Origin of the sequence: Paraburkholderia sp. BR13444 (genome assembly GCF_040948755.1) — a bacterium.
Taxonomy (GTDB): domain Bacteria; phylum Pseudomonadota; class Gammaproteobacteria; order Burkholderiales; family Burkholderiaceae; genus Paraburkholderia; species Paraburkholderia youngii.
The window spans coordinates 115344-228054 of record NZ_JBFPKM010000011.1; the positions used below are offsets into that span (position 1 = coordinate 115344).

102 protein-coding genes and 2 pseudogenes (2 of these 104 only partly in view) are annotated in these 112711 nt (G+C 64.7%); 61 read left to right on the forward strand and 43 right to left on the reverse strand.

Translation table 11 applies throughout. From position 1 onward, the window contains the following. Window positions 1–1071 carry the 5' portion of a porin gene (locus tag AB3X95_RS27515; RefSeq protein ID WP_368623052.1) on the reverse strand. The gene continues 108 nt to the left of window position 1, outside the view, so only the first 1071 of its 1179 coding nucleotides appear in the window; it begins with the start codon at window positions 1069–1071; its stop codon lies off the left edge, out of view. A 526-nt stretch (window positions 1072–1597) separates the two neighbouring features. Here AB3X95_RS27515 and AB3X95_RS27520 point away from each other — a divergent pair. Both AB3X95_RS27520 and AB3X95_RS27525 read left to right on the forward strand, forming a co-directional pair. After that, entirely contained in the window at window positions 1598–2710 is a 1113-nt protein-coding gene (locus AB3X95_RS27520) for an OpgC domain-containing protein (RefSeq protein WP_176123105.1), read from the forward strand. Window positions 2711–2832: 122 nt separating this feature from the next. Then, window positions 2833–3705 (forward strand): alpha/beta hydrolase family protein, encoded by an 873-nt coding sequence (locus AB3X95_RS27525; RefSeq protein ID WP_176368829.1) that lies wholly within the window; start codon window positions 2833–2835, stop codon window positions 3703–3705. 7 nt (window positions 3706–3712) lie between these two features. Here the strand turns inward: AB3X95_RS27525 and AB3X95_RS27530 are convergent, their stop codons facing one another. Further along, window positions 3713–4807 (reverse strand): AI-2E family transporter, encoded by a 1095-nt coding sequence (locus AB3X95_RS27530; protein WP_368623053.1) that lies wholly within the window; start codon window positions 4805–4807, stop codon window positions 3713–3715. A 343-nt stretch (window positions 4808–5150) separates the two neighbouring features. Here AB3X95_RS27530 and AB3X95_RS27535 point away from each other — a divergent pair, with 343 nt between their 5' ends. Further along, a complete protein-coding gene (locus AB3X95_RS27535; RefSeq protein WP_013091570.1) occupies window positions 5151–5438 on the forward strand; it encodes a DUF3331 domain-containing protein in 288 nt (95 codons plus the stop codon). Between the two features lie 209 nt (window positions 5439–5647). Continuing rightward, entirely contained in the window at window positions 5648–8233 is a 2586-nt protein-coding gene (locus AB3X95_RS27540; protein WP_368623054.1) for an adenosylcobalamin-dependent ribonucleoside-diphosphate reductase, read from the forward strand. A 435-nt stretch (window positions 8234–8668) separates the two neighbouring features. Here AB3X95_RS27540 and AB3X95_RS27545 read toward each other — a convergent pair whose 3' ends face one another. Then, window positions 8669–9046, reverse strand: coding sequence for a hypothetical protein (locus tag AB3X95_RS27545; protein WP_176368826.1), 378 nt, complete (start codon window positions 9044–9046; stop codon window positions 8669–8671). A gap of 11 nt (window positions 9047–9057) precedes the next feature. Continuing rightward, entirely contained in the window at window positions 9058–9849 is a 792-nt protein-coding gene (locus AB3X95_RS27550) for a hypothetical protein (protein WP_368623055.1), read from the reverse strand. A 258-nt stretch (window positions 9850–10107) separates the two neighbouring features. On the opposite strand from AB3X95_RS27550, the gene AB3X95_RS27555 reads away from it, so the two are divergent. Then, a complete protein-coding gene (locus tag AB3X95_RS27555) occupies window positions 10108–10296 on the forward strand; it encodes a hypothetical protein (RefSeq protein ID WP_176368816.1) in 189 nt (62 codons plus the stop codon). 266 nt (window positions 10297–10562) lie between these two features. Here AB3X95_RS27555 and AB3X95_RS27560 read toward each other — a convergent pair whose 3' ends face one another. Both AB3X95_RS27560 and AB3X95_RS27565 read right to left on the reverse strand, forming a co-directional pair. Then, window positions 10563–10790: a hypothetical protein gene (locus tag AB3X95_RS27560; RefSeq protein WP_368623056.1), complete on the reverse strand. Its 228-nt coding sequence runs from the start codon at window positions 10788–10790 to the stop codon at window positions 10563–10565. Window positions 10791–11120: 330 nt separating this feature from the next. After that, window positions 11121–11330 (reverse strand): annotated as a pseudogene (locus AB3X95_RS27565) (DMSO reductase); the annotation flags it as partial. A 26-nt stretch (window positions 11331–11356) separates the two neighbouring features. Here AB3X95_RS27565 and AB3X95_RS27570 point away from each other — a divergent pair. Beyond that, window positions 11357–12049, forward strand: a complete 693-nt coding sequence (locus AB3X95_RS27570; protein WP_368623110.1) for a GntR family transcriptional regulator — start codon at window positions 11357–11359, stop codon at window positions 12047–12049. A 115-nt stretch (window positions 12050–12164) separates the two neighbouring features. Further along, complete coding sequence (locus AB3X95_RS27575) at window positions 12165–13643, forward strand: sensor domain-containing diguanylate cyclase (RefSeq protein ID WP_184228171.1); 1479 nt, start codon at window positions 12165–12167, stop codon at window positions 13641–13643. A 57-nt stretch (window positions 13644–13700) separates the two neighbouring features. On the opposite strand, the gene AB3X95_RS27580 is transcribed toward AB3X95_RS27575, so the two are convergent. The 3 genes from AB3X95_RS27580 to AB3X95_RS27590 all read right to left on the reverse strand — a co-directional run bounded on the left by AB3X95_RS27580 (window position 13701) and on the right by AB3X95_RS27590 (window position 16176). Further along, complete coding sequence (locus AB3X95_RS27580) at window positions 13701–14003, reverse strand: putative quinol monooxygenase (RefSeq protein WP_176384599.1); 303 nt, start codon at window positions 14001–14003, stop codon at window positions 13701–13703. Between the two features lie 104 nt (window positions 14004–14107). Then, complete coding sequence (locus AB3X95_RS27585; RefSeq protein ID WP_368623057.1) at window positions 14108–15508, reverse strand: heavy metal sensor histidine kinase; 1401 nt, start codon at window positions 15506–15508, stop codon at window positions 14108–14110. Next, entirely contained in the window at window positions 15505–16176 is a 672-nt protein-coding gene (locus AB3X95_RS27590; protein WP_184228172.1) for a heavy metal response regulator transcription factor, read from the reverse strand. The genes AB3X95_RS27585 and AB3X95_RS27590 overlap by 4 nt, the downstream gene beginning before the upstream one ends. Window positions 16177–16411: 235 nt before the next feature. Between AB3X95_RS27590 and AB3X95_RS27595 the strand changes: the two genes are divergently transcribed. Genes AB3X95_RS27595 through AB3X95_RS27605 form a run of 3 tightly spaced genes read left to right on the forward strand, consistent with a single transcriptional unit; the run spans window position 16412 to window position 18550 of the window. After that, window positions 16412–17053, forward strand: a complete 642-nt coding sequence (locus AB3X95_RS27595) for a DUF5666 domain-containing protein (protein WP_176368822.1) — start codon at window positions 16412–16414, stop codon at window positions 17051–17053. 43 nt (window positions 17054–17096) lie between these two features. Continuing rightward, window positions 17097–17747 (forward strand): cytochrome b/b6 domain-containing protein, encoded by a 651-nt coding sequence (locus AB3X95_RS27600; protein WP_368623058.1) that lies wholly within the window; start codon window positions 17097–17099, stop codon window positions 17745–17747. After that, the gene (locus tag AB3X95_RS27605) at window positions 17744–18550 is read left to right on the forward strand and encodes a molybdopterin-dependent oxidoreductase (protein ID WP_368623059.1); all 807 of its coding nucleotides are present in this window, start codon (window positions 17744–17746) and stop codon (window positions 18548–18550) included. The genes AB3X95_RS27600 and AB3X95_RS27605 overlap by 4 nt, the downstream gene beginning before the upstream one ends. Here AB3X95_RS27605 and AB3X95_RS27610 read toward each other — a convergent pair. Continuing rightward, a complete protein-coding gene (locus AB3X95_RS27610) occupies window positions 18547–19515 on the reverse strand; it encodes an AraC family transcriptional regulator (RefSeq protein WP_176123118.1) in 969 nt (322 codons plus the stop codon). The genes AB3X95_RS27605 and AB3X95_RS27610 overlap by 4 nt on opposite strands. Before the next feature lie 337 nt (window positions 19516–19852). Between AB3X95_RS27610 and AB3X95_RS27615 the strand changes: the two genes are divergently transcribed. Both AB3X95_RS27615 and AB3X95_RS27620 read left to right on the forward strand, forming a co-directional pair. Then, entirely contained in the window at window positions 19853–20905 is a 1053-nt protein-coding gene (locus AB3X95_RS27615; RefSeq protein ID WP_176123119.1) for an NAD(P)-dependent alcohol dehydrogenase, read from the forward strand. Window positions 20906–21652: 747 nt separating this feature from the next. Then, the gene (locus tag AB3X95_RS27620; protein ID WP_026228225.1) at window positions 21653–22609 is read left to right on the forward strand and encodes a LysR family transcriptional regulator; all 957 of its coding nucleotides are present in this window, start codon (window positions 21653–21655) and stop codon (window positions 22607–22609) included. Between the two features lie 33 nt (window positions 22610–22642). Here the strand turns inward: AB3X95_RS27620 and AB3X95_RS27625 are convergent, their stop codons facing one another. Next, window positions 22643–23788, reverse strand: coding sequence for a nucleoside hydrolase (locus tag AB3X95_RS27625; protein WP_368623060.1), 1146 nt, complete (start codon window positions 23786–23788; stop codon window positions 22643–22645). Between AB3X95_RS27625 and AB3X95_RS27630 the strand changes: the two genes are divergently transcribed. Further along, the gene (locus AB3X95_RS27630) at window positions 23739–23939 is read left to right on the forward strand and encodes a hypothetical protein (RefSeq protein ID WP_221314121.1); all 201 of its coding nucleotides are present in this window, start codon (window positions 23739–23741) and stop codon (window positions 23937–23939) included. The genes AB3X95_RS27625 and AB3X95_RS27630 overlap by 50 nt on opposite strands. 18 nt (window positions 23940–23957) lie before the next feature. On the opposite strand, the gene zwf is transcribed toward AB3X95_RS27630, so the two are convergent. The 5 genes from zwf to AB3X95_RS27655 all read right to left on the reverse strand — a co-directional run bounded on the left by zwf (window position 23958) and on the right by AB3X95_RS27655 (window position 29089). Continuing rightward, a complete protein-coding gene (gene zwf / locus AB3X95_RS27635) occupies window positions 23958–25439 on the reverse strand; it encodes a glucose-6-phosphate dehydrogenase (protein WP_176368817.1) in 1482 nt (493 codons plus the stop codon). A gap of 234 nt (window positions 25440–25673) precedes the next feature. After that, window positions 25674–26606, reverse strand: coding sequence for a bifunctional Delta(1)-pyrroline-2-carboxylate/Delta(1)-piperideine-2-carboxylate reductase (gene lhpI, locus AB3X95_RS27640; protein WP_368623061.1), 933 nt, complete (start codon window positions 26604–26606; stop codon window positions 25674–25676). An 83-nt stretch (window positions 26607–26689) separates the two neighbouring features. Beyond that, entirely contained in the window at window positions 26690–26974 is a 285-nt protein-coding gene (locus tag AB3X95_RS27645) for a hypothetical protein (RefSeq protein ID WP_368623062.1), read from the reverse strand. Window positions 26975–27063: 89 nt separating this feature from the next. After that, window positions 27064–27696, reverse strand: coding sequence for a C39 family peptidase (locus tag AB3X95_RS27650; protein WP_176123125.1), 633 nt, complete (start codon window positions 27694–27696; stop codon window positions 27064–27066). A gap of 52 nt (window positions 27697–27748) precedes the next feature. After that, entirely contained in the window at window positions 27749–29089 is a 1341-nt protein-coding gene (locus AB3X95_RS27655) for an NAD(P)/FAD-dependent oxidoreductase (RefSeq protein WP_368623063.1), read from the reverse strand. A 231-nt stretch (window positions 29090–29320) separates the two neighbouring features. On the opposite strand from AB3X95_RS27655, the gene AB3X95_RS27660 reads away from it, so the two are divergent. The 3 genes from AB3X95_RS27660 (at window position 29321) to AB3X95_RS27670 (ending at window position 32084) form a co-directional block, all read left to right on the forward strand. Continuing rightward, window positions 29321–29575 carry a helix-turn-helix domain-containing protein gene (locus tag AB3X95_RS27660; protein WP_018433135.1) on the forward strand — a complete coding sequence of 85 codons (255 nt, stop codon included), beginning with the start codon at window positions 29321–29323 and terminating at the stop codon, window positions 29573–29575. 1 nt (window position 29576) lies between these two features. Further along, on the forward strand, window positions 29577–30917 hold the full coding sequence (locus AB3X95_RS27665; RefSeq protein WP_368598586.1) for a type II toxin-antitoxin system HipA family toxin: 1341 nt from the start codon (window positions 29577–29579) through the stop codon (window positions 30915–30917). 312 nt (window positions 30918–31229) lie between these two features. Continuing rightward, window positions 31230–32084, forward strand: coding sequence for a helix-turn-helix domain-containing protein (locus AB3X95_RS27670; RefSeq protein WP_176123128.1), 855 nt, complete (start codon window positions 31230–31232; stop codon window positions 32082–32084). A gap of 40 nt (window positions 32085–32124) precedes the next feature. Here the strand turns inward: AB3X95_RS27670 and AB3X95_RS27675 are convergent, their stop codons facing one another. After that, window positions 32125–33972, reverse strand: a complete 1848-nt coding sequence (locus AB3X95_RS27675; RefSeq protein WP_176123129.1) for an ATP-binding protein — start codon at window positions 33970–33972, stop codon at window positions 32125–32127. Next, window positions 33942–34511 (reverse strand): molybdopterin-dependent oxidoreductase, encoded by a 570-nt coding sequence (locus AB3X95_RS27680; RefSeq protein ID WP_176369883.1) that lies wholly within the window; start codon window positions 34509–34511, stop codon window positions 33942–33944. Before AB3X95_RS27680 ends, AB3X95_RS27675 begins: the two co-directional genes overlap by 31 nt. A gap of 182 nt (window positions 34512–34693) precedes the next feature. On the opposite strand from AB3X95_RS27680, the gene AB3X95_RS27685 reads away from it, so the two are divergent. Further along, complete coding sequence (locus AB3X95_RS27685) at window positions 34694–35641, forward strand: phosphoribosyltransferase (protein WP_184228181.1); 948 nt, start codon at window positions 34694–34696, stop codon at window positions 35639–35641. Window positions 35642–35656: 15 nt separating this feature from the next. On the opposite strand, the gene AB3X95_RS27690 is transcribed toward AB3X95_RS27685, so the two are convergent. Continuing rightward, a complete protein-coding gene (locus AB3X95_RS27690) occupies window positions 35657–37324 on the reverse strand; it encodes an ATP-binding domain-containing protein (protein ID WP_176369885.1) in 1668 nt (555 codons plus the stop codon). A 238-nt stretch (window positions 37325–37562) separates the two neighbouring features. On the opposite strand from AB3X95_RS27690, the gene AB3X95_RS27695 reads away from it, so the two are divergent. Next, window positions 37563–38189 carry a glutathione S-transferase family protein gene (locus AB3X95_RS27695; protein ID WP_176369886.1) on the forward strand — a complete coding sequence of 209 codons (627 nt, stop codon included), beginning with the start codon at window positions 37563–37565 and terminating at the stop codon, window positions 38187–38189. 115 nt (window positions 38190–38304) lie between these two features. Continuing rightward, window positions 38305–38910 carry a Fur family transcriptional regulator gene (locus AB3X95_RS27700; protein ID WP_176123134.1) on the forward strand — a complete coding sequence of 202 codons (606 nt, stop codon included), beginning with the start codon at window positions 38305–38307 and terminating at the stop codon, window positions 38908–38910. 157 nt (window positions 38911–39067) lie between these two features. Here the strand turns inward: AB3X95_RS27700 and AB3X95_RS27705 are convergent, their stop codons facing one another. Further along, window positions 39068–39580: a response regulator gene (locus tag AB3X95_RS27705; RefSeq protein WP_176123211.1), complete on the reverse strand. Its 513-nt coding sequence runs from the start codon at window positions 39578–39580 to the stop codon at window positions 39068–39070. A gap of 548 nt (window positions 39581–40128) precedes the next feature. On the opposite strand from AB3X95_RS27705, the gene AB3X95_RS27710 reads away from it, so the two are divergent. After that, complete coding sequence (locus AB3X95_RS27710; RefSeq protein WP_176123135.1) at window positions 40129–40860, forward strand: ribonuclease activity regulator RraA; 732 nt, start codon at window positions 40129–40131, stop codon at window positions 40858–40860. 49 nt (window positions 40861–40909) lie between these two features. Here the strand turns inward: AB3X95_RS27710 and AB3X95_RS27715 are convergent, their stop codons facing one another. Next, window positions 40910–41680 carry a TetR/AcrR family transcriptional regulator gene (locus AB3X95_RS27715; protein WP_176368287.1) on the reverse strand — a complete coding sequence of 257 codons (771 nt, stop codon included), beginning with the start codon at window positions 41678–41680 and terminating at the stop codon, window positions 40910–40912. Between the two features lie 117 nt (window positions 41681–41797). Here AB3X95_RS27715 and AB3X95_RS27720 point away from each other — a divergent pair, with 117 nt between their 5' ends. From AB3X95_RS27720 to AB3X95_RS27730, 3 genes are all read left to right on the forward strand, one after another. Beyond that, entirely contained in the window at window positions 41798–43339 is a 1542-nt protein-coding gene (locus AB3X95_RS27720; RefSeq protein WP_176123137.1) for an MDR family MFS transporter, read from the forward strand. Between the two features lie 420 nt (window positions 43340–43759). Further along, window positions 43760–44950 carry a hypothetical protein gene (locus tag AB3X95_RS27725; protein ID WP_368623064.1) on the forward strand — a complete coding sequence of 397 codons (1191 nt, stop codon included), beginning with the start codon at window positions 43760–43762 and terminating at the stop codon, window positions 44948–44950. Window positions 44951–45206: 256 nt separating this feature from the next. Next, window positions 45207–46280 (forward strand): TAXI family TRAP transporter solute-binding subunit, encoded by a 1074-nt coding sequence (locus AB3X95_RS27730; RefSeq protein WP_176105722.1) that lies wholly within the window; start codon window positions 45207–45209, stop codon window positions 46278–46280. Window positions 46281–46324: 44 nt separating this feature from the next. Here AB3X95_RS27730 and AB3X95_RS27735 read toward each other — a convergent pair whose 3' ends face one another. Continuing rightward, the gene (locus tag AB3X95_RS27735; protein ID WP_368623065.1) at window positions 46325–47764 is read right to left on the reverse strand and encodes a PLP-dependent aminotransferase family protein; all 1440 of its coding nucleotides are present in this window, start codon (window positions 47762–47764) and stop codon (window positions 46325–46327) included. 110 nt (window positions 47765–47874) lie between these two features. Here AB3X95_RS27735 and AB3X95_RS27740 point away from each other — a divergent pair, with 110 nt between their 5' ends. From AB3X95_RS27740 to AB3X95_RS27750, 3 genes are all read left to right on the forward strand, one after another. Continuing rightward, a complete protein-coding gene (locus AB3X95_RS27740) occupies window positions 47875–48762 on the forward strand; it encodes a DMT family transporter (protein WP_184228190.1) in 888 nt (295 codons plus the stop codon). Window positions 48763–48880: 118 nt separating this feature from the next. Further along, window positions 48881–49789, forward strand: coding sequence for a sap1 transcriptional regulator SapR (gene sapR, locus AB3X95_RS27745; protein ID WP_176123140.1), 909 nt, complete (start codon window positions 48881–48883; stop codon window positions 49787–49789). A gap of 77 nt (window positions 49790–49866) precedes the next feature. Continuing rightward, complete coding sequence (locus tag AB3X95_RS27750) at window positions 49867–50448, forward strand: N-acetyltransferase family protein (protein WP_368591651.1); 582 nt, start codon at window positions 49867–49869, stop codon at window positions 50446–50448. 50 nt (window positions 50449–50498) lie between these two features. Here the strand turns inward: AB3X95_RS27750 and AB3X95_RS27755 are convergent, their stop codons facing one another. Next, window positions 50499–51053: a putative glycolipid-binding domain-containing protein gene (locus AB3X95_RS27755; RefSeq protein WP_176105717.1), complete on the reverse strand. Its 555-nt coding sequence runs from the start codon at window positions 51051–51053 to the stop codon at window positions 50499–50501. A 187-nt stretch (window positions 51054–51240) separates the two neighbouring features. On the opposite strand from AB3X95_RS27755, the gene AB3X95_RS27760 reads away from it, so the two are divergent. From AB3X95_RS27760 to AB3X95_RS27770, 3 genes are all read left to right on the forward strand, one after another. Next, window positions 51241–52113, forward strand: a complete 873-nt coding sequence (locus AB3X95_RS27760; protein ID WP_368623111.1) for an urea transporter — start codon at window positions 51241–51243, stop codon at window positions 52111–52113. Window positions 52114–52284: 171 nt separating this feature from the next. Continuing rightward, the gene (locus AB3X95_RS27765; RefSeq protein ID WP_368623066.1) at window positions 52285–53061 is read left to right on the forward strand and encodes a class II aldolase/adducin family protein; all 777 of its coding nucleotides are present in this window, start codon (window positions 52285–52287) and stop codon (window positions 53059–53061) included. Beyond that, a complete protein-coding gene (locus AB3X95_RS27770; protein ID WP_368623067.1) occupies window positions 52979–53299 on the forward strand; it encodes a 4-oxalocrotonate tautomerase in 321 nt (106 codons plus the stop codon). Before AB3X95_RS27765 ends, AB3X95_RS27770 begins: the two co-directional genes overlap by 83 nt. Window positions 53300–53464: 165 nt before the next feature. Here the strand turns inward: AB3X95_RS27770 and AB3X95_RS27775 are convergent, their stop codons facing one another. The 7 genes from AB3X95_RS27775 to garD all read right to left on the reverse strand — a co-directional run bounded on the left by AB3X95_RS27775 (window position 53465) and on the right by garD (window position 61878). Further along, complete coding sequence (locus AB3X95_RS27775; protein WP_176368270.1) at window positions 53465–54676, reverse strand: porin; 1212 nt, start codon at window positions 54674–54676, stop codon at window positions 53465–53467. Between the two features lie 78 nt (window positions 54677–54754). Continuing rightward, window positions 54755–56107, reverse strand: coding sequence for a TRAP transporter large permease (locus AB3X95_RS27780; protein ID WP_176105713.1), 1353 nt, complete (start codon window positions 56105–56107; stop codon window positions 54755–54757). Window positions 56108–56120: 13 nt separating this feature from the next. Next, the gene (locus tag AB3X95_RS27785) at window positions 56121–56630 is read right to left on the reverse strand and encodes a TRAP transporter small permease (protein ID WP_184228194.1); all 510 of its coding nucleotides are present in this window, start codon (window positions 56628–56630) and stop codon (window positions 56121–56123) included. A gap of 174 nt (window positions 56631–56804) precedes the next feature. After that, the gene (locus AB3X95_RS27790) at window positions 56805–57797 is read right to left on the reverse strand and encodes a TRAP transporter substrate-binding protein (protein ID WP_368623068.1); all 993 of its coding nucleotides are present in this window, start codon (window positions 57795–57797) and stop codon (window positions 56805–56807) included. 610 nt (window positions 57798–58407) lie between these two features. Further along, window positions 58408–59337 (reverse strand): SMP-30/gluconolactonase/LRE family protein, encoded by a 930-nt coding sequence (locus tag AB3X95_RS27795; RefSeq protein ID WP_368623069.1) that lies wholly within the window; start codon window positions 59335–59337, stop codon window positions 58408–58410. Then, window positions 59337–60188, reverse strand: a complete 852-nt coding sequence (locus AB3X95_RS27800; RefSeq protein ID WP_176123145.1) for an NAD(P)-dependent oxidoreductase — start codon at window positions 60186–60188, stop codon at window positions 59337–59339. The genes AB3X95_RS27795 and AB3X95_RS27800 overlap by 1 nt, the downstream gene beginning before the upstream one ends. 100 nt (window positions 60189–60288) lie before the next feature. Next, on the reverse strand, window positions 60289–61878 hold the full coding sequence (gene garD, locus AB3X95_RS27805) for a galactarate dehydratase (protein WP_176123146.1): 1590 nt from the start codon (window positions 61876–61878) through the stop codon (window positions 60289–60291). A gap of 254 nt (window positions 61879–62132) precedes the next feature. On the opposite strand from garD, the gene kdgD reads away from it, so the two are divergent. The 3 genes from kdgD (at window position 62133) to AB3X95_RS27820 (ending at window position 65566) form a co-directional block, all read left to right on the forward strand. After that, window positions 62133–63050 carry a 5-dehydro-4-deoxyglucarate dehydratase gene (gene kdgD, locus AB3X95_RS27810; RefSeq protein WP_176105707.1) on the forward strand — a complete coding sequence of 306 codons (918 nt, stop codon included), beginning with the start codon at window positions 62133–62135 and terminating at the stop codon, window positions 63048–63050. 189 nt (window positions 63051–63239) lie between these two features. After that, complete coding sequence (locus tag AB3X95_RS27815) at window positions 63240–64598, forward strand: MFS transporter (protein ID WP_368623070.1); 1359 nt, start codon at window positions 63240–63242, stop codon at window positions 64596–64598. A gap of 224 nt (window positions 64599–64822) precedes the next feature. Further along, complete coding sequence (locus AB3X95_RS27820) at window positions 64823–65566, forward strand: FadR/GntR family transcriptional regulator (protein WP_368623071.1); 744 nt, start codon at window positions 64823–64825, stop codon at window positions 65564–65566. 144 nt (window positions 65567–65710) lie between these two features. Here the strand turns inward: AB3X95_RS27820 and AB3X95_RS27825 are convergent, their stop codons facing one another. After that, entirely contained in the window at window positions 65711–67294 is a 1584-nt protein-coding gene (locus AB3X95_RS27825) for an aldehyde dehydrogenase (NADP(+)) (protein ID WP_184228199.1), read from the reverse strand. A gap of 238 nt (window positions 67295–67532) precedes the next feature. On the opposite strand from AB3X95_RS27825, the gene garL reads away from it, so the two are divergent. The 4 genes from garL to AB3X95_RS27845 all read left to right on the forward strand — a co-directional run bounded on the left by garL (window position 67533) and on the right by AB3X95_RS27845 (window position 70817). Further along, complete coding sequence (gene garL / locus AB3X95_RS27830) at window positions 67533–68333, forward strand: 2-dehydro-3-deoxyglucarate aldolase (RefSeq protein ID WP_368623072.1); 801 nt, start codon at window positions 67533–67535, stop codon at window positions 68331–68333. Continuing rightward, window positions 68330–69259, forward strand: a complete 930-nt coding sequence (locus AB3X95_RS27835; protein ID WP_368623073.1) for a 2-hydroxy-3-oxopropionate reductase — start codon at window positions 68330–68332, stop codon at window positions 69257–69259. Before garL ends, AB3X95_RS27835 begins: the two co-directional genes overlap by 4 nt. A 384-nt stretch (window positions 69260–69643) precedes the next feature. Beyond that, window positions 69644–70369, forward strand: coding sequence for a hypothetical protein (locus tag AB3X95_RS27840; protein ID WP_176123151.1), 726 nt, complete (start codon window positions 69644–69646; stop codon window positions 70367–70369). Between the two features lie 61 nt (window positions 70370–70430). Next, window positions 70431–70817 (forward strand): hypothetical protein, encoded by a 387-nt coding sequence (locus AB3X95_RS27845; RefSeq protein WP_176123152.1) that lies wholly within the window; start codon window positions 70431–70433, stop codon window positions 70815–70817. 198 nt (window positions 70818–71015) lie between these two features. Here AB3X95_RS27845 and AB3X95_RS27850 read toward each other — a convergent pair. The 3 genes and pseudogenes from AB3X95_RS27850 to AB3X95_RS27860 all read right to left on the reverse strand — a co-directional run bounded on the left by AB3X95_RS27850 (window position 71016) and on the right by AB3X95_RS27860 (window position 74330). After that, a pseudogene (locus tag AB3X95_RS27850) lies at window positions 71016–72276 on the reverse strand (MFS transporter). A gap of 71 nt (window positions 72277–72347) precedes the next feature. Continuing rightward, window positions 72348–73145, reverse strand: coding sequence for an NAD(P)-dependent oxidoreductase (locus tag AB3X95_RS27855; RefSeq protein ID WP_176105699.1), 798 nt, complete (start codon window positions 73143–73145; stop codon window positions 72348–72350). 363 nt (window positions 73146–73508) lie between these two features. Next, entirely contained in the window at window positions 73509–74330 is an 822-nt protein-coding gene (locus tag AB3X95_RS27860) for an alpha/beta fold hydrolase (protein WP_176105698.1), read from the reverse strand. Between the two features lie 530 nt (window positions 74331–74860). On the opposite strand from AB3X95_RS27860, the gene AB3X95_RS27865 reads away from it, so the two are divergent. The 4 genes from AB3X95_RS27865 (at window position 74861) to AB3X95_RS27880 (ending at window position 78666) form a co-directional block, all read left to right on the forward strand. After that, complete coding sequence (locus AB3X95_RS27865; RefSeq protein WP_368623074.1) at window positions 74861–76285, forward strand: cytochrome ubiquinol oxidase subunit I; 1425 nt, start codon at window positions 74861–74863, stop codon at window positions 76283–76285. Window positions 76286–76307: 22 nt separating this feature from the next. Continuing rightward, window positions 76308–77312, forward strand: a complete 1005-nt coding sequence (cydB, locus tag AB3X95_RS27870; protein ID WP_176123156.1) for a cytochrome d ubiquinol oxidase subunit II — start codon at window positions 76308–76310, stop codon at window positions 77310–77312. Beyond that, window positions 77287–77484, forward strand: coding sequence for a hypothetical protein (locus AB3X95_RS27875; protein ID WP_368623075.1), 198 nt, complete (start codon window positions 77287–77289; stop codon window positions 77482–77484). Before cydB ends, AB3X95_RS27875 begins: the two co-directional genes overlap by 26 nt. A gap of 438 nt (window positions 77485–77922) precedes the next feature. After that, window positions 77923–78666, forward strand: a complete 744-nt coding sequence (locus AB3X95_RS27880; protein WP_176123157.1) for a response regulator transcription factor — start codon at window positions 77923–77925, stop codon at window positions 78664–78666. Window positions 78667–78704: 38 nt separating this feature from the next. Here AB3X95_RS27880 and AB3X95_RS27885 read toward each other — a convergent pair whose 3' ends face one another. Continuing rightward, on the reverse strand, window positions 78705–80600 hold the full coding sequence (locus AB3X95_RS27885) for an ATP-binding protein (RefSeq protein ID WP_368623076.1): 1896 nt from the start codon (window positions 80598–80600) through the stop codon (window positions 78705–78707). Window positions 80601–80997: 397 nt separating this feature from the next. Between AB3X95_RS27885 and AB3X95_RS27890 the strand changes: the two genes are divergently transcribed. Together AB3X95_RS27890 and AB3X95_RS27895 are read left to right on the forward strand one after the other, a co-directional pair. Then, entirely contained in the window at window positions 80998–81789 is a 792-nt protein-coding gene (locus AB3X95_RS27890; RefSeq protein WP_368623077.1) for a hypothetical protein, read from the forward strand. Window positions 81790–82057: 268 nt separating this feature from the next. Beyond that, window positions 82058–85474, forward strand: a complete 3417-nt coding sequence (locus AB3X95_RS27895; protein ID WP_368623078.1) for an alpha/beta fold hydrolase — start codon at window positions 82058–82060, stop codon at window positions 85472–85474. 130 nt (window positions 85475–85604) lie between these two features. On the opposite strand, the gene AB3X95_RS27900 is transcribed toward AB3X95_RS27895, so the two are convergent. Together AB3X95_RS27900 and AB3X95_RS27905 are read right to left on the reverse strand one after the other, a co-directional pair. Continuing rightward, entirely contained in the window at window positions 85605–87041 is a 1437-nt protein-coding gene (locus AB3X95_RS27900) for an FAD-binding oxidoreductase (protein ID WP_368623079.1), read from the reverse strand. An 11-nt stretch (window positions 87042–87052) separates the two neighbouring features. Continuing rightward, window positions 87053–88027 (reverse strand): isopenicillin N synthase family dioxygenase, encoded by a 975-nt coding sequence (locus AB3X95_RS27905; RefSeq protein WP_368623080.1) that lies wholly within the window; start codon window positions 88025–88027, stop codon window positions 87053–87055. Between the two features lie 238 nt (window positions 88028–88265). On the opposite strand from AB3X95_RS27905, the gene AB3X95_RS27910 reads away from it, so the two are divergent. Genes AB3X95_RS27910 through hutC (AB3X95_RS27930) form a run of 5 tightly spaced genes read left to right on the forward strand, consistent with a single transcriptional unit; the run spans window position 88266 to window position 92196 of the window. After that, complete coding sequence (locus AB3X95_RS27910) at window positions 88266–89093, forward strand: transporter substrate-binding domain-containing protein (protein WP_368623081.1); 828 nt, start codon at window positions 88266–88268, stop codon at window positions 89091–89093. 50 nt (window positions 89094–89143) lie between these two features. After that, window positions 89144–89794 carry an amino acid ABC transporter permease gene (locus tag AB3X95_RS27915; RefSeq protein ID WP_176105687.1) on the forward strand — a complete coding sequence of 217 codons (651 nt, stop codon included), beginning with the start codon at window positions 89144–89146 and terminating at the stop codon, window positions 89792–89794. Between the two features lie 28 nt (window positions 89795–89822). Further along, window positions 89823–90485, forward strand: coding sequence for an amino acid ABC transporter permease (locus AB3X95_RS27920; RefSeq protein WP_368585298.1), 663 nt, complete (start codon window positions 89823–89825; stop codon window positions 90483–90485). 14 nt (window positions 90486–90499) lie between these two features. Beyond that, window positions 90500–91387, forward strand: coding sequence for an amino acid ABC transporter ATP-binding protein (locus AB3X95_RS27925; protein ID WP_303623867.1), 888 nt, complete (start codon window positions 90500–90502; stop codon window positions 91385–91387). After that, the gene (hutC, locus tag AB3X95_RS27930) at window positions 91384–92196 is read left to right on the forward strand and encodes a histidine utilization repressor (protein WP_368623082.1); all 813 of its coding nucleotides are present in this window, start codon (window positions 91384–91386) and stop codon (window positions 92194–92196) included. The genes AB3X95_RS27925 and hutC (AB3X95_RS27930) overlap by 4 nt, the downstream gene beginning before the upstream one ends. A gap of 20 nt (window positions 92197–92216) precedes the next feature. Here the strand turns inward: hutC (AB3X95_RS27930) and hutC (AB3X95_RS27935) are convergent, their stop codons facing one another. The 4 genes from hutC (AB3X95_RS27935) to AB3X95_RS27950 all read right to left on the reverse strand — a co-directional run bounded on the left by hutC (AB3X95_RS27935) (window position 92217) and on the right by AB3X95_RS27950 (window position 95413). Next, entirely contained in the window at window positions 92217–92996 is a 780-nt protein-coding gene (gene hutC / locus AB3X95_RS27935; RefSeq protein ID WP_176123167.1) for a histidine utilization repressor, read from the reverse strand. A 112-nt stretch (window positions 92997–93108) separates the two neighbouring features. Next, window positions 93109–93789, reverse strand: coding sequence for an isoprenylcysteine carboxylmethyltransferase family protein (locus AB3X95_RS27940; protein ID WP_176123168.1), 681 nt, complete (start codon window positions 93787–93789; stop codon window positions 93109–93111). A gap of 23 nt (window positions 93790–93812) precedes the next feature. Then, window positions 93813–94649, reverse strand: coding sequence for an arylamine N-acetyltransferase (locus tag AB3X95_RS27945; RefSeq protein WP_368623083.1), 837 nt, complete (start codon window positions 94647–94649; stop codon window positions 93813–93815). Between the two features lie 86 nt (window positions 94650–94735). Further along, on the reverse strand, window positions 94736–95413 hold the full coding sequence (locus tag AB3X95_RS27950) for a hypothetical protein (protein ID WP_368623084.1): 678 nt from the start codon (window positions 95411–95413) through the stop codon (window positions 94736–94738). A gap of 279 nt (window positions 95414–95692) precedes the next feature. Between AB3X95_RS27950 and AB3X95_RS27955 the strand changes: the two genes are divergently transcribed. From AB3X95_RS27955 to AB3X95_RS27980, 6 genes are all read left to right on the forward strand, one after another. Then, window positions 95693–97216, forward strand: a complete 1524-nt coding sequence (locus AB3X95_RS27955; RefSeq protein ID WP_368623085.1) for a carbohydrate porin — start codon at window positions 95693–95695, stop codon at window positions 97214–97216. Between the two features lie 181 nt (window positions 97217–97397). Continuing rightward, a complete protein-coding gene (locus AB3X95_RS27960; protein WP_368623112.1) occupies window positions 97398–98492 on the forward strand; it encodes a hypothetical protein in 1095 nt (364 codons plus the stop codon). Between the two features lie 37 nt (window positions 98493–98529). Further along, window positions 98530–99834, forward strand: a complete 1305-nt coding sequence (gene efeB / locus AB3X95_RS27965; RefSeq protein WP_176123172.1) for an iron uptake transporter deferrochelatase/peroxidase subunit — start codon at window positions 98530–98532, stop codon at window positions 99832–99834. 71 nt (window positions 99835–99905) lie between these two features. After that, the gene (locus AB3X95_RS27970; RefSeq protein ID WP_176368244.1) at window positions 99906–100937 is read left to right on the forward strand and encodes an iron ABC transporter substrate-binding protein; all 1032 of its coding nucleotides are present in this window, start codon (window positions 99906–99908) and stop codon (window positions 100935–100937) included. Beyond that, complete coding sequence (locus AB3X95_RS27975; RefSeq protein WP_368623086.1) at window positions 100938–102542, forward strand: ABC transporter permease; 1605 nt, start codon at window positions 100938–100940, stop codon at window positions 102540–102542. Window positions 102543–102599: 57 nt separating this feature from the next. Then, window positions 102600–103655: an ABC transporter ATP-binding protein gene (locus tag AB3X95_RS27980; protein ID WP_368623087.1), complete on the forward strand. Its 1056-nt coding sequence runs from the start codon at window positions 102600–102602 to the stop codon at window positions 103653–103655. A 26-nt stretch (window positions 103656–103681) separates the two neighbouring features. Here the strand turns inward: AB3X95_RS27980 and AB3X95_RS27985 are convergent, their stop codons facing one another. Then, complete coding sequence (locus AB3X95_RS27985) at window positions 103682–104539, reverse strand: LysR family transcriptional regulator (RefSeq protein WP_018433082.1); 858 nt, start codon at window positions 104537–104539, stop codon at window positions 103682–103684. Between the two features lie 102 nt (window positions 104540–104641). Here AB3X95_RS27985 and AB3X95_RS27990 point away from each other — a divergent pair, with 102 nt between their 5' ends. Continuing rightward, entirely contained in the window at window positions 104642–105574 is a 933-nt protein-coding gene (locus AB3X95_RS27990; protein WP_368623088.1) for a DMT family transporter, read from the forward strand. Window positions 105575–105605: 31 nt separating this feature from the next. Here the strand turns inward: AB3X95_RS27990 and AB3X95_RS27995 are convergent, their stop codons facing one another. After that, window positions 105606–106904: an MFS transporter gene (locus AB3X95_RS27995; RefSeq protein ID WP_368623089.1), complete on the reverse strand. Its 1299-nt coding sequence runs from the start codon at window positions 106902–106904 to the stop codon at window positions 105606–105608. Between the two features lie 206 nt (window positions 106905–107110). Between AB3X95_RS27995 and AB3X95_RS28000 the strand changes: the two genes are divergently transcribed. The 7 genes in view from AB3X95_RS28000 to AB3X95_RS28030 are tightly spaced (at most 32 nt apart) and all read left to right on the forward strand, a layout consistent with a single transcriptional unit that may run on beyond the window. Then, window positions 107111–107881 (forward strand): GntR family transcriptional regulator, encoded by a 771-nt coding sequence (locus AB3X95_RS28000; protein WP_176123178.1) that lies wholly within the window; start codon window positions 107111–107113, stop codon window positions 107879–107881. Between the two features lie 32 nt (window positions 107882–107913). Continuing rightward, window positions 107914–109584, forward strand: a complete 1671-nt coding sequence (mdcA, locus tag AB3X95_RS28005; protein ID WP_176123216.1) for a malonate decarboxylase subunit alpha — start codon at window positions 107914–107916, stop codon at window positions 109582–109584. 2 nt (window positions 109585–109586) lie between these two features. Then, window positions 109587–110555, forward strand: a complete 969-nt coding sequence (locus tag AB3X95_RS28010) for a triphosphoribosyl-dephospho-CoA synthase (protein WP_368623090.1) — start codon at window positions 109587–109589, stop codon at window positions 110553–110555. 5 nt (window positions 110556–110560) lie between these two features. Then, on the forward strand, window positions 110561–110881 hold the full coding sequence (locus AB3X95_RS28015; protein ID WP_368623091.1) for a malonate decarboxylase subunit delta: 321 nt from the start codon (window positions 110561–110563) through the stop codon (window positions 110879–110881). Then, entirely contained in the window at window positions 110878–111762 is an 885-nt protein-coding gene (locus tag AB3X95_RS28020; protein ID WP_368623092.1) for a biotin-independent malonate decarboxylase subunit beta, read from the forward strand. Before AB3X95_RS28015 ends, AB3X95_RS28020 begins: the two co-directional genes overlap by 4 nt. Then, window positions 111759–112574 (forward strand): biotin-independent malonate decarboxylase subunit gamma, encoded by an 816-nt coding sequence (mdcE, locus tag AB3X95_RS28025; protein WP_368623093.1) that lies wholly within the window; start codon window positions 111759–111761, stop codon window positions 112572–112574. Before AB3X95_RS28020 ends, mdcE begins: the two co-directional genes overlap by 4 nt. Further along, window positions 112574–112711: the 5' end (the start) of a malonate decarboxylase holo-ACP synthase gene (locus AB3X95_RS28030; protein WP_368623094.1), read on the forward strand. 561 nt of this gene lie beyond the right edge of the window; 138 of the gene's 699 nt are visible here — the first part of the coding sequence; the start codon lies at window positions 112574–112576; the stop codon falls past the right edge of the window. The genes mdcE and AB3X95_RS28030 overlap by 1 nt, the downstream gene beginning before the upstream one ends.

A 112711-nucleotide genomic window follows, 5' to 3' on the forward strand; every position in this document is an offset into this window, starting at 1 on the left:
GCCGGCGACCTGTTGATAGGCGCCCTGCAGATAGAGGTCGGTGCGCTTGGACAGGTTGTAGTCGGCCATCAGCCCGAACGTGTGGATGCGCGGCTTCACGCCGCCGTTCGATGCGTCGTAGGTTTCCATCGTGTACACGTACTGCGCGCCGACGAACAGCGCCGGCGAAATCTGGTACTTGCCGTTGATCTCGAAGTTCTGATACTTGAGCGAGTTCAGCAGCACACCCGGCGGCGTGACGGGCACGAGCGGCACCAGCGGCTCGATGCCGAGATAGCCGTTTGCGGTCGGCTCCAGATAGTTCGAGTTGCTATAGACGAAGCCCGCCGTCGCAGGTCCGAACGTATAGGTGATGCCGCCGCCGAACACGCGCATGCGCGTCGCGACGAAGCCGGCGTCGTTCGTGGCGACCGCGCCGTTCGCACTTCCGCCAGGATTGTCGGCCTGCAGATAGGCCGCCGCGACCAGCAGCCCGCCATACGTGTACTGGCCGCCGAAGCTGTACGCGCGATTGTTGGCGAAGCTCGTGTCGTTGCTGAAGCTGTAGGTGCCGCCGAACTGGAAGCCCGAGATCGACGGGCTCGTGTACTTGACGGTGTTGTTCAGGCGGAACGTGTTGTCGGTGTTGTCGTTGTCGTACGGATGCGAGAACAGCTGACCGCCCCAATTGCCGTTGGCCGTGGTCTGCGCCAGATAATCGACGACCGAATCGTATTGTCGGCCAAACGTTAGGGTGCCGTACGCCTGCGAGCTGAGTCCGACAAAAGCCTGGCGGCCGAACAGGCGGCCGCCCTGCCCGAGCCGCCCGGAATTCAGATCGAAACCATTCTCGAGCTGGAAGATCGCCTTCAGTCCACCACCGAGATCCTCGGCGCCCTTCAGGCCCCAGCGGCTCCCCTGTGCAAGCCCGCTGGCGAGTTCATAAACATGGCCGTGGCCGACATTGTTCGTGTAGTTGATGCCTTCGTCGATCACGCCATACAGCGTGACGCTAGTCTGCGCGACGGCAGGCACGGCAAGAACGGAAGACGCAGCAACGGAGACAGCCAGCGCGAACACTTGCTTGTTCATGATGATCTCCCTGCACCTCGAGTGATAGGACAACTCGATCCGGCCGCTTTGTTCTCTTTGCTTTTTATTCTCATCAGTTTCCCAGCAGTTCTGAGGACTGCTCCAATGGCTGCGCTTTCCAGAAATCCTCACATGACATCGTCCGGCCGTCCATGAGTGGATGCGCCAAGCAGCGGGAATGTTGCTAATTCTCCACTGCGCGTTGTTTCCTCTTTTTTCGTAAGGTCGGTTCAGGTAAACGGCAGCCGCGGCTGCCGGTCTCGCTGCGTGATTGTCATGAAAAGAAATATAATCCCCTGCCTCTGCTGCCATGCAACGGAACTCGATGCCGCAGCGAAGGTCCTCTTTACAGCCCGCTCACCCGCCGCCTAGAAACGGCGGCCGAAGTCGGCGACGCGGACCACAGGCGACGCCAACCCGGATCGCCTTCCCGCCGCAGCACCCAATCCCATATTAGAAAGCCTTGTGAGACGCCCGCCGCGCTGGATCAGCGCGCCGTCGCACGGGGCTGCTTTTGACTCGAACAATGCCTGACAAGCCCTCCTCCCGCCTGATCGAACTGGACTTTTTCCGCGGACTGGTTCTGCTGATCATCGTGGTCGATCACATCGGCGGCAGCATTCTGTCGCGCGTGACGCTGCATGCGTACGCGCTGTGCGATGCCGCCGAAGTGTTCGTGTTCCTCGGCGGCTTCGCGACCGCCACCGCCTATGCGACGCTCGCCGAGCGGCGCAACGAGACGGTCGCGCGCGGCCGCTTCGTGCGCCGCTCGTTCGAGATCTATCGCGCGTTTCTCGTCACCGCCGGGCTGATGCTGCTGGTCAGCGCGGTGCTCACCGCATTCAGCATCGACGGGCCGAATCTCGCCACGACCGATCTCGACGACTTGATCGACACGCCGCTCGCCGCACTGCGCGACATCGTGCTGCTGCGCCGCCAGCCGTACCTCGCGTCGGTGCTGCCGATGTACGCTTTCTTCGCGCTGCTGGTCCCCGCAATCCTGCCGCTCGCGCGCAGCAAGCCGTGGCTGCTGGTCGCCGGCAGCGTCGCGCTGTGGGCCGGCGCGCCGGCGATCAACAAGTACCTGCCCGCCGCGCCCGACATGCACTGGGACTTCAACCCGTTCGCGTGGCAACTGTTGTTCGTGCTCGGCGTGCTCGCGCGCTGCCAGCCGGTGTATCAGCGAACCCGCGCGCATCGGTCCGGCTGGCTCGTCAGCGTGCTGGCGTTCGCGGTGGTCGTGGGCGCCGCCTACTACAAGCTGGTTCTGCTGCACGCGCCCCTTCCCGGAAGCCTCAAGCAGAATCTGTCCTATCTGCGCGCGGGCAACTTCCTCGCGATCGCGTGGCTCGTCGCTAATCTGATCGAGCTCGGCTGGGCGAAGAAGGTCGCGGGGCGGCTGCCGTGGGTCGGCTTGATCGGCCGTCAGGGCTTGCTGTGCTTCATTGCCGGCGCGGTGATTTCGCTGGTGATCGACTCGGTGCTCTACGCGGCGACCGATGGTTACCTGAACTATCCGCTCGGACTTCTCGCCGATGCGGCCGCGGTCGGCGCGCTGTTTGCCGTCGCGCTGGGCGTGGAGCCGCTGAAGCGCTTCGTCGCGCGGTTCGTTGACGGGCGGCTGCGGACCTCGGGCTGAAGAACCTTGCGCGCATAAAGCGCCGTCCGCCTGTCCGCCACTTCCCATCTCAAATCTGGCGCCAATGCTGATAGGATGACGGCCGCGCGCGAATCCCGCGCCAGCCGGCCATCCTCACTGACATGCGTCGATTCCTCTGTTTCGCCCTCGCACTGCTTGCCTCCGCCGTCGGCGCGCCCGCGTTCGCGAGCACGCTCGCGAGCCGCAGCTTCCATTCCGATGCGCTCGGCCGCGACTGGAACTACACCATCTACCTGCCGGCCGGCTATCGCGCGGACGGTCCGCGCCTGCCGGTGCTCTACCTGCTGCACGGCAATAACGGCGATGCCAACGACTGGCTCGCGCAAGGTCATCTGCAGAGTGCCGCCGACACGCTGATCGAGCGCAAGGAGATTGCACCGGTCGTGATCGTGATGCCGCAAGGCGGCACGGACTGGTACGTCGACCGCAAGGAAAAGATGGAGAGCGCGTTCTTCGGCGATCTGCTGCCCGAGATCGAAACGCACTACGCGGTCGCGACGCAGCGCGGCGGCCGGATGATCGGCGGTGTATCGATGGGCGGCTTCGGCGCGCTGCGCTACGCGCTGACGCAGCCCGAGATGTTTTGCGGCGCGCTGCTGCTGAGTCCCGCAATCTACGCGAACGAGCCGCCGCGCGCGTCGGCGGCGCGGCGGGTCGGCGTGTTCGGCGAGCACCAGTTCGATCCGCGCATCTGGCACGAGCTCAACTACCCAGCGCAGTGGGACCGCTATATGAGCCAGCCGTATCGCCTGCCGATGTTCATCGCATCCGGCGACGACGACCTCGACATCCAGGCCGACGCGTCGCTGCTGTACACCCGTCTGCGGCTCGCGGGCAATCCGGCGGCGCTGCGGATCATCGACGGCGGCCACACGTGGGACGTGTGGAGCGCGCTGTTGCCAGCCGCGCTCAAATACACGCTCGGCTGCGTGAAGCCGCCGGCGCCGGAGCATCCGTCGAATCAACGGCCTTGAGCCGGCGCTACTCCACGAGATCGGTCCACAGCACCATCAGCACCGTCATCAACGCGGGGCCGATGAAAATCCCCAGCAGCCCGAACGTCTCGGCGCCGCCGAGAATGCCGAACAGCACGAGCAGAAACGGCAGGCGCGTCGAGTTGCCGATCAGCACCGGCCGCACGAAGTGCTCGGCGACGAACACGACGACGGAGCCGAATATCAGCAGCCCGACCGCTGCGACCATCGAGCCCTGCACGAGCAGCCACAGCGCCGCGAGACCGAATACGATCGGCGCGCAGAACGGCAGCATCGCGGCAATCGCCGTCACGAAGCCGAGCAGCGCCGCATGCGGCACGCCGGTCACGAAGTACGCGACGCCAAGCAGCAGGCCCTCGCCGACGCCGACCACGATCAAGCCCGACACGGTGGCGCGCACCGCGGTCCCCATATGCGCGACGAGGTCCGCGCCGCTATCGCCGAAACCGCGTCGCGCGGCCTTCAGCAACGAGCCGGACAGACGCGGCCCCGCCTGAAAAATCACGAACAGTGTGACCAGCATGAACGCGAACACCATCGCCGCATGCGCGGCGCGAGCGCCGAAATGCCGGCCGAGCGTCATCACCGTTTCGCTGTGCAAGCCTTTCATCGCCGCCGAGTCGCGCAGCGGCTGAGCGAGATTGGCCTGCCACCACGAGCTGATCTGCTGCACGCCGAACGGCAGACGGTTGATGAAGTCCGGCAGCGGGATGCCGTTCTCCTGCGCGCTGCGGAACCACTCGTTCAGTTCATGCGCCTCGCGCAGCGCCTGCGCGATGCCGAGCCCGACCGGCAGCAGCACGAGCACGGCAATCACCAGCGTGAAGACGGTCGCGAGCAGGGTCGTGCGCCCCCTGAACCAGCGGCTCCCCGCCACCTTGTGCAGCAGCGGCCACAGCGCAATTGCGACGACCGCGGCCCACGCCACCACCACGATGAAATCGCGCACCACCCACAATGCGAGCAGCACGAGCCCGATATAGAGCACGACCGACGCGGCCCTCTGCTTTTTCTGGCGCTCGACGGCGACGGACGACGTTTCGGGAGAGTTGGGTGGGACGGCGGGAGGGCGTGGAATCATGTGAACTCTGGTGTTTTTTGAACAGTGTGCGCGCGAGCCGACCTGAAAAATTCAAACCCGCTACACTGACGGCTCAGTTCGCCGCCCGACACTCCACATCTTAAAGGAAGCGTTGCCGCCCTTTTCCCGGCCGCCCTCCTCGTCGCGCCATAGGCAACACAGTGTTGCAAAAATGTGCATGATTAAAAAATCACATAAAAATGCTTGCAACGCCCGTCATTTCAGCAAGTCGCAAATGTCAAGTGTGATTATTGCTAATTCCGGAACGGTGTTTCAACGATGACACAATGGCTATCCGGCGCGCACGGGACTAAATTCGGCACTCCACAATACGGAGTCGATGATGACCCTGGAGTCCATCCCCCTCGACGGTAGCAATGGCGTACGCATCGAAATTCTCGAGAGCTCCGACACGACGCTGGTGATCCGCTGGGTCGAGCCGGGCCGCTGCCACTACGGCGAGCAGCGCTGGCGCCGCCGCTCGGCGCATTCGTCCGGCACCTGCGCGGTGTCGCGCCGCAAGATCCGCCGCGGTGACCCGGTATTCAAGCCGGCAGAGCGCCCGGCGCCATCGAATGCGTCCGCGATGATCTGCGCGGAAATTCTCGAACCGCTACTCGAAGCGGCCTGACGCACGGAACGTTCCCGAGTACCGCACCCGGCCGCCGCGGCATCGCATGATCCGCCGCCGCGCTGCCCCCGCTCACGGTTGCCGCCCCGCGCCTCGTGCGTTAAGGTGGATTCGTTGCGCCCGCCCGACCGCCGGCTCGCTATCCGGCGCCGGCTGCGCGCCTTCCACCACCGCGCCGCGCCCGCCGCGACGCCGTTTGAGGGCCGATCATGGCAGAAGACACGCCGCAAACCCGCGCGGCCACCGCCGCTTCCACGCCTCCCGCTTCCTCCGCTCCACCCGCTTCGCTGATCCCGCCGCAGCAGTTCTCGCTCGACGTGCTGCTCGAAAAGTATGCGAAGGGCGACGAGCAATCCGCCGACGACGTGTATCGCCGCGTCGCGCGCGGCGTCGCCGAGGCCGAGCCGCCCGAGTTGCGCGCGTCGGTCGAGGAACAGTTCGTCGACAACATGCGCCACGGCGCGCTCGGCGCGGGCCGCATCATGAGCGCGGCGGGCAGCGGCATCGCCGCGACGCTGATCAACTGCTTCGTGCAGCCGGTCGGCGATTCGATTCAGGGCGTCGATGAACAGGGTTTGCCGGGCATCTACGTCGCGCTGCTGCAGGCGGCCGAAACGATGCGCCGCGGCGGCGGCGTCGGCTACAACTTCTCCGCGATCCGGCCGAAGGGCGCGCGGGTTCATACGACCAGCTCGGCCGCCTCGGGTCCGTGCAGCTACATGGACGTGTTCGACGCATCGTGCCGCACCGTCGAAAGCGCGGGCTCGCGGCGCGGCGCGCAGATGGCGGTGCTCGACTGCAACCATCCGGACCTGCTCGAATTCATCGAGGCCAAGCACTCGAAGGGGCGCTGGAACAACTTCAACGTGTCGGTCGGCGTCACCGACGAATTCATGCGCGCGGTCGAGAACGACGAGCCGTGGCAACTGGTCCATCGTGCCGAGCCGTCGCCTGCGCTGCGCGCGGCCGGCGACGTGCGGCAGCGCGATGACGGCCTGTGGGTCTATAGCGAACGTCCAGCGCGCGCGATCTGGGACCGCATCATGCGCTCGACGTACGACGTCGCCGAGCCCGGCATCGTGTTCATCTCGCGGATGAACGAGGACAACAATCTGCGCGCGGTCGAAACGATCCGCGCGACCAATCCGTGCGGCGAGCAGCCGCTGCCCGCCTACGGCTGCTGCAACCTCGGACCGCTCAATCTGACGCGCTTCGTCGTCGATCCGTTCGCGCAGACGCAGGGGCGCCAGCCGTCGTTCGACTGGGACGGCCTCGCACGCCGCACCCGCACGCAGGTGCGCTTTCTCGACGACGTGCTCGACGTCACGCTGTGGCCGCTGCCCGAGCAATACGCCGAATCGCGCGCGAAGCGGCGCATCGGCGTCGGCTTCACCGGCCTCGGCGATACGCTGGTGATGATGGGCCTGCGCTACAACTCGCAGGAAGGCCGCGATTTCGCGGTACGCATCGCGCGGTTGATGCGCGACGAAGCGTATCGCGCGTCGGTCGAACTCGCGAAGGAGCGCGGCGCGTTCGAGCTGTTCGACGCCGCGCGCTATCTGGAAGCCGGCACCTTCGCATCGCGTCTGCCCGACGACATCAAGCAGGCGATCCGCCGCGACGGCATCCGCAACAGCCACCTGCTGTCGATCGCGCCGACCGGCACCGTGAGCCTCGCGTTCGCGGACAACGCGTCGAACGGCATCGAGCCGGCGTTCTCGTGGACCTATACGCGCATGAAGGTGATGGCCGACGGCGGCCGCGAATCGTTCGACGTCGAGGACTACGCATACCGGCTTTATCGCGAGCTCGGCGGCGATGTGACCAGCCTGCCCGACTATTTCGTCAGCGCGCTGCAGATGTCCGCGCGCGACCATCTCGACATGATGGCGGCCGTGCAGCCGTACGTCGACACATCGATCTCGAAGACCGTCAACGTGCCCGCCGACTATCCGTTCGACGCGTTCGAAAGCCTCTACTTCGATGCATGGAAAAGCGGGCTGAAGGGCCTTGCCACCTATCGCCCGAACGACACGCTCGGCGCGGTGCTGAGCGTGTCGTCCGCGCAGGCCGACGACACGCTCGCCGAGATGGATCAGGACCCGCTGCGTATCGCGATCGATCATCGGCCGAGGGGCGAATTGCCGGCGATCATCGAGAAGGTCGAGTATCTGACGCAGGCGGGCAAGAAGTCACTGTATGTCGCGGTGTCGTTCATCGAGGTGACGGGGCGGCTCGGCGGCGAGGACGTGACGATCGAGCGGCCGATCGAGTTCTTCATTCCGGTCGGTCAGCGCGACGAGTCGCAGCAATGGATCACCGCGACGATGCGTTCGCTGTCGCTGGCCGCGCGCGGCGGCTTCGTCGCGCGCAATCTGCAGGATATGCGCAAGGTGTCGTGGGATCGCGGCCAGGTGCGGCTTGGCGACGTGCAGCGGCTCGACGGTCATCGCGCGCCGCGCTGGCACGATTCCGAAGTGGCGGCGCTCGCGTTCGCGATCCAGCAGATCCTGTATCGGCGCGGCTTTCTCGACGCCGAGGGCAATCAGGTCGCATCGCGGATGCTTGCGCGTTTGCCGCGCGGACAAATGAAAACCGATCTGGCGCTGTCCGCCGATTTCGGCCTGCGTCCGAATCCGGTGGATAGCGCCGACTCGTTGCTGCAACCGAACGGCACACAAGGGCTGCACACGATGCTCGGACGCAAATGCGCTTCGTGTGGCGCGAATGCGGTGATTCGCAAGGATGGCTGCGATTTTTGTACCGCGTGCGGGGAGGTGGGGGCGTGCGGGTAGTGGGAGGCGAGGAGCGCGCGGCGTGGATGTGAGTACCTCCTTAAGGTCGCAAAGCGACCGTGGCAACTAGTCTAGGCCGCGAGGTCCGAAAAGGTCGCACTCAGCCGCCGCGTCGAACCGGGCTAAAACGATGCGACTGCTGTTCCCCTCGCCGAGATGAATGCAGGATTTTGGCTCGACGACGTGCAGGATAGTTGCCCCGGGGTTATGACGGGGACTAAAGATTTAACTGGAATTTTGTCGAGTGGGCGCGCTCGCATATGGTCGCGAACAAGGTTGATGTGACCTATCACAAGACTGACCTGCTCGAACAGCGCTGCCCGATTAAGGAAGAGTCGGCGGCGCATGTATCCGGCATGGCGGGTTGATTGTAGAAGCGGTCGAAGAGAGGCGCACAAAAAAGCCGACTTATGAGGGGCGGCATATTCTTCTCCACTATGCATGTTCCCGGATGATGAACAAATCGAACTCTATAGCGATCGCAAAGCCGGCAGTCGGATGCAAATAGACAATGTGTTGGGCTGTTCTTTTACCCGGCAATGAGTAGTTCAACAGATTGCGTGCAAGTGCTTCAACTTGCGTGTTTGGCCGTGCCCTCTCCATCGACAGCACGATATTGACTGTACCGCCGTTCTCAAGCCCTAGACGAGTCACTCCTCGAAAGATGGCTGTGACTCGACGCGCACCGAGTTTGAGACCCAGAATCAATGTGTCGGGACAAGTCAAGTCAGATTCATTTTGTAGCACGATGCTTTCGACATGCCAGTCATGGAAGTAATCATACGCGTGGAGCGTTGCGTCAATATCTGTCACAGTTTGCCTCACTAAGGGAGAATTGAAACGGGCCAACCTTGATCGCGCACGTTGCCATCCCAGTTATGTGCAAGCGGATTAGGCTGCCCGTGATGGGAATCAAAGTCTATGTCAACCGCTGCCGAGCCATTAGAATCAAACATGCGCCATTGCCTCTTCATACCGGGGCCGCTTTCAATCCAAGAGTTCGGATTACCGGTCATGTTAGGAATGCCAGCAACTTCAAATGTATCGCCATCGGCGGAATGCGGCTGAAAGTGGAACGGCTGGGCATCGCCGAGCAGCGCTGATGCGGCTCTATCGCGAGTTCTGGCTGCGCGCGCAGCGTTCAGCCTGGTTTGCCAGGTGGCTGGATCGTACTGGACAGACAGTACAGACTCGCCGTCCGGGTTACTGCCGGTCCTCGCTACGGGATTCCTTAACGGCGTGCTGCTGTAGTGTGACGGAAACAGGCTATTACGCGGACCTTTAATGGCAAGCAGGTTGCCCCGGCGAACCTCTTCGAGAAGCGCGGTGATGATCCACCAGCCATCGGTGTCAGGGTTGCGGTCCCGCACGGTATGGAAAAACAGCCATCCACTCTTCTGGATACGCCTGACCAGTTTCCGGTCCTCCTCCCACTTCCTGTGACTTAGTCCGGCAATATCAAGAAATTCCCGGGTCTCCGCGGTGGCCTTCTGAAAGTCTGCGGCCTTGCCAAGGCACGCTTTATAGTGCCATTTGTCGCAGATGACGTAACAGGCACCCGGTGGCCGCTGGCAGAACAGCTCCACGAAGTGCATCTCAAATACAGACAGGTACATAGGCGTGTCGATGGTCTATCTGAAGTCGCTGCCGGGGTTGACAGCAGTCAGATAATTACCGTGCGACAAGCGGCCTGTACATGGGCGATCGCCCAAAATCTCCTCGGACTTCGACGAAACAGAAAAAAAGCGCTGCCCACCGGCACATGAGCGTGAATGGAGTGCTATGGGACGCGTTTTCAGCCGATGTTGACCCTGATACGAGCGGCATCGTGCTCCGGTTGACAGGGAACACCTGAGGGTGTTGATCATCACCGGATGATCAACAAGTTGGACGAAACAGGAATCCGCACCGTTGCGTGCGTGCGCGCGGTGCTCGAAGGTGCCAGCAACTTCCTGCGCGACGGCGTCACACTCAATGGCCTGCAGCAGGAAGCACAGCGTCTTACTGACATCGAGGCCGCCCGTCAGGTTCGGGAAGCCCGCGAGGCCATGCTGAAGAGGTGATTGCCCAAACGCGACCAATCTACGGAGACATCTGGAGTTTCGCCACCACCTGCGCTGCCTGATTGCAATGCCCTACAATCCCACCGACTTCTTCTATAACGATTGGCTTGCCGAAAGTTCTCTCAGGGTCATTTCGGTTTTGTAAAGTACTAAAGCGCCCGCACACTCATGGCCGTTCTTCGCGCCCGCAGTCCAAACGCTCCCGGAAAGGACTTGCGATGCCAATCTACGGCTTTTCCAGCTGCTAGTGGCACTCGCGCGGCAAGTTAGTCACGCGTTGCCGTCTGCGTCAATGCAGCGCGTACGTCGGTGAGTGCATCCTCGAACGGACCAAAAATGCAAACCTGGGCAACGGTTGAGAGACCGGCGAACTGTTCCGCGACTTCTTCGAGACTCAACAACCCCGCCAGCGCGTGCAATTGATCGATGCGAATAACAGCAGTGTCGGGAGTCGCGGAATCCCTCTGCGCTGAAGAGTTCAGAAAATCAGCCATGACGCCGCCTCATCACGTTGCCGTACTCGTCGATGCAAGCAAGCACGGCGGCGCGCTCGGCTTTGTGCGTCTTCTGGAATTCCAATTGCGCATCGCCGCCGACGCTCGGGCCCCGTCAACACTTCCATCACTTCTTGCTTGTTGTTAGTCAAAAACACAGCCTTATGCCTACCCGCAATTTTAAATGGAACACTGTGTCCGGCGATTCGGGGGCCGCTCCATAGGGATCCGAAAAATTTGCTGTGCAAGCATCGTTCCTCCCGCTGCTGCCATTTCAGCTTATGCGTCAGGCCACAGTGGAAGTCCGGCGCGCTCATTGAAGGCTGCGCTTCACCCCACCCGCGCGTAATAAAGATTCTGCGGATGCTTCGCCTCGGCGAAGAAAAACCAGCGCTCCGCAACCAGCCCCGCGTACTGCACGAGACAAGCCGCGGCCAGCAAGCCGAACGACGTGCCAATCGAATGCAGTCCCGCGCCGGTCAACACGACCGGCACGACGAACGCACCCGCGAGAAAGCCCCATTTGACGCCACGCAACGACACGATACAAGGAGGTCAAGAGCGCGATTCTCGCGGCGCTCGCGGCCGGCGAATGGAAAGGCGGCGAATGCATTCCTTCGGAAAAGCGCCTCGCCGAACGCTTCGGCGTGTCGATCGGCACGCTGCGCAAGGCCATCGACGAACTGTGCGCCGAGAACATTCTGATCCGTCATCAGGGGCTCGGCACCTTCGTGGCGATGCATCAGCGCGACCGGCACTTCTTCCGCTTCTTTCGCATCGTGCGGCGCGACGGCGACAAGGCCTACCCGGTCGTCACGCTGATCGGGTTCAAGAAGGCGCGAGCGTCGCGCGAGGCGGCCGCCGCGCTCGGTATCGAGACCGGCGCGCGCGTGCTGCAGTTCGTCAACGGGCTCGCGCTGCACGGCAAGACCGTGCTGATCGAACATATCACCGTGCCCGAAGCGCTGTTTCCCGGCTTGACCGAAAGCAAGCTGCGCAACCGGCCGAACACGCTGTACAACTTCTATCAGGACAGTTTCGGCATCAACGTGGTCGAGACCGATGAGCGTGTGAGCGTTGCGCTCGCCAATGAGCTCGAAAGCGCGCAGCTTGGCGTCGATGTCGGCGCGCCGCTGCTCGAGATTCGGCGCATCGCGTACTCGTATCACCGCAGCGCGGTGGAACTGCGCATTTCGCGGCTCAATACCGAGGAGTACGAGTACATCGGCACGCGCGCGGCGCGCGACGATCAGAAATAGCGGACCACCGTCACTCGCCAGGCACATCTGCGCAAAAACGACAGGCCAATCGTCTTTCATTTTCGGCCGGCGCCAACCTGTCTAAAATAGCCGCACTTCCGATTCCGAGAACCTCATGCTGGATACCCTCACGGGCGGCGCCGCGCCCATCAACGACGACTCCGGAATGTTCGAACTCGCGCCGGTGTCGCTGTGGCTCGAAGATTTCAGCGGCGTGCGCGCGTTGTTCGATGAATGGCGAGCCGCGGGCGTGACCGATCTGCGCGCCCATTTCGCCGAAGACCCGCGCCACGTTGCCGAATGCGCTCACCGCATCCGCGTGATCAAGGTCAATCGGCAGACGCTCACGCAATTCGAGGCCGCCGATTTCGACACGCTGACGAGCAACCTCGCGTCGGTGTTCCGCGACGACATGCTGAAAACGCACCTCGAGGAGCTGTGCCAGCTCTGGGCCGGACAATCGAACTTCACGAGCCACACGGTCAACTACACGCTCGGCGGACGGCGCCTCGACGTGCTGCTCAAGGGTGCGGTGCTGCCCGGTCACGAGCAACGCTGGGACCGCGTGCTGGTGTCGACCGAAGACATCACCGAGCTCGAAGGCGCGCGGCGCCGTGTCGCGGAGGCGGAAGAATACGCGCGCGGGCTCTTCGAACATTCGCCGGTATCGCTGTGGGTCGAAGATTTCAGCGCGGTCAAACGCCTGCTCGACGGCGCGCGCGCGGCCGGCATCAACGATTTCCGGGTGTTTACCGACGTCCATCCCGAGTTCGTCGAACGCTGCATGGCGGAAATCCATGTGCTCGACGTCAACCACCACACGCTCGGTATGTTCGGCGCGAAGGACAAGAAGACCCTGCTGGCGCGCCTCGCCGACGTGTTCCGCGACGAGATGCGCCCGCATTTCCGCGAGCAGTTGATCGACCTGTGGGACAACAAGCTGTTCCAGCAGCGCGAGGTGCTCAACTATTCACTCGACGGCAACGAGGTTCACGTGCACCTGCAATTCTCGGTGCTGCCCGGCCACGAGCGGGACTGGGACCTCGTGCTCGTCGCGCTGACCGATATCACCGCGCGCAAGAAGGCCGAGGCCTACCTGGAATTCCTCGGCAAGCACGACGTGCTGACCAAGCTGCGCAACCGCTCGTTCTACGTCGACGAACTGAACCGGCTGGAACGCAAGGGACCGTGGCCCGTCACGATCATCATGGCCGACCTGAACGGCCTGAAGCGGGTGAACGATCAGCTCGGCCACGCGGCCGGCGACGCGCTGCTGCGGCGGGCTGGCGAAGTGCTCGCGAAGGCGATGGAGTCGCCGTTCCACGCGGCGCGGATCGGCGGCGACGAGTTCGCGATCCTGATGCCCGATACCGACGAGCGCGGTGGCGCGGCGATGATCGACGCGATTCGCCAGCTGGTCGAGATGAACAACCAGTTCTATCCGGGCTCGCCGCTGAGCTTCTCGATGGGCGCGGCGACCTGCCAGCGCGGCGATCGGCTGGAAGCGGGCGTGCAGCGCGCCGATCTGCTGATGTACGAGGAAAAGCGCGCGCACTACGACGCGCAGCCGGGCGTGGAGGCGGCGGCGAAGTAACGGCCGAGGGCGTCAGGCGTTCGCCACGCCGGCGCAACGATCGACGCTCGAGCTCACTCAGCCCGGCAGCTTGGCTGCCAGCACATCCAGCCTGACGATGCTCGGCGGCGACGCGAACAGCTCGGCCGCCTTCTCCATCAACGCGGCCGCGACCTTGCCGTTCAGATGCGCGTCGCGGCCGGCTTCGTCGTCGAACGCATCGAAAATGGCGTAGATCGACGGACCGAGCTTCAGACCGAACCACGCTGCGGTGGCCGGTTCCTGCTCGACGAGCGGCAGGCCGCCAAGCAGAAACGCCTCGACTTCCTTTTCCTTGCCGGGCTTGGCTTCCAGACGGACATACAAAGCGAGCTTGACCATGATGCGACTCCTGGTGAGGTCGGCAGCGAACGATCCTTTCAAAGCGCTTTGAAAAGTATAGGCGGCGGCGTCTGACGCGGCGCCGGACCTACCCCGCGAGCAAGTCACGCGCGCGGAAAGCGCAGCTCGAAACGCACCACGCCCGGCAGCGGACACACCACGCGCGCGCTGCCGCCATGCAGATGCATGATCGCCTTCACGATCGCGAGCCCGAGTCCGTTCGATTCCGTGAACGCGCTGCGCGCCGAGTCGCCGCGATAGAAGCGATCGAACAGCCGGTCGAGTTGCGCGGCCGGAATCGGCTCGCCCTCGTTCTCGACCGTCACCAGCGCGCCCGCCTGGTCCTGCTCGCCGCGTAGGCGCACGATCGTGCCGCCCGCGCCGTAACGCACCGCGTTGACGACCAGATTGTTGATCGCGCGGCGGCACAGCATCGGATTGGCCGACGCGATGCCTGCCGCGTCGACTTCGAAACGCATGCCGCGTTCGTCGGCCAGACCTTCGAAATAGTCGGCGATTCTGACGAGCTCGCCATGCAGATCGACCGGGTGCCGCTCGATCGACAACGCGGCATGATCCGCATGCGCGAGAAACAGAATGTTCTCCGCGATATGGCTCAGGCGATTCAGCTCCTCCAGATTCGATTCGAGCAGTTGCTGATACTCGTCGGCTTCGCGCGGCTGCGCGAGCGCCACCTGGGTCTGGCCGACCAGCGCGCCGACCGGTGTGCGAATCTCGTGTGCGAGATCGGCGGAAAACTGCTGCAGGCGTTGATAGCCGTCGGCGAGACGATCGAGCATCGCGTTGAACGCGTGCGTGAGTTGACGCAGTTCCACCGGCGCCGCTCGATCGTCGAGCCGCACCGCCAGATTCGTCGGGCTGATTTGCGCGGCGCGGGTGGCGATCTCGCGCACCGGTCGCAGCGCGCGGCGCAGCACGCAGTAAGCGAGCAGCGTCGCGGCCAGCATGCCGGTCAGCGTCGCCAGCACGATGCGGTTGCGGTACTCGGCCAGCATGCGCATTTCATGTGTCATCGGATGGCCGGCGATCACCTCGACTTCGGTGCCATCCTCGCGCGCTGTCGCGGTCGCGATCGCCCAATGCACCGGCACGCCGTCGGGAAGGTGCGTCCGACGGACGTCGGTGGCGCGCGGCGGATCACCTGCCGGGGCGAGCGGCAAATCAGGCACCGCGAGCCCGCCCGGATTCACGTCGACGAACGGCGCTTCGCCCGGCCGCCGGAAGATCAGCACGTCCTCCTCCGCGCCGAGCATCGTCTCGAACAGCAGCGGACGCTTCTTTAATTCGCTGACCGAGTAAAGGTCGTGCACGATGCGGCTGAAATGCTCGACGCGGCCGTTCAGCACGACATCGGCGCGGCGTTGCAGCGCAACTTCGGCGGAATGATAGAAATACGCGCCGAGCGAACCGATCACCGCGCAGGCGATCAGCGCGAACAGCAACGTGGTGCGCGCGATCAGCGAGCGTTCGGTCCAGAGTCTCATGCGCCGTCGCCGAACGTGTAGCCGATGCTGCGCACCGTGTGAATCAGCTTCTTCTCGAACGGGTGATCGACCTTCGCGCGCAGGCGCTTGATCGCCACGTCGACCACGTTGGTGTCGCTATCGAAATTCATGTCCCACACTTCCGACGCGATCTGCGAACGCGACAGCGCTTCGCCCTGGCGGCGCACCAGTAGATGCAGCAGCATGAACTCCTTGTTGGTCAGCGGAATGTCGACGCCCTCGCGCGTGACCCGGCGGCGCAATACGTCGAGCTTCAAGTCGGCGACTTCGAACACGTCGCTTTCGCGGATCACGCCACGGCGCAACAGCGTGCGAATGCGCAGCACCAACTCGGTAAACGAGAACGGCTTGACCAGATAGTCGTCGGCGCCGAGTTCCAGACCGCGAATGCGGTCGCTGACCTGATCGCGCGCGGTCAGGAAAATCACCCGCAAATCGCGTCGCGCGCGCAACGCCCGCATGATTTCCCAACCGTCGATGCCGGGCAGCATCACGTCGAGCACCACGAGTTCGTAGTCGTGCCCGAGCGCCAGGTGAAGGCCGTCCGTGCCGGTGCGCGCGAGGTCTACCGCGTAGCCATTCTCGCGCAAGCCCTTCTTCAGATAGTCGCCGGTTTTCGGATCGTCTTCGATAACCAGAATGCTCATGATGCTCGCCGCTCCTGCGCACGATTCGACCCGCAAGGCCGCGCTCGCGCGCGCAATAAACGCCTGACGGGAGCGCTCGAAAAAACCTGCGACGCTCCCCCGGCGGCCATTCTACGTGGCCGCCGTCGGCCATTGATGACGTTTTTGTCATCCTCCCGTCACCTTGATGAGCCGATGTGGCGGCTAGTCTGACAGCACCATCCACCACGCTGCATCCCTTTCCTGGAGTTGCCTGATGAAGACCCGCATGAACACTGTCCGCGCACGCACGCTGCGCGCCCTCGCCGTCCCAGCACTCGCCGCCGCGCTGTTCGCTACGACGTTCGCGGCTTTGGCCCAGACTGCCGTGCCGACCGGCGTGCGCGGCACGGTCACGTCGCTGTCGGGCGATCTGCTCAAAGTCCACACGCGCGACGGTCAGGACGTCGACGTGAAGCTCGCCGCCGACACGCCGATTCGCGGCGTCACGCTCGCGAACGTCACCGACATCAAGCCCGACAGCTATGTCGGCACCGCCGCGATTCCGCAGTCCGACGGCACGCTGAAAGCGCTCGAAGTGCATGTGTTCCCGCCGAGCATGCGCGGCTCGGGCGAAGGTCATCGACCGTGGGATCTCGGCGCGAACAGCACGATGACGAACGGGACAGTCGGCTCGCTGGTGGTCAGCAACGGCCGCACGATCACCGTCAAGTACAAGGATGGCGAGAAGAAGATCGTGATTCCGCAGGATGTGCCCATCGTCAGTCTGGAGCCTGGCAGCCGCGCGCTGCTGACGCCCGGCGCGAAGGTCGTGCTGTTTGCGCACAAGGACGCGGACGGCTCGATGGCGGCGATTTTCATTTCGGCCGGTGAGCATGGCGTGACGCCGCCGATGTAACGCGGCACTTCGTTCGTCTTCCTCACTCTCGTCTTTGAAGCCAATGCCCGACTCGCAAGCAGCTCTGATCGTTCATCCTCTCTTCGTTCGCGTGACGCACTGGATCAACGCGTTCGCGATGCTCTGCATGGTGATGAGCGGATGGGCAATCTATAACGCGTCGCCGATCTTTCCGTTCCGGTTTCCCGTATGGGCGACGGTCGGCGGATGGCTCGGCGGCTCGATCGCATGGCACTTCGCGGCGATGTGGCTGCTGTGCGTGAACGGGCTGCTCTATTTCGCGTACGGCGTCGCGAGCGGCCATTTGCGTCGCATGCTGCTGCCGGTGCGTGCCCGCGACGTGGCGCGCGATGCGGCGCTCGCGTTGCGCTTCAGACTGCCGCACGAGACCGGCCGGTACAACGCCGTGCAGCGCGCGCTGTATCTGCTGGTGCTGCTGCTCGGGGTGCTGCTCGTCGCATCCGGACTGTCGATCTGGAAGCCGGTGCAGTTCTCGTGGCTGACCGCGCTGTTCGGCGGCTTCGATTTTGCGCGGCGCGTGCATTTCGTCGCGATGGCCGGCGTGGTCGGCTTCTTCGTCGTGCATCTGCTGCTGGTGCTGCTGGTGCCGCGCACGTTGCCGCCGATGTTCACTGGACGCGCCCGGCACCGCACGCATCGGATCGATCAAGCCCCACAGAGGACTCGCGCATGAGCGCCCCGCAACGAACCGACACGGCGAACGATACGCGCGCCAATACAGACGGCGCGCGCCGCTCACGCATCGTGCTTGCCGAGCACCGGCCGCAAATCGAGCAATTGCAACGCCGCTTATTTCTGCGCTCCTCGCTATCGATTGGCGCGCTCGCGATGCTGTCCGGCTGCAACCTGCAGGACAATGATTCTGTCGACAAGGTGCTGTGGGCGATGTCGCGCTGGAACGATCGCGTGCAGGCGTGGCTCTTCAATTGCAACAAGCTCGCGCCGACCTATGCCGCGCGCGATATCACCGATCCGTTTCCGTTCAACGCGTTCTATCCCGAGTTCGATGCGCCCGATATCGACGGCTCGAGCTTTCGGCTCGAGGTGTCTGGGCTCGTCGCGGACAAGCGCAGCTGGAGTCTCGAGCAGTTGCGCAAATTGCCGCAGGTTTCGCAGATCACGCGCCACGTGTGCATCGAGGGATGGAGCGCGATCGGACAATGGAGCGGTGTGCCGTTTCGCACGTTTCTCCAAATGATCGGGGCCGATCTGAGCGCGCGCTACGTGGGCTTCAAATGCGCGGACCGCTATTACTCGAGCCTCGACATGGCGACCGCGCTGCATCCGCAAACACAATTGACGCTCGATTTCCGCAACGCGCCGCTGCCGGCCAAATACGGTTATCCCCTCAAGCTGCGCGTGCCGACCAAGCTCGGCTTCAAGAACCCGAAGCATATCGCCGCGATCTTCGTCACCAACACGAACCCCGGCGGCTACTGGGAAGATCAGGGCTACAACTGGTTCAGCGGACTTTAGACCGCGGTCACGTAACGCGGCACCGGCTTGTGCGCGCGCGGCAGCGGCGCATCGTGAGCGGCGCGCATGCGCTTGACCTCGTCGACGGGACTCAGGCCGAATAGCCGCTTGAACTCGCGGCTGAACTGCGACGCGCTTTCATACCCGACCCGCGCGGCGGCCGCGCCGGCATTCAAGCCATCCTGCACCATCAACAGACGCGCGTGATGCAGACGCGTGGTCTTCACGTACTGCATCGGCGACGTCGCGGTCACCGCCTTGAACTGCGCGTGAAACACCGCGAGGCTCATGCCGGCCTCGGCCGCGAGCGTATCGACATCGAGCGAGCCGTGGTAGTCCGCATGAATGCGCCGCAGCGCCTTGGCGATGCGGCCAAAGTGATTCTGGTGCGTGAGCGCCGCGCGAATCGCGCCGCCCTGCTCGCCGGTCAACACGCGATAACAGATTTCCCGCACGATGCCAGGGGCGAGGATGCGTGCATCGAGCGGCGATGCGAGTGCTTCCATCAGACGCTTCACTGCGCCGCTCAGCGCGGGATCGAGCGGCGTCGAGTAGATGCCGGCCGGTTCGTGCTGCGCGATACCCTGAGTCTCGTTGAGCGCCATCAGCAACTCGGCGACCATCGTCAGATCGACGCGCACGGAAATGCCGAGAAAAGGCTCCTGTTCGCTTGCTTCGGTCTCGCATTCGAACGGCAACGGCACCGACAACACCAGGTACTGCTGCGCGTCGTACTGGAACACCTGATCGCCGATAAAGCCGCGCTTGCGTCCCTGGCAGACGATCACGATACTCGGCTCGTACATCACCGGCCTGCGCGCCATCGGCTGATTCGCGCGCAGCAGGTCGACGCCTTCGAGGCTCGAACGCGTAATGCCGGCATTCGGCGCGAGCAGATTGAACAGTTCGAGCACGCGGCGCTGCGCCGCATCGTTGGTAACCGAATCGACAGCTTGAGTGGACATGACGATATGGTGACAGCCAGGAGAATAATGCCTGGAATTTAGCATCAAACAGTGTATCGCGCTGCTCCTCCAGAGTTTTAGGCAAACCTTCAAGACAATCAGGTATTCCCCGGCGGGTGTCGGACTCCTAAGATGGGAACCCTGCCGGATCGCCCTTTTCGCCGCGCGCAGCGTGCGCGGTAATTGGCCACCATCCGTCTGCTGGACGCTGATGTTGGCCACCTATGCACGCTCCCCGACTCCGGTTCATGCTGCGGCCCGCCGCATCCGCAACCCAGTGTTGCGCATCGCCGGCGCGTCGCATGTTGCGCCATCACCCTCTTTGCTGGAGCTACCCATGAGCACGACGTATGCCTATGCAGCGACCGACGCCACCACGCCGCTCGCCCCATTTGAATTCCAGCGCCGCGCACCGCGCGCCCATGACGTGCAGATGGAAGTGCTGTACTGCGGCGTGTGCCATTCCGACCTGCATCAGGCGCGCAACGAATGGAAGAACACCATCTACCCGGTCGTGCCGGGCCACGAAATCGTGGGCCGAGTGACCGCGGTCGGTCCGAACGTAACGAAGTACAAGGTCGGAGAACTGGTCGCGGTCGGCTGTCTGGTCGATTCGTGCCGCACCTGTTCGAGCTGCGCGGAAGGTCTCGAGCAGTATTGCGAGAACGGCTGGGTGGGCACGTACAACGGTGTCGATCGCGTCGACGGACAGATCACGTACGGTGGCTATTCGACGCAACTGGTCGTCGACGAGGCTTTCACGCTGCGCGTGCCGCAGAATCTCGACCCCGCGGGTGTCGCGCCGCTGCTGTGCGCGGGCATCACCACGTATTCGCCGCTGCGCACGTGGGGCGTGGGCCCGGGCAAGAAGGTCGGGATTGTCGGCCTCGGCGGACTCGGCCATATGGGTGTGAAGCTGGCTCGTGCGATGGGCGCGCATGTCGTGCTGTTTACGACGTCGCCGTCGAAGATCGAGGATGCGAAGCGGCTTGGCGCGCATGAAGTTGTTGTTTCGAAGAATCCGCAGGAGATGGAAGCGCATGTGAATAGCTTCGATTTCATTCTCAATACGGTGGCGGCGCAGCATGATCTGAATCCGTTTTTGAATCTGCTGAAGCGGGATGCGACGATGACCTTGGTCGGTGCGCCGGAGCACGATCATCCGTCGCCGCAGGTGTTCAATCTGATCTTCAAGAGGCGGCGCCTTGCTGGTTCGCTGATTGGCGGTATTGCCGAAACGCAGGAAATGCTCGATTTCTGCGGGGAGCATGGCATTACTTCGGATATTGAAATGATTCCGATGCAGAAGATCAATGAGGCTTATGAGCGGATGCTCAAGAGCGATGTGAAGTACAGGTTTGTGATTGATATGGATTCGTTGCGGAAGTAATAGCTGCTTGTTTGCCGCGCAGCGGGTGCTTTTTTTGCGCCCGCGGGGCGGGGTTCTGTTTTGTTTTGTTGTTGTGTTTTTTTGCCTTCGCGCTTTTTCTTTGTTCTTAGGGTGTTGGCCTTTCCTTGATTTTTTGTCGGTCTATTAGCGTTGCCCCTGTGCGGGGCGGCACCTACTTTCTTTGCTGCTGCAAAGAAAGTAGGCAAAGAAGACAGCTCAAACCGCAAGCTCATAAGCGGGTCCCTCGGTCTGCCTGAGCTAGTGGTGCATCTGGAATCTGTCACCTCGCACATTCCGCGTTAGTGACAAGGCTGTCATACCTCCGGCGGCGCTGCGCGCGCCGAAGCACTGTTCTCAAACCATTGGTTGTTTTGGCTTGTCGCCGAGCGCAGCCGATGGCCCCACTAACACAAAAAAACATACTGGTTTCCCCTGCATACCGGTCCGCGACGCACGTAGTGCGGAGTGGCATGGATGACGGCTTTGTCACTGCCGTCGAATGTGCGGGGGCACGGATTCCAGATGCACCACTGCCGCTTGTGGGGCACGGTGCCCGCTTAAGAATTAGCGGTTTGAGCTGTCTTCTTTGCCTACTTTCTTTGCAGCAGCAAAGAAAGTAGGTGCCGCCCCGCACAGGGGCAACGCTAATAGACCGACAACAAATCAAGGAAAGGCCAACACCGCAAAGAACAAAGACAAACCACCCGCCGCAGGCAAAAAAAGAGAAACCTCATTTGGAGCATCCCAGTGATCGACAGAATAACTGCAATGCGCACATTCATCCGAATCGTGGATACCAACAGCTTCACCCGCGCAGCGGAATCACTGAACATTCCCCGCGCAACGGCGACGACGATCGTCCAGAACCTGGAAGCCCTGCTAGGCACAGCGCTTCTGGTCCGCACCACGCGCCGCCTGAGCATCACACCAGAAGGCGCCGCCTATTACGAACGCTGCGCGCAGATACTGGCCGACATCGACGAAATGGAAGCCAGCATCCGCAACTCGACCGACAACCTGACCGGCCGCCTGCGCATAGAAATGCCGAGCGCAGTAGCAAGCGCCATCGTGCTTCCATCGCTAGACGAGTTCCACGCCCTTTACCCGAACCTCGATCTCGCGATCGGCGTCAGCAACCGCACCGTCGATATGGTTTCCGAAGCAATCGACTGCAGCATCCAGCTCGGTGAATTGCCCGATTCCAATCTCGTCGCGCGCCAACTCGGCACGCTCGATCAGGTCACCTGCGCGAGTCCAGCCTATCTGGCCCGCCACGGCACGCCAGCCGATCTCGACGAGCTGCGCGCGCACGTCGCGGTCAACTGCGTGTCGCCGCATAGCGGCCGCGAATGCGACTTCGATTTCGAAGTGGACGGCGAAGCGCGCAAGGTCAAGCTCAACGGCTTCGTGCAGGTCAGCGACGAACAGGCGTACCTCACCTGCGGACTGCAAGGCCTCGGCATGATCCAGCCCGCGCGCATCGCCGCACAGCCTTACCTCGACTCGGGCTTGCTGCATGAAGTGCTGCCGCAATGGAAACCCGTGCCGATGCCGGTCTCGGTCGCGTACGTGAAAAACCGCCGCGTGTCGCCGCGCGTGCGCGCGTTCGTCGATTGGCTCGCGGAGCTGTTCGAGAAGGCCGGCCACGTCGAGCAGGATCTGTCGCGCGTGCGTCAGTTGCTGCGCGGCCTGCATCCCGCATAAAGCGGGTGCGGGCGCGCGGAGCTCGCGCGTTGATTAGTCCATCGGCCGCACCGGCACGGGCCTCGTCAACAGATCGACATAGAAATTGAAAAACGCCGGATTATCGAAACGTTTGACGATCGTCATCTTCTGCAAACCCGACGGCGGCGAACTCGTGTAGCCCGTTGCCTTGCCATCGTTGGCGCCAATGCCCGTATCCACATCCACCCATTCCTCGACGGTCTGCGTCGCGAACGACGGATGCATCAGATACGCGAGCGTCAGCGTGTCCCAGATGTTCGTCGTGTAGTTCGGATTGGTCTCGAAGCCGTTCTTGCCGTCGTAGCCGTAACCGTTCAGCGTCCTGAACAGTTGCGTGATGATGGTCCGCTTCGCCGGATCGTGTGCAATGCGGTCGTAAATCGCCTTGTCCATTTGCACGGTATTCGTTACGTCGAGCGGAATCACCGTCTGTTTGATCGGCAGATGCAGCACTGTTTTCGCCGCTTCGGGATCGAACCACCAGTTGAATTCGGCAGTGGGCGTGGTATTGCCCGGCACGTCGATCGCGCCGCCCATGTAGATGATCTGCTTGATCAGCGGCACGATTTCGGGGTGCTCGCGGGTGGCCAACGCGATGTTGGTCAGCGGGCCGATTGCGAGGATCGTCACCTCGCCCGGATAGCGCTTCACCGATTCGACGATGAAGTCGATCGCGCTCTGGCTTCGCACCTTGATGTGCGTCGCGAAGCCATCCGGCGGCGCGACGAGCTCGCTTGCCGATTTCGGCTCGGGCTTGCTCCATGCGCCAATGTAACCGTCCCCGCCGGGGAATTCTTTCAGTTCCCGCTGGATCGTCGTGAAGTCGTGCGACAGCGCGTAATTCGCGCCCGCATACACGCCGATCTGTTGTTCGACGCCGAGCCGCTCGACCGATTTCAACGCATCGGCAACACCCTGCTTGAGCCACTGATTGCCGGACACCACGGTAATGCCGAGCACTTTCAGCGAACCCTGCGCCTGCAATTGCGCGGCCATCACGCCGAGTTGCCCGTCGTCGCCGAGCGTGTTGTAGTCGCTGTCGATGATCACCTTCGGCGGATCGCTTCGGGCATTGACACCGGTGCTGGCGTAAGCCGTGAGATCGAGTGTGATTGCCACGCTTGCCGCCCAGATCAATGCCACGAGAATTCGCCTCATCGATGCCTCCTTTGAAATGCCGCTGAATGACGCGGACAAGGAAACCATCATAGGCGCAAGCCATGTGAATGACGAACAATCAACGCACAACGACAGCGCAAGCAAAAGCGGCTCGCGACGCCACTGCAACGTCGCGAGCCGCCTCGAATAGCGCGCCGTCAACGGCGCATTACTGCGATTCCTCCGCCCACACGGCGTTCTCCCGCGTCATCAGCGCGGTCGATGCCGCCGGTCCGAACGTGCCCGCCGAATACGAGCGCGGCCGCTCGCCCGACTTCGCCCAGCCGTCGAGAATCGGCTCGGCCCACGCCCACGCCGCTTCGAGTTCGTCGCGGCGCATGAAGTGTGTCAGCCGTCCGCGAATCACGTCGATCAGCAGCCGCTCATAGGCTTCCGCGCGACGCTCGGTGAACGCCTGCTGCAGGTCCAGGTTCAGGTTCACCGGCAGCATATGCATGCCGCTGCCGGGTTCTTTCGCGAGCACCTGCAGTTGGATCGACTCTTCCGGCTGCAACTGGATCACCAGCCGGTTGCCGTAGGTGCGTCCATTGCTCGGAATGATCGAGAACGGCAGCTCGGAGAATTCGATGACGATCTCCGACAGCTTCTTCTGCATCCGCTTGCCGGTGCGCAGGAAGAACGGCACGTTGGCCCAGCGCCAGTTGTTGATCCGCGCGCGCAATGCGACGAAGGTTTCGGCGCGGCTGCCCGCCGGCACGTTTTCTTCTTCGAGGTAGCCCTTGACCGCCTCGCCATCGACAGCGCCCGCCGTGTACTGGCCGCGCACCGTGTCGCGGGCGATGTCCTCGGGCGTCATCGGCCGCAGCGAGCGCAGCACCTTCAGCTTTTCGTCGCGCACCGCGTCGGGATCGAGCGACACCGGCGGCTCCATCGCGACGATGCACAGCAGTTGCAGCAGGTGGTTCTGCACCATGTCGCGCAGCGCGCCGGTCTTGTCGTAGAACCCCGCGCGAGTGCCCACGCCGACCGTTTCGGCCACCGTGATCTGCACGCTCTTGATGTACGGCGCCTGCCACAGCGGCCCGAAAATCGGATTGCCGAAGCGCAGCACCATCAGGTTCTGCACGGTTTCCTTGCCGAGGTAGTGGTCGATCCGGTAGATCTGCGATTCTTCGAAATGCTTGCCGACCGCGTTGTTGATCTCCTGCGCGGACGCGAGATCGTGGCCGAGCGGCTTTTCGAGCACCACGCGCGAATGGGCGTCGACAAGCCCGGCCGCCGACAGGTTGTCACAGATATTGGTGAACAGATCCGGCGACGTCGCCAGATAGAACACGCGGTTCACGCCGTCGCGCGACGCTTCCTTCAGACGCAGGTAGTCTTCGCGCGAATCGACGTCCATCCGCACGTATTCGAAAATCGCGAGAAATTTGTCCCACGCGGACGCATCGAACGCCTTCTTGTCGATGAAGGGCTTGGCCTTCTGCTCCATGAATTCGCTGATGTATTCCTCGCGCGACCAGGGCTTGCGCCCGATCGTCAGAATGCGGGTGTCCGGCGGCAGGTTGCAGTGCAGATGCGCCATGTACAGCGCGGGCAGCAACTTGCGGAACGACAGGTCGCCGGTGCCGCCGAAGATGATCATGTCGAGCGGCAGGTCGGGTGTGGCAGGAGCTTGTTGGGTCTTCATGGCACGGTCGCAGCGTCTAGGGGGAAGGCGTCGATCAGGAATCGGCGGCGGGCGGACGGGCTATCGCTCACGTCCGGTATGGCGCTTTTTCCGGCAAACTTCTATGGTGCAACGTTTTGAGATAGTTTGCACGGCAACATCTGCCGCAGGTTAGCGCAAGTTGCCAAGCTTGCGCGCCACGCGGTTGTTTTTTCGGGATATTTTGCGTGATTTTGGCGGGTGGACCGCCGACGGTCAGCCGCGCGCCAGCGCGTCTCGCGCGACCCGGCACGCGGCCAGATCCCACGCCGCGCAGCCGACGCTCTTGAACACCACCGGTCCCGCCGGCACCGGCTGCGTCTTACCGAGCACCGCGGCGATCCCGCCCACCCGCGCCCAGTCGACGCCCGCCTGGATGAAATCGCCGGCCTCGTGCTTCGCGCCGGCCTCGTCGTCGACGAACAGCGCGCTGCCCGCGATCGTCGTCGCGCCGATCTCGACCATCTGCGGCGTGAAAGCGCCGACCCCGATCACGAGCCGCTCTGCGCGCGCCGTCTCGTCGTAGACCGGCTGTTTGCTCGTGGTCAACGCGATCACGACCTCGATCGAAGCCGGAATCGTCGCGCCGGTTTCCGCGAGCGGCCGCAACTCACGCACCTTGCCGCGCTGCGCCGCGCAGAACGCTTCGGCGCGCGCGGGCGCGCTGCCCTTGACCCACACGCACGCGTCGGGAAACAGTTCGCCGATCGCTTCCAGATGATTGAGCGCCTGCGTGCCGGTGCCGATCAGCAGGAATTCGCGCGGCGTGCGCGCGGCGAACGTCGCGATGCCGAGCATCGACATCGCCGCGGTCCGACGGCCCGTCACGGTCGGACCGTCGAGGACGAACAGCGTCTCGCCGGTATCGGCGTCGAAGGCCATCACCTGGCCGTGGATCGTCGGAAGATGGCGAGCGCCGTTGCTCGCGCACACGTTGACGAGCTTGTGGATCGCCAGATCGGGCGCGGTGGCGGGCATCGACAGCATGATGCCGCCGGCGTTCAGCGGCACGACGAGCCGCTCGGGGCTCACGATGCGTCGTTGCGCGTAGTCGATGCTTGCGCGCCGCAATGCGTCGACAAGCGCCGCATAAGGCATCAGCCGCGCGGTGGCGGCGGCGTCGAAGATCTGCGTGGTCGGGCGGGTCATGGGCGGGACGGTCCAATGCTGGATGGAGTGGGCATGGCGTCACCGTAACCGAGCGCAAGAAAATTGACTAGTCGTGTGGGCGGCTACTTCCCGCCGTTACCGTCGCGGTTCTGGTCGCCGTTCTTGCCGTTGCCGTTGCCGTTACCGTTGCCGTTGCCGAACATCGCCCGACACGCCGGGCTCAGTTCGTCGAGGTGCCGCTTCATGCAGGCGATGATCTTCGCCCGGTGCGGAATCTCCGCGGCGCAGAAATGGAACGCATCATGACGGCAAGCATGGGCCTGTTCTTCGCGGGTCGCGGCCTGCGCGGCGCTGGCAGCGTCGAGCACCATGAGGCTGGCAGCAAGCAGGCGGAAGGCTCGATTCATGGGAGATCCGATAGGTCGCACGTCAAAGATGCTGCCTCAGCAGGAAGCAGACCCGAATCGCGAAGGCCGCGTCATGCCCTGCGCGCCAGCTAGCTCGTGCAGCGGCCGAGTGTCATCCCCCGCCCCGCATAGAAACGCGACATCGTCGCGAACGGCAGGTACACGTCGGACTGATGCGGCGCGACGCCCGACGGGTTATGGAACCATACGCCGTCGCGATCCCGGCCGTGCAGCAGGATCAGATGACCGCCCCGCTGCTGGTTCGGCCGCTCCGGATAGCGGATCTCGGGGCTCACCGACACGATCGCGAGCGTATCGGCGTCGAGCCGCGCCGCGATCTCCTCGAGCGACGCCTGCGGCAGCACGTCGATATCGAGGCCGAAGGCCGGGCCCGCCCAGTCGGCGAACGGCCGGTAGATCAGCCCGTCGACACCGCCATCGTCGCGCAGCCGATACACGCCGTGCCGCAGCGCGTCGTCGAGCAATGCGGCGCGCGGCGCGTGATCGATGCCCCAGTAGTCGAGCGCCGATTCAAGGCACGTCAGCCCGCACAGGCGTTGCGCCCAGAAACGATAGCGCTCGGGGTCGGCGAAACCGCTGCGCTGCCAGTGCGGATCGTCGCACGGATCGCGCTGCTGTTCGACGATGTCGCGCACCCACTCGGGGCTGCCCCATTGCGTGTAGTACGGAACATCGGCGTGGCGGAGAACGGGTTCGGTCATCGCTGGTATCGGTCGGGTTGAGTTGTACTGGGTCGGGTTGCGTTGCGCACAATCACAGCATGCTGCGCGGCCGCTTCATCGTGCCGTCGAAGAAACGCTGCAAACGGAACGCCGACAGATCGAGCGACGCGTTGCTTCCATCGTTGAGTTCAGCGAGCAGCTTGCCGACGATCGGCCCCATCGCGAACCCATGTCCGCAAAAACCGGTCGCGATCGTCAGGCCGGCGACCTGCGGCGGCGCATCGATCACAGGAATTCCATCGGGCAACACGTCGATCAGCCCCGCCCACGCCTCGACCACCTGGGCGTCGCGCAACGCCGGAAACAGCGCGCGCAGCTTGTTCAGCGCGCGCGGCGCGTGGCTCGGGTTAGGCTGCGGATGCGGGTCGCGCGGATAAAGCACACGTTCGGCGTCGGGCACGCCGCCCGGCAGACGTTCGCGCAGATCGCGCAGACAGGCGCCGTTCAGATGGAAGCTGAACTTCTCGCGCTGGGTCCACAGTTCCGGCAAAAACCACTTGAGCGCGCGGAAATGGCCGAGTGTCATGTCGACGTCGACCTGCATGTCGTCGGCGAGGTTGATCGCGCCGTTCGCGCGCTGCCGGATGCCGAGGCCGTGCCCCCAGAACGTCGACGCCGTGATCGGCGGCAGCGGATTGGTACGCATGCAGGTACCGCGCACCGCCTGCTGCGGCAGTTCGAGACCGAGCGTCCTGAGGAGCCGCCAGCTGCTCGCGCCGGCCGCGCAGATCAAACGCGAGGTACGAATCGTGCCGCGCTCGGTGACCACGCCGGCGATCGCGCCACCCGCGCGTTCGACGCCGACCACGCCGCAGCCCTCGAAAAACAGCGCGCCGGCTTCGGCCGCGCGCGCCGCGAACGCCGCGGCCGCACGGCGCGGTTCGGCCTGACCGTCGCTTGGCGTGTATAGGCCGCCGAGCGCGGGCCCCTGCATGCCGGTGACGACGGCGTCGATCTGCCCACGGTCGAGCGTGCGGGTGTCGAGGCCATGCTGACGCGCGACTTCGAGCCATTGCTGGAACGAAGTCCAGTCTTCGTCATTGGTCGCGACATACAGGCAACCGCCCTGGCGCCATTCGAGATCGAAATTCAGCTCGCGCTCGAGTTCTTGCCACAATGGAATGCACGCCATCATCAGCGGCACCTCGGCGGCTTCGCGACCCTGCTGGCGCACGAAGCCCCACGCGCGCGACGACTGCTGCCCGGCGATCCGCGACTTGTCGAGCACCACCGCCGACAGGCCGCGCCGCGCCAGGTAATAAGCGGCCGCGCAGCCCATGATGCCGGCACCCGCGATCACGACGTCGGCGCGGCTGGGAAACGGTTGGTCGGCGGGCGTGAAGGTCGAGTGCAGCGGGTAAGTCGTGGTCATTGGTTGGGCGGGTTGGAGACGTGGGCGTCATCTTCGCAGTGGCGGCCATTGTCCGCAATGCCGCGTGAGTTCGGCACCGCTGCTGGTCGCGGCCAGGACGACGCGCGGGCTCCTGCCGGATTCCGCGATTATCCGTCACACGGATATTCGTCGATTATCTGTCACGCAAATATTTGACAAATATTCGTGTGACGCATAAATTGCGTTTATTCGTCTCGCAAATAATCCGCCATGCTCCATCTGATCACCACGTCGGACCAGCTCGCGCAGTTGCTGGCGGCCAGCCGCCGCCAGGCCGGCTTCACGCAGACCGAGGCGGCCGCGCGCGTCGGCGTGAGCCAAAGCCGCATTTCCGCGCTCGAAACCGATGCGAGCGGGCTCACGCTTACGCAGCTGCTCGCGCTGTGCGGCGCCTACGGCCTGCAACTGCAGTTGCGCGACAAAAATCAGCCGAGCGCCGAGCCGGCACCGAACGTCGAGTGGTGAGATGGCCCGGCAAACCGCCTCGAAGGCATTGTCGGTCTGGGCCAACGGCGAGCGCGTCGGCGTCTGGCGTCTGCCCGCGCGTGGTCCGATGGAGTTCGCCTACGACGCCGCCTGGATCGCGTCGCCGGCGGGTCGTCCGTTGTCGCTGTCGCTGCCGTTCACGCCCGGCAACATGACGCACAAAGGGCCGCGGGTGCTCAACTACTTCGACAACCTGCTGCCCGACAGCGACGCTATCCGCAAACGCATCGCGCAGCGCTACCGGACCGAAACGCTCGACGCGTTCGACCTGCTGCGGGCCATCGGCCGCGACTGCGTCGGCGCAGTCCAGCTGCTCGGCGAAGACGACGCGCCGGCCGGGGTTCAGCGCATCGAAGGCACGCCGCTCTCCGACGACGACATCGAGGCGCTGCTCGCGCAAACGGTCGGCAAACCGACGCTCGGCGCGCCCGACGAACCCGACGACTTCCGCATCTCGCTCGCCGGCGCGCAGGAGAAAACTGCGCTGCTGTGGCACGACGGCCAATGGCAGCGGCCGCACGGCGCGACGCCGACCACGCATATCTTCAAGCTGCCGTTGGGGCTAGTCGGCAACCGGCTCGCCGATCTGAGCACGTCGGTCGAAAACGAGTGGCTGTGCATGCGGATTCTGCGCGAGTTCGGCCTGCCGGTCGCGAACACGGAGGTGCTCAGCTTCGGCCAGCAGCGCGTGCTCGCCGTCGAACGCTTCGACCGGCAGATGCATTCGAGCGGCAGCTGGCTATTGCGTTTGCCGCAGGAAGATTTCTGCCAGGTGTACGGCGTGCCGTCGCATCGCAAGTACGAGAACGAGGGCGGCCCCGGCGTGCTCGATCTCGCGCGGATTCTGCAGCAGTCGGTCGATGCGCGGCAGGACCTCGAGACCCTGCTCGCGAGCCAGATCCTGTTCTGGATGCTGGCCGCGCCGGACGGCCACGCGAAGAACTTCAGCATCCGTCTGCTCGCGGGCGGCCAGTACCGTCTGACGCCGCTTTACGACGTGATGTCGATCTGGCCGGTCGAAGGCAATGGCCCGAACCAGTGGTCGTGGTACAAGGCGCGGCTTGCGATGGGTCTGTGGTCGCGCAGCAAGCACGATGCGTTTCGCGACGTGCAGCGGCGTCATTTCAACGCGATGGCGTTGAAGTGTTCGTACGGCGCCAACGCCGAGCCGCTGATCCAGCGTCTGATCGAGCAGACGCCCGGCGTGATCGAGCGGGTGTCGGCGGCGTTGCCCGAACGCTTTCCGGGCAAGGTCGCCGAGCGGATTTTCAAGGGACTTCAAAACTCGGCGGCCCGGCTCGACACGATGCCGGCGAGTTGAACGCTTTGCGGCCAGAAGCCGGAACCGTTGGCTTGCGCACAACTCATTCGTGGATTCCCTACGGTTTCGTCATCGTTTCACCGGTAGAATGCTTTTTGATGCTCAATGCATCAAAAGTCACCCGCGCGACGGCTGCGTCGCTTGCATTTACGGTCTCGGCGACGGTCTGACAAAATCATAAACAGTGAATTTTTTTACGGTACATTTGCTGTCCCCGCGTGGCCGATTCATGCGCATTGCATGCGCAAGGTCGGCTTGCGCCTGTCGACCGCGTACCACCTGTACCTTTTAACTCGCGGATCTTCACGCAGTATGGCCAACGAAACACACTCACCGGACTCCATCGCGGTTGCCGAGCGCGTGCGCGAGTTGATGAGCCGGCATGGAATCGGCAAGCGCCAGCAAACCACGGAGCTATGCCGCATCCTCGATCTGAGTTTTTCTCAGGGGCACCGCAAACTGCGCGGCAATAGTCCATGGACGCTGTCGCAGATCAAGAAAGTCGCCGAGGTATTCGACGAACCGGCGGCGCAGCTGTTCGGCGCGCAGTCGCTCGATCCGGGCGTGGTCGGCGCGATCGCCCAGGAGGCGGTGTTCTGCGTCGGCGCGACCGAAATCGCCTGTACCGCGTGGGTCGGCGCCGCGCTGGAACCGGGCAGCCGTCCGGAATTCGTTGCCTATTCGCGGCTCGGTCAATGGCGTGTGTCGCGGCATGATGGCGCGCTGTATCAGAGCGCCTATGAAGTCCACAAGATCGAGATCTATCCGCGCCGCGCCGAAACCGACAAGCCAACCATCGCGGTGGTCGACGACGATTGCGCGAGCGCCGATAACCTGCGCGACTATCTGGAGCGCAGCGGCTTCGCGGCGGTCGCGATCTATGGGCTCGCGGCCTTCAGCGAGCAGTTGCAAACCCAGGTGTTCGACGGCGTAATCATCGACTGGCTGTTCGGCTCGCAGACCTCGGCGGCCGCGATTCGCGCGGTGCGCGCGTCGGAGAACCCGGACGCGCCGATCTTCGTGCTGACCGGCGAGCTGCTGACCGGCAAGGCCAGCGAATCGGAGATCAGCGAGGTGATCCGCGATTACGACGTCGCGTGCTACGAGAAGCCCGCGCGCATGGCGATCCTCGTCGCCGATCTGTCGAAGCGGCTGAATCGCCCCTGAACCGCTGGCGCCGATGCGCGCCCCGGGCGCGGCGCCGCCCTCACGCCTGATGCCGCGCCGCCAGCGCGCGCTGCAGCGCGTGCTTCAGATCCTCGTAATGGACCGGCTTTAACAGCGCCTCGAACACCGACGGCGCGCCAGTCACCCCACCTTCATCATCCCGCACGACCTCCGGCGCGTACGCGCTGACCACGATCACCGGCACGCCCGCCGACGGTCCACCGCGCACCGCGAAGTCCTCGAGAAACGTGTAGCCGTCGCGCCCCGGCATATGCAGATCGAGCAGCACCACTTCGCACCGGTGTGTATCGAGCCACGCGAGCGCGTCGTTCGCGTTGCCGAGTGCGAGCGAGTCGTAGCCCATGTGCGCGACCATTTCGCTGAGTGACTCGCGGATCAGGCTGTTATCGTCGATGATCAGCACGCACGGTTGCGCGCCGTCCGGCTCGGCTTGCGCCGCGACGTCGGCCGGCTCGACGGTGGCGACCGGCACGACCGGAATCGTCACGGTGAAGCGGGTGCCCTCGCCGACCGTGCTCGCGACATCCACGGTGCCGCCGAAAAGCTTGACGAGCCCTTGCACGATCGTGAGCCCCATGCCGGCGCCTTCGAAACGGCGCGAGCGCTTCGCGTCGAGCTGAGTGAACTCCTCGAAGATCAGCGGGATCTGCTCGGACGGCACGCCCGGTCCCGTATCGCTGACGACGAAAACCAGCAGCGCCGGCTGCTGGCGCAGCTCGACGCGCACCGTGCCGGTCTCGGTGTAGCGGATCGCATTGGTGACGAGGTTGTTGACGATCTGCCGGATGCGGTGCGGGTCCGACTCGACGAGCCCGCTCGCGCCGCTCGCCTCGCTTTCGAGCTTCAGGCCGCGCGCCTTGGCGGACATCGTGTGTTCATCGACGATCGACGCCAGCAGCTCGCGCGGCTCGAAATGCTGGTGCCGCAGTTCGAGCTTGCCGGCGCCGAGGCGCGCGTAGTCGGTCAGGTCCTTCATCTGAGCTTCGAGATGGCGCGCCGCGGATTCGAGCCGCTGGATCACCTTGCGGTCGGCCTCCGTGTGATAGTGGAAGCCGAGCAGTTCCACCGACGACACGATCGCATGCAACGGCGTGCGCAGCTCATGGCTGATCATGCCGAGAAACGCATCCTTCGCGAGGCTCGCCTCGCGCGCCGCGCGGCTTGCCTGATGCTCGGCTTCCAGCGCCGCGCGCTGCTGGCGCATGAGCCGCGTGCGGCGCCGGCCGTTGAGCACGAGCAGCAGCGTCGCCGCCGCCGACAGCAACAGCAGCACCAGACCACCCGCGAAAAGGAGGCGGCGTTTGTCGATGAAATCGCGGTTCATCGCTTCGCGGTCGGCGACATCGGCGAAACGGCGCGACAGCGCAAGATCGTTGACCTCGCTCCAGTGCTGGCGCAGCTGCGCGTCGATCCGCGCGGCACGGGTGCGGTCGCGCGGCAGTACGTCGATCTCGGGCTGGATGTCGTCGAGCACATTCTCGAGCGTCTTGATTTCGTCGATCTGCCGTTGCAACAGAGCGAGCTGCGCGGAGAGCCGCTGCGTCGAGCCGGCCATCACGCGCAGCTTCGATTGCAGCAGCTGGAAGCGCAGCAGCAACCGCTGATAGTCGTCGTCGGCGCCGGACTGATACAGCAGCAGCTGGTTCTCGAAGCGAGCGTAGGCGATCTGCAGTTGTGCGGCGTCCCAGTAGAAACCGTCGTAGGTGCCGGTCAACTGCTCGGTCGCGCGCGGGTTCAACAGGTTCGCATACAGCAGGTAGCCGATCGCGCCGACGGGCGCGGCGAGCGCCATCAGCCAGATCAGCACGTACATCGCGCGCCGCCACGGACGGCGCGCTATTTGACGATGAGGGCCTTGATCTGCCATACGAATTTCGAGTCGCCGACCGCGCCAGTCAGTTCATCCGGAAAAGCGTCGCGCGGATAGATCAGAAACAGCGGCCCGAAGTCGCTGAGTTTCAGGCGCTGGCCGTTCATGCTGTACGCGACGATCACGCCGTAGCGTTCGCAGTCCGCGACCGGCACGGTGTAGGTGTAATCGTCGTACGTGTGAAGCTCGATTTCGCTGCCGCGCGCGCCGACGGCCTTCAGGATGTCGGCGAGCCTGGGGCCGGCGAACGTCGAGCGCGGTGTCCAGGTGGTCGAAGTCGTGATCGTATGCACGGGCAGCGCGAGCAGTTGAGCCTCGTCGAAGTGATAGGTGCGATGCGCGGCGTCGTTGGTGTTGGCGATCTTGCCCTCGACGTCGAGCGCCAGCGCCGGCGACTGCCGCACGTCCGGCTGCGCATGCGCGCCATAGACGGTAAGCCCGAAGATCAGTCCCGCGAGCCCCGCCAGCCAGCGCATCCGCGAGGGCACACCGGTTTCGCCGGCTGCATTGCGCAGCGTTGCAATCAGGTTGGCCATTTGCTTTTTTTATCCGTTTTAGTTGATTCGCCGGACCGTGGGCGGCGCCACGGTCAGCCGATCTTATGCCACGCGAAGTGTTGCGCCATACCGTGCAGTCAAACGCGTGCCACCCCGACACGCGACCTTTGACCCGCATGCATAATATCGCCAAAATGCGCTGACTCAAAAGCCCGATAGTCATGAACAAGCCGGTCTTGCCCCTGACGTACGAACAGCTCGATCACTGGATCGAATCGCTGCAACCCGAGTTGCTCACCGAGCGTTTCACGATGGCGCTCGGCATTCTGCGCGGCGGCGCGCCGCTCGCGCTGATGGTGTCGCACGCGGTCGGCGCGCCGGTCGCGTTCCTGCGCTACGATCGCCAGACGCGCGCGGTCGCATGGGATTCGACGCTGCCGATCCCGCCCGCCGGCTCGAAGGTGCTGTTGTGCGAGGACATCGCCGGACGCGGTTTTACGCTCGCCGATTGCATCGCGTTCCTGCAGTCGCACGGGCTCGAAGTCAAAACGCTGACCGCCGCGGTCGATGAACTGAGCCGCGTGCAGCCCGACTACGCGATCGACGCGCGCGGCTACTTCGCCCTCTTTCCATGGGAGCGCCAGGCGTACACCGAGCGCTACCGCGACGACTGGGCACGCGTCGAAGCCGGCGCCGCGCCGGCGATGGCCAACGACCACGAATACGCGGCTTACGCAATCGACCTCGACGGCATCCTGCTGCCCGACGTACCGCTCGCGCGCTACGACGAAGACCTTGCCGGCGCGCTCGCCGAGCGCGACGCGCTGCTGCCGTTCGAGGTGCTGCCCGGCATCGACCTGCAACACGTGCGCACGATCATCACGGGCCGCCCGGAGATGGATCGCGCGCGCACCGAAGCGTGGCTCGCGCGACACGGCTTCGCTCATCTGCAACTGGTGATGCGCGCGCCCGGCCTGCACGACGACAGCCCCTCCGGCGCGGCCGCGCACAAGGCGAGCGCGGCGCTGCGCTCGGGTGTCACGCACTTCGTCGAAAGCGATCCGGTGCAGGCGCTGCTGATCGCGCAGCAGGCGCCTTTGTTGCGCGTGATCTGGTGGGATGCGCTGACGCGCACGGGGATGCTGGTGAGCGCAAGGGCATGGAGTTGAGCCGGGCTCAGCGCTCTACTTGTCCTTCCCCTCGCGCAACTGCAAATGACGCGCGGCCCGCTGCGACGCGACGACGATCAGCTTCATCGTCGCGCGCGTCGCGCCGACGAACAGCTTGCGCGCGACGCGTTCGTCGAACGCGTCGAAGTCGATCTCGGTGAAGATCACGCACGGCGCCGCCTGCCCCTTGAAGCGGTAGATCGATTCGAACAGCACGTCGCCGTCGCGATACTCCGGGTTGCCGAACAGATCGTATTTGCCGGTGAAGCTGCGCAGCCGATGCGGTCCGAGATGATCGAGCGCGCTCATCGCCGAACCGTCCCTGCCGCGGAACGACAGCACCACGATGTCCTGCTTGCGAAAGCCGAGCCCGAGCGCGTGGGTGATCGCGCGCTTGGTCGCGTCGATACTGCTTTCGGCGGCCTGCGCTTCGTCGTAGACCGACACCGAAACGTCTGAGCCGTCGAACGGACTGCCCGACGCCAGCGCCGCGGCAAGCGGCACCGACGAGCCGACCACGTCGCGCAGATAGTCGAGGATGTCACGCGGACTGCGGTAATTGGTGGTTTCCTTCAGCGTGGCCCAGCCGGGTAACGACACCGGCTCGCGCATGTACAGATTCTGCAGCGGGTCTTCGAGCCACCACCACGCGCCGCCCGGCCGCAGCAGCCGCTCGAGCGAGGCAATCCACGACTGCTGGAAATCCTGCCCTTCATCGACGATCAGCACGTCGAACTGCCAGCGCGGTTCGATCGGCGTGTCGGCGAATCCGGCCTCCAGTTGGTCGAATACCTGCGCGGACTGGAAATCGGGCGCGCGGCCCGCGTCGCGCATGATCCAGTCGCACAGCTGGTGATAATTCGCGACCTTCGCCTCCGGCGGCGCGACCCGCGCGATGTGATCGGCGAGCGGCCGGTTGAAGCACACGTACAACGGCCGCTCGCCACGCGCGACGGCGTCCTTCATCACCTGCACCGCGAGTTGCGTCTTGCCGGAGCCCGCCGTGCCGACCACGCGCAAACGGAACGGCGCGAATTCGAGCCGCCGGGCCCACGTCGCGAGTCCGCCCGACAGGCGCGTGACGAGCGTGCCCGCCTGGCCGACGAGCGCGCTCGTGTCGGGTGCCAGCGCGAGTTCGTCGGCGAGAAAGTGATGGATTTTCGATGCGCTGGGAAGGCGCGGCTCATCGGCCGGCAGCGCTTCGCGGATGATCGCCGCGAGCCGTTCGCGCCGCGTCGCGTCGACGATGCGCGCGGGATTCACGCCGGCGATCGCCGCGTCCTTGACGATGTGATCGGGACAGTACAGCAGTTCCTCGATGAAATACGTGCCGGCGCCGAACGCCGCGGTAAAACGCCGGTGCAGACTCTCGATCGTATGCGCGAGCGCGATCGCGACGTTGCGCTCGGTCTGCAGATACACCTTGACGAGCCCCTTCGGCGTTTCACGCAGAAAGCCGGTCTTCTGCTCGACGATCATCAGACGCCCGGCAGGACTCACGATCACGAAGTCGGCCTCGCCGAATACCGAAAAGTTCTGGTTCAGGCGAGTCCAATGCACGCCGTGATAGACGGTGTAATCGGCGGGCAGTGCCTGTTCGAGCAGCGCGAGCGTTTCGCGCTCGCGCGCCGCCGCGCCGGTCGCTTCGAGGCTCTTCCAGTCGTCGGGAACAATGCGGGCCATGCGATGCCTTATTGGGTTTGGATGCGTGAGTCCACGCGTGTCGGCTCAGTGCGCAATTCGGGGTGCGGTCATTGTACGCAACGCGGTGGCGGGCGTCGCGTCCGCGAGGCTGGGTGCCGCCTCGCGCGCAGGGCGCCGTTCGGATGCCGCGCAAAGCTTCGCGCATCGTGTATCGTAACTGGCTGAACGCCGCGCGCGAGGCGCGGCTTGCCAACCGTAAGAGAAAAGGATTTACCGGATGATTACGATCTGGGGACGTACCAATTCAGTCAACGTCCAGAAAGTATTGTGGTGCTGCGACGAACTCGTACTGCCATTCGACCGCATCGACGCGGGCCTGCAATTCGGCCGCAACAACGACCCCGACTATCTCGCGATGAACCCGACCGGCAAGATCCCGACGCTGGTCGACGACGACTTCGTGCTGTGGGAATCCAACTCGATCCTGCGCTATCTGGCGATGCAATACGGCGAATCGAGCCTGCTGTATCCGGCCGAGCCGAAACTGCGCGCGAGCATCGACCGCTGGCTGGACTGGTCGCTGTCGACGCTGCAGCCGGTGGAACGTCCCGTGTTCTGGTCGCTCGTGCGCACGCCGGAGGCCGAGCGCGACGCCGCCAAACTCGCCGCCGACGTGAAGGCGGTCACCGTGCTGTGGCGCCTGCTCGACACGCATCTGCAGGGCCGCTTCTTTCTCGAAGGCGAAAAGTTCACGCTCGCCGATATCGTGATCGGCGCGTACGCGAAGCGCTGGTTCGGCCTCGACGGTTTGCAGCGGCCGCCGCTGCCGAGTCTGGAGCGCTGGTATTCGCGTCTGACGACGCGCACCGGCTTCAAGAAGTACGTGGATTTTCCGTTGACCTGAACGGCCGGTTCATTGGCGACGTCGTAAGCGCCGCCCGCGCGCCTGTGCCGCGCCTGTGCCGCGCCGATCCCCGACCGGCGCGGCGACCCACCGCGCATGCCTCTATAATCGACGCATGAAAACCGCCAACCCCGCCGCCAACCCCGCCGCCAAGCCCGCCGCAACCGGCCATCCGGTCACTCCCGCACCTGCCGCCTCCGCCGCCGATGCGCACGAGCATCATGTGCATCACGACGTGCATCAGCCGTCGCAGGAAGCGGCTCTCGCACTGGCCGAGCAATATTGCCGCGAACGCGGCGAAAAACTCACGCCGATCCGGCGCAAGGTGCTCGAACTGCTGCTGAACTCGGGACGCGCGACCAAGGCCTATTCACTGCTCGACGAAATGCGCCAGATTCACCCGGGCTCGGCGCCGCCAACCGTCTATCGCGCGTTGGATTTTTTGCTGTCGGCGGGACTCGTGCATCGGATCGAGTCGATCAATGCGTTCACCGTCTGCCATGATCTGACGCAATGCCAGCACGGCATTCTCGTCGTATGCCAGCAATGCGGCAGCGTCACCGAGCTGCATCAACCGAAGCTGCGTCAGGCCCTGATCGCGCAGATCGAAGACGCGGGCTATCGGCTCGCGAGCGACGAAATCGAGTTGAAGGGCCTCTGTGCGGCCTGTCAGGCGGCCGCAATGGCTGGCGAAGCCGCGCCGGCGGCCGCGGCGAAATAGCGGCGCGCTACGCGTCAGGTGCGCAACGCTGTGGGATGCGCTGCGAAGCGTCGATGGCCGCGCGCTGTTCCGCGAAACGACGTCTTCCCGGCGCGCGTCGGCCTGCTACTACTCGCTCTCCACGAAAGCCCGCTGCGAGCCCGCTACGAAGCGGCGATCACCCCGCCGCGCGGGCGTCGATCGCGTCGCGCAGCAACGTCACGAGCGCTTCGGGCAACGCGGGTTTGGTCATGAAATGCTGGAAGCCTTCGCCGATGCTGCGCAGGCGATATGCGTCGTCGGTATGGCCAGTCAGCGCCACCGCCACCGCGGGCGAATGGCCGCCGCAAATCTCGTGATCGCGCAGCCGCTGGATCAGATAGAAGCCATCCATGGTCGGCAAGTCGAGGTCGCAGACGACCGCGTCGGGAAGCAACTCCATCGCCGCCACGACACCCTCTTCCGCATCGGCGACCGCGCATACCTTCGCGCCTTCCGCCTCGAGTAGCAAGGTCAACGATTCCCGGCTGTCGGGGTCGTCCTCTACCAGCACGATCGTGGCCTGATCGAGCCTCAATGCTGCATTCATCGTATGTTGTTGCTCTGGAAAACCGGTTAGGCCATCGGAAGTGGCCAACGTTTCACTCTGCTGATTGCCGCCGATTTGCGCGGCCGATGTGTTGCTGTCCATGGTTCCGACTCGATTTCGCACGCCGAGTTGCAGACAGGTCCGCGATTGTAAAACATTGCTGAGCACCTTCCCGAGTACAACGCGTGCGCACGGTAACGCGCCAAAATTGCACGTCGATGAAAAAACGGCGCTCGACGCATGCCGCGATTTAGCTGCTGAGTGTCCGCAGTTTTTCCGCGGCTCGCCGATTGCCGGCACCCGATGTTCCGGCGCGGTTCGCACGAACCCCGTTCGTACGGCCTTCTCCGCCCGGTCTCGATTCCGTCCTTCGTATTGTTTGCGCGACGCGGCGCTGTCGTTCGTGTTGCGCCGCTCGCATCCGACGAGTCTGCAAGCATGTCGCGTGCCTCGCTGCAGGGGTTCGCGTCACGTGAAGAGGGGCCGGGTCGCGCGTGTCGATGATACAAAGATGAATTGGCGCTTACCCGCTAACCGTTGGCGCCGCGGCGCTATCATCGTGGGCGCGCATGCGCGGCATGCTTCGGTTCGCGGCCGTCCGCACGCGTCTATCGATGTCCCCTCATCCCAACCCGAGGCCGCCCGACACCATGTCCGCCACATCGTCCGCGCTTTGCACCGCGACGCTCGAGATCCTTCGTCACGTCAGCACCGCCACGCTGACCACGCAGCTATTCAAGCGCGGTCTGCGCAATACCTTCATGCAGGGCGTCGCACCGCTCGGTCCGCGCCGCGGCGCGAATCTGGTTGGGCCGGCGTTCACGCTGCGCAATATCCCGTCGCGCGAAGACATCGACGTGCTGGAGCTATTCGCGGACCCTGAGTACGCGCAACGCAAATGCGTCGAGACCATTCCGCCGGGCCATGTGCTCGTGCAGGATTGCCGCGGCGAGCGCGGCAGCGCGTCGTTCGGTTCGATTCTGTCGCTGCGTTTGCAGGTGCGCGGTGTGGCCGGCATGGTGTCCGACGGGCCCGTGCGCGACAGCGCGACGATCGCCGCGCTCGACATGCCGGTGTTTTGCGCCGGCGCGAGCGCGCCGCCCAATCTGATCCGCCATCACGCGGTCGACATCAACCTGCCGATCGGCTGTGGCGGCGTCGCGGTGTTTCCGGGCGACGTGATCGTCGGCGATGGGGATGGGGTCGTCGTGATTCCGCTGAAGATGGCCGACGACGTCGCGCAAGCCGCGGCCGAACAGGAACGGCTCGAAGCGTTTCTGACCGAAAGGATTCGTGCCGGCGCCGCGCTACCCGGCACCTATCCGCCGAACGACGAGACGAAGGCGGCGTTCGACGAGTGGAAGAAAAACCGCAAAATCTAGGGGCCTTTTCAAACGACACGGCGACCGGTGCACCACACCGGCCGCCGGTTCAAGCGCCCTTGGCGGGCCCGATGCCCTGCACCAGCAACGCCACCGCATGCCGTGCGATCTCCGCGCCGCCGATATTGCGGCGCAACGGATCATTACGCCACAGCTTCGAGGTGGCGAGCGGCAGAATCGTCATGCCGAGCAGCGTGACGAATACGAGCGCGGGTTCGAGCGATGCATTCAGGCGCCCCTCCTTCTGCCAACGCGCGATCGCCAGCAGCGACTCCTTCTGATGCGCGAAGCCGAAACGCTCATGCATGCGCTGGCGCAGCAGACCGCCGTCGCTGATCACTTCGCGAATCCACAGCGACGCGAACCACGGGTTATCGCTCGCGACCTGCACGAGCCGCTCGGTGAACTGCGTGATCGCCGCGACCGGATCGTCGGGATTTTCCCGGAACGGCAGACCGAGGCTTGCGCGCAACGGCGCGAAACACTCGTCGATCAGCACATCGAGCAGTTGATCGCGTGTCTTGAAGTAGTAGTGCACCATCGCGGGTGTGAAGCCGGCCTCGCGGGCGATCTCACCGAGCGATGTCTCGACGATGCCCTGCCTTGCGAACAACGTCAGCGCAGCGTCGAGCAAGCGCGCACGTTGCTCCGGGCCGCGCGCGGCGCCCGTCGGCCGGCCGGGGCGGCGGGCGGGCGCCCCGGTTGGCGCGCCGCTTGTGAGATTCGCGGTCTGCGCATCCGCTTGCGTCGCCTCCAGTTTGGGCTTCGACGCGCCACGCTTTTTCGCGGCAATTCGCGCGGGTGGCCCCGCGTCTGTCACGACGTGGTCCGCTGCGGCGTCATCAGACGAGATCCTTGTCATTGCATTGAATTTGACGTGAGAGGCGATGTCGCCTATATTAATCGTTCAGTTAATTAATTTCAACGCGTTGCCGCCATGGAACAACCCGCCACGACCCTGTCCGTCGACTCCGCGCCCGAGGAACCCCGCCAGGCCTCGGCCGCAGACGCAGCCGAACATCCGCCGATCCGGCTGCTGTTTCCGGCGCTGCTGCTGGTCATGCTGCTCGCCGCGCTCGACCAGACGATCGTGTCGACCGCGCTGCCCACCATCGTCGGCGATCTGGGCGGGCTCAATAACCTGTCGTGGGTCGTGACCGCCTACCTGCTCAGCTCGACGATCGTCGTGCCGCTGTACGGCAAGTTCGGCGACCTGTTCGGCCGCAAGATCGTGCTGCAGACGGCGATCGTCATCTTTCTCGTCGGCTCGGCACTGTGTGGCATCGCGCAAAACATGAGTCAGCTGATCGTGCTGCGCGCGCTGCAAGGCCTCGGCGGCGGCGGCCTGCTCGTCGTGACGATGGCGGCGATCGCGGACGTGATTCCGCCCGCTGAGCGCGGCCGCTATCAGGGCGTGTTCGGCGGCATCTTCGGTCTCGCCACCGTCATCGGTCCGTTGCTCGGCGGCTTTCTGGTTGAGCATCTGACCTGGCGTTGGATCTTCTACATCAACCTGCCGCTCGGCATCCTGTCGCTGATCGTGATCGGCGCGGTGTTCAAGCCGCACGTGCGCCACGTCAAGCACACGATCGACTACATGGGCGCCGCTTTTCTCGCCGGCGCGCTGACCTGCATCATCCTGTTCACGAGCCAGGGCGGCACGATCCTGCCGTGGACCTCGCCGCAACTGTGGTTCACGCTCGGCATGGGCCTCGTAGCGATCTGGGGCTTCATTCACGAAGAGCGCAGCGCGGTCGAGCCGATCATGCCGCTCGGACTGTTCAAGCAGCGCACGTTTCTGATCAGCAGCCTCGTGAGCTTCATCATCGGCGTATCGCTGTTCGGCTCCGTTACGTTCATTCCGCTCTATCTGCAGGTCGTGAAGGGCTCCACGCCGTCGCAAGCCGGCATGCAGATGCTGCCGATGATGGGCGGGCTGTTCATCCTGTCGATGGTGACGGGCCGTCTGATCAGCAAGATCGGCAAGTATCGGCTGTTCCCGATCATTGGCACGTTCCTCGTCTCCGTGGCGATGCTGCTGCTCGCGCGCCTGCAGATCGATACGCCGATTCATGTGATGTATCTGTACATGGGCCTGCTCGGCTGCGGCCTCGGCATGGTGATGCAGGTGCTGGTCCTCGCGGTCCAGAACACCGTCGAGTTCAAGCATATGGGGGTGGCGACGTCGGGCGTCACGCTGTTTCGCTCGATCGGCGGCTCGATCGGCGTGGCCGGTTTCGGCGCGGTGTTTTCGAACGGACTCGCCGCACGCCTCGAAAAGCTGATCCCGCCCGATACCGAACTTCCGCAGGCCTTGGGTCCCGCAGCGATTCGTCAGCTACCCGAAGCATTGCGCAACGACTATCTGCATGCGTTCGCTGGCGCGTTGCATACCGTGTATCTGTCGGCCGCATGCGTCGTGGTGCTCGCCTTCGCGCTGGCGTGGCTGCTGAAGGATCATCCGTTGCGCAGGCACTGAGCATTCTTCTGCGCCTGATCCGGATGCTGATGCAAACACTTACCGGCAAGCATCCAATAGCCGGGCGATCACGAGGCCGCACGCGCAGCGCGTCGGCCTCGTTGTTTTTTTGTCGCGGTCACTACATGGGGTGCGCCCGTGCATTTGTCGTGAAACAACAGACACATACATTCGTTTTTGAGCGTATCGGCAAAGTTTCTTCATACCTCCGAATGAGCGGTAGCGCACACAATCCAGGGGCCTACCGCGTTGACGTCCCCCGTGAAACATCACATATTGGAAACCGTGGAAACGCAGGCGCGGCCTACGTCTCCGCGACCTCCGGCGCATGTGGATCGTGATTCCGCGGACAAGGCTCCTGCCTCAACACGATCCGGAGCATGCCTTTACGGCATCGTTTTCCAAAGGTGGGTCCACGGCATGTCCACCCAGACAGCAACCGGCCAAAGTTTCCCCACGCCCTGCAAACGCTGCGGCGGCGCACTGTACCGACAAGTCGACGCCTGCCCCTACTGTGGCGCTGCGCATCCGTTCGAGCAAGACGATCCGCACATCCGCACCGGTATTCCAGGCAGCCGCGCGAGCGCCACGCACAAGCCGCTGCCCCGCTTCGACGACGAGTTCGGCACACGGGATGAGCCCGTCATCGCCTCGGCCGCGATGGCGTCCGAATCTCTGTTGCAGAGCGAGCCGATCATGCACACGGCGCTCGTGTCGACCGACACCGCTATCCCACCTTACGAAGATCCGATGTACGCGCCGCGCAACACTGCGCAGACGATCTGGCGCGTGCTATACGTGATCGGCGCGGTCATCGCGATCGGCTTGGCGTATATCGCTTATACGTTATTCAGCGACGGTGGCGAATCGGAAGATAAAGGCGTCGAGCAGATCACTCAGGATGTCCGGACAACGACGACCGGCATGATCGCGCCGCTTGCGTCCGCACCGCTGATTGCTCAAGCACAGACCGCGCACGCGCCGGCCGCGGCCAGGCCTGCGCCTCCGCCCGTGAGCGAACTGGCGGCGAAGCCCGCGCCCGTCGTACCCGCGGTTCCCGTCATTCCAGCGACACCGGCCGCGCCGCCTGTCACGCCGCCGCTCGCCGCGACGCCCGTGCGGCCCGCGACGCAATTCCACGACGCCGCACAGGCGTTGCAGGTCGCGAGGACCGCGTTCCGCGCCAACGACCTGTCCGCCGCGCAGGCCGCTCTCGCGGCCGCGCAAACGTTACAACCGGGAAACAGCGATGCGCAGGTTCTGGCCGATCAGATGCGGCCGCTCGTCCAGCGTCGCGATACCGCGCTGCAGGCCGCGCAGGTCTGCGTCGCGCAGCAGTCGTGGCCGTGCGCGCGTCAGCACGCGAACGAGGCGCTCGCGATCGACAGCAGCAACGACGCGGCGAAAGTGATCCTCGAGCGCGTGATTCGCGAGACCGGCTGGGCGCCGCTGACTCCGCCGCATGCGGCAGCGGACGCCGCACCGGGCGCGCCGCTCGCGCAGGCGCAACTGCAGGTACCGCTGCCCGCCGGCATGCTGGAGCACGGCGCGCTGGCCGCGACGGCAACGAACGCCGGCGTCGTACGAACCGCGACGCCGCGGAGCAACTAGCGCTCAAGCGCGACGCAACCCTCCGCTCAGTGTCGCGGAGACGCGAACGACTGCGCCGTCGCGCAAAAAGATTGCTTCGCATACCAGATCGAATGGCCGCCGTCTGTGCCGATTCCCACATAATCATTCGCCCTCTGAGCGGCAACAGACGGAGCGGCCCTGACAGCAGTTTGAACATGACATGGCAACCGGATCACTGGTGCTTCCACGCGCCACGCGTGAAGCGGGATCAACCTGACCGATAGGTAGAATGACCATGCTGAAGAGACTTCTCGCGGGCTGGCTGGGGCTGGTGGTACTGGTCGTATGTTCGCTGGCCGGCGCGGAACCGGCGCACTACAAGATCGTCACCGGGCCGGAGCGCGGCACCTATATCCAGATCGGCAACGACCTGTCGAAATGGGTGGCCCAGCCGGTCGGCATCGACCTGGAAGTGGTGGCGTCGAAAGGCTCGGCCGAGAACGTGCAGCGCATGCGTTTCGAGCCCGGCGTGAAGCTCGCGCTCGTGCAGTCCGACGTGTACCAGGCGTTCATCGACATGGCCAACACGGGCAATCCCGATGCCGGCACGACGATCCGGCCGTTGCGACTGATCATGCCGCTCTACGACGAGGAAATTAACGTCGTCGTGCGGGCGGATTCGCCGCTGAAAACGCTCGCCGACATCAAGGACAAGACCATCAGCGTCGGCCTGCTGGGCAGCGGCACCGCGCAGTCGGCGACGACGCTCTACCGCCTGATGTTCGGCCAGCCGATTCCCGAACAGAACGTCGTGCATCTGAGCAACGAGGACGCGCTGGCCGCGCTGATCGTGAAGAAAATCGACGTCGCGATCATCGTGGTCGGGCAACCCGCGAATCTATTCACCAGCATGAAGCCCGACCTGCTGTCACAACTGCGTCTGCTGCCCGCCGATCCCAACGCGCCGGAGACGAACCGCGCAAAGCAGACCTACTTTCCGACGACGATCCGTCAGAGCAGCTATCCAGGCTGGCTGAAGGAAGACGTACCGGGCCTCACGGTCAAAGCGTTTCTGGTCACCTACGACTATGGCTTGCGCGACACCGTCAGCAATCTGAATCATTTCGCCGACTCGTTGTGCGCGAACTTCGACAATCTGCAGGAGCACGGCCATCCGAAATGGAAACAGGTGAAGCTCGAATTGCCGACGCTCGTACGCGGATGGAAGTATTACGGTCCGGTCGAGAAGCACCTGCGCGCGTGTCTCGCGAACCGCACCGCGGCGATGAGCGCGGCGGCCGCGCAACCCGCGCCGAAACCGCACACGCCCTGCTCGGAACAGGAGCGGATGCTTCTGCTGTGCAAATAACGCCGTAGCAAGGACCTCGCGCGCCTGATTCGATTCAGTTCGTTTCAGACGCGCTCGGGCCCCGCGTCGGCCGACACCGCGCACGCATCCATCGCCCGTTGCAACGCCTCGTACACCTTCGGGCGATTGCATTGCGACACGTTGAAACGCAGAAAGCCCGCCGCCGCTTGCGACGCGCTGAACACGTTGCCCGGCGCGAGCACGACGCCCGCCGTCAACGCATGACGGGCGATGTCGGCGGCATCGAGCGCCTCGGGCAAGCGCGCCCACACGAACAGGCCCGCGCGCGGCCGTGTCCAGATATCGAGGCCCGCATAGCCGAGACGCCTGATGGTCTCTCCCATCGCATCGGCCAGCTTCGCGCGCATCGCCTCGAGATGACGCCGATAGGTACCGTCGACCAGCATCCGATGCACGACGCTCGCCGCTAGCTGGCCGTTGCCGAACGACGTCGCGAGCTTCAGATCGATCAGCGGTTCGACCCATTCGGCTCGCGCGGCGATATAGCCGCAGCGCACCGCCGCCGACAGCGTCTTCGAAAAGCTGCCGATCGACACGACTCGAGAGAGCCCGTCGAACGCGGCGAGTCGCGGCGCAGGTTCGTCTTCGAAGTCCGCGAAGATGTCGTCTTCGACGATCAGCAGATCGTGCTCCCCAGCGAGCTTCAGCAGCCTGTGCGCGACGGCCGGCGCGAGCGTCGCGCCGGTCGGGTTGTGGATCGCCGAGTTCGTCACGTAGAGCCGCGGACGCTGCTCGACCAGAACGCGCTCGAACGCCGCGAGATCCGGTCCCTGCGGCGTGTACGGCACGCTCGCAATCCGCACGCGATGCGCGCGCAGCAGCGCCTGAAAATTGAAGTAGCACGGATCGTCGATCAACACCGTGTCGCCGGGTTCGAGCAGGAAGCGGCACACGAGATCGAGCGCATGGGTGCCGCCGTCGGTCAGCAGGATCTGTTCGGGCGGCGCATCGACGCCGTGCGCGGAGAGCCGCCACGCAAGCTGCTGACGCAGCGCCGGCAAGCCGGCCGGGCTCGCGTAGTCGGCGAGCAGTGACTGCGGATCACGGGCGACCGCACGCAGCGCGCGCCGCACGCCGTCTTCCGGCAGCCACGAAGCCGGCATCCAGCCGCAGCCTGGCTTCAGCGCTTTCGAGCCGGTCTCCAGCGACTGCCGCGTGAGCCACAGCGGATCGACCTCGCGATCGAGCCGGGGGCCGAGATCGGCGAGCGCGAGCGGCGGCGCATGGCCCGACACGAAGAACCCTGAGCCGCGCCGCGCCACGATCACCCCTTCCGCGACGAGACGGTCGTAGGCTTCCACCACGGTCGATTTCGACACGCCGAGCGTGTCGGTCATCGCGCGAATCGACGGCACGCGCGCGCCCGGCATCAGCGAGCGGCTCGCGATGCGCTCGCGCAGATTGTCCATCACGAGGCCGACGCGCGTGCCCGGCACCGTCTCGTTGCTGTCGCTTCCCGCCATCTGTACTGCTCCATGTTCGGTACAGTTTGTGCGAACTGTACTGATCTGTAGCTTAACGTTTACGGCGGCGGCGCGCATCATGTGACTCTTTGAGCGCAGGGATGTACGCAATGGACAAGACCACCAACGGCTGGCTCAGCGGTTTCGCAGGCGTGCTGATTTTCAGCGGCTCGCTGCCGGCCACGCGGCTTGCCGTGCAGGGACTCGATCCGGTGTTTCTGACCGTGGCGCGCGCGACGATCGCGGGCGTTCTCGGTCTTCTATTGCTGCTGGTGTTCCGCGAGACGCGGCCGCAGCGCCGCGATCTGCTGCCGCTCGTGGTGGTCGCGCTCGGCGTCGTGGTCGGCTTTCCGTTGCTGACCGCGCTGGCGCTGCGGCATGTGAACGCTGCGCATGCGGTCGTGTTCATCGGTTTGCTGCCGCTCGCCACCGCGATCTTCGGCGTGCTGCGCGGCGGCGAGCGGCCGCAGCCGGCGTTCTGGCTGTTTTCGGCGCTCGGCAGCGCGGCGGTGGCCGCGTTCGCGTTGCGGCACGGCATCAGCGCGTCGCCGCTCGGCGACGCGCTGATGCTCGCGGCGATCATCGTGTGCGGGCTGGGCTACGCGGAAGGCGCGCGGCTGTCGCGTCACCTCGGCGGCTGGCAGGTGATTTCGTGGGCGCTCGTGCTGTCGCTGCCATTGATGCTGCCGCTCGCCTGGTGGACGCGCCCCGTGTCGTTCGACGGTGTCGGCGCCGCCGCGCTGTGGGGACTCGCGTATGTGTCGCTGTTCAGCATGCTGATCGGCTTCGTGTTCTGGTACCGCGGACTCGCGCTCGGCGGTATCGCGGCGGTCGGTCAACTGCAGTTGCTGCAGCCGTTTTTCGGGCTTCTGCTCGCCGGCGTGCTGCTGCACGAACAGGTCCCGCCGTCGATGATCATCGTCACCGTGATCGTGGTCGCATGCGTGGCGGGTGCGCGGCATTTTTCGCGCGCGGCGCCGGCGCGGCGGGCGGCCTGACGCGGCTCGACCAGCGCACGGCGAACAGTCTTTTTCAGGATCGAATTGCGCGAGTCGTGGGTCGATATGTCATCATTTCGCAGATTGGCACAACCAGCGCCTTGCGCCGCGACTGACGATGACGACCGCTTTTGCCCAAACCGTCGAAGCCCGTTTTGCCGAACTCACGCCGACATCGAAACGCGTCGCCAGCTACATGCTCGCGAACCTCGACCGGCTCGGCCTCGAGACCGCCGACCAGATCGCGCAGCAAGCCGGCACCAGCGGCATTTCGGTCGGCCGCTTTCTGCGCAGCGTCGGCTATCGCAATCTCGACGATCTGAAACGCGAGCTGCGCGGCACGCAGCAGCGGCCCTGGCTGATTACGGACCGGCTCGACGCGTTCCGCCGTGGACCGAGCGACAGCACGCAAACCCGTGAGCCGCATGAACCGGGCGTCGCTGACGGCGCTTCGCCGCGCGACGCGGCGCTCGCCCAATCGCTCGAACTCGAGATCGGCGCGATCCAGCACGTATACGAACTCGCGCGCTCGCCGGCCTTCGCGCGCGTCGCCGAGCGCATCGCGAACGCCGATGCGGTCTATATTCTCGGCATCCAGTCGACGCGCGGTATCAGCAACGCGTTTTACAGCTACCTCGAATACATCCGCCCGCGCGTGTTCTATTCGGATGGCATGTCGGGTTCCTACGTCGATTCGTTGAACTCGGAGTTCAACACTCCGTATCTGATCATCACCGACACGCGCGCCTATTCGACGATCGCGCGACGCTATTGCCAGGCGGCCTCGCAACGCGGTCTGCCGTTCGCGCTGGTCACCGATATCTACTGTCCGTGGGCGCGCGATTTCGACGGCGACCTGCTGCAGGTGAAGACCGACGTCGGTCAGTTCTGGGATTCGCTCGCGCCGCTGACGTGCCTGTTCAACCTGCTGATCTCGGCGGTCGTCGAACGGCGCGGACCGGCTATCGACGAACGCGTGGCGCGCAATCGCGAGTTGCAGAGCGAGTTCGACCAATTCGATCTTTGACCCGCTTCAAATCCGCGCCGGCCACAGGCATAGTGAAGGCTTCCACCAAACTAGAGCCTGCCACGACCGGACCACGCATGAGTTCAACCCGCCCTCCGCTCGACGCCCCGCTGATCCGCGACGCCACCGAAGCCGACCTCCCCGCGATCCAGGCGATCTATGCGCATCACGTGCTGACCGGTGTCGCGTCGTTCGAAGAAACCCCGCCGTCCGTCGACGACCTGCGCACGCGGCTCGCAAGCGTGCGCAGCCACGGACTGCCGTATATGGTCGCGGAGATCGACGGCGAGGTCGCCGGCTATTGCTATGCGACGCCGTATCGCCCGCGCGCCGCCTATCGCAACACGATCGAAGACTCGATCTACGTGAACGACGCATATCGCGGACGCGGCATCGGACGCTTGCTGCTGCAGGCGCTGATCGATCGTTGCGAGACCGGACCGTGGCGTCAGATGATCGCGGTGATCGCCGATGGCGGCAGCGGCGGCTCGCTCTCATTACATACGCAGCTCGGCTTCGAGCTGACCGGCACGTTGAAGGCGGTCGGCTACAAGCACGGCCGCTGGCTCGACACGACACTGATGCAACGCACGCTCGGCCGCGGCGCATCGACCGGGCCCGACGACGTTTCAAACGCAGCAGGCGGCACGCACGGGTAGTCCGCCGCGCGCACGGCGCGGCGTAGCAACCGCGACGCCGAAGGCTAAACCTAACGCGCGCGCGGCAAACGCGCGAACAAGGTCGGATAGTCGATCACGAGGCCATCGCTATCCACGCGCATATTGGCGGTGAACTCGCGAAAAATGCCTTCGTAGCGGTACTCGCCATTCAACTCGATGCACGTGTATGCCTGCTCGGCGCGCGTAACCTGCAAGTCCGGCGTCGAGATGTATGCGACTTCGATCGGTTGACGTTCGCCCTCGGCCAGTTGCAGCCGGCGAATCGGCAACGTATTGGTGTACGGCGTCGCGGCGATATCGATATCGATGCAGCCCTCAATCGCACTCAGCGCGAGGCCGTGCCCGTCGTGCCAATGGCCTTCGCCATCGCCATGCAATTCCAGCTCGCCGCCGCCGACGATCTTCAGGTGCGCATAGCGCGTGCGCCAACGCGCGTCGCAGCGCACCGTGTAATGCAGCCCGTACGCCTTGCCATAGCGCTGCCCGATCACGACGCTTTCCACGGCGAAGCCGTCGTCGCGCGCATCGAATACCAGATGTTCGATGCCGTCGCCCTCTTCCGAGGCCCATCGTAGTTCACGCATCGGCGTCTCCTCGCGAAACGGCGCAGTGGGCGCGCCGGCCTTTCATCGTAGCGCGAAAGTGCGCGCGCGAGTCAATCCCGACCCAGGCGCTTACGGCCGGCAAATAGCCAGTATCAACGCGCGAGATGCCTGAGTGTTGACCGCTCGACTATGCTCGCGGTTTGTCGTGACTCCGAACCCGCCGCCGATGCACGCCGCCGCGACCGAAGCCCCCTCTTCCTCGCTCAGCGCCCCGCTGCGCACGCTGCTGCGCAGCCTCGGCCAGATCGTGCTGCAATCGAACGCCGCGACCGGCGCGTGCATGCTCGGCGCGTGGCTTCTCAGCGAGCCGCGTCTCGTGTGCGCCGCGCTGCTCGGCGCGATCGCGGCCAACGTCAGCGCGATGCTCGCCGGTTCGGCCGACGCCGACTTGCGTGCTGGCCTGCCCGGCTTCAACGGCGCGCTGGCGGGCCTCGCCGCGTTCAGCTTCATCGGCGATCCGGCGCGCGCGTCGGCCGTCGCGATTCTTGCCGCGACGGCCACCGCATGGCTGCTGCGACCGTGGTCGCGCTGGTTGCGTGTGCTTGGGCTCGGTTATCTGTCGAGTCCGTGCCTGATCGTCACGTGGCTATGGTTGCCGCTGATCGCGAGCCGTTCCTTGTCGGCGGGTCCCGACGCCGCTCATCCGCTCGACGCGATGCGGTTCGTCAGCGGCGTGCTCGCGGGCGTTGCGCAGACCGGCTTCGCGTCTGGCGCGCCAGCGGGTGCGCTGGTGCTGCTCGGGATTGCCGCCGCCTCGCGCAAACACGCGCTCTATGCGCTGGGCGGCGCGACATTGGCGAGCGCGGCACACCTGTTGCTCGGCGCGGGCGTTGCTTCATTCGACGCCGGCCTGTGGGGGTTCAACGGCGCGCTGACCGCGCTCGCGCTTGCCGACTCAGGCTACCCTGCAATTCTCGGCGGCATCGCGATGTCGGTGCTGTTGCAAGCGGCCGCGCTGCATTGCGGTTGGCTTACGATGACCGCGCCGTTCGTGCTCGCAACGTGGACCATCCAGTCGCTCGGGCGCCGCAGCGCGTAACGCAAGAATGGGTCGTGCGCTGTCGCCAACGGCGCCGCATTGTGCGGTAGCATCCCAAGCCGGTTCCCGCGTCGCGCGGCCTCGCATTCAGCAACCTTCTTGCCTTGGCGATCAATCGCATGGCGCCGGAGTCAGTGCTGAAACACTCACTCCGGCCGACAGGAGACAGATATGTCATTCGCCCACTCACCCGCCGGCCGCATCGCCGAGACCGGTCCGCTGTCGGAAGCGGAACAGCAAACCCGCATCGATCTGGCCGCCGCCTATCGACTCGCCGCGCTCAACGGCTGGGACGATCTGATCTACACACACATTTCCGCGAGCGTGCCCGGCGAACCGGGTCACTTCCTGATCAATCCGTTCGGCCTCGCGTTCGATGAGGTATGCGCGTCGAATCTCGTGAAAATCGACATCGCGGGCAATATCGTCGGCGCCAGCGAACATCCGGTGAACGCCACCGGCTTCGCGCTGCACGCGGCCGTGCATGCCGCGCGCGACGACGCGTTCTGTGTGATGCATCTACATAACACCGCGGGCGTGGCCGTGTCCGCGCAGCCGGAAGGATTACTGCCGGCGTCGCAGCACGCGCTGCGCTTTTACGGCCAGCTTGCATATCACGACTACGAAGGCCTCGCGTTCACGCCGGCCGAAGGCGGGCGCCTCGTCGCGCATCTCGCCAATCACCCCGCGATGCTGCTGCGCAATCACGGCACGCTGACGCTCGGACGCACGGTTGCCGAAGCTTATGTGCTGATGGCGACGCTGCTGAAAGCCTGTGAAATCCAGATTCAGGCGCAAAGCTGCGGCGCGCCGCTGGTCGTGCCGAGCGACGCGGTCGCCGCGCGCACGGCGGAGCAGCTCTACGATGGCGGCGCGATCGAAGGCGCGCTCGAATGGCCCGCGCTGCTGCGCAAGCTCGATCGACTCAATCGCGGCTATCGCGCCTGAACGCCCGAGCCGGTCCGCTTCATTCCAGTCCCAACTCTCACGGAGCAACGTCATGCCCACGTTTCATATCGAACTCTTCGAAGGCCGTATGCTGGAACAGAAACGCCAGTTCGTCGAAGCGATCACGAAAGCCACCTGCGAGTCGCTCGGCGTCGAGCCGAACTCGGTCGACATCATCCTGACCGACGTGAAGCGCGAAAACTGGGCGACGGGTGGGCGTTTGTGGTCGGAGGCCTGATCGACCCGGAAAAGCGCTGGCGAGACCAGCGCTTCGATGCGTAAAAACGAGGCATCGAAAAAAAAAGCTGCGCACGTGAGGTGCGCAGCTTTCGAGGCTTACAACGCGAAAAAAACGCGTCGATGTGGCGGCAAAACAACGCGCCGCCACGTATTCAGTAACTGTTTAGAACTTGTGGATGATACCCACGCCGACAGCGGTCTGGCTGCGCGACGACGACGGCGAACCGTTTTGGCCGTCGCCGATGCTTGCCACTGCGTTGATAATCGACTTGCCGTTGCCCGACAGCGTCTGACCGCTAGCGCGCTGATACGCTTCGAGTGCGTACAGGCCGGTGCGCTTGGACAGCGTGTAGTACTGCGACAGGTTGAACTGGTTGTAGGTAGCCGTGCTCTGAATGCCGTTCGACGACGTTGCACGGGTGTAGCTATAGCCAGCGGCCACATCCAGCACCGAGATCGGCTTCCAGTGCAGCACTGCGCCACCCGTATTCCAGATCTGCGTGTCGTGGAACAGCGAAGCTTGGCCCGCAGTGTATTGAACGTTCGAGTATGCGAACGAAACGTCCCACTGCGAGTTGAACGCGTAACCACCCGTCACAGCAACACGCTGCTGCTTCGCGGCGGTCTGGAAGCCGTTGTTGATTGCCGAGACGGACGGCTGAGCGCCGTTGTTCGACGCCGTCGAATTCCACGCCGGGGTGCCAACGGTTGCCGCGTTGTCGATGCGCTGGATACCAGCCGCGATACCGATCGGGCCGTTCAGGTACTGTGCCGCCACGCTCCACGTTTGGCCGGCCGCGAAGCTGCCCGCGTTGCCGCCCAGTGCGTACGAACCGCTAACCGTCAGACCGCCAAAGCTCGGCGACGTATAGACCAGTTGGTTGTTCACGCGGAACGTCGTATCCAGCGAGTCGATATCACCCGGATGCGCACCGTATGCACCGGTCAGCCACGTGGTCGGGCTGTACGGCGAGAGCAACGTGTAGTACGAGGTATAACCGCGGCCTGCCGTCAGCGTACCGAACTGCGCGTTCGTCAGACCGACCCATGCCTGGCGGTTGAATCCCAGACCCGACACGGCTTGCGCGCCAGTTGCGCTGTTAAAGCCTTCTTCCAATTGGAAAATGGTCTTCGTGCCGCCACCCAGATCTTCCGAGCCCTTCAAACCGAAACGGCTGCCTGCCCAGATGCCGTTGATCATCTTGACTTGCGAGCTGCCGGGAACGGTCTGCGGTTTCGCTGCCGTGGTCAGCGATGCCGAGCTGTTCTGCCAACCCAGGCCCGTATCGACGATACCGTAAAGCGTCACGCTGCTTTGCGCATGTGCGCCCAGGGCGACCAACCCCAAGGCCGAAGCTAAGAGAGTCTTTTTCATTTCTACTCCGTTGTTAAAAACTTTCAGACGCGGCCCATACAAGCACCGCCGAGTGTGGGTAAAACGCTTTATTTGGAATCAGAACACCGGATGGCCGTTGATGACGCTCGGCAGCCAGGTCGAGAACCACGGTACATAGGTGACTATATTGATGGCCGAGAAGATAGCGAGGTAATACGGCCAAGCCACCTTAGTAGTTTCCCCTATAGACACATTCCCAATCGCACAACCGATGAACTGCACAGAACCAATCGGCGGATGCACGAGACCCAAGGCGCAGTTCAGCAGGATCATGATGCCGAACTGAACCGGGCCCACGCCGTTGTGCATCGCCATCGGCAGGAACAGCGGGGTAGTGATCAGGATGTGCGCCGCCATGTCGACGAACGTACCGAGGAACACCTGAATCACGTTGATGTACAACAACATCAGCCACGGCAGCGAGGTCGCGCCGTCGAGCATGCGTTCGATCGCGTCCGGGATCTCCAGATAGGCCATCTGGAAGCGCAGCATGTTCGACACGCCGATCAGCAGCAGCACCACGCCGGTCGTTTTCGCGGCCTTGCCGAGCGCATGGCCGAGCTTCTTCAGCGTCAGCGTGCGATACACGACGATGGTCAATATCAGCGAATAACCCACGGCGATCGCGGCCGCCTCTGTTGCAGTGGCGATACCGCGCGCCACGCAGAACAGAATGATCGCGATGACCATCAGACCCGGCACCGCGCCAATGAACGTACGCAGCACCGCCATCCAGCCCGGGAAACGCTGCAATTGGGTCGAACCGTCGGGACGGCGCGGATAGCCGAACTTGACGGCCTGCCAGTAAGCGGCGATCAGCACGAGGCCCATCACCCAAAGCACCGGCAACAGACCCGAGAACAGCAGATCGCCGATCGACACGCCGCTCATCTGCTTGCCGTTCAGCACGCCGCTTACGCCTTGCGCCGCGAACGCGTAGATGATCATGTTGGTCGACGTCGGCATCAGTGCGCCGGCGAGCGACGAGTGCGTGGTCACGTTGACCGCGTATGCGGCGCTATAACCTTCGCGCTTCATCAGCGGGATCACCACGCCGCCCATTGCCGACGTATCCGCGGTCGGCGAACCCGACACGCCGCCGAACAGCGTACAGGCGACCACGTTGGCCATGCCGAGGCCGCCGCGGAAATGGCCGACCGTGGCCTGCGCGAAGCGCAGGATGCGGTCGGCGATGCCGCCGTGGAGCATCAGCTCGCCGGAGAAGATGAAGAACGGCACCGCGAGGAACGAGAAACCGTTCATGCCGGAGATCATCGACTGCATCGCGGTCGCGGTCGGCAGACCTTCGAACAGATACGTCAGGACGCAGGACAGGCCCAGCGCGAATGAAACCGGAACCCCTAGAAAGAGGAAAACCAGAAAACTGACGGTAAGGAGGGCTAGTTCCATGATGGCTCTACTTTTATTCCGTGGCGGAGAGTTCGAGCGCTGGCTCTTCCCGTTTCCCGGCAAAGAGCTCGAGCAGATGCTCGATCGAGAACAACGCGATACACACGCTCGCGAAGATCGGGATGCAGTAGCGCACGCCTTCCGGCACGCCGATGATCGGAATGCGGTCGCCCATCGTGGTTTCCGCCATCTCGAAGCAACCGACGAAAACGGCCACCGCGAAAGCAATCAGGCAGAGGTGCTGAATCCCTTTCGCGATCACCTGGCCCTTCTCGGGCAATTTCTTGACGAGCGAGTCGAGTCCGATGTGACCGCCCTCGCGAACCTTCAATGCGGCGCCGAACATCGCGATCAGGATCACCAGCAACAATGCGATGGGCTCAACGTAATCGGGTGCGTCGCTAAACACGTAGCGCATCACCACGCTATAAATCACGAGCAGGCAAAGTGCGGCGAGGCCAACCGACGCCACGACCAGCAGCACGCGAAAAAGAAAATCATTTGGGCGTTTCAGGAAACTCATGATCCTGTCCTTGCTTACGTCCGACCTGTGCTTGAAATTCAGCCGTCCCGATGCGACGCGATCCGCGCGCGCGCGAAACCGCGCGGCGGAAGGTCTCGCGAGTTTCCTCGCGGACCATTCACGCCGCTGCTGCGACAAACGTTGCTATTGCTGATTGCGCCCGGGACGCGAGACTTACTTGATCGCCTGGATCTCGTCGACGATCTGCTTCATCTGCGGGGTCTTTTCGTACTTCGTCCACACAGGCTGCATCACCTTCACGAAAGCCGCACGGTCGATCTGCGAAGCCGCGACCACCGTTGCGCCGCCCTTCGTGACGGTCTTCTGCGCGTCGGCTTCACGCGCGGTCCACAGCTTCTGGTAGTACGGCACCGAGTCAGCCGCGGCCTTCTTGATGATCTGCTGCTCTTGCGGCGACAGCGTGTCCCACACCTTCTTCGAGAACACCAGCACTTCGGGGGTCATCGAATGCTGGGTTTCCGAGTAGACCTGAGCGACTTCGAAGTGCTTGGTTTCTTCGTACGACGGGATGTTGTTTTCGGCGCCGTCGACGAGGCCGGTCTTCAGGCCCGTATAGACTTCCGAGAACGGCATCGGCGTCGGCGTGCCGCCCATTGCCTTGATTTCGTCGACCATCAGGTCGGACGGCTGCACGCGAACCTTCAGGCCCTTCATGTCTGCCGGCGACTTGATCGCCTTCTTCGCGTACATCGAGCGTGCGCCGCTCTCGTAGAACGTCAGCGCGATCATGCCCTTCGCGGTGAACGCGTCGAGGATCTTCTGGCCTTCCGGACCGTACATGACCTTGCGGAAATGATCGACGTCGCGGAACAGGAACGGCAGCGACGGGATCATCGATTCCGGCACGATTTCGTTGAACGCAGCACCGTTCGCGCGCGTCATGTCGAGCGCACCGATACGAACCTGGTCGATCGTGTCGTTTTCCGAGCCGAGCGCGCTGTTGCCGAACACCTTCACGGAGTCCTTGCCGTCGGTCGCCTTGCTGATCTGCTCGCCCATGTACTTCACGGCCATGTTGGTCGGGAAGGTGTCGCCGTGCACATCGGCAACGCGGAACACGCGTGCTTCAGCCGACATCGTGCTGAACGCCAACGCCGCGGCTGCGACGATCATCGAAACATGGGAAGAGGCAAACTTCTTGTTCATCGTGACATTCCTTGAAAAATGGACCATCCCAGCGACAGCGGATGTGACATGGTTTTGACGCGTCTCCGGCTTCGCGCCCGCCGCCTTCGCACGTGCGGGCGCTGGCCGTACTGGCTGTGCAACTTCCCCGGCACAGTTGACCCAGCACTCCAATCGACAACTCGACTACTTATTTCAATCACGCCGGCCGGCTTCCGACATGCATGCAGCATCGACCAAGGCCGCACAACTGACCTGAAAACCTACCGAATTGCACTTGTCACACAAACACAGAAAGCCGTTTGTTTGGTCTTATATGTTGTACGACGACATACGAAGTCTATAAAAGGGGTTTTAACTTGTACAGACGGTATTTACCCGGATCAAGAAAAGCCCCGGCACCTATGACCGGCATCGCATGCCGCCAAGCCCCGCGCCGTCTGGCGCCGAATGAGAGCGAATTGGCATGGGTCTCCGGAATTGTTGTATTTTTGCCGAACAAGATGCGGGAACATGGTCTTCCCGTCAAATGTTGTATGACGAGTGACGAATAAAGGGCCACACGAATGACCCCGAAAATGAAAACGCCGGGAAAAAACTTCGTCCCGGCGCATGTCTCATGTAAGCAAGATTACAGTTGGCCCGCGAATTCGGGCTCAGGCAGCCCGCTCACGCCTGGCCGCAGCGCGAACACATGGCCGTCGTGCTCGCTCGCGCCGTTGGCCGGGCGGATCGACGTGACGAACAGCGTATCGAGATCGCGGCCGCCGAACGCGCACATCGCAGGCTTGATGGCCGGCACCGGAATCTGCCGGTCGAGCTTGCCCTGCGGCGTGAAACGCAGCAGCAGACCGGCGTCGTTCGCGCAAATCCAGTAGCAGCCGTCGGCATCGACCGCCGCGCCGTCCGGACGGCCCGAATAGTGATGCAGATCGGCGAACACGCGGCGGTTGCGCGGCTCGCCGGTGTCGACGTCGTAGTCGAACGCCCAGATCAGCCGGCGCAGCGGATGCGAGTCCGACAGATACATCGTCGTGCCGTCCGGCGACCAGCCGAGGCCGTTCTGCGTGATCAGCGAATCGACGACCGGCGCCGACAGCACGCCCTTCTCATCGAAGCGGTACAGCGAGCCGCCCGGGATCGCCGCCGCCATGTCCATCACCATCGTGCCGGCCCAGAAGCGCCCTTGCCTATCGCAACGGCCGTCGTTGAAACGCATGCCGCCATGCGGGAATTCAGGCGCCGCGAGCTTGCGCAGCGACGCTGTCAGCGGCTCGCCGCCCGGCGCATTCGACGCGTCGGCGAGCGCGACCGCGAACAAGCCGGTCTCGCAGCCGGCGAGCACGGTGCCAGCGTGATCGAACGCGATACAGGCAACCTGCTCCGGCAGCAGCCATTCGGTGCGCTTGCCGGTTTCGAGCGAGCCGCGCACGATTTTCTTCGCCGGAATATCGACCCAGTACAACGCCTGCTCGGCCGCGCGCCAGACCGGGCTTTCACCGGTGGCCGCGGGCAACGGACCGGCCGCTTCGAAGCGTTCCACTTGCGGATTCGCGCTCATTATTTAGGCTCCCGCTTCGGCTCCATCGGACCGGCGAGCACGAACGGGCCGCCCTGGTACAGCTGGGTCGGGTCGTCGAAGCGCGTGTCGGGGGCGCTCGGCGGGAACAGGTGTTCGAACTGCGCCGAGCTGTCTTGCGGACGGTAGCCGAGGAACGCCGCGTTCGTGTTGTCGACCCACGCGGTGCGGTTGTTCGACACGCCGTAGACGATCGCGTGGCCGACGCGGTTCGTGAACAGCGAGCAGCGCACGAGCTCGATGAAGTCGCGGTAGCTCAGATACGTGACGAGCATGCGCGCGGTCTTCGGCTGCTCGAACGACGAGCCGATCCGCAGACACACGGTTTCGAGGCCGAAGCGGTCGAAGTAGTAGCGCGACAGCGATTCGCCGAAGCACTTCGACACGCCATACATGCCGTCCGGACGCAGCGGCGCGTCGGTGCCGAGCACCGACGTCACCGGATGGAAACCCACCGCGTGATTCGAGCTCGCGTAGACGATGCGCTTCACGCCGTGCTTTTGCGCCGACGAGTACACGTTGTACAGGCCGCGGATATTCGCTTCGAGGATGTCTTCGAACGGCGCTTCGACGGAAATGCCGCCGAGATGCACCACCGCGTCCACGCCTTCGAGCAGCGCGTGCACGGCCGCTGCATCGGCGAGATCGACGACGGCGGCTTCCTCGTGCCCGGCGACTTCGCCGAGCGGCGCGATATCGGATACGCGCACGATGTCGGCCCACTGCGCGAGCGCGGGACGCAGTTGCTTGCCGAGGTTGCCCGCGGCGCCAGTGAGCAGCAGACGGCGGAAGGGTTTCTTTGCCGCGGAGCGGTCAACGTTCAAATCGGTCATGTCTCTTTGCTGTTGTGATTGCGATCGGGTCTTCTGAACGGAAAAGCGAGCGCCGGTTGGACCGGCGCTCGCCTGAGATTGGATGGTGCGGGTTGCCTGATCAGGTCACCGGCGCCGGGTTGAAGAGGGTCAACGCATTGTGCAGCCCGAGCTTCTCCGCGCAGGTTTCCTTGCGGCCGCTCGCGACATCGAGCATCAGGCGGAACAGTTCCCAGCCCACCTCCTCGATGCTGGACTGGCCGGTCGCGATCGTGCCGGCGTTGATGTCCATCAGATCATGCCAGCGACGCGCGAGGTCCGAACGCGTCGCCACCTTGATGACCGGCACTTCGGCGAGGCTGTACGGCGTGCCGCGGCCGGTCGTGAACACGTGCAGCGTGATGCCCGAGGCTACCTGCAGCGTGCCGCAGATGAAGTCGCTAGCCGGCGTCGCCGCGTAGATCAGGCCCTTCTGATTGACCTTCTCACCGGGCGACAGCACGCCGGAGATCGCCGAGTTGCCCGACTTGATGATCGAGCCCATCGCCTTTTCAACGATGTTCGACAGGCCGCCCTTCTTGTTGCCGGGCGTCGTGTTCGCACTGCGGTCCGCGCCGCCGCGCTTCAGGTAATCGTCGTACCACTGCATCTCGCGGATGATCGCCGCCGCGACGTCCGCGTTGGCCGCGCGCGCGGTCAGCTGATCGACGCCGTCGCGCACTTCGGTGACTTCCGAGAACATCACGGTCGCCCCGGCGCGCACCAGCAGGTCGGTCGCGAAGCCGACGGCCGGGTTCGCGGTCAGGCCCGAGAACGCGTCGCTGCCGCCGCACTGCACGCCCACCACCAGATCCGACGCCGGACAGGTTTCGCGACGACGGTTGTTCAGGCGCTTCAGATGCCCTTCGGCCATCCTCATGATCGACGTGATCATCGACTGGAAGCCGACGTGCGATTCGTCCTGCAGCACCACGACGTCGCCGTTCTGGTCCAGCGCGACATCGCCGATGTCGGCGACGTCGTCGACCACCGCTGCCGCGGCGATCGGGATCGTACCCGGCGGCATCAGACGCTCGGGCTGCAGCTTCTCGCAGCCGAGGCTCACCATCATCACTTCGCCGCCGAAGTTCGGGTTCAGCGCGATGTTGCGCACGGTGCGGATCGGCACCATCGCGTCGGGCGCGTCGATCGCGACGCCGCAGCCGTAGGTGTGACCGAGGCTCACGACATCGTCGACATTCGGATATTTCGGCAGCAGCTCGGCCTTGATGCGCGTGACCGCGTGTTGCACGACGTCGGCGACGCACTGCACGGTGGTCGTGATCGCGAGGATGTTGCGCGTGCCCACCGAGCCGTCCGAGTTACGGTAGCCCTCGAACGTGTAGCCTTCGAGCGGCGGCATGTCCGGCGCCCTGGTCGTGGCGATCGGCAGGTCTTCGAGTCCGGGCGGGCTCGGCATGCGGATCACGTGCTCGTTGATCCAGCTGCCCTTCGGCAGCGGTTTCAGCGCATAACCGATCACGACGTTGTAGCGGATGACCTCGTCGCCTTCGGCGAGATCGGCCAGCGCGACCTTGTGGCCCTGCGGCACACGCTCGCGCAGCCTGAGCCCATCGGCAAATACCGCACCCTCGCCCAAACCGCCGTCGTTGACGACGATCGCGACATTGTCATTGGGATGAACGCGGATGTAGAGCGGAGTTTGTTCCATTGATCAATCCTTGAGGCGTGATAGGCCTGCTTCGCCAGCGATCATACGTCATCCTACAACATTAGAGTTTGCTCGGATGTTCCGTATTTACCCTATAGATCGCATTATGCCGTGAAAACCCCGTTGAGTTATGGGATTCCTTGTTGTACGATGACGTATAAGAAATCTGTTTTCCAAGTTTTCTACCAGTACGACGTCTGTCGTACTAGTTGGATCCTACTAACGACCCCATCCGACGCCTGGATATCTAGATCATGACGACACCGCAGGAACTCAAGCAGATCGTTTCGGAAGGCCTCCTGTCCTTCCCCGTCACCGACTTCGACGCTAACGGCGACTTCCGCGCCAACACTTACGCAGAGCGCCTCGAATGGCTCGCTCCGTATGGCGCTTCGGCGCTGTTCGTCGCCGGCGGCACGGGCGAATTCTTCTCGCTGACGCAAGACGACTACACGCAAGTCGTCAAGACCGCGGTCGAAGTCTGCAAGGGCAAGGTACCGATCCTCGCCGGCGCAGGCGGCCCGACCCGCGTGGCGATCGCCTACGCGAAGGAAGCGCAGCGCCTCGGCGCGCACGGCATCCTGCTGATGCCGCACTACCTGACCGAAGCAAGCCAGGACGGTATCGCCGCGCACGCCGAAGAGGTCTGCAAGGCCGTTCCGGGCATGGGCGTGATCATTTACAACCGCGCGAACTCGAAGCTCAACGCCGACATGCTCGAGCGTCTGGCCGACCGTTGCCCGAACCTGATCGGCTTCAAGGACGGCGTGGGCGAGATCGAAAACATGGTGACGATCCGCCGCCGCCTCGGCGAGCGCTTCTCGTACCTCGGCGGCCTGCCGACTGCGGAAGTCTACGCTGCCGCGTACAAGGCGCTGGGCGTGCCGGTGTACTCGTCGGCGGTGTTCAACTTCATCCCGAAGACCGCGATGGAGTTCTACCGCGCGATCGCCGCTGACGACCACGCAACGACCGGCAAGCTGATCGACGAATTCTTCCTGCCGTACCTGAAGATCCGCAACCGCCGCGCAGGCTATGCGGTAAGCATCGTCAAGGCTGGCGCGAAGCTGGTCGGCCACGACGCAGGTCCGGTGCGCGCACCGCTGACCGACCTGACGCCGGAAGAACTGGAACAGCTCGACGCGCTGATCAAGAAGCTCGGACCGCAGTAACGCACCGGCGTCGGGCTTCGAGCGAAGAAGCTCGCGAGCCTCATCGACGAGGGCTGCATAGACGGCCCCGTTGCGAACGCCCGGCACGGCAACGTTGCCGGGCGTTCGTGCATTTGCGCGACAGGCAGGTGGTCTGCGGACCGCCCGGCCTGGAGACCATACCTCGCCCAACAATACAGGAGATGACCCATGGACTTGAGCCGCACGGCCAGTTCGACCGACGCCGCCTCTAGCGCGGCACGCACCAAGGTCCGCTACGGGATTCTGGCGCTGATCTTCGTGATCACCACCCTCAACTATGCCGACCGCGCGACGCTGTCCGTCACCGGTTCCGCGATGCGCACCGCGTTCAGCCTCGACGCGATCCGCATGGGCTATATCTTTTCCGCATTCAGCTGGGCCTACGTGCTGTCGCAACTGCCGGCCGGCTGGCTGCTCGACCGTTTCGGCGCTCGCCGCGTGTACGCGGCGAGCATCTTCTCGTGGTCGCTGTTCACGCTGCTGCAAAGCTCGGTCGGCCTGCTCGGCAGCGCCGGTGCGGCGATCACCGCGCTGTTCGTGCTGCGCTTCGTGATGGGCGCGGCGGAGTCGCCGGCGTTTCCGGCGAACGCAAAGGTCGTTGCGAGCTGGTTCCCGACCAACGAGCGCGGCACCGCGTCGGCGATCTTCAACTCCGCGCAATACTTCGCCGCAGTCGTGTTCACGCCGCTGATGGCGTGGCTCACGCATGCGTTCGGCTGGGAGACGGTCTACGTCGTGATGGGCGTGGTCGGGCTGCTGGTCGCGCTGACGTGGCTGAAGGTCATGAAGAATCCCGCCGATCACCCGGGCGTGTCGCGCGCCGAGCTCGAGTACATCGAGCAAGGCGGCGGCCTCGTCAGCGGTGCGCGCAAGACGCGCCCGGACGACGCCTCGAAGACCGGCGGCTGGACGCTCGTGCGTCAGTTGCTCGGTAACCGCATGCTGCTCGGCGTCTATCTCGCGCAGTACTGCATCAACGTGCTGACCTACTTCTTCCTGACGTGGTTTCCGATCTACCTCGTGCAGGCGCGCGGCATGACGATCCTGAAGGCGGGCCTCGTGGCCTCGCTGCCGGCGATCTGCGGCTTTCTCGGCGGCGTGCTCGGCGGCGTGCTGTCGGACGGGTTGATCCGCCGCGGCTGGTCGCTGACCGTCGCGCGCAAGGTGCCGATCGTCGGCGGCATGCTGCTGTCGACCTGCATCATCGGCTGCAACTACGTGTCGACCGACTGGATCGTCGTCGCGCTGATGTCGCTCGCGTTCTTCGGCAAGGGCATCGGCGCGCTCGGCTGGGCCGTCGTCGCCGATACGGCGCCGAAGGAAGCGCTCGGTCTGTCCGGCGCGATCTTCAATATGTTCGGCAACATCGCCGGCATCGTGACGCCGATCGTGATCGGTTATCTGGTCGCGCGCTCGGGCTCGTTCAATGGCGCGCTGGTGTTCGTCGGCGCGAACGCCCTGATGACGGTGATCAGCTATCTGGTGATCGTCAAGGACATCCGGCGAGTCGAGTTGCGTTCGGCGTGAGGCCGTTATAGGCTCAGTTATCGTTCCGGTTATCGTACTTCCGGCCGGCGGACGCCCGGCGCCTCGCGCGAGCCATGCGCACCGAGGCGCCAAACTTCAGGCCTCCGCCGGTATACGTGACAATCGCGCCGAATTCGCTCCGGCGCTTATATAATCAGTCGTCAGACGACGATATAATAAAAATGCAGGATTCCCCGCGATTTTTCAAACAAGGAGCGTTTTCGATGGCTACACCACTAGCATCCGCGGCACCGCCACGACGCGCTCGCAATCTTGCCGAGTTCGTCGTCAATTACGTCACCGAGCAGATCGCGGCCAACGTGCTGAAGCCGGGCGACAAACTCCCGACCGAATCGCAGCTGATGAACACGCTCAGCGTGAGCCGCACGGTGATCCGCGAGGCGATCTCCCGCCTGCAGGCAGGCAAAATCATCGAGACGCGGCACGGTATCGGCAGCTTCGTGCTTGAACCGCAACGCGAAAAGCTCGGCATCGACATGGTGCCCGCCACCACGCTGCGCGACGTGCTGTCCATTCTGGAACTGCGCATCAGCCTCGAAACCGAATGCGCCGGTCTTGCCGCGCAACGCGCGAAGACGGACGACCTCGCTCACATGCGTACCGCACTCGACGCGATCGAGGCCACGCGTCACAACGGACTCGACAGCGTGGAGGCCGACCTGCAGTTCCACATCTCGGTCGCGCGTGCAACCGGCAACCGCTATTTCGTCGACATCCTGTCGCAGATGGGCAGCGCACTGATTCCGCGCAACCGGCTCGATTCGGCGGGCATCGCGCGTGCCGATCCGGATGCGTATCTGTCGCTCGTGAACCTCGAGCATGAAAGCATCCTCGAGGCAATCAGCCGGCACGACGCCGAAGGCGCGCGGGCGGCGATGCGCATGCATCTGTCGAATAGCCGCGAGCGGCTGCGTCGCGCGAACGAAGCGAGCGACGCGAACAGCTGATTTTCACGAAGCACGCGGGCGAAAGAAAATGGCCGGGAAAATTCCCGGCCATTTTTTTTGTGATTGCAACTGCCCTTCCCTTCGATGCGCGCCCATGGCCATATTGGCACCAGGCGCGCATCCGTTCAGGACGGCGTCACATGATTAACCGCGCGTGAGTTCGCCATCGCGACGACGCCACAGTTCCAGCGGGTTGCCGTCGGCCAGCGTTTGTGGCAGCAGCTCGGCCGGGAAGTCCTGGTAGCAGACCGGGCGCAGGAAGCGGTCGATCGACGTGGTGCCGACCGAGGTCGCGCGGCTGTCCGACGTTGCCGGGAACGGGCCGCCGTGGACCATCGCGTGACACACTTCGACGCCAGTCGGGAAACCGTTGACCAGAATGCGGCCGGCCTTGCGCTCGAGAATCGGCACCAGCTTCTTCGCAGCCGCCACGTCGGCGCTGTCCATCTGCAGCGTCGCGGTTAGTTGGCCGGCGAAGTGCTCGGCGACCTTCAGCATTTCCTGCTCGTCCTTGCAGCGGATGATCGTAGACACCGGGCCGAACACTTCGTCTTCGAGCGCCGGGTTCGCGAGGAACGTCTGCGCGTCGGTCACGAACAGCGCCGCGCAAGCCTGGGTCGGGCCGGTAGCGGCGACGCCGCGTGCCACGACTTCGACACCCCTGGTTGCAGCCAACTTGCCTTCGCCGTCTTGATACGCGGCGTGGATGCCCGAAGTCAGCATGGTCTGCGCCGGCTTGGCGGCGAGCGCTTCCGATGCCGTCGCGACGAAGCCCTTCAGCGCGTCGCTGTCGATCGCGATCGCGAGACCCGGGTTCGTGCAGAACTGGCCCGCGCCGAGCACGAGCGAGTCGACGAAACCGCGCGCGATGCTGTCGCCGCGTGCCGTCAGAGCGTTCGGCAGCAAAAACACCGGGTTGATGCTGCTCATTTCGGCGTAGACGGGGATCGGCTCCGGACGTGCCGCCGCGACGCGCATCAGCGACGTGCCGCCCGCGCGCGAACCGGTGAAGCCGACCGCCTTGATGGCCGGATGCGCAACCAGCGCCTCGCCGACCGAGTTACCCGCGCCGACGATCATCGAGAACACGCCTTCGGGCAGATCCATTTCCTGCGCGACGCGCTGGATCACACGACCGACCAGCTCCGAGGTGCCGAGGTGCGCGCGGTGCGCCTTCACGACGACCGGGCAGCCGGCAGCGAGCGCCGCGGCGGTGTCGCCACCCGCCACCGAGAACGCGAGCGGGAAGTTGCTCGCGCCGAACACGGCGACCGGGCCGAGCGCGATCTTCTGCATGCGCAGATCCGAGCGCGGCAACGGCTTGCGTTCCGGCAGCGGCGAATCGAGCGTGGCGTTGAGCCACTGGCCCGCACGCACGGTTTGCGCGAACAGCTTCAGCTGGCCGGTGGTGCGGCCGCGTTCGCCTTCCAGACGCGCCTTGGGCAGGCCCGATTCAGCCATCGCGCGTTCGATCAGCTCGTCGCCGAGCGCGGTGATGCCGTCCGCGATACGATCCAGAAACTCGGCGCGCACTGCGAGCGGTAGTTGACGGTAGGCGTCGAACGCCTGTTGCGCGAGCGCGCAGGCCTGCTCGACGTTCTCGACGGTGCCGCTGCCGAACACCGGCTCCGCAATCTCGGAACCCGTGGCAGGATTGAACGCGCGCAGCGGTTTTTCTTCGCCGCGCACTGCTTTGCGACCGATCAGCATTTCACCGGTAATGGGCATTTTGGCTTTCCTTGAATGAAGGCTTCAGATATAGGTCATCCTACAACATTGCGGGGGCTCCACGCAACCCGAAACGCTTGTCGGACAGGCTCATTCGGGTTTACACGACCGTTACAACCAGGGAGCTCAGTGCTAATCTGCCACAGTCATACGACGACTTATAACCTCGCATTTGGCGTGGTTTATTGCGGTCGTCGAAGCCTTGTTCCCGATCCATCGTAGTTCGAGGAGACACCGCATGGCCGCCGTCACGCCTTACGAATCCTTGCCCAACCGCTTCCGGCGCGCGGTACGCGAGGGAAAAACCCAGATCGGCTGTTGGGCATCGCTTGCCAGCCCGATCGCCACTGAACTGCTGGGCACGGTCGGCTTCGACTGGATGCTGCTGGACGCCGAACACGCGCCCAACGACGTGCTCACGCTGATCCCCCAGTTGATGGCGCTCAAGGACAGCGGCAGCGCGCCGGTCGTCCGACCACCGGCTAACGACAGCGTCGTGATCAAACGATTCCTCGACAGCGGCTTCTCGAACTTTCTCGTGCCGTTCGTCGACAGTGCTGACGACGCGGCCCGCGCGGTCGCGGCAACGCGCTATCCGCCGCAGGGCATCCGCGGCGTGTCGGTCGGCCATCGCGGCAACCGCTATGGCACCGTGCCCGACTACTTTGCGCTCGCCAACGACAATATCTGCGTGATCCCGCAGATCGAAAGCCGCAAGGCAGTCGAGGCGATCGACAGCATTCTCGCGGTGGACGGCATCGACGCGGTCTTCATCGGTCCGTCCGACCTCGCGGCATCGTATGGCCACCTCGGCAACGCGAGCCATCCGGACGTGCAGCAGGCGATCGCGCATGTGTTCGAGCGCGCGCGGGCGGCAGGCAAGTCGAGCGGCATTCTCGCGCCGGTGCAGGCCGACGCGGAACGTTACCTGTCGATGGGCGCGCGCGTCGTCGCCGTCTGCGCGGATCTCGGGCTGCTCAAGGGCGCCGCTCAAGCGGCGCAGAAACACTTCATGCAGAAACCGGCGGGCGAAGCTTGAACGCGGCCGCCACGATATCTTCGGAGCATTCCATGAAAAAAGCAGGCTTTATCGGACTCGGCATCATGGGCAAGCCCATGGCCGCCAACCTTCTGAAAAACGGCGTGTCGCTGGCAGCGTTCACGCGTAGCGGCGTGCCCGCGGAACTGACGCAGGCCGGCGCCGTCGCATGCGACAACCCCGCCGCGGTCGCAGCCAACGCGGACGTGATCTTCGTCATGGTGCCGGACACGCCGGACGTCGAACGCGTGCTGTTCGGCGAGAACGGCCTCGCGAGCGCGCTGCGCGCCGGCCAGACCGTCGTCGACATGAGCTCGATCTCGCCGATGGCGACCCGCGAGTTCGCGGCGCGCGTGCGCGAAACCGGCGCCGACTATCTTGACGCGCCGGTCTCGGGCGGCGAAGTCGGCGCGAAAGCCGGCTCGCTGACCATCATGGTCGGCGGCGATCAGGCCACGTTCGACAGCGTGAAGCCCATGTTCGACATGATGGGAAAGAACGTGACGCTGATCGGCGCGGTCGGCGCGGGCCAGGTGTGCAAGGTCGCCAACCAGGTGATCGTCGCGGCGACCATCGAAGCGGTCGGCGAAGCGCTGCTGCTCGCGTCGAAGGCGGGTGTCGATCCGGCGCGCGTGCGTGAGGCGCTGATGGGCGGCTTTGCGTCGTCGCGCATTCTCGAAGTGCACGGCGAGCGCATGACCAGGCGCACGTTCGATCCGGGCTTCCGCATCGAGCTGCACCAGAAGGATCTGAACCTCGCGCTGTCGACCGCGCAGGCGCTCGGCGTGTCGCTGCCCAACACCGCCACCTGCCAGGCGCTGTTCAACGCGTGCGTCGCGCACGGCGGCAAGGCGTGGGACCACTCGGCGATGGTGCGCGCGCTCGAAGTGCTCGCGAATCACGAGATTGGGCAGAAGACTGCGTGATTTGATGTAGGTTCGAAATCGTTGCAATCGGGTTGTCCGTCGGTGTTCATGTGACCGATGGACGGCTCGATTGCATTTTGCATTTCTGGGCTTCGTGCGGAGTTCGCGCGTGGCGCCCTTTCCCTCTTCCGGGCCGTAGAGTTTTTCACCGCATGACGCGACGCGTTTGTATCGTGTTTCGCGATGGCGACTCGCTGCCCCGTGTCTCCTCGGATTGCCGTCGGCTCCCGTGCGTTGGTCCGCCTCGTTAGCGCATGACCACGAGCGATATGCGGTCAGAAACTCGCAGCGCATCGGACCAATAGGACACAAGAATCATCCATCGCCCATTTCTGTCCCTGTAGTCGACTGCTATCTTGGCGGGGTTCTTGTGCAGAGACAACGATGACCTCAACACAACCAGAGCCCCTTGACGAAGCCCTAGCGGCGCTACAGGGAACTGCCAGCCAATTTGCCGCCGCATGCATCAGAGATGAACGTGTTCGAGCGCAGTATCTGCGTGATATTCAAGCCATGAGTGGCGATTTCCAGCGACGGGTCAGAAGCGGGCGCCTCAGTGTTGCCGAGGCGGCAGAACAAGCACACGCAATGCGTCAGCAAATCCTCGAATTGACTCGTATGCGTACGAGTCCGACGATCAGGGCCTATGTGACGACCCTCAAGAGGACCAGCCCCTCTCTGGCCAGTTTGGCCGAGAAGAACGCGCAGGCACTCTTCAAACGTTCCGTTTCAGCTTTGTCCGAGACCGAACAATCTGCCGTCTGGCTGCGCATCGTCCAAAGTGCCGGCACCGACCGGACGTCGGCCAGTACGCTCGCCCGAAAGCTTGGCACGGTAGGTCGCCGCCTCCTTCTGGTCTCGGTCGCCGTCGGCGTCTATGAAGTCTACAAAGCGGAGAATAAGCCGCGGGAGATCGCCCGCCAGGGCACAATAGCAGCAGCCGGTGCATGGGGTGGATGGGCCGTCGGTACCGGTGCGGTTGCCACCGGCGTGTGTACAGCAACGGCACCTGTCTGCGTAGGCGCGGTGGCGCTCATCGGGGGCATACTTTTCGCCTTCGGCAGTGACGTCGTATTCGGTACCGTCTACCAGACGACGGCGCGCCGATAAGGTGGCAGTCACTCAAGCTCAATCGCAATGCGATGCTCAACAACGTTCGCTGCAGACCGCCATGTTAAAGCCTGATGAAATCGAACGCCGCCTTCCGGTGTGGGTAGCGCTCTCTGAACTCTTCCTTGACACGGAATTCGACGAGATCGCCTGCCGGTACGTCGCGGAAAGACTGCGATGTTCAGGGTTCGGGCTGCAGGAGTTGGGAGACATCCTGCGCGACGAGGTGGCGCCGGCGTTTTTGCCCAATCTCGTCGTGGCTGGCGAATGGAGCGGGTGGAGTCCTGAGGCGGTGCGAGACATCGTCCTAGGTCACCTTGAGAAGCAATCCAACGGTGCGCGTCTGCCGGTCATCTTGCGACGCAAGTGGCGACAACGGACGATGGAGCCCGTCGCCAGGGATTGGGAAAAGGTCAAAGCAACGCTGATCTCGAGCGTCGCGGGTTGACCCGAAATTGTGGAACTACAGGACCGCCTCATACTTGAGGAACTAAAGAGGCTCCTCAGCGAGGAGTTTGTCGCGATGCTCGCGCTGCAATGCCTGCATCCGGCCAACCGCATCAAAATCGGCACAAAAAAACGGCACCCACTGATGGGTGCCGCTTCTTTCGCCGGATCGGCCCACTAGAGCCGACCGCACTTCGCCTTACTTCGCCGCCACCGCATCGGACGATACCCACTGCGGCTCGGGCATCTTCTCCGAACTCCTGGCCATCAGACACACCACGACCGCAGCAATCAGATCAAACACGGCCAGCACGACGAACAGCGGGCTATAGCCGATCTGCGTGACGAGCACACCGAACAGCGCGGTGAACGCGGCAGCGCCCAGATACCCCGCCATGCCGCCCATGCCGGTCGCGGTCGCAACTTCGTGCTTGCCGAACATATCCGACGTGATCGCGTACAGTGCGCCCGACAGCGTCTGGTGCGCAAAGCCACCGACGCACAGCAGCGCCACCGCCATGTACGGGCTCTCGACGAGACCGACGCACGCCGGCCCGATCATGAACAGCGCACCGACCCTTGCGCGACGTGAACAGCGACACTTTTGCGTACTTGTGAAACAGCGGGCTCAGATAACCGCCGAGCACGCAGCCGATATCGGCGGCGAGGAACGGCATCCACGCGAACATCGCGACTTCCTTCAGGTTCATGTGACGCTCGGTCATCATGTACAGCGGAATCCACGCGTTGAACGTTTGCCAGGCCGGCTCGGACAGAATCCGAGGAATACCGATCGCCCAGAAATCGCGGCTCACCAGCATCGCGCGCCAGTTACGCTTCGGCGTGTTGATGTCATCGTGATGCTTCGCTTCCTGGCCGCTCAGAATGTAGTCGCGCTCGGCGTTGCCCAGCAGTTTCTGGTTGCGCGGATGCTTGTAGACGATGATCCACAGCAAGCTCCACACGATGCCCGCGACGCCGACGATCACGAACGCGAGTTCGCAGCGGCCGTGAAACAGCGCCCACACGACGAGCGGCGGCGCGAGCAGCGCGCCGATCGACGAGCCGATATTGAACCAGCCGATCGCAACCGAACGCTCCTTCGCCGGGAACCACTCGCTCGTCGCCTTCACGCCAGCCGGGATACCCGCCGATTCGGCGAGGCCGAGGAGACCGCGGAACACCGCGAGGCTACGCCAGCCCGTCGCCCATGCCGCCGCCGCGCAAGCCACCGACCACGCCAGCGCGAACACCGCGAAGCCGATCTTGGTGCCGATCGTGTCGAGCACGAAACCGGCGACCGGCTGCATGAACGCATAGCAGAGCTGCCACGCCACGACCACGTGCGCGTACTGCTCGGTCGTGATGTCGAGCTCTTTCATCATCGTCGGAGCCGCGACCGACAACGTGTTGCGCGCCAGGTAATCGATGATCAGGCCGGCCGCGACCAGCGCGACCATCCACAAGCGAATACCTTGATCTTCACCACTCCATCTCCTCGTGATGCACTGCCCGTTGAACTGCCCGGGACTTAGTCCTTGCGCGAATAGTCGATGCCGACGAAGCCGCCGCCCTGGAAGCGCTGGCCCAGTTCATCGAGCGGATTCGGGCGCGACAGGATGTCTTCGGCGTAGTCTTCGGCGTTCTGCTTCGGCTCGTAGCCGAGACGCGCGGCGCCGACGCTGTTGTCCCACCAGCTGCGCGTGTTGGCCGACACGCCCCAGATGGTCATGAAGCCGACCTCTTCCGCTTCGATGCAGCGATCGAGAAAATGCATCAGGTCCTTGTGGCCGAACCAGGTGCTCAGGTGACGCTGCTCGGTCGGACGCTCGAGGCAGCTGCCGATGCGCACGCACACGCTTTCGATGCCGTGCTTATCCCAGTACATGCGCGCGAGCGCTTCGCCCCACACCTTCGACAGACCATAGAAGCCGTCCGGGCGCAGTTCGCAGTCGAGGCTCAGATGCTCGGTGACCGGATACATGCCGATCGCGTGGTTCGAGCTCGCGAACACGATGCGCTTCACGCCGTTGCGGCGCGCGCCTTCGTAGACTTCGACGAGGCCGCGCAGGTTGTTCTCGATGATCTCGGGCAGCGGACGCTCGACGCTCGTGCCGGCAAAATGGATCAGCACGTCCACGCCGTTCAGCAGACGGTCGACGACCGCCGGATCGCGCAGGTCGCCGTTCATCACGTCTTCGCCTTCGACGAGCGGCGTCAGCACTTTCGAGCCAGCGGCCGAGCGCAGGGGCACGCCCCGAGCGACGAATTCAGCACGTACCACGGAGCCGAGCTGGCCGCCGGCGCCACTCAGGGCAATCTTCTTCATAGGGTTCCTTTAACTGCGCCGCGCGCGAGGTCTACAGAGAACAGACAGAGGTTTGAGCGGCCCGCGGATCGCGCTGTGCGCGTCGCATAACACACCCGAGTTGTACGATAACGTACTATTAACGATGGACCAGCGGATTTCAACTCCGCATTTACCCTTAAATTGCATAGGGACAGTTTCGTAGCCTCTTAAAAAACAAAGACATGCGAGCGTCGCGTTCATGTGACATCGTATAACTCAGCTGCTTTTTTGTTCGAGAAGTGGATTCGCCTGACGCCAGCGGTCGCCTGGCACTCGGCGCGGGCGGCGTCCATGCGCCGCCCGCGCGGTCAAAAAATCACCTCATTGCGCGTTTCTGACCGCTCAAGCGCCGATGAATTCGAGCAGGTCGGCATTGACCTTGTCGGCCTCCACGGTGCACATGCCGTGCTGGCCGCCCGCATAGACCTTCAGCGTCGCGTTCTTGACGATCTCCGCGGTGCGTCGGCCAGCGGCGTCGATCGGCACGATCTGGTCGTCGTCGCCGTGCAGCACCAGGGTCGGCACGTCGATCTTCTTCAGATCCTCGGTGTAGTCGACTTCGGAGAACTGCTTGATGCAGTCGTACAGCCCCTTGATCGAGCCGGCCATGCCCTGGCGCCAGAACGAATCGATCACGCCCTGCGACACCTTCGCGCCCTCGCGGTTGTAGCCATAGAACGGCACGGCCAGATCCTTGAAGAACTGCGAGCGATCGTCGAGGACGCCCTTGCGAATGCCGTCGAAAACGTCGATCGGCAGGCCGAGCGGGTTATCGGCGGTCTTCAGCATCAGCGGCGGCACCGCACCGATCAGCACGGCCTTCGCGACACGCCCCGTGCCATGCCGGCCGATGTAATGCGCGACTTCGCCGCCGCCCGTCGAATGGCCGACCAGCGTCGCGTCCTGCAAGTCGAGATGTTCGATCAGTGCGGCGAGGTCATCGGCGTAGGTGTCCATCTCGTTGCCGTCCCACGGCTGCTCCGAGCGGCCGTGGCCGCGCCGGTCATGCGCGATCACGCGAAAGCCCTTGCTGCCGAGAAACAGCATCTGCGCGTCCCACGCATCGGCCGTCAGCGGCCAGCCGTGCGAAAACACGACCGGGCGACCCTTGCCCCAGTCCTTGTAGAAAATCGAAGTACCGTCTTTCGTCCTGATCGTGCTCATCTGCTGACTCCTTTTCGATGAAGTCTGCCGTCGCCGGCAGGTGGATGAAGCGGAAGCTGCTCACGAAGCATGCGCGCGACGCATGACGGAACGCCGTGCGAATACGGCAATGAATAACGGGGCTACGGAAACGGCCGAATCGTAGAGGTAAAAAAATCGCCTGACTAGCGCGCGAGCCGACGAAGTCGGTTTGGATGGATCGATTGTCGGCTGACGACGGGCACCGCTTTCTACCTTGTCGCGCAAGGCCGAGCAACAAGCATTGCTGCAGCGCGGTCGATTGACGCAGCACCCGCAACGACGCACATGCGGCCATGCATCGGCCGCTAAAGGAAACGTGAGACTCATCAATGGCTTGCCTCATCGATTAGCGTATTTCGCATAAAACAAGGCGGTTTTTTGACGCACAGCGCATTGCAACACATTTTGTTTCGATCCCCTACTCTTGCGCCATCTGCCCCGCGCAGTGCGCACCGATATCGGTCGATGCGCGTAATTCCGCTCACGCGGCCATCACGCACAACAGGATCATGAACTCGGCACTATCGGCATTCGATCTCGCGCGCATTCAATTCGCGTTCACGGTTTCTTTTCACATCGTTTTCCCCGCGCTCAGCATCGGTCTCGCCAGCTTCATTGCGGTCCTCGAATGGCGTTGGCTGAAAACCGGCAAGGCCTACTACAAAGATCTTTGTCTGTTCTGGTCGAAGATCTTCGCAGTGGCCTTCGGCATGGGCGTCGTCTCCGGTGTGGTGATGGCCTATCAGTTCGGCACCAATTGGTCCGGCTTCTCGAGTTTCGCCGGGCCCATCACCGGTCCGCTGCTGATGTACGAGGTGATGACCGCATTCTTTCTCGAAGCGGGCTTCCTCGGCATCATGCTGTTCGGCTGGCAGCGCGTGAGTCCGCGCGCGCACTTCGGCGCGACGCTGATGGTCGCGATCGGCACGCTGATCTCGACCTTCTGGATTCTCGCGTCCAATAGCTGGATGCAGACGCCGCAGGGCTTCGAGGTCGTCGACGGCCATGTCGTGCCGCTCGACTGCTTCAAGATCATCTTCAATCCGTCGTTCCCGTACCGGCTCGCGCATATGGCGCTGGCGGCGTTCATCGCCGCGGGGCTGGTGGTCGCGGCGGTCGGCGCGTGGCATCTGCTGCGCGGCCGACGCGATCCCGCCGTCAAGAAGATGTTCTCGATGGCGCTGTGGCTGCTGCTGATTCTGACGCCGATCCAGGCATTCGTCGGCGATCAGCACGGACTGAACACGCGCGAATATCAGCCGGCGAAGATCGCGGCGATCGAAGGCATCTGGGACACCGAAAAAGGCGGCACCGCGCTGAACCTGTTCGGCATCCCCGACATGAAGGCCGAAACCACGCACTACGCGGTGTCGATCCCGCACCTCGGCAGCCTGATCCTCACGCATAGCTGGGACGGCGAAATCCGCGGGCTGAAGGAATTCCCGCCGCAGGACCGGCCGGATTCGGCCGTGGTGTTCTGGAGCTTCCGCATCATGGCCGGACTCGGCGTACTGATGATCGCGATGTCGATCGCGGCCTGGGTGCTGCATCGCCGTGGACGTCTGTTCGAAGCGAAGTGGTTCCAGCGGCTATGCGTCGCGATGGGGCCGAGCGGCTTCATCACGCTGCTGGCCGGCTGGGTCACCACCGAAGCGGGCCGTCAGCCGTGGGTCGTGTACGGCGTGATGCGCACGTCGCAGGCGGTGTCGCCGTTGACCACGCAGCAGGTCGGTCTGTCGCTGATGACGTTCGTGGCCGTCTACTTCCTCGTGTTCGGCACCGGCATCTACTACATGCTGAAGCTGATGCGCTCGGGTCCCGCGCTGCCCGGCGGCAAGTCGCATGATACGCCGCACGACACGCCGCAGCCGATGCCCGCGCAAACCGCGCGCCGCCCGCTGTCCGCCGCCGATCAGATGATCGACGTCGTCTAACCCACGCTACGAGAGAAAGAATATGGACGTAACCGTCGTTTGGGCCGCGATCATCGCGTTGGGCCTTTTCATGTACGTCGTGCTGGACGGCTTCGACCTCGGCATCGGCATCGTCTTTCCGTTCTTCCCCGACGAGAAAGAACGCGACCTGATGATGAACACGGTCGCGCCAGTATGGGACGGCAACGAAACCTGGCTCGTGCTCGGCGGCGCCGCGCTGTTCGCGGTGTTTCCGGTCGTCTACTCGACCGTGCTGTCAGCGCTCTATCTGCCGCTCGTGTTCATGCTGGTGTGCCTGATCTTTCGCGGGGTGTCGTTCGAGATTCGTGCGAAGTCGCGTCGCACGAGGCACCTGTGGGACCTCGCGTTCATCGGCGGCTCGGCGGGCGCGACGTTTTTCCAGGGCATCGTGCTCGGCGCTTTCCTGCAAGGTATTCCGGTCGTCGATGGCGCGTATGCCGGCGACGCGTTCGGCTGGCTCACGCCGTTCAGCCTGCTGACGGGCCTCGGGCTCGTCGCGACCTACGCGCTGCTCGGCTGCTGCTGGCTCGTCGCGAAGACCGAAGGCGACCTGCAGCGCCGGCTGCATCGCGTGGTCTGGCCGTTGACGCTGGTGCTGCTCGGCTTCATCGCGCTCGTGAGCCTGTGGACGCCGCTGATGGATGCGGGCATCGCGCAACGCTGGTTCCATGACGGGATCTTCTATCGTCTGCTGCCGGTGCCGTTCCTCGTCGCGATCTGCGCGTTCTTCATGCATCGCGCGGTGCGCGCGCGCCATCACAACACGCCGTTCGTGCTCGCGCTGGCGCTCGTGCTGCTCGGCTATCTCGGGTTGCTGGTGAGCCTGTGGCCGTACGCGATTCCGTCGAGCCTCACGCTATGGGAAGCCGCCGCGCCACGCACGAGCCAGACGTTCACGCTGGCCGGCGCGGCGGTGATCCTGCCGATCATCGTCGCCTATACGACGATGGGTTACTGGGTCTTTCGAGGTAAGGTGCGTCATGGCGACCAACATCACTACCACTGAAAAGCTGAGTGTCCGCGCATCGGCTCCCGCTGCCAATGCGGTAGCGCCCGGCCGCAAGCTGCCGGGCTGGCTCTGGTTCATCGCGCTCTGGTGCTTCGGCGTGGCCGCGGCGATGTCGCTCGGTTTCGCCTTCAAGCTTCTGATGAAAGCGACGCTGTTTGCGGTCAGATAACGGCGCGCGAACCCGTGCCGATCCGGTGGGCATAACTTGCCGGATCGCCCGCCAGCGCTTCAAAAAAAGCTGCGCACGGCTCGTCTACGTAGCAAGCCGGAACCTATGCGCGGGAGACCTGCCTTAACATCACGAAGCGCATCGAACGATGCCGGCAGCCGGCCATGCGCGTCGCAGCCCTGCTGAGCGGCGCGCGGCACGGCAAGGGAGCGGGACCCTGGCGAGTTGGAACGATGCCGGATGCGAATCGCAGCACGAGAGAACGGCAATCGGATCGGCTCGTCCGGGGTCCCTGAGATCGACCAAGAAGCGCGGAAGACCGGCCATGATGTGTGTCATGAGTACCGCAGTTATTTACGCTGCAAGTGCGCAGCCCGCAACGGCGGAATGTGCATCGGCGGCAGCCCTCAACGGACTGGCTCGACTCGCGGAGACATCATGAAGTTTCTTGTAGCCGACGACCATGAACTGATCCGGCAAGGCGTCAAAGGCATGCTGCGCGGCTTCGATCCGGACGCCCAGTTCGACGAAGCCGACAGCTGGGAAACCCTTGCGACCGCCGCGCGCCCCGACGCCAATCACGATCTGGCGATCGTCGATCTGCATATGCCGGGCATGAGCGGCGCGACGTCGCTCGAATCGCTGCTGAAGGCGAATCCGGCGCTGCCGGTCGTGGTGCTGTCCGCTGAAGAATCGCCCGACGAGATGCGCGCGGTGCTCGCGGCCGGCGCGCTCGGCTTCGTGCCGAAGCGCCAGCCCGCCAGCGTGATGCTGAAGGCAATCGAACTGGTGCTGTCCGGCGGCGCTTATGTGCCGATGGAAGCGCTGAGTCTGCTCGGCACGCGCGAGACGCAGGCGGCCGGCTGCGCGGGCGCAGAAGCCGATGCATCGGCAGCAGCGCCGCCCCCGAGCGCCGCCGCGCAGACCGAACCTCTCAGGCAGATGCCGTCGCTGCAGCCGCATCAGCAGCATTTGCTCGAGAATCTGTCACCACGTCAGCAGGACATCATGCGGCTCGTGCATCGCGGCTGGACCAACAAGATGATTGCGCGCGATCTCGGCGTCGCGGAGGGTACGGTGAAGGTGCATCTGTCGGTGATCTTCCGCGCGCTCGGCGTGCATAACCGCTCGACGGCGATCGCGGTAATCAATGGATGGCTTGAGGCGGGGAAAACGCTGTAGCGCTGCGCCGCAGCGCCAACCGTCGCTGATTCCCGTTGCTAAGGCTGCGTTTCGCTTTGCGCCCCGGAGCCCGCTTCTGTTTGCGGCGAGCCGCCCCCCGCGCGCGACTGCGCTGAACCGACCTGTGCCGCCCCGTCTCCCAACACTACTGGGCCCGCCAGCCGCCCCTTGTCGAGTTCCGCCTGCTGCCACAGCATTTCCAGCGTGCGCCGCAACCGCGCCGGCGTCACCGGCTTGTGCAGCACTGGAATTCCCTGCAATGCGAGCGCCGCCAGCTCCGCCGACGCCATATCGCCGGTGATCAGCAGCGTGACCACATTGCCGTGCCCCTCGCGCGCGAGCGCGCCGCGCATCGCGCTCAGCGCCTGCGCGCCGGTGCGACGATTGGCGAGCTGGTAGTCGCACAGCACCGCGTCGGGCACGAAGCCGTCCGCCAGCGCGGCGAGCGCACCGGCCTCGTCGCGCGCGCCGCGCACCTCGCAGCCCCAGCGCTCGAGCAGGCTCGCGAGGCCTTCGAGGATCGACGGCTCATCGTCGATGCACAGCACACGCCGCCCCAGCGAAGCCGGGCCGCCCGCAACCGAATCGTTCAGACTCGCGACAATGCCGCTCGCGTCGCCCGCCTGCACCGCAAAGCGAAACACCGAGCCGCGCCCCGGCGCTGAGCGCAGCTGCAACTCGCCGCCGAGCAGGCCGACGAGCCGCCTGACGGTCGGCAATCCGAGCCCATGCCCCTGACGCGCGTCGCGCTGCGGATTCTCGACCTGGTAAAACTCCTCGAAAATGCGCTGATGCTCCTCCGGCGCAATGCCGACGCCCGAATCGCGCACCTCGATATAGCCGCCCTTTTGTCGCCCCGCGCGCCGGAAGCCGAGCCAGATCGCGCCTTGCTCGGTATAACGCACCGCGTTCGACAGCAGATTGCTGAGCACGCGCTCGAGCAGCACGGGATCGTCATAGACGACCATCGAAGTCGGCGCGATGCGCAGCGCGAGCCCCTTCGCCGCGGCCTGCGGACGATACTGGCTGCCGACCCGCTCGAACAGCTCGGCGAGCCGGAAGTGCAACCGGATCACCTGGGTGGCCCCGCTTTCTAGCCGCGCGAGATCGAGCACCTGGTTGAACAGCTGATTGAGCGCCTCGACGTTATAGACGATGTGCCCGGCCGTCTTCGCGTGCTGCGCGGGCGTCGCCGCCGGGTCGTTCAGCGACGCCGCAAGCAGGCCGATCGCATGCAGCGGCTGGCGCAGATCGTGGCTCGCCGCCGCGAAAAAGCGCGTCTTCGCGAGACTCGCTTCCTCGGCGACGCGCTTTTGCGCGGCCAGCGATTCCGCGAGGTACTGCTGATCGACACGCGCCTGCACGACCTGGCGAAACAGCTTGCGATAGCTCATCGCGTAGACGTTGATCGCGCAGAAGAAAAACGCGAGCACGATCGCGAGAATTGTGCGATCGAACGTATGCGAGCCGAAATGCAGCACGATCGACGGCAGCAGCAGAAACGGGATCGACGTCGAAAAATTGAGGAGATCGAACCCATTCGACATGAACACGCCGGCCGCGAGCGTCACCAGCAGCACGGTATGCAATAGCGGCAGATCGGTTTGCGGACTCTGGAACGCGAACCACACCGCGAAGCCCGGTCCGCTGTACAGGAGCACGCCGCGCAGCGCGTGCAGATAGATCCAGTCGCGCGGCGACACCAGCTGCGGATAGCGACGATTGCAGATCCACAGCGCGAGGCCCGCGCAATTGGCGAGCGCATAAAAAACGAAGCACGCGATAAACAACGGCGGCGCCGGCACATGCGGCCAGTAGATCGCCACCAGCACCGCGATCGAAAACCAGTGCGAAAAGAACGCGATCGGGTCCTGCGCGTAGAGCACGCGAACGAGGTCTTCGTCGATGGCACGCTGGATCGGGTCGGCCCGCATCGGGCGGTCTCCTCTGTCGATCGGCGTTAGCGCTGTAGCGCCTGATCCGATCCCACGCAGCTTGATCGCGGGGGCATGGCAACTACGTTGAGACGAAGCACTGACCAGGCGGCGGTGCTTCGGGAAAGCCGCGGATCGAACCGGGCGACCAAACGCGCCGCCCGCGCGGTTCATTCTACGGCGAATGCGCACGCTTCAGACGAATCGTCAGCAATCCGTCAGAAGGTTTACCCGGCAGTTTACCCATCAGCTAACACTTCTTCCATATAGGCGAAGGCCTTGCCGCGAACCATACTGCATTCACGTTTTAGCGCGGCATCACAGGCAAATCCCCCCCGCTTCGCGGCCCACGCGCCGCGGCTCACCGCGCTCCCTGCCAACCGTGACGGAGGTTTCCATGGGCGCAGTCCCGAGCTACGAGTTCGCCCGCCAACTCGACGACGCGATCCTGCCCGACCTGTGGCGCAGACGCACCCGGCTCTCCGCGGACGAAATGGTGTCGATGGTCGAACTGGTCAAGCGCGCGTTGCGGACCTATCACCCGCTCGAATTGCAGGCGCTCGGCGAGGACAAGGAAGAACTGGTCGCGCAGTTCATCTACGCGAAGGTGTTGCGCCTCGCGCCCGGCCACACCGAAACGAACGCCTGCGCCGACAGCGCGCCGTCCAACAGCTACGCAGTGTGCGCGTATTTCCGCCGCTATCTGATCGACTGCCTGCGCAGCGCGTGCCATCAGCGCAACGTGTCGATGGAGACCGAGGGCGTCGCGCAGGAAATCGATCTGCACGCGCACGCGCTCGAAGACCCGGTGGAAAGCGTGCTGCTGCAATACGGCCTCGACGAACAGCAGGTGCGGCTCGCGGCGCGCGAGTTCATCGAAGGGCTCGACGAACCCGAGCGGATCGTGCTGGCCGGCAGCCTCGGCTGGTGCTCGGAAGGCAAAGGCGGGCTTTCGGCGGTGGCGGCGCAGCATCGAGTGCCCTCTTATCACTATCGCGCCGTCAAACTCGGCGTCACGATGAAAAAGACGGCCGGCGCCGCGGAATTTTCCAACACCAAGATCGGCCGCTGGCTCACCGACGCGCTCGGCATCGAGATCGACGTCGACAATCGCGCGGCGATTCTGGTTGCGCTGAATCTGCTCGCGGCGGAATCGAGCGATAGCGAATTCAATGAAGTGGCCGCGTAATAGTTCGGAGAACCAACAGGCAACATAAGAAGCGGAGTAAGAGCGCATGCCCGTATGGCCGGGTACACCGGGCAATGGCCGGCCGGTCATGCCGCCCTGAACGTCGCACGCTACGACTTCGGCGCGCCCCTTCATGGCGCGCATTTTTTGCATTCGCTTTTTTTGCAGCGATATTCCGCCTACGATAAAAAAGCTGCCGCAGCACGCCGTCTTTGTTCCGAAGCCGCGCTTCCTTTCCCCGCATCCGATTCCAGACGAGGTGGTCCTGATGAACCGCTTATCGAGCGCGCCGACGGCGCTGCAACGGCATTACGAGGTGGTGGTGATTGGTTCGGGCTACGGCGGCGCGATCGCCGCGAGCCGCATGGCGCGCGCGGGCCGTCGCGTATGCGTGCTCGAGCGCGGCCGCGAATTCATGGCCGGCGAGTATCCGCGCACGCCCGTACAGGGCGTCGAGAATATCCAGTACAACACGGCCGAGGCGCAGATCGGTTCGCCGCTCGCGTTGCTCGAAGTGCACGTGAACGAGGACGTCAACGCGGTGGTGGGCTGCGGGCTCGGCGGCACGTCGCTGATCAATGCGAACGTCGCGCTCGAGGCCGATCCGCGCCTGTGGGACGACCCGCGCTGGCCCGCCGCGCTGCGCGCCGACAAAGCCGGACGCGACGACGGCTATGCGCTCGCCCGGACAATGCTGTCGCCCTCGCCGGTCCCCGACGACTTCCCGCCGCTGCCGAAGCTGCAGGCGCTCGAAAAATCGGCGCAGGCGCTCGGCATGGCGGACCGCTTCAGCCGTCCTCCGATCACGGTCACGTTCGAGAACGGCCTGAACGCGGCGGGCGTCGAGCAGCAGCGCTGCGTCGGTTGCGGCGATTGCAACTCCGGTTGCAACTACGACGCGAAGAACTCGACCCACATGAACTATCTGCCCGACGCGGTCGCCCACGGCGCGCAGATTTTCACCGGCACGGCCGTGCATTCGGTGCTGCGCGATCCCGACACCCAGCAATGGAAGGTCAACTTCCAGCTCGTGAAGCTCGGCCGCGAAAGCTACGACGCTCCCGATCTGTTCGTGCTGGCCGATATCGTCATCGTCGCGGCGGGCACGATCGGCTCGACCGCGCTGCTGCTGCGCTCGCGCGCCGCCGGCTTGAGCACCTCGGAGATGCTCGGCCAGCACTTCACCGGCAACGGCGACGTGCTCGCCTTCGCGTACAACACGAGGGACCCGATCAACGGTGTCGGCTGGGGCGAGCACAAGCCAGGGCAGATTCCTCCGGTCGGGCCGACCATCACCGGCCTGATCGACAATCGCGCCGCCGAGAAAAACGTCAGGGATGGCTATGTGATCGAGGAAGGCTCGCTGGCCGGCCCGGTCGGCGAAGCGCTCGTCGGCATGCTCGGCGCGGTCGCGCCGCTCGAAGGCGTGGATGCGGCCGGCGCCCCGTCGCTGCTCGAGCGCATGGCCTACGACGCGCGCGCGATCGAGAGCCTGATCCGCGGCCCGTGCCACGGTGCGCTCAATCACACGCAAAGCTACCTCGTGATGGCGCACGACGACGAAAGCGGCCGCATCAAGATCGGTGACAAAGGCCGTGCGCGCATCGAATGGAAAAACGCCGGACGCCAGCCGATCTTCCAGACCGTCGAGGACGTGCTGATCGAGGCGACCAGGCCGCTCGGCGGCAAATATCTGCGCAACCCGATCTCGACGAAGATCGCCGGCCGGCGCACCGTGACCGTGCATCCGCTCGGCGGCTGCGGCATGGCGGAGGACGCCGCGCATGGCGTGGTCGATCATCTGGGCCGCGTGTTCAGCGGCACGGACGGCGCTGCGGTGCACGACGGCCTCTACGTGATGGATGGCGCAGTGATGCCGATGTCGCTCGGCGTCAATCCGCTCCTGACCATCTCCGCGCTCGCCGAACGCAACTGCGCGCTGCTGGCCAAAGCGCACGACTGGTCGATCGATTACGCGTCGAAGGGCACCGCCGCCGCGCCGCCCGCGCAGAAGATCGGCCTGCGCTTCACCGAGACGATGGTCGGCACCTACACGCCCGAGGTGGCGGGCGAAGCTGCAAAGAGCCCGATCGAATTCACGCTGACGGTCGAGTCCGACGATCTCGCCGACATGCTGAGCAACCCGGATCACCTCGCGCGCACCGCCGGCACGCTGACCTGCGGCGCCCTCTCCGCACAACCGCTGACGATCAGCCACGGCACGTTCAACCTGTTCGTCGTCGATGAGTCCGACGTCGACGAGCGCAACATGAACTACCGGATGACGCTCGACGCGGCCGAAGGCAACACCTGGTATCTGACCGGCAGGAAGATCATCACGCGCACGTCGCCGATCAACCTGTGGGAGCAGACCAACACGCTGTATGCGGAGATACGCGCGTCGGCGCACGACGATGCGCCCATCGTCGGCACCGCCACGCTGATCATCACTCCCGAGAACTTCCTCAAGCAGCAGCGCACCCTCGAAGTCACGCACGCGCCCGACCTGAAGACGCGCCTCGAATGGACGCTGAAGTTCGGCAAATTCTTCGCGGGCGTGCTGTTCACCGAATACGGCGGCGTCGCCGCGCCGCTGCAGTTCTACGATCCCTACACGCCGCCGCGCGCCAAGCGCACGCTGCGCGCGCCGGCGCCGCAGATCACCTACTTCGATACACCGGACCGCACGCGGCTCAAGCTCACGCGCTACTTCGAACCCGCCGCGGACAAAGAGTCGAAGCCGATCCTGCTGATCCACGGCTCGGGCGTCTCGAGCCGCATTTTCTCGACCGATCTGATATCGACCAACCTCGTCGAATATCTGTACGCGTCGGGCTACGACGTATGGCTCGTCGATCTGCGCGTCAGCATCGAACTGCCGAGCGTGCTCGTGCCGGCCAACGTCGACATGGTCGCGCGCGAGGACATTCCCGCCGCGGTCGCGAAGATTCGCGAGGTGACCGGCGCGCCGAACATCCAGGTACTCGGCCACTGCCTGGGCGGCCTCGCGCTCAGCATGTCGCTGCTATACGGACTCGAGGGCGTGCGCTCGGCGGTGATTTCGCAGGTGTCCGCACATCCGGTGCCGGGCACGCTGCAACGGATCAAGGCCGGCTTGCATATTCCCGACCTGATGCAGCATCTGCGCATCCGCGACCTCACTGCCTATACGCAGGAAGATTCGTGGCCCGCGAACCTGTTCGACGAAGCGCTGCGTCTCTATCCGGTCGATCACGACGAGGGCTGCGGCAATGCGATCTGTCATCGCGCGACGTTCCTGTATGGCCTGCTCTACGAGCACGACAAGCTGAACGAGACGCTGCATGCGAACCTGCAGGAACTGTTCGGCATTCACGACATGGCCGTGTTCCAGCATCTGGCCACGATGGTCCGCGCGGGCCATGTCGTCGATGCGCGCGGCGACGACGTGTATCTGAGCGGTGCGAACGGCATGAAAGGACTCGAGGGCATGCGTCTGCCGATCGGCTTCATTCACGGCGAGAAGAACGAAACCTATCTGCCGGTCAGCACCGAACGCACTTACGACCTGCTGCGCGAGCGCTTCCCCGAGCAGCCGTACGAGCGGCATCTGGTTCCCGGCTATGGGCATATCGACTGCATCTTCGGCAAGAACGCGGCGGTCGATGTTTATCCGCTGATCGTCAACTATCTGAACGCGCATTGACGGCGCGGCATCGCCGATGCGCCACACGTTATCCGCGCGTGGCGGGTTCTCGTCGCGCCGCCATTCCGGTACGGTTGCGATTGCGCATCGATCTTTCACGTGATGACCTCGGGCGGCTTCACCATCAGTATCAAAACAGCTTGCCCGGATTCAGAATGCCGTGCGGATCGAGCGCATGCTTGATCGCGATCATCGCGGCAAGCTCGGCTGGCGAGCGTGAAATCGGCAGGAACTCGCGCTTGAGCGTTCCGATGCCATGCTCCGCCGACACCGACCCGCGCAACGGCCCCAGCATCTCGTAGACAAACGCATAGACCGAGTGGTGATCGACGCCGGGGATCGAATGGCCATCGACGGTCAGATGCAGATTCGAATCACCGATATGCCCGAAGAAATACGCTTCGTTGCCGGGCCAGCGCTGATCGAGCGCCGCGCGGCAACGGTCGACGAACCTGCCGATCTCGCCGATCGGCAGACTCACGTCGAAGTTGATCGGGTCGAGCTTGAGCGGAAACTCCGCGGTGCACTCGCGGATCGCCCAGAGCGCGCGCGCATCGGCGACCGACTGCGCGATCACCGCGTCGCGCAGCGCGCCCGCCTGTAGCGCATCGCTCAGCGCTTGCGCGAAGCGTTCGCCAGCGTCGTCGGCATCGAAGCCCGCGTGCTCGATCAACGCATAGAGCGGATACGCGACGTCGAACGGCGAGCGCGCGCCGGTCAGCTTCACGCCGAAATCGTAGAAGTCCGGCCACATGAGCTCGAACGCGCCGATGTCATTGCCGAAGCGCGTCGAGAGACGGCGCAGCAGGCTCACCGCGGCATCGTAGTCGTTCAGCGCGACTAGCGCCGTATGACGCGCCGCGCGTCGCGGTTGCAGCCGCAACACCGCGCGCGTGATCACGCCGAGCGTGCCCTCCGAACCGATGAACCAGTGCTTCAGGTCATAGCCGGTGTTGTTCTTGACCATCTTGCCGAGCGAACTGAGCACGTCGCCATTCGCGAGCACCACTTCGAGACCGAGCACCTGATCGCGCGCGGTGCCGGACTGGATCACGCGATTGCCGCCCGCGTTGGTCGCCAGATTGCCGCCGATCTGGCATGAGCCGCGCGCGCCGAGATCGAGCGCGAGTTCGAAGCCCGCTTGCTCGGCGGCTTCCTGCGCGGCCTGCAACGTGGTGCCGGCACGCACGGTCAGTGTGGCCGACGCCGCGTCGAGTTCTTCGACACCGCTCAAGCGTTCCAGCGACAACGCGATATCGTTGGCGCGCGCGATCGCGCCGCCCGCGAGTCCGGTCATGCCGCCTTGTGGCACCACTGGCTGATGCGCGGCGTGGCAGATCGCGAGCGCGCGCGATACCTCGTCGGTCGTGCGCGGCAGCAGCAACGCCGCCGGACGTGTCGGCTCGTGGCGCGTCCAGTCGGTCATCGCGTGTTCGCCGATCTGTTCGCCGACGCGCACCGCGTCGGCGCCGAGCGCGGCGCGCAACGCCTCGAGTGTCGTCGCGAGCGGCGCGGTCGCGCTTGCGATCTGGGTCCTCTTGTCTTCGGTGATGCTCTGCTCTGTCATGCAGGAGTTCCTTACCGTGGCGTAGCGGCGAGCTTCTTGCGATAGCCCATCGAATCGTTGATGCGGCCGAGGATATAGTCGCCCGCGGCGACCGGCTGATATTTGCTTTGCGCGTCGCTCGCGCCCAGTTCACGGGGATCGACGAGCGCGCCATAGGTCGGATCGTAGAACGTCGCGATCGAATAGCGCTCGCGCCCCGATGCATTGATCACGCGATGCAGCGTCGAGCGAAAGCGGTCGTTGGTCCAGCGTGCGAGCAGGTCGCCGACGTTCACGACGAAGCTGCCTTCGACGGGCGGCGCCTCGACCCACGTATCGTTGGCGATTTCGCGCACCTGCAGGCCGCCGACCTGATCCTGCCACAGCAAGGTGATGCAGCCGTAGTCGGTATGCGGCGCGACGCCGAACTGATCTTCATCCGATTGCGGCGGCTGTGGCGGGTAGTAGACCATTTGCGTGCGCTGCATGCGCTTCGTGTAGCGCGGCACGAAGAAATCTTCTTCGACGCCGAGGCTCACCGCGACCGCGCGCAGCAGATCGGCGCCGCACGCGCCGACCGCCTCGTAATAGTCATACAGCACCGGCCGCAACCCGGGCATGAAGTCCGGCCAGTTGTTCGGCCCGCGCAGTGCTTGTCCCGCCAGCACGTCGGGATCGTCTTCCGGCAGTTCGAGGCCGATGCTGAAGAACTCCTTGTAGTCGGGACGCTTGGCCTGGTACATCGTCGCGTCGCCCAGCGCATTGAAACCGCGATGCCGATGATTGACGGCCGCGCGTCGTTTGGTGTCGACCGGAAACGCGAAGAAGGTGCGCGCGGCTTGCGCGGCGGCATCGATCGTCGCCTGCGGTACGCCGTGATTGACGATGTAGAAAAAACCGATCGTCGTACACGCTTCATGAATTTCTTGCGCGACGCGTCGGAGCGCCTGCTGATCGCCCGCGCGCACGCCGGCGACATCGATGATCGGAATGCGAGTCGCGGGCATCGCGCTGCTCCTTCGAGGATCGGTATTGCAGTGGTATATACCGCCAAAAGCACTGCTGCAAGTTGCTTCGCGCACCTCCATATCAGGGCTTTTCTCTATTCGCGCGAGCATTTATTTTTCGCCGGAAACGCAGTATATACTGCCCTGCAGGGCCCGCAATCGGCGTCGGCGCGGCGGGTCCACAACGAAGACTTCGACACGCCGGCCACCCAACACCAATTCGCCCCCGGAGAACCCCATGCGTATCCTTGCAGGCTGGAAATGTGGTCTGGTCGTGCTGGCGCTGTGCGCGGCGAGCGTCGCAGCGCACGCCGAAGACCAGCTCGCCAAAGTGAAGAAAGCCGGCGAACTGGTGGTCGGCACCGAAATGCAGTTCGCACCGTTCGACTTCCTCGAGAACGGTCAGCAGGCCGGCTTCAACAAAGACCTGTTCGCGGAGATCGGCAAGGAAATCGGCGTTAAGGTGCGCTTCATCGATCTGCCGTGGCCGAGCGTGCTGCCCGGTCTCGAAGCGGGCAAGTTCGATATGGTCGGCGGCCCATTGACGGTCACGAAGGCGCGCATGGAACGTTACACGTACACGCTGCCCATCGCCGATGCGACCGACGCGCTGCTCAAGCGCGCGAACGATGCGTCGATCAAGCAAGCGGCGGATAGCGCGGGCAAAACGATCGGCGCGGGCAAGGGCTCCGCGCAGCTCGATCAGCTGAAGAGCTACGCGGCCACGCTGCCGAAGCCGCCGGAAATCCGCGAGTACGTCGACAACAATCAGGCTTATGCGGACCTCGCGGCAGGCCGCATCGCCGCGGTGGCGAACTCGATGACCAACATCGCGTATGTCGCCAAGCAGCGCCCCGAGATGTTCGCGGTCGTGCAGCCACCGTTCGGCGCGAAGGTCTATTTCGCATATGCATTGCGTAAAGACGCCGACAGCAAGCCGCTCGCCGACGCGTTCAACGCCGCGCTCGTGAAGATGCAGAAGGATGGCCGGCTCGCCGCGTTGCAGAAGAAGTGGTTCGGTGTCGCAATGGAGATGCCTTCCACGATGCCCACGCCGAACTACTGAGCGTCCGTGGGCGGCACGCGTCGTCCTTCCCGTTCCACCGGCCGCGACCCATGTTCAACACGACCGTCTTCGTTCAGGGCCTGCCGCTGCTGCTGCATGCGGCGCTCGCCACCGTCGGCATTTCGCTGACGGGGCTCGTGATCGGCTTCTTCGTCGGCATCGGCGTATGCACCGCGCGGCTGTCGCAGCATCGCGCCGCGCGGCTCGCGGGCGGCGCCTACGTGTTCTTCTTTCGTGGCGTGCCGATGCTCGTGCAGCTGCTGCTCGTCTACTACCTGTTGCCGTTCGCCGGTATCAACGTGTCGCCGATCGTCGCCGCGATCAGCGCGGTGTCGTTGTGCTCGGCCTCGTATATCGCCGAGATTCTGCGCGGCGGGTTTCTAAGCATCCCGCCCGGACATCTCGAAGCCGCGCGCATGCTCGGGCTTTCCCCGCTCGATACGCTGCGGCGCATTCTGGTGCCGCAAGCATTCCGTTTGACGCTGCCGTCGCTCGTCAACGAAATGGTGCTGCTGATCAAGGCCTCTTCGCTGATCTCGGTGGTCGGCGTCGCCGAGTTGACGCGCACCGCGCAGAACATCGCCGCGAGCACTTACCGGCCGCTCGAAGCGTATGTCGCGGCAGGGCTGATCTACTTCGTGATCTGCGGTTCGCTCGCGCTCGTCGCGCATGCGGCCGAGCACCGTTTGCAGCACGCCTGAATCGACCCGCGTTTAAGCCAACCTCGCCATGCAAACGTTCGATCCGACCGTCATCACGCACAACCTGCAGCCTATCGCCGCCGGCCTCGCGACGACGCTCGGCAGCTGGGCCGCGGGCGTCGCGATCGGTCTCGTGATCGGCTTCCTGATCGCGGTGCTGCAACTGTTCTGCGGACGCTGGCTGCGCGCCGCGCTGCGCGTCTATATCGAACTGTTGCGCGGCACGCCGTTTCTCGTGCAGCTGTTTCTGCTGTACTACGGCGGCCCGTCGATCGGGCTCACGCTCGAACCGATGACGGCCGGCATCGTCGGCCTGGGTCTCTACGGCAGTGCGTATTTCGCCGAGGCGTTCCGCTCCGGCTTCCAGTCGGTGCCCAAAGGTCATCTCGAAGCGGCGTCGTGTCTCGGGCTCACACGCTGGCAGGCGATCGTACGCATCCAGGCGCCGCAGATGCTTGTGCTGATCGTGCCCGCGCTGACCAATCTGATCATCGTGCTGAGCAAAGAAACGGCCGTGCTGTCGATCGTCACGGTGCCCGAACTGACCTTCGTGCTGACCGGCATCGGCTCGGCCACCTTCGCTTTCGTCGAAACGCTGCTGGTGCTGTGCGTGTGCTATCTCGCGCTGGTCGAGCTGACCTCGCGCGCTGGCATGTGGGCCGAAGCCCGCCTCGCACGCTTCATGGCATGATTCCGGGACCCCCTATGAACGCCATCGCCGACATGCACTCCCCCGCGCAATCATCCGCGCCGTCCGCCAGCGCAACGGCGAACGCATCGAATGCCGCACCGCTGATCGAAGTGCGCGATCTGCGCAAACGCTTCGGCGATATCGAGGTGCTGCGCGGCATCGATCTCGAGATCGCGCGCTCGGAAGTGGTCTGCATCATCGGGCCGTCGGGCTCGGGCAAGAGCACGCTGCTGCGCTGCCTCGCCGCGCTCGAAACCTACGACCACGGCGACGTGCGCATCGAAGGCGAACTGCTCGGCTATACCGAGCGCAACGGCAAACGCGTGCGCGCGTCGCATGGCGAGATCAACCGCGTGCGCCGCAACGTCGGCATGGTGTTCCAGCAGTTCAACCTGTGGCCGCACATGACCGCGCTCGGCAACGTGATGGAAGCGCTGCTGCGCGTGCGGCACCTGTCGAACGACGAAGCGCGCCGCCGCGCGAACGCGATGCTGGAGACAGTCGGCCTCGCGCACAAGGGCGATGCGTATCCGGCGAAGCTGTCGGGCGGTCAGCAGCAGCGCGTCGCGATTGCACGCGCGCTCGCGATGGAGCCGCACATCATGCTGTTCGATGAACCGACTTCGGCGCTCGATCCGGAGCTCGTCGGCGAAGTGCTGCAGGTGATGAAGCAGCTCGCGCGCGACGGCATGACGATGGCCGTGGTCACGCACGAAATGGGCTTCGCCGCGCAGGTCGCCGACAAGGTCATGTTCATCGACCAAGGCCGCATTGCCGCGCAGGGCAAGCCGCGCGACGTGTTCCACGATGCCGCGCAGCCGCGTCTGCGGCAGTTTCTGCAAAACTATTTCGACCGCAATGCGTTCTGGACGCGCGGCCCAGACGACACCCAGTCCCTATGAGCACCGCCGCTCGCAGCAAGCCTCACGGCAAATTCTCCGCCAGCGCGGCCCGCGCCGCGGCCAGAACCGCGCGCGGCAGTGATGAGGCGCCCGCCGCGCGCTATGAGCAGGTCAAGCAGCACATCCGCCAGATCATCGACTCGGGCGAACGCCAGGCGGGCGATCGTCTGCCCTCCGAACTCGATCTCGTCGGGACGCTCGGCGTATCGCGGATGACGGTCAACCGCGCGCTGCGCGAGCTCGCCGACGCGGGGCTCGTCACCCGCGTATCGGGCGTCGGCACTTTCGTCGCACCGAACAAGCCGCAATCCACGCTATTGATGATCGCCCATATCGGCGACGAGATCCGCTCGCGCGGCCACGCATATCGTTGCGACATGGTGCTGTTGCAGCGCGAGACCGCATCGGTCACGGTGTCGAACGCATTGGGGCTGGCGCCGGGCGCTTCGGTGTTTCACGTTGTCTGCGTGCATCGCGAGAACGGCCTGCCGGTGCAGCTCGAAGATCGCTATGTGAATCCGGCGGTCGCGCCGGATTTTCTGCAGCACGATTTTTCGGCGCTGAAGCCGTCCGAGTATCTGCTGACGGCCGTGCCGATGCACGATCTCGAACACGTCGTGGACGCGGCACTGCCGACGCCCGCCGAAGCCGCGCTGCTCGAAATTCACGCGGAGGAACCGTGCCTGACGCTGACACGCCGCACGTGGACGAGCGGCGTCGCGGTGACGTTCGCGCGTTTCGTGCATCCGGGTTCGCGCTACCGGCTTGGTTGCCGCTTTTCGCCGAATACCTCGCAGCGGCAGGGATAAAGCGTGCTTCAGCAACCGGGCTACACGGTCCCCGCCAGATGAAACCGCGACGCCGGATGCCATAGCCGCACCGACGTCGCGACGTTCTCGCCGACCCACGTGCGCCGCCACAGCAGCAGACACGGCTCGCCGATATCCATCATCAGATGACGCCGCACATAGGCGCCGGGCTTCTGCGCATAGATGCGAAACTCGGCACGCTGCACGGGCGCGAGCCGCACCATGTAGTGATTCGGTGTTTCGACCGAGAAGTCCTGTTGCAGATATTCGGGGAACACTTTCGGATTGACGAAACGGTCCTCGTATTGAATCGGCTCGCCCTCCTCGCTGTGCACGATGCACGAATGAAACGCGGGACCGCTCGCGAGACCGAGCGCTTCGAGCGCATCGGCGTCGTCGCTCGGTTCGAGCGTCAGCACGCGCGCCGAATGACGATGACCGCGCGCGGCGATTTCATCGGCGATATTGCGGATCTCCAGCACCGTCGATTCATATCGCTGCGGCGCGACGAAGGTGCCCGAGCCTTGCACGCGCGTGAGCACGCGCTCGGCGGTCAGCTCGCGCAGTGCGCGCGACACCGTCATGCGCGCGACGCCGAACTCCTTGACCAGCTCCGTTTCGGAAGGAATCAGTCCGCCCGGCTTCCATGCGCCTTCGCTGATGCGCTTGAGCACGTAGCGTTTGATCTGCTCGTAGGCGGGCATCGCCTTGGCCGGCGTGTCGCGGTTGCGATCGGCGGCGTCCTGGTTCTGCTCGGCCTGTGCGGCGGGCGCGATGCGCGCCTGTGTAGTTGTTTTCACTCCAAACCTCATCGGTGATTCGCCGGTGTTACATCAGGTACACCGTGGCCGGTTCTCCGGCGGCCGGGAGCCATCTTACCCGCTTCGACGGCGGCGAGACCACCTGGACGCGCTACCAGATAAACGGCACGAAACGGTAACGCACACGTTCCATGTACGCCGTGTAGCCGTCGAGTCGCTCGGCTAGCAGCCGCTCCTCGCGCACCGCGCGCCAGCCCATGCCGTACGCCATCACGGGCAGCGCCACAAGCCCCCACCACGAGCCGAGCATCAAGGGCGTGCCGACGAAGAACACCAGCGCGGCCGCGTACATCGGATGACGGACGTACGCGTAAGGCCCGGTGTCGGCGACCTTGTGCCCGCGGCTCGCCTGAACCTTGACCACCGGCGCGGCGTAGCTGTTCGCGCGAAACACGAAGCGGCACATGAAGATGCACAGGAACACGCATAGCGCGCCGAAGCCCATCAGCCACAACGGCAGCGGCCCGGACCAGCGAAACCGCATCGCGTCGAAGCCCATCAGGACCAGCCAGCCGCACCACGCGGCTCCAATCGCGACCATGAACACACGATCCCAGCGGCTCTGCTGCGCCTGCACGAACGGCGCGAGCCGCTCCGCGAGCAGCGCGGGATCATGACGCGCGAGCCACAAGCCGACCCACAGGCTCAACACCACCAGCTCCAGCAGATACCACCACGCGGCCGGCCACGCGAGCGTGCCGGCCGCGCCGAACAGCAGCACGCCCATGAACGCCAGCCAGGCCAGCGATTGCAGGATCAGACGTGCGACCATCGCGGCTCCCTTATGGGCTGGTGTTATGCGGACGCATCACGCGTGCGCACGCGCTCGAACACGTCGGCGATATCGATGTCCTCCAGGTTCAAGCCGAAGCGCTCGCGCAGGCAGTCGGCGAGTTCGGCGGCACTCGCGAGGCGCCGTTCGCTGACGATCTGCCCTCGCGCGTCGCGCTCGTTCAACTGATCGTTGAATAGCGCGACGCGCAGTTCGGGTAGCACGCGGCACGCCAGCAGGTTATTCACGAACTTCGAATCGGGCGACGTCGACGTGTACCAGTTCGAGATTTCATAGTCGACCCACTCGACTGCGCGCAGATCGACGTGATAGACGCGCGACCAGCTCTCGTCCGGCGCCAGCACCTCGAGATAGACGGTGTCGTGCCCCGCGTTGGCGAGACGGAACGTGCCGAGCGGAATCGGTTGTGCAAGGCCGGCGGTCAGGCGCAGCGGCGCGGTCAGCGTGACGCCGCCGAAGCCGACGTCGGCGATCCATTCGTCGCCGTCGATATCGACACGCAGCACCATGTGCGTACGCGGCGAGATCGTGCCGGGCTCGCGGCCCCATATGACGCGCGCAAGCATCGGCGTGACCTTGAAGCCGAGTTGCATCAGCACGTTCGCGAGCAGAATATTCTGCTCGAAGCAGTAGCCACCGCGCTTTTGGGTCACGAGCTTGCGTTCGATCGCTTCGAGCTCGAGCCTGACCGGCTGGCGAGTCAGCGGGTTCAGGTTCTCGAACGGGATCGCGGCGGGATGGAGCCGGTGAATCACCCGGAGCACTTCGAGCGTGGCGGCGCGCGGGCCCTGATAGCCGATGCGGGCGAAGTAGTTTTCCAGATTGACGGAGTGGGACATCGGCGGAATTCCAGATGAGTAGCGGGTTCGACGCGATCATAGCGCTTTCGCGCTGAATTGATCGCGCGAGGCGAAGCGAAACGCGCCTACATGCCCTTCAACGCCGACGTCGCGATCGACGGCACCGTAATTCCGTGGCTCGACGCGAACTGCACGGCCGAACTCAGCGTCGACATCAGCGACTGCAACTGCCCCGGCGCCGACTGCGCGATATACGAAGCGCTTTGCGCGGTCTGCGGATTGAGGCCCGATTGCAGCAGCGACGACGGACTCATCTGACCAAGGCTGCCAAGCCCCGACTGCAAGCTCGAATACTGGCTCACTCCCTTGCCGAGCGACGACAGCCCCTGGGTGAACGCTTCCTTGTTGACCGGCGTCGCCGACGCGCCGCCACCTGCATGATTTGCGAACGCATCGGTGAGCTTCTGCGACAGCGACTGCTGTGTGCTGCCGACCTGCGTCAACTGACTGACCGACGGCGTGCCACCGCTGAGCAGCCCCGCCGCCTGCTGCGCCTGGCCGGCCGCACTCGTCATGCCCATCGCCGACGCGAGGCTCGACTGCCCGCTCAGCACCTGCTGGTTCGCGCCAATATAGCTCTGCAGCAGCTGCGACACGCCGCCAGACGACGCCCCGGCACCGGCCGAGCTGTCACCGCCCCCGCCGATACCGAACTGCTTCAGATTCAACTGCGCGTGCGCGGCGCCGCCCAACAACAGACCGCCACTCGCCAGCAACGAAACCAGAAGAATGCGCTTGCTCATTCGACCTCCTCACTTTGACTTTCGGGGTTACTCGTGCACTTCGACACCTCACCCTGTCGCGCGTTCGGTCTGACTACGTCAATACCATTTCATTACGCTGCTGTTACTACAGCATTACACCTTCATGCGCCTCACGAGCAGTCCGTAAATCCCAGGTTTACATGCCAGCAATATTGATGCGAATCGTTCTCATTTGTGTTGACTCTCGCAAATGGCCTGCGTACGATCTCGCCATCAGCTGCTTCGGCATCGGACGAAACAACACCAATAAGGATTTCGATGAAGTTCGCCCAACTCAATGGACTGCGCGCCAACGCGCGTCCCTTTTGCGACGCTTCGGCACGTACCGGCGCAATTCATCGTACGCGTTTGCCTTCCATGCGGCGCGTCGCACTGTGCACGGCCTTCGCGTGGGCCTCGTTGACCGGCCACGCGGCGCTGGCCGAAGCCAATCCCGATGCGAACCCGGAAGCGTCCGAAGCCGACCTGAACATTCAGGCGACGCAGACCAACCAGTGGACCGGTTTCTGGAATCGTCAGCAGATGCTCGGCGACATGGGCGGCCTGCGTCCGTGGCTCGGCAAGTACGGCATGACCTTTACGCTGACCGAAACCAGCGAAGTGCTGGCCAATCTGCGCGGCGGTCTCGCGCGCGGCGCCGACTACGACGGCCTGACCACCGCCACCTTGCAGATGGATACGCAAAAGGCGTTCGGCCTGCCGGGCGGCCTCTTCAACGTCAGCGCGCTGCAGATTCACGGCTCGAACCTGAGCGCGAACAAGCTCGGCACTTTGAACACGGCGAGCGGCATCGAGGCCGACAACGCGACGCGTCTGTGGGAGCTCTGGTATCAGCAGTCGTTCCTCAACAAACGCGTCGACGTGAAGATCGGTCAGCAGAGTCTCGACCAGGAATTCATCACGAGCACGTATGCGGCGCTGTTCCTCGACACCATGTTCGGCTGGCCCGCGCTGCCCTCATACGACCTGCCGTCGGGCGGTCCTGCCTATCCGCTCGCGGCTCTGGGCGTGCGCGTGCGCGGCCAGATCACCCCTTCGTTGACCGCGCTGGCCGGCGTGTATTCGGGCGATCCGCTCGGCAACAATCCGGACAACATGAGCGGCACGAACTTCAACCTGCATAACGGCGCGTTGTGGATCGGCGAGTTGCAGTACGCGATCAACCAGCCGTCCGACGGTGAAATGGTCGGCACGGGCGGCGGCGGTCTGCCGGGCACCTACAAGCTCGGCGTCTGGTACAACACCAACAAATTCGCCGATCAGCGTTTCGACAACATGGGACTGTCGCTCGCCAATCCTGCGTCGACCGGCATCGCCGCGAATCACAGCGGCAACTACAGCTTCTATGCGGTCGCCGACCAGATGGTGTGGCGCCCCGACGCCGACGAACCGCGCAGCCTCGGCGTGTTCGCGCGCGTGATGGGCGCGCCGGGCGATCGCAATCTCGTGCAAGTCGCGGCCAACCTCGGCGTCGTGCTGAAAGCGCCGTTCAAGGGCCGCGACAACGACAGCGCCGGCCTCGCGCTGACCTACATCAAGGTCGGCAGCCACGTGAACGGACTCGACAAGGACTTCCTGGCATTCAACGGCAGCCCGTACGGCGTGCGCACCAGCGAAACCACGCTCGAGGCGACCTACCAGTACCAGATCAATCCGTGGTGGCAAGTGCAGGCCGACGCGCAATACACGTTCAACGCCGGTGCGGGCCAGAACCCGAACGACCCGACGCAGCCGCTGCGCAATACGTTCGTCGTCGGCGTGCGGACGAATATCAACTTCTGATGCCGCCCGCCGCGCGCTTTCATCCACGCAAGCAGATGCCACCCCACGCAACCGGACCAGCACTTCCCATGCTTTCGACCGTCACCGCCACTCCCGCTTTGTGCGCCCGCACGGAGGCCCAATCGTGAACCCAGTCACGCGCAAGTTTGCGCCGCGCGCCGCGCGCGCCCTGCTCGCCGCGATGGCCGGCGCTGCCGCCCTCACGATGGCTGCGCCCGCGCAGGCCGAGCCGCAAGGCTTCCTTGAAACGATCAGGCATCACACGACGCTGATCAACACCGTCCCCGACAACGGCGATCAGAACCCGTACGCGATCGTGGTCGCGCCCGTCAGCGCGGGCACCGTGAAGCAAGGCGACGTGCTGGTCGGCAACTTCAACAACTCGACGAACCTGCAGGGCACCGGCAGCACGATCATCGACTATCACCCGGACACCAGACAGATGACGGTGTTCGCGACCGTGCCGCGCGATCCGAAGGAATGTCCGGGCGGCATCGGCCTCTCGACCGCGATGACGATGCTGAAGTCGGGCTGGGTGATCGTCGGCAGCACGCCGAGCAACGACGGCACGACCGGCACCAAAGGCGCCGGCTGCCTGATCGTGATCGACCCGCAAGGCAAGATCGCCTCGACGATCTCGACGCCGAACATCAACGATCCATGGGGCAACATGGCCGTCGTCGATCACGGCGCGAGCGCGACGCTGTTCGTCAGCAACGCGGGCTTCGGCGTCGGCGGCGCGCAAGGCAATCCGCCCGTGTTCAAGCAGGCCACCGTGCTGCGCATCGACCTCGACGTACCGCAAGGCAAGCCGCCCGTCGTGAAGAAGGAAACCGTGATCGGCAGCGGCTTCGGCGCGCAGGCCGACAAGGGCGTGTTCCTCGTCGGGCCAACCGGGCTCGCGCTGTCGGCCGATCAGAAACTGCTGTACGTGTCCGACGCAATCGGCAACCGCATCACCGAGATCGACGATCCGCTCACGCGCGACACCAGCGCGGGCGTCGGCCGCCAGCTGAGCGCCGACGGCCTGCTGCATCGTCCGCTCGCGATGGCCACCGCGCCCAACGGCCACCTGCTCGTGACCAACGCGTTGAACGGCCAGGTCGTCGAAATCGACCCGGCGACCGGCAAGCAGCTATACGCACGCTGGATCGATACCGACAAGGCGCAATCGCCCCCCGGCAACGGCGACCTGTTCGGTATCGCGATGACGCCCGAAGGCGACGGCTTCTACTACGTCGAAGACGACGTGAACACGCTGGTGCTCGCGAAGTAAGCGGCACCCACGCAGGCTGCAGGAAGGTGAAGTGACCATGACAAACGATCAACCCCCACGGACGTCACGACGCGGTTTTCTCAAAGCGGGTGGCGCGGCGGTCGCCGCCGGTGCATCGCTGGGCGCCGGCCTCGGGAGCTCGCCGGCCGCGCTCGCGACGGCGCCCGCGCATAGCGCGCAGAACGCCGATCCGCAGCTCGCGGTCGAGCCGTTCTACGGTCCGCATCAAGGCGGCATCGTCACGCCGCAGCAGAGCCACACCTACGTCGCCGCGCTCGATCTGACCACCGACAAGCGCGACGACGTGATCGCACTGCTACGCACATGGACCGAAGCAGCCGCGCGCCTCACGCAAGGCGGCACGGCCTTCGCGATGCCCGCCGGCGACGACCAGCCCGCCCCCGATTCCGGCGACGTGCTCGGCCTCGGCCCGAACGGTCTGACCATCACGTTCGGCTTCGGCCCCGGCCTCTTCACGAAGGACGGCAAGGACCGCTATGGGCTCGCGTCGCGCCGCCCCGCCGCGCTCGTCGATCTGCCGCGCTTCAACGGCGATCAGTTGATCAAGGAGAAGACCGGCGGCGACCTTTTCATCCAGGCATGCGCGAACGACGCGCAGGTCGCGTTTCACGCGGTGCGCCAACTGTCGCGCCGGGCCTACGGCGTCGCAGCGATGCGCTGGGGCCAGGCCGGTTTCCTGTCCGGTCCGCGCGGCCAGACGCCGCGCAATCTGATGGGCTTCAAGGACGGCACCAACAATCCGTCGACCGCGAAACCCGAGCTGATGAACCAGTTCGTGTGGGCCCGCGCCACCAACGACGCGCCGTGGATGGAAGGCGGCACCTACACGGTCGTGCGCCGCATCCGCATCACGCTCGAACACTGGGACAACACCGAGCTCGGCTTCCAGGAACAGGTGTTCGGCCGCCACAAGTACAGCGGCGCGCCGATCGGCAGCAAGAACGAGTTCGACGCGGTGGACCTGAAAGCCGAGGACAAGAACGGCGATCCGGTGATCCCGGAGAACTCGCACGTGCGTCTGTCGAATCAGGCGAGCAACAACGGCGCGCAGATTCTGCGGCGCTCGTATTCGTACAACGAAGGCACGAACTTCTATATCGAGCGCTGGCCGCCGTGGCGTCAGGAAACCGAGTACGACGCGGGGCTGATTTTCATTGCGCATCAGAGCGACCCGCGCACCGGCTTTATCCCGATCAACGACCGCCTCGCGAAGTTCGACATGATGAACCAGTTCACGACCCACGTGGGCAGCGCGATCTTCGTCGTGCCGCCCGGGGCGAAGCCGGGTTCGTATGTCGGCGCGGGGCTGTTCGAAGCGTGATGAAGCACATGAAGCACGCCGGGCGCGCAGCGCCTCGCTCACTAAACACAATCTGAACGGACTTCTGCAACATGACTCATTCCTGGTTTGCCTCCCGCCTGCGTGCACTCGGCAGCGTGGCCGCGCTGTCGCTCACCGCACTCGCGACGATGCCGTCGGCGGCCCATGCGGCATCGATCACGCTGTACAACGCGCAGCACGAGCAGGTCGTCAATCTGCTCGCGAAGGACTTCGAAAAGCAGTCGGGCATCTCGGTGAAAATCCGCAACGGCGAAGGCCCGGCGCTCGCCGCGCAGATCGTCGCGGAAGGCGCGGCCTCGCCCGCCGACGTGTACTTCACCGAGAACTCGCCGGAGCTGATGCTGCTGGAGGAAAAGGGTCTGCTCGCGAAGGTCGACGCAGCGACGCTCGGCGCGGTGCCGGCGCGCTTCAATTCGCCGAGCGGCGTATGGGTCGCCGTGACCGCGCGCGAGAGCGTGCTCGCATACAACACGGCGAAGCTGCAGCCGTCGCAACTGCCGCAATCGGTGTTCGACCTCGCGAAGCCTGAATGGAAAGGCAAGGTCGGCATCGCGCCGAGCGACGCCGACTTCCTGCCGCTCGTGAGCGCGGTGCTGGCACTGAAGGGCGACGAGCAGACGCTCGCGTGGCTGAAGGGCCTGAAAGCCAACTCGCAGATCTTCGACGACGACGAAGGCCTGGTCGCCGCGGTCAATCGCGGCGCGGTCGCGACTGGTCTGATTAACAACTACTACTGGTCGCGTCTGCATGCGGAAATCGGCGATGCGAAAACCCGCAGCGCGATCTACCACTTCAGCCACGGCGACGCCGGCGCGCTCGTCAACGTCTCGGGCGCGGGCGTGCTGAAGTCCGCGCACAACCCGGACGGCGCACAGAAGTTTCTCGCGTACCTGGTCAGCGAACGCGCGCAGCAGTTGATGGCCAATAGCCACGTGATGTTCGAGTACCCGCTGCATGCGGGTGTCGCGCCTGACCCGGTCCTCAAACCGTTCGCCGAACTGACTCCGCCCACGCTGACGATCCAGCAGCTCGGCGACGATAGCGAGGCGGGCAAACTGCTGCGTCGGGCAGGCCTGCTGTAAATGAGCGAAGCCCTGTCAGCCGGTCCGCCGGCTGTCCCCCCTGCCCCGGCGCGTGCACGCGCGCGCGCGCCGCGCGGCCTGCTTGCGGCGGCGGCACTCAGCGCTTTGCTGGTGCTGCTGCCGATTGCGTTTACGTTCTGGCGCGCGGCGAGCTTCGGGATCGGCGACGCGCTCGATCTGATCTGGCGGCCGCTCGTCGGCGAGCTGCTCGTCAATACGGTGTTGATCGCCGTCACCACGACTCTCGTTTGCGCGGTGATCGGCACGGCCGCCGCGTGGTTCGTCGAACGCACGCAGCTGCCGGGGCGGCGCGCGTGGGCCGTGCTGTGCGCGGCGCCGCTCGCGATGCCGGCTTTCATTTCGAGCTACGCGTGGGTGTCGTTGAGCGAGGACTTGCAGGATTTCAACGGCGCGCTGCTCGTCTTGACCTGCGCGTATTTTCCGCTCGTCTATCTGCCGGTCGCCGCCGCGCTGCGCGGCATGGACCCGGCACTCGAGGAAAGCGCCCGCGCGCTCGGCTGCAACCGCTGGTCCAGCTTCGTGCGCGTCGTGCTGCCGCAACTGCGGCCGGCGCTGCTCGGCGGCATGCTGCTGGTCGCGCTCGGCGTGCTGTCGGAGTTCGGCGCGTTCACGCTGCTGCGCTTTCATACCTTCACCACGCAGATCTACGCGGAATTCCGCACCAGCTTCGACGCCGGCGGCGCATCGCTGCTCGCGTGTCTGCTGATCGTGATCTGCCTCGTCGTGCTTGCATTCGAGTTTCGAGTGCGCGGCGCGGCGCGCTACGAGCGCGTCGATCGCGGCACGCGCCGCGCGGTGTTGCGCTACGAGCTCGGTGCGTGGCGCTGGCTCGTCGTCGCGGGCTTTGCGCTGCTGACACTCGCGACGCTCGGCGTGCCGCTCGGCATGATCGGCTTCTGGCTCACGCAGCCGGGCGCGGCCGCGGTGACGCCCGCCGATGTCTCGCCCGAATTGCTGTGGAACGCGACGATGTCTTCGCTCGGTTTCGGCCTCGCCGCCGCCGTGCTGACCACGTTGCTCGTGGTGCCGCTCGCATTTCTGCTGGTGCGTTACCCGACCCGTTTCGCGACGCTGTTCGAGCGCACCGTTTTTCTCGCGCAAGGCGTGCCGGGGCTCGTGATTGCGCTCGCGGTCGTGTCGCTCGCGGTGCATGCGCTGCGGCCGCTTTATCAAAGCGCTACGCTGCTGATCGTCGCCTACGCGATTCTATTCATGCCGGTCGCGCTGGTCAGCGTGCGCGCGGCGTTCATGCAGGCGCAGCCGCGCCTCGAGGAAACCGCGCGCGCGCTCGGCCTGAACTGGACGCAAACGCTCGTGCGCGTCGTGCTGCCGCTCGCGGGTCCCGGGCTCGGCGCGGCCGCCGCGATGGTGTTCATCTCGGTCGTCACCGAGCTGAACGCGACGCTGCTGCTGTCGCCGCTCGACACGCAAACGCTCGCGACCCAGGTGTGGGCCGATACGTCGACGATGGCGTTCGCCGCCGCCGCGCCGTATGCGGCGCTGCTGACCGGCATTTCGCTGTGCGCGTCGGGGCTGCTGTTCGCGCTGCTCGGCCGCTCGGCGCTGCTCGGCGAGCGCGGCTGACCCGATACGCGTCGGCTTTTTCATCGCTGCTTTTGGTTCGACTTTCTTCGGGATTTCATGAGCGAACTTCGTATCCGCGGACTGCAGAAATCGTTCGACGGTCATCCCGTGCTGCACGGCATCGATCTTTCGGTCGAGCCCGGCACGCTGCTCGCGTTGCTGGGGCCCTCGGGCAGCGGCAAGACCACGCTGCTGCGGCTCTTGTGCGGCTTCGAGCGCGCGGACGGCGGCAGTGTCGAGATCGACGGCCGACGTGTCGTCGGCGACAACCTGCACGTGCCGTCGGAACAACGCCGCATCGGCTATGTGCCGCAGGAAGGCGCGCTGTTTCCGCATCTGTCGGTCGCGGACAACATCGTGTTCGGCCTGTCGCGCACGCAGCGTCGCGCGCGCCATCGGGTGGCCGAGCTGCTGGAGCTGGTCGGCCTGCCCGCGCATTTCGGGGAGCGCGCGCCGCAGCAGTTGTCGGGCGGTCAGCAGCAGCGTGTTGCGCTCGCCCGCGCACTCGCACCCGCGCCGACGCTGGTCATGCTCGACGAGCCGTTCTCGTCGCTCGACGCCGCGTTGCGCGTCGAGACGCGTCAGGCGGTCGCGAATGCGCTGGCCGCGGCTGGCGCGACTGCCGTGCTGGTCACGCACGATCAGTCCGAGGCGTTGTCGCTCGGGCATGAGGTCGCGGTGCTGTGGAACGGAAGGCTGATCCAGACCGCGACGCCCGAAGCGCTGTACCGCCGTCCGGTGACGCGCGAGCTTGCGTCGTTCATCGGCGAGGCGGTGTTGTTGCCGGGCGTCGCGCAACAGGATCGCGCGAGCTGCGAGCTCGGCGAACTAGTACTGGCCGCGCCCGTCGGCAACGGCGCGGTCGACGTGATGCTGCGTCCCGAGCAGATCCGTCTGCTGCGCGCCGACGAAACCGCGCGCACGGGTGCCGCGCACGATGCGCTCGTCACCGATGTGATCTTCCAGGGGCAGGACGCGAGCGTCGCGCTGCAATTGCAGTCCGCCACGCGGACGATGGTGCGCGCACGCGTGCCCGGTTATCTGTGCCCGCGTCCGGGCGAGCGCGTGCGGCTAGCGGTCGAGGGTGAAGTGACCGCCTATACGCGGGCTTGAAGGGCGACCAGGGCTGGCACGCTCGGCTACCGCAACGACAGATCCTGCACCATCTGCTGCGCCAGATAATCGCAGGTCGGCCGATCCGATTTCGCGCTGCGTGCGACCACGATTTCGAGCGGCGCGATTTTCGGCAGGCCTTGCGCGTCGCCGAGAATCGCGAGCCGCGGCGGCACGCTGCAACGCGTCAGCGCGATCACCGACAAACCGGCATCCACGGTCGCGACGAGTCCCATCAGGCTCGCGCTGCTGAATGCCGCGCGATAGCGGATGCGCGCGCCATCCAGCGCGGCGAGCGTATGCTGACGCGCGACGCAGCCAGGCTCGTACAACCCCACCGGCAACGGCGACGCCTTCAACACCGGCGTATCGACCGACGCCCCAACCCACACCATCGGCTCGCTGCGCACGAATTCGCCGCGCAGCTTGTGGTCGCGCGTGACGAATGCGAGGTCGATCTTGTTGTCGGCGAGCATCGGCGCAAGCGCCGTGCTCTGCGCGCAGACGATCTCGATCTCGACGCGCGGGTACAGCGTCGCGAAACGCCGCAACACCGGCGACAGCAGCGACGACACATAGTCGTCCGGCGCGCCGAGCACCACGCGCCCGGTCACCTCGGGCCGCACGATCGCCGACCACGCCTCCTCCTGCAACGCGAGCGCGCGCCGCGCGTATTCGAGCAGCGTGTTGCCGGGCCGTGTCAGCGACAGGTTGCGCGTGTTGCGGGCGAACAGCGTCGTGCCGAGCATCGTTTCGAGCCGCTTGATCTGCATGCTGACCGCCGCCTGCGAGCGATGCACGCTCGCCGCCGCCTTCGTGAAGCTGCCCGCCTCCACGACCGCGACGAAGCTGCGCAACAGATCGACGTCGAATTCAGGGTTCACGATTTATCAACCGGGCTTATGGAATTGCTCAATTTAATTCGTTTGTGATAAGCCCGCAAGCGGCGCAATACTCGCAGGCATCATCTCAAGGAGTCGTTGCGCATGTCCCTCACCTCACGTCAACAAGGCGCGATCACGCTGGCGAGCGGCGGGCTGCTGATGGGCACGATCGGCGTTTTCGTCGAGGAGGCGCGGCTCGATGCGCTGACGCTCGTGTTCTTCCGCTGCCTGTTCGGCTTTCTGTCGCTCGCCGCTTATTGCGCGTGGAAGGGCTTTTTCACGCGCGCGCAGTTCACGCGCCGCACGGTCGCGCTCGCGCTGATTTCCGGCGTGCTGATGGTCACGCAGTGGGTCGGCTTTTTCGACGCGATTCATCGCACCAGCATCGCGGTCGCGACCGTCGTGTTTCATGTGCAGCCGTTCTGGGTCGTGCTGATCGGCGCGGCGCTCTTTAACGAACGGCTCGGCGCGGACCGGCTCGGCTGGATCGCGACGGCGTTCGTCGGGCTCGTGCTCGCGTCGGGCGTCATCGCGGCCGGCAATCTGCAGGGCCACACCAGCTACCTGATCGGCTTGAGCGAAGCGCTGCTCGGCTCGCTGCTGTACGCGAGCGTCACGCTGATCGCGAAAAGCCTCGGCGACATGCGCCCGCATCTGCTGACGCTCATGCAATGCGCGGTCGGCGTGATCTGCCTGCCGCTGATCGCGCCGTTCATCGCGCCTTTGACGCTCACGCCTATCGGGCCGATGCAGTGGTTCTGGCTGATCGGCATGGGCGTGCTGCACACGGGATTGTCGTACGTGCTGATTTACGGCGCGCTGCCGAAGCTCAGCACGCCGGTGATCGCGGTGCTGCTGTTCGTTTATCCGCTGACCGCGATCGTCGTGGATGCGCTCGTGTATGGCCGGGCGCTGTCGCTGGCGCAACTGGCCGGCATGGCGCTGATCGTCGCCGCGAGTCTCGGCGTCAATCTCGGCTGGCCGTTGCTGACGCTGCTGCATCCGGCCGGGCGGGCGCGCAGTCACGCAAAGTAACGCGAAGTAACGCGCGCCGCCCGGCTGGTGCTCACTGCGGCAGCGTCTCGCCCTTCGTCTCCGGCGCGAACGGAATCACGAACAGGCCGAGCACGAAGGCGAGCGCGGTCAACGCGACCGGCACACCGAGCGTCTGCATATGCAGCACCGCGGCGCCGAGCAGAAAGTTGACGCCCGCGCCGACGAAGCGTCCAAACGACGTGCAGAACGCAAACGCGGTCGCGCGTACGCGGGTTTCGAACTGCTCGGGCAGCCACAGGCTGAACAACGCGAAGTTGCCGCCGAAAAAGCCCAGTACGAACAGCCACGCGATGAACGGCGCGAGCCCGTTCGGCTGATAGAACGCCCAGCCGAAGCTCGCCGCGATCGACACCGCCATCCCCGCGAAGTACACCGCCAACGTCATCTTGCGGCCGATGCGCTCGGCCATCGGCGGCAGCGCGAGACAGCCGAGGATCGTGCCGATCGACAGCAGGCCGGTAGCCAGCGACGCCGTGCGCATCGAATCGCCCTTCGACATGCCGGCGCGCGTCGCGAGCTGGATCACCGCGGACGGCTCGTAGACCGCACCCGCCCAGAGTCCGATGATCGCGATGGTCAGCAGAATGCACGCGACCCATGTGCGACGCCTGTAGGCCGGCCCCATGATCTCGCGCAGCGGCTTCGCACGCACTGTCTTGGCGTCGGCCTTCTGCCACTTCTCCGGCTCCTTCACGCGCAGCAGAATCAGAATCGCGACGACGACCGGCACCGCGCCGGTCAGGAACATCGCGCGCCAGCCGAAATGCACGCCGATCGTGTAATTGAGCGCGGCCGCGAGAAAGAAGCCCGCGTAGTAGCCGGTCTGCAGATAACCGGCGCCCATCTTGCGGCGATCCTCGGGCCACGCTTCGGCCACGTAGGTGCCCGCAAGCGCCCATTCCCCACCGATGCCGACGCCCGCGATGAAGCGATAAATACCGAGCTGCCACACATTGGTCGAGGTCGCGGCAAGCCCGGTGAATATTGCGAACGTGAAGATCGTCGCGGCGAGCACCTTGGTGCGGCCGAAGCGATCGGCGAGCGGTCCCCAGATGAACGACAACCCCCAACCGACCAGGAACAGCGCAAACAGGATCGATCCCGCAAGGCCGACATTCGACGGCGTGGCCGCGAAGCCCGAACGCGGCAGCAACTCGGTCAGCGCTGGCGTGAGCACCAGCGCGTAAATGAACGAGTCCATGCCGTCGAGCGTCCAGCCGGCCCACGCGCCCCAAAACCCTGCGATCTGCGAACGATTGAGCGGTGTGCGCTGACGCGCGAGCGCTCGTCGGTCGGTCACTGTATTCATCTTGCTCCTCCAGCCTACGATGGTTGAACGTAACGAAAAACGACGGGCGCGCTTGGGGTTGGATCGACGACGTTGATTGATCGGCGATGTCCTCGTACAACTGATTCAGAGGACGGCGCGGGGAAATTGCCGGGACTGTGGGTGAAGACCCTTCCGGGTTTGCCCGCGCTGAAATACGCGTCTTTTTATATATAATATTTGATACCATGACCGACGCAACTGAAGGTTTTCCCCTGGACGCGCCCGTGCCCGGCTCGTTTCTTCCGGCCGCGGCACCCCGCGAAAGCACCTCGCACATGATTGCGGAGGCGCTGCGCGCGGCGATCGTCGACGGCACGCTCGCGCCCGGCGCACCATTGCGCCAGGACGCGATCGCCCGGCATTTCTCCGTCAGCGCGATTCCCGTGCGCGAGGCGCTGCGCCAGCTGGAAAGCGAGGGCTGGGCGCGCGCAGCCGTCCACAAAGGCGCGACCGTCGCGCCTTTGTCCGCCAACGAGGCGCGCGAGATCTACGAGATCCGCTCGGCGCTCGAAAGTCTCGCGCTCGGCCTCGCGATTCCGAATCACACCGCGGCGACGCTGCGCGAAGCCGCGCAGTTGTGCCGCGCCGCCGAGCGCGAAGAGGACCCATCGCTATACGTGACGCGCAATGCCGCGTTCCATATGTGTCTGTACGCGCCCGCCGGCCGGCCGCAGTTGGAGGACATGATCGGCTTGCTGCACCGGCGCGGCGAACGCTATCTGCGGTTGAAGTTCGGCTTGCCGTCGTACAAGGGCGAGTCCGACAGTGAGCACGCCGCGTTGCTCGAAGCCGTCGAGCGCCGCGATATCGCGACCGCGCAGTCGCTGGTGGTCGCGCATCTGCTCGGCACCGGCGAGCTTCTGCATCGTTTCCTGACCGAGCGCGCGCGCGAAGAAGCGCTGGCGCACCAACCGAAGCCGCGCGGCCGACGCCCGCGCGTCCACACCGGGAGCTGAACGAACCGATGAATGAGCCGATGAATGAGCCGATGAACCACCCCGCCGAAGCCGCCGCATCGCGGTCCACTGCCCGCTCATGGACGACCCGGCGCGACGAGAAGAACCGCCGCCTCGCGGCCATCGCGCCGTGGCTCGAAGACGGCGTGCTGCCCACGCACCGCATAATCGATGCGCTCGAAACGCTGATCCAGCCCGGCGAGCGCGTCGCGCTCGAAGGCGACAACCAGAAACAGGCCGACTTCCTGTCGCGCTCGCTCGCGAAGGTCGATCCGCAAAAGCTGCACGACATGCATCTGCTGATTTCGAGCATCAGTCGTCCTGAACACTTGACGCTGTTCGAGCGCGGCATCGCGCACAAGGTCGATTTCTCGTTCGCGGGGCCGCAGAGTCTGCGTGTCGCGCAACTGCTCGAAGACGGCCAGCTGGAAATCGGCGCGATTTATACGTATGTCGAGTTGTACGCGCGCATGTTCGTCGACCTGACGCCGCACGTCGCGCTGCTGTGCGCGGACAAGGCCGACCGTCACGGCAATCTGTACACCGGCCCGAACACCGAGGACACGCCGACCATCGCCGAAGCCGCCGCGTTCCGTCACGGCATCGTGATCGTGCAGGTCAACGAGATCGTCGACGAGTTGCCGCGCGTCGACATTCCGGGTTCGTGGGTCGACGTGGTCGTGCAGGCGGACCGGCCGTTCGCGGTCGAGCCGCTGTTCACGCGTGATCCCCGTCATATCGGCGACTTGCAGGTGCTGACCGCGATGATGGTGATACGCGGCATCTACGAGCCGTATGGCGTCACGTCGCTCAATCACGGCATCGGCTTCGATACCGCGGCGATCGAACTGCTGCTGCCCACCTACGGCGAAGCGCTCGGCCTCAAAGGCAAGATCTGCCGCAACTGGACACTCAACCCGCACCCGACGATGATCCCCGCGATCGAATCGGGCTGGGTCGACAGCATCCACTGCTTCGGCAGCGAGGTCGGTATGGAGGCGTATATCGAGGCGCGCCCCGATGTGTTCTTCACCGGCAACGACGGCAGCCTGCGCTCGAACCGCGTGCTGTGTCAGTTGGCCGGCCAATACGGCGTCGATCTGTTCATCGGCTCGACGCTGCAGATCGACGCGGACGCGAATTCGTCGACGGTCACGCGCGGACGGCTCGCCGGTTTCGGCGGCGCGCCGAACATGGGCCACGATCCGCGCGGCCGGCGTCATGCGAGCGAGGCGTGGCTGAAGCTGTTGAAGGGCGACGGTGCGATATCGCGCGGCCAGAAGCTCGTCGTGCAACTCGCGGAAACGTACAAGAAAGGCGGCGAGCCGACCTTCGTCGATGAACTCGACGCGATCGCCGTCGGCGCGAAAAACGGCATGCCGATCGCGCCGGTGATGATCTACGGCGACGACGTGAGCCATGTGGTCACCGAGGAAGGCATCGCGCATCTGCACAAGGCCGAAGGCATCGACGAGCGGCGCGCGGCGATCGCGGCGGTGGCCGGTGTCACGCCGATCGGCCTGCGCGCAAAACCCGAGAAAACCGCCGAGTTGCGCCGGCGCGGCATCGTCGCGTATCCGGAAGATCTCGGCATCCGGCGCGGCGAAGCGAAGCGTTCGCTGCTTGCGGCGCGCAGCATCGACGATCTGGTCACGTGGTCGGGCGGACTATACGCGCCGCCCGCGCGCTTCCGGAGCTGGTGACGATGGCGTCCGCTGCTGCTGTTCTCGAACGGTTGGACGCGCCGCCTGCTTCTGTCCTGCGCGATGCGTGCGGCACATCGCCCAAGGGGCCGCCGTTTTCCGACGCGCAACTCGCGCGCGACGCGATCACCGCGCTGATCGACGAGGCCGAGCTCACGCCGAAGCCCGCGCTCGTCGACCGGCGCGGCAGCGGCGCGCATCGCGACCTCGATCTCGCGATCATGCGGCGCTCCGCGCACGCGCTCGAACCGACGTTCGCGGCGCTCGCGCGCACCGCGCGCCGCCGCGGCGAACCGTCGGCGCTGCTGCGCGCCGAACTCGCGCAGATCGGCCGCGCGGGCGAACTGGACATGATGCAGGCGACCGGCGGTAGCAATGCGCATCGCGGCGCGATCTGGATCATCGGACTGCTCGTTGCGGGCGTCGCGCTCGAAACGTCTTCGAGTGCCTCGATGCGTACGCACGGACCTGGCGCGCCGAACCCTCTGGATACCTCGCGCGTCTGCACTTTGGCCGCGCAGATCGCCTGCTTCCCGGACCGCTTCGCCGCTTCGTCCGATAGCCACGGCGAACGCGCGCGTCGACGCTATCAGGTCGGCGGCGCGCGGCGCGAAGCGCAGGACGGCTTCCCGCACGCGCTCGACGTCGGCCTGCCCGCGTTACGCGCGGCGCGCGCACGCGGCATCGACGAAAACACCGCGCGCATCGACGCCTTGCTCGCGATCATGAGCACGCTCGACGACACCTGCCTGCTGCATCGCGCGGGCCTCGCCGGCTTGCATGCGGGGCAGCGCGGCGCGCGACGCGTGCTCGACGCGGGCGGCAGTTCGACAGCCGCGGGCCGTGTCGCGCTCGACGCGCTCGAACGCGAACTGCTGGCGCTGAACGCGTCGCCTGGCGGCGCGGCCGATCTGCTCGCCGCCACCCTCTTTCTCGACATGCTGGCGCATCGCGACGCCAGCCGGAGCTGAGCCTCATGGAACATCTGACCTTCGACTATCCGGCGCAACGCGCCGTCACGACCCGCGCGCACGTCGGCGTAGTCGGCTCGGGCGATCTGGAAGTGCTGCTGTCGCCCGCCGCCGATGCAGGCGGCTCGGCGCTTGCTGCGCACGTGCTCGTGCGCACCAGCGTCGACGGCTACAGCCACATCTGGAAGAGCGTGCTCGACCGCTTCTTCACGCGCTACGACGGCGCTGCGAACATCGAGATCAACGACTTCGGCGCGACGCCGGGCGTGGTCGCGCTGCGGCTCGCGGAAGCGGTCGAAGCGGCCGAGGAAGGAGACAGCGTATGAGCACGCGCGCCAGCATTCACCGCGCACCGCTGCTGCACGAGAGCTTCATCGAACTGCCCGCGCGCGAGCGCGCCCGTTCGCTGCTCGACGCGGGCAGCTTCCGCGAACTGCTCGGACCGTTCGACCGCATCGCGTCGCCGTGGCTGCCCATGCAGGGCATCGTCTGCCAGGCCGACGACGGCTGTGTGATCGCGCGCGGCACGATCGACGGCGAACCGGCCGTGGTCGCGGCGATCGAAGCGGCGTTCCAGGGCGGCAGCATCGGCGAAGTGTCGGGCAGCAAGATCGCCGCGGCGCTCGAGATGGCGCGGCGCGACTGCGAGCGCGGCAAGCTCGTGCGCCCGGTCGTGCTGTTCGAGACCGGCGGCGTGCGTTTGCAGGAAGCAAACCTCGGGCTCGCGGTGATCGCCGAGATTCAGGCGGCGATCGTCGCGCTGCGCCGGCACGTGCCGGTGGTCGGCGTGATCGCGGGGATGGTCGGCTGTTTTGGCGGCATGTCGCTCGCGGCCGCGCTGTGCTCGTATCTGATCGTGACCAGGCAGGGACGGCTCGGCATGAACGGACCCGAAGTGATCGAGCAGGAAGCCGGGATCGAGGAACTCGATGCGAGCGATCGCCGCCGCGTGTGGCAACTGATCGGCGGCGAGCAGCGCGTCGCGAGCGCGCTCGCCGATACCCTGGTTGATGACGATGCCGACGCGGTCCGCGCCGCCGTGCTCGCCGCGTTTGCGCGCGGCGTGCCGGCCGCGCATCGCAGCGAGCAGGTCGACACGTTCCTGCGGCGGCTCGCGCGGATCGATCCGCCGAGCGTCACGCCCGAGACAATGCGTGATGTGTACAACCCGCAAGCGGGCGATGCATCGAACAAGGAGCAGGCATGAGCGACACGACAGTCACGCGCGGCGCGCGCTGGTTCAACGCACTGGCCGGCGAATCTTCGAGCGCCGCGCCCGTCTGGAGCAGCGATGCGCCGCTCGGCGGCGACACCGCGCGCTTTATCGCGGTCGTGCCCGATGCCGCGAACCGCTTTCCACGCGCGACCAGCAACGTGGTCGGACTCGAACAGGGCTGGCAACTCGCGCGCGCGGTGCGCGAAGTCATGGAGGCGGATCGAGGCGCCGGCACACGCCGCCCGATCGTCGCGATCGTCGATGTGAAGAGCCAGGCGTATGGCTATCGCGAGGAAATGCTCGGCATCCACCTCGCCTGCGCGGCCGCGGTCGACGCCTACGCGAGCGCACGCGACGCCGGCCATCCGGTGATCGCGCTGATCGTCGGTCCGGCGATGTCCGGCGCGTTCCTCGCGCACGGCTATCAGGCGAACCGCATCGTCGCGCTCGACGTGCCCGGCACGATGGTCCACGCGATGGGCAAGGAAGCAGCCGCGCGCGTCACGCGCCGCACGGTCGAAGAACTCGACGAACTCGGCGAGACGATCGTGCCGATGTCGTATTCGATGGCCTCGTTCGCGAAGCTGGGGCTGCTCGATCGGCTGATCGACGGCGTCGACGCGGATGCGCCCGACGCGGCGCAGATCGAGCGCGTGCGCACCGTGCTGATCGAACAGATTCGCAGCGCGCGCGACGGGGATCGGACGCTTGCGCGTCGGCTGGAATCGGTTGCGGCGCGGCAGACTCGCGCGGCGTCGATCGAGGTACGGCGGCGTCTTGCCGAACAGTGGGACGCCGTGTAATGCGCGTGTGTGCGGCTGCGCCCTTCCCGACTGCTTGCGCCACGTCGTGCGACGCGCGCTGGCGGCCGCATGATCTGCTGCGCTTGCGACGACTCGATGCGCTCGATGACGAACCCGCGTGGGTCCGCGCTGCGTTC

Excerpts from the sequence above, each read along its gene's own strand:
- AB3X95_RS27540 (WP_368623054.1), top strand. The coding sequence starts at position 5,648 with ATGGCAGAAGACACGCCGCAAACCCGCGCGGCCACCGCCGCTTCCACG.
- AB3X95_RS27860 (WP_176105698.1), bottom strand. The coding sequence starts at position 74,330 with ATGAGCACGATCAGGACGAAAGACGGTACTTCGATTTTCTACAAGGAC.
- AB3X95_RS27575 (WP_184228171.1), top strand. The coding sequence starts at position 12,165 with ATGCTGGATACCCTCACGGGCGGCGCCGCGCCCATCAACGACGACTCC.
- AB3X95_RS27995 (WP_368623089.1), bottom strand. The coding sequence starts at position 106,904 with ATGAATACAGTGACCGACCGACGAGCGCTCGCGCGTCAGCGCACACCG.
- AB3X95_RS27855 (WP_176105699.1), bottom strand. The coding sequence starts at position 73,145 with ATGAAGAAGATTGCCCTGAGTGGCGCCGGCGGCCAGCTCGGCTCCGTG.
- AB3X95_RS27525 (WP_176368829.1), top strand. The coding sequence starts at position 2,833 with ATGCGTCGATTCCTCTGTTTCGCCCTCGCACTGCTTGCCTCCGCCGTC.
- AB3X95_RS27755 (WP_176105717.1), bottom strand. The coding sequence starts at position 51,053 with ATGCGTGAACTACGATGGGCCTCGGAAGAGGGCGACGGCATCGAACAT.
- AB3X95_RS27595 (WP_176368822.1), top strand. The coding sequence starts at position 16,412 with ATGAAGACCCGCATGAACACTGTCCGCGCACGCACGCTGCGCGCCCTC.
- AB3X95_RS27615 (WP_176123119.1), top strand. The coding sequence starts at position 19,853 with ATGAGCACGACGTATGCCTATGCAGCGACCGACGCCACCACGCCGCTC.
- AB3X95_RS27845 (WP_176123152.1), top strand. The coding sequence starts at position 70,431 with ATGTTAAAGCCTGATGAAATCGAACGCCGCCTTCCGGTGTGGGTAGCG.
- AB3X95_RS27955 (WP_368623085.1), top strand. The coding sequence starts at position 95,693 with ATGAAGTTCGCCCAACTCAATGGACTGCGCGCCAACGCGCGTCCCTTT.
- AB3X95_RS27585 (WP_368623057.1), bottom strand. The coding sequence starts at position 15,508 with ATGAGACTCTGGACCGAACGCTCGCTGATCGCGCGCACCACGTTGCTG.
- AB3X95_RS27990 (WP_368623088.1), top strand. The coding sequence starts at position 104,642 with ATGTCCCTCACCTCACGTCAACAAGGCGCGATCACGCTGGCGAGCGGC.
- AB3X95_RS27890 (WP_368623077.1), top strand. The coding sequence starts at position 80,998 with ATGGGCGCAGTCCCGAGCTACGAGTTCGCCCGCCAACTCGACGACGCG.
- kdgD (WP_176105707.1), top strand. The coding sequence starts at position 62,133 with ATGACGACACCGCAGGAACTCAAGCAGATCGTTTCGGAAGGCCTCCTG.
- AB3X95_RS27655 (WP_368623063.1), bottom strand. The coding sequence starts at position 29,089 with ATGACCACGACTTACCCGCTGCACTCGACCTTCACGCCCGCCGACCAA.
- AB3X95_RS27795 (WP_368623069.1), bottom strand. The coding sequence starts at position 59,337 with ATGAGCGCGAATCCGCAAGTGGAACGCTTCGAAGCGGCCGGTCCGTTG.
- AB3X95_RS27605 (WP_368623059.1), top strand. The coding sequence starts at position 17,744 with ATGAGCGCCCCGCAACGAACCGACACGGCGAACGATACGCGCGCCAAT.
- AB3X95_RS27905 (WP_368623080.1), bottom strand. The coding sequence starts at position 88,027 with ATGCCCGCGACTCGCATTCCGATCATCGATGTCGCCGGCGTGCGCGCG.
- AB3X95_RS27915 (WP_176105687.1), top strand. The coding sequence starts at position 89,144 with ATGTTCAACACGACCGTCTTCGTTCAGGGCCTGCCGCTGCTGCTGCAT.
- AB3X95_RS27625 (WP_368623060.1), bottom strand. The coding sequence starts at position 23,788 with ATGAGGCGAATTCTCGTGGCATTGATCTGGGCGGCAAGCGTGGCAATC.
- AB3X95_RS27900 (WP_368623079.1), bottom strand. The coding sequence starts at position 87,041 with ATGACAGAGCAGAGCATCACCGAAGACAAGAGGACCCAGATCGCAAGC.
- AB3X95_RS27895 (WP_368623078.1), top strand. The coding sequence starts at position 82,058 with ATGAACCGCTTATCGAGCGCGCCGACGGCGCTGCAACGGCATTACGAG.
- AB3X95_RS27535 (WP_013091570.1), top strand. The coding sequence starts at position 5,151 with ATGACCCTGGAGTCCATCCCCCTCGACGGTAGCAATGGCGTACGCATC.
- AB3X95_RS27530 (WP_368623053.1), bottom strand. The coding sequence starts at position 4,807 with ATGATTCCACGCCCTCCCGCCGTCCCACCCAACTCTCCCGAAACGTCG.
- AB3X95_RS27675 (WP_176123129.1), bottom strand. The coding sequence starts at position 33,972 with ATGGCAGATCAAGGCCCTCATCGTCAAATAGCGCGCCGTCCGTGGCGG.
- sapR (WP_176123140.1), top strand. The coding sequence starts at position 48,881 with ATGACGACCGCTTTTGCCCAAACCGTCGAAGCCCGTTTTGCCGAACTC.
- AB3X95_RS27840 (WP_176123151.1), top strand. The coding sequence starts at position 69,644 with ATGACCTCAACACAACCAGAGCCCCTTGACGAAGCCCTAGCGGCGCTA.
- AB3X95_RS27775 (WP_176368270.1), bottom strand. The coding sequence starts at position 54,676 with ATGAAAAAGACTCTCTTAGCTTCGGCCTTGGGGTTGGTCGCCCTGGGC.
- AB3X95_RS27680 (WP_176369883.1), bottom strand. The coding sequence starts at position 34,511 with ATGGCCAACCTGATTGCAACGCTGCGCAATGCAGCCGGCGAAACCGGT.
- AB3X95_RS27710 (WP_176123135.1), top strand. The coding sequence starts at position 40,129 with ATGTCCGCCACATCGTCCGCGCTTTGCACCGCGACGCTCGAGATCCTT.
- AB3X95_RS27735 (WP_368623065.1), bottom strand. The coding sequence starts at position 47,764 with ATGGCGGGAAGCGACAGCAACGAGACGGTGCCGGGCACGCGCGTCGGC.
- AB3X95_RS27760 (WP_368623111.1), top strand. The coding sequence starts at position 51,241 with ATGCACGCCGCCGCGACCGAAGCCCCCTCTTCCTCGCTCAGCGCCCCG.
- AB3X95_RS27885 (WP_368623076.1), bottom strand. The coding sequence starts at position 80,600 with ATGCGGGCCGACCCGATCCAGCGTGCCATCGACGAAGACCTCGTTCGC.
- AB3X95_RS28000 (WP_176123178.1), top strand. The coding sequence starts at position 107,111 with ATGACCGACGCAACTGAAGGTTTTCCCCTGGACGCGCCCGTGCCCGGC.
- AB3X95_RS27975 (WP_368623086.1), top strand. The coding sequence starts at position 100,938 with ATGAGCGAAGCCCTGTCAGCCGGTCCGCCGGCTGTCCCCCCTGCCCCG.
- lhpI (WP_368623061.1), bottom strand. The coding sequence starts at position 26,606 with ATGACCCGCCCGACCACGCAGATCTTCGACGCCGCCGCCACCGCGCGG.
- AB3X95_RS27670 (WP_176123128.1), top strand. The coding sequence starts at position 31,230 with ATGGCCAACGAAACACACTCACCGGACTCCATCGCGGTTGCCGAGCGC.
- hutC (WP_368623082.1), top strand. The coding sequence starts at position 91,384 with ATGAGCACCGCCGCTCGCAGCAAGCCTCACGGCAAATTCTCCGCCAGC.
- AB3X95_RS27820 (WP_368623071.1), top strand. The coding sequence starts at position 64,823 with ATGGCTACACCACTAGCATCCGCGGCACCGCCACGACGCGCTCGCAAT.
- AB3X95_RS27600 (WP_368623058.1), top strand. The coding sequence starts at position 17,097 with ATGCCCGACTCGCAAGCAGCTCTGATCGTTCATCCTCTCTTCGTTCGC.
- AB3X95_RS27815 (WP_368623070.1), top strand. The coding sequence starts at position 63,240 with ATGGACTTGAGCCGCACGGCCAGTTCGACCGACGCCGCCTCTAGCGCG.
- AB3X95_RS27770 (WP_368623067.1), top strand. The coding sequence starts at position 52,979 with ATGGCGGCGCGATCGAAGGCGCGCTCGAATGGCCCGCGCTGCTGCGCA.
- AB3X95_RS27740 (WP_184228190.1), top strand. The coding sequence starts at position 47,875 with ATGGACAAGACCACCAACGGCTGGCTCAGCGGTTTCGCAGGCGTGCTG.
- AB3X95_RS27700 (WP_176123134.1), top strand. The coding sequence starts at position 38,305 with ATGAAAACCGCCAACCCCGCCGCCAACCCCGCCGCCAAGCCCGCCGCA.
- mdcA (WP_176123216.1), top strand. The coding sequence starts at position 107,914 with ATGAACCACCCCGCCGAAGCCGCCGCATCGCGGTCCACTGCCCGCTCA.
- AB3X95_RS27645 (WP_368623062.1), bottom strand. The coding sequence starts at position 26,974 with ATGAATCGAGCCTTCCGCCTGCTTGCTGCCAGCCTCATGGTGCTCGAC.
- AB3X95_RS27960 (WP_368623112.1), top strand. The coding sequence starts at position 97,398 with ATGGCCGGCGCTGCCGCCCTCACGATGGCTGCGCCCGCGCAGGCCGAG.
- AB3X95_RS27825 (WP_184228199.1), bottom strand. The coding sequence starts at position 67,294 with ATGCCCATTACCGGTGAAATGCTGATCGGTCGCAAAGCAGTGCGCGGC.
- AB3X95_RS27720 (WP_176123137.1), top strand. The coding sequence starts at position 41,798 with ATGGAACAACCCGCCACGACCCTGTCCGTCGACTCCGCGCCCGAGGAA.
- AB3X95_RS27725 (WP_368623064.1), top strand. The coding sequence starts at position 43,760 with ATGTCCACCCAGACAGCAACCGGCCAAAGTTTCCCCACGCCCTGCAAA.
- cydB (WP_176123156.1), top strand. The coding sequence starts at position 76,308 with ATGGACGTAACCGTCGTTTGGGCCGCGATCATCGCGTTGGGCCTTTTC.
- AB3X95_RS28010 (WP_368623090.1), top strand. The coding sequence starts at position 109,587 with ATGGCGTCCGCTGCTGCTGTTCTCGAACGGTTGGACGCGCCGCCTGCT.
- AB3X95_RS27980 (WP_368623087.1), top strand. The coding sequence starts at position 102,600 with ATGAGCGAACTTCGTATCCGCGGACTGCAGAAATCGTTCGACGGTCAT.
- AB3X95_RS28020 (WP_368623092.1), top strand. The coding sequence starts at position 110,878 with ATGAGCACGCGCGCCAGCATTCACCGCGCACCGCTGCTGCACGAGAGC.
- AB3X95_RS27580 (WP_176384599.1), bottom strand. The coding sequence starts at position 14,003 with ATGGTCAAGCTCGCTTTGTATGTCCGTCTGGAAGCCAAGCCCGGCAAG.
- AB3X95_RS27550 (WP_368623055.1), bottom strand. The coding sequence starts at position 9,849 with ATGTACCTGTCTGTATTTGAGATGCACTTCGTGGAGCTGTTCTGCCAG.
- AB3X95_RS27865 (WP_368623074.1), top strand. The coding sequence starts at position 74,861 with ATGAACTCGGCACTATCGGCATTCGATCTCGCGCGCATTCAATTCGCG.
- AB3X95_RS27785 (WP_184228194.1), bottom strand. The coding sequence starts at position 56,630 with ATGAGTTTCCTGAAACGCCCAAATGATTTTCTTTTTCGCGTGCTGCTG.
- AB3X95_RS28015 (WP_368623091.1), top strand. The coding sequence starts at position 110,561 with ATGGAACATCTGACCTTCGACTATCCGGCGCAACGCGCCGTCACGACC.
- AB3X95_RS27590 (WP_184228172.1), bottom strand. The coding sequence starts at position 16,176 with ATGAGCATTCTGGTTATCGAAGACGATCCGAAAACCGGCGACTATCTG.
- AB3X95_RS27940 (WP_176123168.1), bottom strand. The coding sequence starts at position 93,789 with ATGGTCGCACGTCTGATCCTGCAATCGCTGGCCTGGCTGGCGTTCATG.
- AB3X95_RS27665 (WP_368598586.1), top strand. The coding sequence starts at position 29,577 with ATGGCCCGGCAAACCGCCTCGAAGGCATTGTCGGTCTGGGCCAACGGC.
- AB3X95_RS27650 (WP_176123125.1), bottom strand. The coding sequence starts at position 27,696 with ATGACCGAACCCGTTCTCCGCCACGCCGATGTTCCGTACTACACGCAA.
- AB3X95_RS27790 (WP_368623068.1), bottom strand. The coding sequence starts at position 57,797 with ATGAACAAGAAGTTTGCCTCTTCCCATGTTTCGATGATCGTCGCAGCC.
- zwf (WP_176368817.1), bottom strand. The coding sequence starts at position 25,439 with ATGAAGACCCAACAAGCTCCTGCCACACCCGACCTGCCGCTCGACATG.
- AB3X95_RS27880 (WP_176123157.1), top strand. The coding sequence starts at position 77,923 with ATGAAGTTTCTTGTAGCCGACGACCATGAACTGATCCGGCAAGGCGTC.
- AB3X95_RS27730 (WP_176105722.1), top strand. The coding sequence starts at position 45,207 with ATGCTGAAGAGACTTCTCGCGGGCTGGCTGGGGCTGGTGGTACTGGTC.
- AB3X95_RS27610 (WP_176123118.1), bottom strand. The coding sequence starts at position 19,515 with ATGTCCACTCAAGCTGTCGATTCGGTTACCAACGATGCGGCGCAGCGC.
- garD (WP_176123146.1), bottom strand. The coding sequence starts at position 61,878 with ATGGAACAAACTCCGCTCTACATCCGCGTTCATCCCAATGACAATGTC.
- AB3X95_RS27780 (WP_176105713.1), bottom strand. The coding sequence starts at position 56,107 with ATGGAACTAGCCCTCCTTACCGTCAGTTTTCTGGTTTTCCTCTTTCTA.
- AB3X95_RS27945 (WP_368623083.1), bottom strand. The coding sequence starts at position 94,649 with ATGTCCCACTCCGTCAATCTGGAAAACTACTTCGCCCGCATCGGCTAT.
- AB3X95_RS27690 (WP_176369885.1), bottom strand. The coding sequence starts at position 37,324 with ATGGCCCGCATTGTTCCCGACGACTGGAAGAGCCTCGAAGCGACCGGC.
- AB3X95_RS27920 (WP_368585298.1), top strand. The coding sequence starts at position 89,823 with ATGCAAACGTTCGATCCGACCGTCATCACGCACAACCTGCAGCCTATC.
- AB3X95_RS27765 (WP_368623066.1), top strand. The coding sequence starts at position 52,285 with ATGTCATTCGCCCACTCACCCGCCGGCCGCATCGCCGAGACCGGTCCG.
- AB3X95_RS27520 (WP_176123105.1), top strand. The coding sequence starts at position 1,598 with ATGCCTGACAAGCCCTCCTCCCGCCTGATCGAACTGGACTTTTTCCGC.
- AB3X95_RS27925 (WP_303623867.1), top strand. The coding sequence starts at position 90,500 with ATGAACGCCATCGCCGACATGCACTCCCCCGCGCAATCATCCGCGCCG.
- garL (WP_368623072.1), top strand. The coding sequence starts at position 67,533 with ATGGCCGCCGTCACGCCTTACGAATCCTTGCCCAACCGCTTCCGGCGC.
- efeB (WP_176123172.1), top strand. The coding sequence starts at position 98,530 with ATGACAAACGATCAACCCCCACGGACGTCACGACGCGGTTTTCTCAAA.
- AB3X95_RS27875 (WP_368623075.1), top strand. The coding sequence starts at position 77,287 with ATGGCGACCAACATCACTACCACTGAAAAGCTGAGTGTCCGCGCATCG.
- AB3X95_RS27750 (WP_368591651.1), top strand. The coding sequence starts at position 49,867 with ATGAGTTCAACCCGCCCTCCGCTCGACGCCCCGCTGATCCGCGACGCC.
- AB3X95_RS27910 (WP_368623081.1), top strand. The coding sequence starts at position 88,266 with ATGCGTATCCTTGCAGGCTGGAAATGTGGTCTGGTCGTGCTGGCGCTG.
- AB3X95_RS27660 (WP_018433135.1), top strand. The coding sequence starts at position 29,321 with ATGCTCCATCTGATCACCACGTCGGACCAGCTCGCGCAGTTGCTGGCG.
- AB3X95_RS27555 (WP_176368816.1), top strand. The coding sequence starts at position 10,108 with ATGATCAACAAGTTGGACGAAACAGGAATCCGCACCGTTGCGTGCGTG.
- AB3X95_RS27560 (WP_368623056.1), bottom strand. The coding sequence starts at position 10,790 with ATGGCTGATTTTCTGAACTCTTCAGCGCAGAGGGATTCCGCGACTCCC.
- AB3X95_RS27800 (WP_176123145.1), bottom strand. The coding sequence starts at position 60,188 with ATGACCGATTTGAACGTTGACCGCTCCGCGGCAAAGAAACCCTTCCGC.
- AB3X95_RS27695 (WP_176369886.1), top strand. The coding sequence starts at position 37,563 with ATGATTACGATCTGGGGACGTACCAATTCAGTCAACGTCCAGAAAGTA.
- AB3X95_RS27685 (WP_184228181.1), top strand. The coding sequence starts at position 34,694 with ATGAACAAGCCGGTCTTGCCCCTGACGTACGAACAGCTCGATCACTGG.
- AB3X95_RS27970 (WP_176368244.1), top strand. The coding sequence starts at position 99,906 with ATGACTCATTCCTGGTTTGCCTCCCGCCTGCGTGCACTCGGCAGCGTG.
- AB3X95_RS27705 (WP_176123211.1), bottom strand. The coding sequence starts at position 39,580 with ATGGACAGCAACACATCGGCCGCGCAAATCGGCGGCAATCAGCAGAGT.
- mdcE (WP_368623093.1), top strand. The coding sequence starts at position 111,759 with ATGAGCGACACGACAGTCACGCGCGGCGCGCGCTGGTTCAACGCACTG.
- AB3X95_RS27950 (WP_368623084.1), bottom strand. The coding sequence starts at position 95,413 with ATGAGCAAGCGCATTCTTCTGGTTTCGTTGCTGGCGAGTGGCGGTCTG.